The 99485-nt window shown below is 59.6% G+C and carries 86 protein-coding genes and 2 pseudogenes (1 of these 88 cut by a window edge); 53 read left to right on the top strand and 35 right to left on the bottom strand.

The features are described from left to right. Positions 1-537 precede the first annotated feature (537 nt). Both rhtA and EAH78_RS28130 read left to right on the top strand, forming a co-directional pair. Positions 538-1425 carry a threonine/homoserine exporter RhtA gene (gene rhtA, locus EAH78_RS28135; protein WP_140671077.1) on the top strand — a complete coding sequence of 296 codons (888 nt, stop codon included), beginning with the start codon at positions 538-540 and terminating at the stop codon, positions 1423-1425. A 168-nt stretch (positions 1426-1593) separates the two neighbouring features. Continuing rightward, positions 1594-1875: a hypothetical protein gene (locus tag EAH78_RS28130; protein ID WP_027925802.1), complete on the top strand. Its 282-nt coding sequence runs from the start codon at positions 1594-1596 to the stop codon at positions 1873-1875. Here the strand turns inward: EAH78_RS28130 and EAH78_RS28125 are convergent. After that, positions 1862-2434, bottom strand: coding sequence for a TetR/AcrR family transcriptional regulator (locus EAH78_RS28125; protein ID WP_140671061.1), 573 nt, complete (start codon positions 2432-2434; stop codon positions 1862-1864). The two genes, EAH78_RS28130 and EAH78_RS28125, sit on opposite strands and share 14 nt — an antisense overlap. A gap of 92 nt (positions 2435-2526) precedes the next feature. On the opposite strand from EAH78_RS28125, the gene EAH78_RS28120 reads away from it, so the two are divergent. Beyond that, positions 2527-3255 (top strand): SDR family oxidoreductase, encoded by a 729-nt coding sequence (locus tag EAH78_RS28120; RefSeq protein WP_140671058.1) that lies wholly within the window; start codon positions 2527-2529, stop codon positions 3253-3255. A gap of 36 nt (positions 3256-3291) precedes the next feature. Next, a complete protein-coding gene (locus EAH78_RS28115; RefSeq protein ID WP_140671056.1) occupies positions 3292-3882 on the top strand; it encodes a 2-hydroxychromene-2-carboxylate isomerase in 591 nt (196 codons plus the stop codon). Here EAH78_RS28115 and EAH78_RS28110 read toward each other — a convergent pair. Further along, positions 3879-4877: a zinc-dependent alcohol dehydrogenase family protein gene (locus EAH78_RS28110; RefSeq protein WP_140671054.1), complete on the bottom strand. Its 999-nt coding sequence runs from the start codon at positions 4875-4877 to the stop codon at positions 3879-3881. The genes EAH78_RS28115 and EAH78_RS28110 overlap by 4 nt on opposite strands. Positions 4878-4981: 104 nt before the next feature. Between EAH78_RS28110 and EAH78_RS28105 the strand changes: the two genes are divergently transcribed. Next, a complete protein-coding gene (locus EAH78_RS28105; RefSeq protein WP_193560107.1) occupies positions 4982-5902 on the top strand; it encodes a LysR family transcriptional regulator in 921 nt (306 codons plus the stop codon). Here EAH78_RS28105 and EAH78_RS28100 read toward each other — a convergent pair. The 4 genes from EAH78_RS28100 to EAH78_RS28085 all read right to left on the bottom strand — a co-directional run bounded on the left by EAH78_RS28100 (position 5895) and on the right by EAH78_RS28085 (position 10117). Then, positions 5895-7703, bottom strand: coding sequence for an aminopeptidase P family protein (locus EAH78_RS28100; RefSeq protein WP_140671050.1), 1809 nt, complete (start codon positions 7701-7703; stop codon positions 5895-5897). The two genes, EAH78_RS28105 and EAH78_RS28100, sit on opposite strands and share 8 nt — an antisense overlap. Positions 7704-7767: 64 nt before the next feature. Beyond that, positions 7768-8925, bottom strand: a complete 1158-nt coding sequence (locus EAH78_RS28095; RefSeq protein ID WP_140671048.1) for an aminotransferase class V-fold PLP-dependent enzyme — start codon at positions 8923-8925, stop codon at positions 7768-7770. A gap of 204 nt (positions 8926-9129) precedes the next feature. Continuing rightward, positions 9130-9744 carry a LysE family translocator gene (locus EAH78_RS28090; RefSeq protein WP_140671046.1) on the bottom strand — a complete coding sequence of 205 codons (615 nt, stop codon included), beginning with the start codon at positions 9742-9744 and terminating at the stop codon, positions 9130-9132. A 103-nt stretch (positions 9745-9847) separates the two neighbouring features. Continuing rightward, on the bottom strand, positions 9848-10117 hold the full coding sequence (locus tag EAH78_RS28085; protein ID WP_140671044.1) for a hypothetical protein: 270 nt from the start codon (positions 10115-10117) through the stop codon (positions 9848-9850). A 398-nt stretch (positions 10118-10515) separates the two neighbouring features. On the opposite strand from EAH78_RS28085, the gene msuE reads away from it, so the two are divergent. The 4 genes and pseudogenes from msuE (at position 10516) to EAH78_RS28065 (ending at position 13951) form a co-directional block, all read left to right on the top strand. Next, a complete protein-coding gene (gene msuE / locus EAH78_RS28080) occupies positions 10516-11079 on the top strand; it encodes an FMN reductase (protein WP_140671042.1) in 564 nt (187 codons plus the stop codon). Positions 11080-11089: 10 nt separating this feature from the next. Next, entirely contained in the window at positions 11090-12235 is a 1146-nt protein-coding gene (ssuD, locus tag EAH78_RS28075) for an FMNH2-dependent alkanesulfonate monooxygenase (protein ID WP_140671040.1), read from the top strand. A gap of 82 nt (positions 12236-12317) precedes the next feature. Beyond that, positions 12318-12824: pseudogene (locus EAH78_RS28070) on the top strand (acyl-CoA dehydrogenase family protein); the annotation flags it as partial. Positions 12825-12848: 24 nt separating this feature from the next. Continuing rightward, positions 12849-13951 (top strand): annotated as a pseudogene (locus tag EAH78_RS28065) (sigma-54 interaction domain-containing protein). Here the strand turns inward: EAH78_RS28065 and EAH78_RS28060 are convergent. Then, entirely contained in the window at positions 13948-14313 is a 366-nt protein-coding gene (locus tag EAH78_RS28060; RefSeq protein WP_140671038.1) for an antibiotic biosynthesis monooxygenase, read from the bottom strand. The pseudogene EAH78_RS28065 and the gene EAH78_RS28060 overlap by 4 nt on opposite strands. Before the next feature lie 93 nt (positions 14314-14406). On the opposite strand from EAH78_RS28060, the gene soxR reads away from it, so the two are divergent. From soxR to EAH78_RS28010, 10 genes are all read left to right on the top strand, one after another. Then, complete coding sequence (gene soxR / locus EAH78_RS28055; RefSeq protein ID WP_140671036.1) at positions 14407-14874, top strand: redox-sensitive transcriptional activator SoxR; 468 nt, start codon at positions 14407-14409, stop codon at positions 14872-14874. A 281-nt stretch (positions 14875-15155) separates the two neighbouring features. After that, positions 15156-15614: a VOC family protein gene (locus EAH78_RS28050; RefSeq protein WP_140671034.1), complete on the top strand. Its 459-nt coding sequence runs from the start codon at positions 15156-15158 to the stop codon at positions 15612-15614. A gap of 317 nt (positions 15615-15931) precedes the next feature. Next, positions 15932-17110, top strand: coding sequence for a PepSY-associated TM helix domain-containing protein (locus tag EAH78_RS28045; protein WP_140671032.1), 1179 nt, complete (start codon positions 15932-15934; stop codon positions 17108-17110). Continuing rightward, positions 17107-17649, top strand: coding sequence for a thiamine pyrophosphate-binding protein (locus EAH78_RS28040; RefSeq protein WP_140671030.1), 543 nt, complete (start codon positions 17107-17109; stop codon positions 17647-17649). The genes EAH78_RS28045 and EAH78_RS28040 overlap by 4 nt, the downstream gene beginning before the upstream one ends. Next, positions 17646-17975: a hypothetical protein gene (locus EAH78_RS28035; protein ID WP_140671028.1), complete on the top strand. Its 330-nt coding sequence runs from the start codon at positions 17646-17648 to the stop codon at positions 17973-17975. Before EAH78_RS28040 ends, EAH78_RS28035 begins: the two co-directional genes overlap by 4 nt. Beyond that, positions 17972-18544, top strand: coding sequence for a DUF6162 family protein (locus EAH78_RS28030; protein WP_140671026.1), 573 nt, complete (start codon positions 17972-17974; stop codon positions 18542-18544). Before EAH78_RS28035 ends, EAH78_RS28030 begins: the two co-directional genes overlap by 4 nt. A 35-nt stretch (positions 18545-18579) precedes the next feature. Continuing rightward, a complete protein-coding gene (locus EAH78_RS28025; protein WP_140671023.1) occupies positions 18580-19497 on the top strand; it encodes a metal ABC transporter substrate-binding protein in 918 nt (305 codons plus the stop codon). Further along, positions 19494-20237: a metal ABC transporter ATP-binding protein gene (locus EAH78_RS28020; protein ID WP_140671020.1), complete on the top strand. Its 744-nt coding sequence runs from the start codon at positions 19494-19496 to the stop codon at positions 20235-20237. Before EAH78_RS28025 ends, EAH78_RS28020 begins: the two co-directional genes overlap by 4 nt. Further along, complete coding sequence (locus EAH78_RS28015; protein WP_027925783.1) at positions 20237-21136, top strand: metal ABC transporter permease; 900 nt, start codon at positions 20237-20239, stop codon at positions 21134-21136. Before EAH78_RS28020 ends, EAH78_RS28015 begins: the two co-directional genes overlap by 1 nt. After that, positions 21137-22039, top strand: coding sequence for a metal ABC transporter substrate-binding protein (locus EAH78_RS28010; RefSeq protein ID WP_140671018.1), 903 nt, complete (start codon positions 21137-21139; stop codon positions 22037-22039). Between the two features lie 182 nt (positions 22040-22221). Here the strand turns inward: EAH78_RS28010 and EAH78_RS28005 are convergent, their stop codons facing one another. The 5 genes from EAH78_RS28005 to EAH78_RS27985 form a co-directional block, all read right to left on the bottom strand. Then, complete coding sequence (locus EAH78_RS28005; RefSeq protein ID WP_027925781.1) at positions 22222-22449, bottom strand: MbtH family protein; 228 nt, start codon at positions 22447-22449, stop codon at positions 22222-22224. 82 nt (positions 22450-22531) lie between these two features. Beyond that, positions 22532-23944, bottom strand: coding sequence for an aspartate aminotransferase family protein (locus EAH78_RS28000; protein WP_140671015.1), 1413 nt, complete (start codon positions 23942-23944; stop codon positions 22532-22534). A gap of 56 nt (positions 23945-24000) precedes the next feature. Beyond that, entirely contained in the window at positions 24001-24483 is a 483-nt protein-coding gene (locus EAH78_RS27995; RefSeq protein WP_140671013.1) for a GNAT family N-acetyltransferase, read from the bottom strand. Between the two features lie 217 nt (positions 24484-24700). Continuing rightward, positions 24701-26026, bottom strand: a complete 1326-nt coding sequence (locus EAH78_RS27990) for an ATP-binding protein (protein ID WP_140671011.1) — start codon at positions 26024-26026, stop codon at positions 24701-24703. After that, the gene (locus tag EAH78_RS27985; protein ID WP_140671008.1) at positions 26023-26703 is read right to left on the bottom strand and encodes a response regulator; all 681 of its coding nucleotides are present in this window, start codon (positions 26701-26703) and stop codon (positions 26023-26025) included. Before EAH78_RS27985 ends, EAH78_RS27990 begins: the two co-directional genes overlap by 4 nt. Before the next feature lie 292 nt (positions 26704-26995). Here EAH78_RS27985 and EAH78_RS27980 point away from each other — a divergent pair, with 292 nt between their 5' ends. From EAH78_RS27980 to dsbG, 4 genes are all read left to right on the top strand, one after another. After that, entirely contained in the window at positions 26996-27694 is a 699-nt protein-coding gene (locus EAH78_RS27980; RefSeq protein WP_140671005.1) for a hypothetical protein, read from the top strand. 82 nt (positions 27695-27776) lie between these two features. Continuing rightward, on the top strand, positions 27777-29510 hold the full coding sequence (gene dsbD, locus EAH78_RS27975; RefSeq protein WP_140671003.1) for a protein-disulfide reductase DsbD: 1734 nt from the start codon (positions 27777-27779) through the stop codon (positions 29508-29510). Continuing rightward, positions 29510-30376 (top strand): TlpA disulfide reductase family protein, encoded by an 867-nt coding sequence (locus tag EAH78_RS27970; RefSeq protein WP_140671001.1) that lies wholly within the window; start codon positions 29510-29512, stop codon positions 30374-30376. The genes dsbD and EAH78_RS27970 overlap by 1 nt, the downstream gene beginning before the upstream one ends. Beyond that, positions 30352-31122 (top strand): thiol:disulfide interchange protein DsbG, encoded by a 771-nt coding sequence (gene dsbG / locus EAH78_RS27965; protein WP_140670999.1) that lies wholly within the window; start codon positions 30352-30354, stop codon positions 31120-31122. Before EAH78_RS27970 ends, dsbG begins: the two co-directional genes overlap by 25 nt. 115 nt (positions 31123-31237) lie before the next feature. Here dsbG and EAH78_RS27960 read toward each other — a convergent pair whose 3' ends face one another. Together EAH78_RS27960 and EAH78_RS27955 are read right to left on the bottom strand one after the other, a co-directional pair. Further along, positions 31238-32062 (bottom strand): alpha/beta fold hydrolase, encoded by an 825-nt coding sequence (locus tag EAH78_RS27960; RefSeq protein ID WP_140670997.1) that lies wholly within the window; start codon positions 32060-32062, stop codon positions 31238-31240. Positions 32063-32245: 183 nt separating this feature from the next. Then, positions 32246-45229: a non-ribosomal peptide synthetase gene (locus tag EAH78_RS27955; RefSeq protein ID WP_140670995.1), complete on the bottom strand. Its 12984-nt coding sequence runs from the start codon at positions 45227-45229 to the stop codon at positions 32246-32248. 382 nt (positions 45230-45611) lie between these two features. Between EAH78_RS27955 and EAH78_RS27950 the strand changes: the two genes are divergently transcribed. Next, on the top strand, positions 45612-46160 hold the full coding sequence (locus tag EAH78_RS27950) for an RNA polymerase factor sigma-70 (protein WP_140670993.1): 549 nt from the start codon (positions 45612-45614) through the stop codon (positions 46158-46160). 155 nt (positions 46161-46315) lie between these two features. On the opposite strand, the gene EAH78_RS27945 is transcribed toward EAH78_RS27950, so the two are convergent. The 3 genes from EAH78_RS27945 to EAH78_RS27935 all read right to left on the bottom strand — a co-directional run bounded on the left by EAH78_RS27945 (position 46316) and on the right by EAH78_RS27935 (position 48937). Beyond that, positions 46316-47329 carry a GNAT family N-acetyltransferase gene (locus tag EAH78_RS27945; protein WP_140670991.1) on the bottom strand — a complete coding sequence of 338 codons (1014 nt, stop codon included), beginning with the start codon at positions 47327-47329 and terminating at the stop codon, positions 46316-46318. A 94-nt stretch (positions 47330-47423) separates the two neighbouring features. Beyond that, positions 47424-48218, bottom strand: coding sequence for a substrate-binding periplasmic protein (locus EAH78_RS27940; protein WP_193560106.1), 795 nt, complete (start codon positions 48216-48218; stop codon positions 47424-47426). 92 nt (positions 48219-48310) lie between these two features. Next, positions 48311-48937: a TetR/AcrR family transcriptional regulator gene (locus EAH78_RS27935; RefSeq protein WP_140670986.1), complete on the bottom strand. Its 627-nt coding sequence runs from the start codon at positions 48935-48937 to the stop codon at positions 48311-48313. 190 nt (positions 48938-49127) lie between these two features. Between EAH78_RS27935 and EAH78_RS27930 the strand changes: the two genes are divergently transcribed. The 8 genes from EAH78_RS27930 (at position 49128) to EAH78_RS27895 (ending at position 58452) form a co-directional block, all read left to right on the top strand. After that, the gene (locus EAH78_RS27930) at positions 49128-50918 is read left to right on the top strand and encodes an acyclic terpene utilization AtuA family protein (protein ID WP_170219182.1); all 1791 of its coding nucleotides are present in this window, start codon (positions 49128-49130) and stop codon (positions 50916-50918) included. Positions 50919-50930: 12 nt separating this feature from the next. Continuing rightward, on the top strand, positions 50931-51815 hold the full coding sequence (locus EAH78_RS27925) for an SDR family oxidoreductase (protein ID WP_140670982.1): 885 nt from the start codon (positions 50931-50933) through the stop codon (positions 51813-51815). A gap of 3 nt (positions 51816-51818) precedes the next feature. Next, positions 51819-53435 carry a geranyl-CoA carboxylase subunit beta gene (gene atuC, locus EAH78_RS27920; RefSeq protein ID WP_140670980.1) on the top strand — a complete coding sequence of 539 codons (1617 nt, stop codon included), beginning with the start codon at positions 51819-51821 and terminating at the stop codon, positions 53433-53435. 25 nt (positions 53436-53460) lie between these two features. Next, positions 53461-54618, top strand: a complete 1158-nt coding sequence (atuD, locus tag EAH78_RS27915) for a citronellyl-CoA dehydrogenase (RefSeq protein ID WP_140670978.1) — start codon at positions 53461-53463, stop codon at positions 54616-54618. Further along, complete coding sequence (locus EAH78_RS27910) at positions 54615-55412, top strand: enoyl-CoA hydratase/isomerase family protein (RefSeq protein ID WP_140670976.1); 798 nt, start codon at positions 54615-54617, stop codon at positions 55410-55412. The genes atuD and EAH78_RS27910 overlap by 4 nt, the downstream gene beginning before the upstream one ends. A gap of 110 nt (positions 55413-55522) precedes the next feature. After that, positions 55523-57484, top strand: a complete 1962-nt coding sequence (locus EAH78_RS27905; protein ID WP_140670974.1) for an acetyl-CoA carboxylase biotin carboxylase subunit — start codon at positions 55523-55525, stop codon at positions 57482-57484. A 71-nt stretch (positions 57485-57555) separates the two neighbouring features. Continuing rightward, positions 57556-58098, top strand: a complete 543-nt coding sequence (locus EAH78_RS27900) for an exonuclease domain-containing protein (RefSeq protein WP_140670972.1) — start codon at positions 57556-57558, stop codon at positions 58096-58098. Between the two features lie 69 nt (positions 58099-58167). Then, complete coding sequence (locus EAH78_RS27895; RefSeq protein ID WP_011335266.1) at positions 58168-58452, top strand: pyrimidine/purine nucleoside phosphorylase; 285 nt, start codon at positions 58168-58170, stop codon at positions 58450-58452. A gap of 72 nt (positions 58453-58524) precedes the next feature. On the opposite strand, the gene EAH78_RS27890 is transcribed toward EAH78_RS27895, so the two are convergent. Together EAH78_RS27890 and EAH78_RS27885 are read right to left on the bottom strand one after the other, a co-directional pair. After that, a complete protein-coding gene (locus EAH78_RS27890) occupies positions 58525-59331 on the bottom strand; it encodes an MOSC domain-containing protein (protein WP_140670970.1) in 807 nt (268 codons plus the stop codon). Between the two features lie 91 nt (positions 59332-59422). Continuing rightward, entirely contained in the window at positions 59423-60358 is a 936-nt protein-coding gene (locus EAH78_RS27885) for a chemotaxis protein CheV (RefSeq protein ID WP_027925758.1), read from the bottom strand. Positions 60359-60820: 462 nt separating this feature from the next. On the opposite strand from EAH78_RS27885, the gene EAH78_RS27880 reads away from it, so the two are divergent. The 3 genes from EAH78_RS27880 (at position 60821) to EAH78_RS27870 (ending at position 63257) form a co-directional block, all read left to right on the top strand. Next, on the top strand, positions 60821-61291 hold the full coding sequence (locus EAH78_RS27880) for a hypothetical protein (RefSeq protein ID WP_140670968.1): 471 nt from the start codon (positions 60821-60823) through the stop codon (positions 61289-61291). A gap of 416 nt (positions 61292-61707) precedes the next feature. Next, positions 61708-62601: a sensor histidine kinase gene (locus EAH78_RS27875; RefSeq protein ID WP_140671074.1), complete on the top strand. Its 894-nt coding sequence runs from the start codon at positions 61708-61710 to the stop codon at positions 62599-62601. Then, a complete protein-coding gene (locus EAH78_RS27870; RefSeq protein WP_140670967.1) occupies positions 62598-63257 on the top strand; it encodes a response regulator transcription factor in 660 nt (219 codons plus the stop codon). The genes EAH78_RS27875 and EAH78_RS27870 overlap by 4 nt, the downstream gene beginning before the upstream one ends. On the opposite strand, the gene yegS is transcribed toward EAH78_RS27870, so the two are convergent. After that, positions 63254-64159: a lipid kinase YegS gene (yegS, locus tag EAH78_RS27865; RefSeq protein WP_140670965.1), complete on the bottom strand. Its 906-nt coding sequence runs from the start codon at positions 64157-64159 to the stop codon at positions 63254-63256. The two genes, EAH78_RS27870 and yegS, sit on opposite strands and share 4 nt — an antisense overlap. A gap of 322 nt (positions 64160-64481) precedes the next feature. Here yegS and EAH78_RS27860 point away from each other — a divergent pair, with 322 nt between their 5' ends. Beyond that, on the top strand, positions 64482-64790 hold the full coding sequence (locus tag EAH78_RS27860; RefSeq protein WP_140670963.1) for a hypothetical protein: 309 nt from the start codon (positions 64482-64484) through the stop codon (positions 64788-64790). Between the two features lie 63 nt (positions 64791-64853). Here the strand turns inward: EAH78_RS27860 and EAH78_RS27855 are convergent, their stop codons facing one another. Both EAH78_RS27855 and moaB read right to left on the bottom strand, forming a co-directional pair. Next, complete coding sequence (locus tag EAH78_RS27855) at positions 64854-66041, bottom strand: molybdopterin molybdotransferase MoeA (protein WP_170219181.1); 1188 nt, start codon at positions 66039-66041, stop codon at positions 64854-64856. Between the two features lie 22 nt (positions 66042-66063). Continuing rightward, positions 66064-66603, bottom strand: coding sequence for a molybdenum cofactor biosynthesis protein B (moaB, locus tag EAH78_RS27850; protein ID WP_140670959.1), 540 nt, complete (start codon positions 66601-66603; stop codon positions 66064-66066). A gap of 80 nt (positions 66604-66683) precedes the next feature. On the opposite strand from moaB, the gene mobA reads away from it, so the two are divergent. Together mobA and EAH78_RS27840 are read left to right on the top strand one after the other, a co-directional pair. Further along, positions 66684-67283, top strand: a complete 600-nt coding sequence (gene mobA, locus EAH78_RS27845) for a molybdenum cofactor guanylyltransferase MobA (RefSeq protein ID WP_140670957.1) — start codon at positions 66684-66686, stop codon at positions 67281-67283. A gap of 79 nt (positions 67284-67362) precedes the next feature. Continuing rightward, the gene (locus EAH78_RS27840) at positions 67363-67584 is read left to right on the top strand and encodes a YgdI/YgdR family lipoprotein (RefSeq protein WP_140670955.1); all 222 of its coding nucleotides are present in this window, start codon (positions 67363-67365) and stop codon (positions 67582-67584) included. 67 nt (positions 67585-67651) lie between these two features. Here the strand turns inward: EAH78_RS27840 and EAH78_RS27835 are convergent, their stop codons facing one another. The 3 genes from EAH78_RS27835 to EAH78_RS27825 all read right to left on the bottom strand — a co-directional run bounded on the left by EAH78_RS27835 (position 67652) and on the right by EAH78_RS27825 (position 69338). Further along, positions 67652-68542: a pseudouridine synthase gene (locus EAH78_RS27835; protein ID WP_140670953.1), complete on the bottom strand. Its 891-nt coding sequence runs from the start codon at positions 68540-68542 to the stop codon at positions 67652-67654. 71 nt (positions 68543-68613) lie between these two features. Then, positions 68614-68931: a transcriptional regulator gene (locus EAH78_RS27830; RefSeq protein ID WP_140670951.1), complete on the bottom strand. Its 318-nt coding sequence runs from the start codon at positions 68929-68931 to the stop codon at positions 68614-68616. 170 nt (positions 68932-69101) lie between these two features. Then, entirely contained in the window at positions 69102-69338 is a 237-nt protein-coding gene (locus EAH78_RS27825) for a glutaredoxin family protein (RefSeq protein WP_140670949.1), read from the bottom strand. 210 nt (positions 69339-69548) lie between these two features. Here EAH78_RS27825 and EAH78_RS27820 point away from each other — a divergent pair, with 210 nt between their 5' ends. Then, positions 69549-71261, top strand: a complete 1713-nt coding sequence (locus EAH78_RS27820; RefSeq protein ID WP_140670947.1) for a cation:proton antiporter — start codon at positions 69549-69551, stop codon at positions 71259-71261. A 1-nt stretch (position 71262) separates the two neighbouring features. Here EAH78_RS27820 and EAH78_RS27815 read toward each other — a convergent pair whose 3' ends face one another. Continuing rightward, complete coding sequence (locus EAH78_RS27815; RefSeq protein ID WP_140670945.1) at positions 71263-72471, bottom strand: ammonium transporter; 1209 nt, start codon at positions 72469-72471, stop codon at positions 71263-71265. A 305-nt stretch (positions 72472-72776) separates the two neighbouring features. Here EAH78_RS27815 and EAH78_RS27810 point away from each other — a divergent pair, with 305 nt between their 5' ends. The 8 genes from EAH78_RS27810 to EAH78_RS27775 all read left to right on the top strand — a co-directional run bounded on the left by EAH78_RS27810 (position 72777) and on the right by EAH78_RS27775 (position 84148). Further along, the gene (locus tag EAH78_RS27810; RefSeq protein WP_140670943.1) at positions 72777-73091 is read left to right on the top strand and encodes a DUF883 family protein; all 315 of its coding nucleotides are present in this window, start codon (positions 72777-72779) and stop codon (positions 73089-73091) included. A gap of 1 nt (position 73092) precedes the next feature. Next, complete coding sequence (locus EAH78_RS27805; protein ID WP_123432617.1) at positions 73093-73482, top strand: phage holin family protein; 390 nt, start codon at positions 73093-73095, stop codon at positions 73480-73482. Beyond that, positions 73479-73820: a hypothetical protein gene (locus EAH78_RS27800; protein WP_123432618.1), complete on the top strand. Its 342-nt coding sequence runs from the start codon at positions 73479-73481 to the stop codon at positions 73818-73820. The genes EAH78_RS27805 and EAH78_RS27800 overlap by 4 nt, the downstream gene beginning before the upstream one ends. Positions 73821-73945: 125 nt before the next feature. After that, positions 73946-75109 (top strand): EAL domain-containing protein, encoded by a 1164-nt coding sequence (locus EAH78_RS27795; protein ID WP_140670941.1) that lies wholly within the window; start codon positions 73946-73948, stop codon positions 75107-75109. 35 nt (positions 75110-75144) lie between these two features. Continuing rightward, a complete protein-coding gene (locus EAH78_RS27790) occupies positions 75145-76473 on the top strand; it encodes a deoxyguanosinetriphosphate triphosphohydrolase (protein WP_140670939.1) in 1329 nt (442 codons plus the stop codon). Positions 76474-76870: 397 nt separating this feature from the next. Next, positions 76871-77497, top strand: a complete 627-nt coding sequence (locus EAH78_RS27785; RefSeq protein ID WP_027925739.1) for a response regulator transcription factor — start codon at positions 76871-76873, stop codon at positions 77495-77497. A gap of 8 nt (positions 77498-77505) precedes the next feature. Next, positions 77506-81150, top strand: a complete 3645-nt coding sequence (locus EAH78_RS27780; RefSeq protein WP_140670937.1) for a transporter substrate-binding domain-containing protein — start codon at positions 77506-77508, stop codon at positions 81148-81150. Positions 81151-81199: 49 nt separating this feature from the next. Beyond that, complete coding sequence (locus EAH78_RS27775; RefSeq protein ID WP_140670934.1) at positions 81200-84148, top strand: HD domain-containing phosphohydrolase; 2949 nt, start codon at positions 81200-81202, stop codon at positions 84146-84148. On the opposite strand, the gene EAH78_RS27770 is transcribed toward EAH78_RS27775, so the two are convergent. Both EAH78_RS27770 and EAH78_RS27765 read right to left on the bottom strand, forming a co-directional pair. After that, positions 84149-84631 carry a GAF domain-containing protein gene (locus tag EAH78_RS27770; protein WP_027925736.1) on the bottom strand — a complete coding sequence of 161 codons (483 nt, stop codon included), beginning with the start codon at positions 84629-84631 and terminating at the stop codon, positions 84149-84151. After that, positions 84628-85518, bottom strand: coding sequence for an ATP-binding protein (locus tag EAH78_RS27765; protein ID WP_140670932.1), 891 nt, complete (start codon positions 85516-85518; stop codon positions 84628-84630). The genes EAH78_RS27770 and EAH78_RS27765 overlap by 4 nt, the downstream gene beginning before the upstream one ends. Positions 85519-85684: 166 nt before the next feature. On the opposite strand from EAH78_RS27765, the gene EAH78_RS27760 reads away from it, so the two are divergent. Further along, complete coding sequence (locus EAH78_RS27760) at positions 85685-88006, top strand: hybrid sensor histidine kinase/response regulator (RefSeq protein WP_140671072.1); 2322 nt, start codon at positions 85685-85687, stop codon at positions 88004-88006. Here EAH78_RS27760 and EAH78_RS27755 read toward each other — a convergent pair. From EAH78_RS27755 to msrB, 3 genes are all read right to left on the bottom strand, one after another. Then, positions 87990-88451, bottom strand: a complete 462-nt coding sequence (locus tag EAH78_RS27755) for a MarR family winged helix-turn-helix transcriptional regulator (protein WP_140670930.1) — start codon at positions 88449-88451, stop codon at positions 87990-87992. The genes EAH78_RS27760 and EAH78_RS27755 overlap by 17 nt on opposite strands. After that, complete coding sequence (locus tag EAH78_RS27750) at positions 88448-88933, bottom strand: glutathione peroxidase (protein WP_007943706.1); 486 nt, start codon at positions 88931-88933, stop codon at positions 88448-88450. Before EAH78_RS27750 ends, EAH78_RS27755 begins: the two co-directional genes overlap by 4 nt. Positions 88934-89102: 169 nt before the next feature. After that, positions 89103-89498 (bottom strand): peptide-methionine (R)-S-oxide reductase MsrB, encoded by a 396-nt coding sequence (gene msrB, locus EAH78_RS27745; protein ID WP_140670928.1) that lies wholly within the window; start codon positions 89496-89498, stop codon positions 89103-89105. Positions 89499-89724: 226 nt separating this feature from the next. On the opposite strand from msrB, the gene EAH78_RS27740 reads away from it, so the two are divergent. Continuing rightward, entirely contained in the window at positions 89725-90936 is a 1212-nt protein-coding gene (locus EAH78_RS27740; protein WP_140670926.1) for a pyridoxal phosphate-dependent aminotransferase, read from the top strand. Between the two features lie 317 nt (positions 90937-91253). Further along, complete coding sequence (gene htpX, locus EAH78_RS27735; RefSeq protein WP_027925729.1) at positions 91254-92144, top strand: protease HtpX; 891 nt, start codon at positions 91254-91256, stop codon at positions 92142-92144. A 124-nt stretch (positions 92145-92268) separates the two neighbouring features. Here htpX and EAH78_RS27730 read toward each other — a convergent pair whose 3' ends face one another. Continuing rightward, entirely contained in the window at positions 92269-92925 is a 657-nt protein-coding gene (locus EAH78_RS27730; RefSeq protein WP_140671070.1) for a thiopurine S-methyltransferase, read from the bottom strand. Positions 92926-93028: 103 nt separating this feature from the next. Between EAH78_RS27730 and EAH78_RS27725 the strand changes: the two genes are divergently transcribed. Further along, entirely contained in the window at positions 93029-93796 is a 768-nt protein-coding gene (locus tag EAH78_RS27725; RefSeq protein WP_140670924.1) for a DODA-type extradiol aromatic ring-opening family dioxygenase, read from the top strand. Between the two features lie 216 nt (positions 93797-94012). Here the strand turns inward: EAH78_RS27725 and EAH78_RS27720 are convergent, their stop codons facing one another. Beyond that, on the bottom strand, positions 94013-95686 hold the full coding sequence (locus EAH78_RS27720) for a DEAD/DEAH box helicase (RefSeq protein ID WP_054052043.1): 1674 nt from the start codon (positions 95684-95686) through the stop codon (positions 94013-94015). A gap of 421 nt (positions 95687-96107) precedes the next feature. Here EAH78_RS27720 and EAH78_RS27710 point away from each other — a divergent pair, with 421 nt between their 5' ends. Beyond that, the gene (locus EAH78_RS27710) at positions 96108-96899 is read left to right on the top strand and encodes a crotonase/enoyl-CoA hydratase family protein (protein ID WP_140670921.1); all 792 of its coding nucleotides are present in this window, start codon (positions 96108-96110) and stop codon (positions 96897-96899) included. A 110-nt stretch (positions 96900-97009) separates the two neighbouring features. Here the strand turns inward: EAH78_RS27710 and EAH78_RS27705 are convergent, their stop codons facing one another. Next, positions 97010-97765: a spermidine synthase gene (locus EAH78_RS27705; protein WP_140670919.1), complete on the bottom strand. Its 756-nt coding sequence runs from the start codon at positions 97763-97765 to the stop codon at positions 97010-97012. 162 nt (positions 97766-97927) lie between these two features. On the opposite strand from EAH78_RS27705, the gene EAH78_RS27700 reads away from it, so the two are divergent. Further along, on the top strand, positions 97928-99274 hold the full coding sequence (locus tag EAH78_RS27700) for a class II 3-deoxy-7-phosphoheptulonate synthase (RefSeq protein ID WP_140670917.1): 1347 nt from the start codon (positions 97928-97930) through the stop codon (positions 99272-99274). A gap of 102 nt (positions 99275-99376) precedes the next feature. Here the strand turns inward: EAH78_RS27700 and EAH78_RS27695 are convergent, their stop codons facing one another. Next, positions 99377-99485: the 3' portion of a winged helix-turn-helix domain-containing protein gene (locus EAH78_RS27695; RefSeq protein ID WP_140670915.1), read on the bottom strand. It continues 1121 nt past the right edge of the window; 109 of the gene's 1230 nt are visible here — the last part of the coding sequence; its start codon lies off the right edge, out of view; the stop codon is at positions 99377-99379.

Genomic DNA, 99485 nt, shown 5'->3' with positions numbered 1-99485 from the left:
TGATAATCTTGTTGACTATCAGTCTGACTCCACAAGCACCCACACGAATTGCTTGATTCAGTTGTTAAAGAGCGGTTGGTTAAGATCTTTCGTCTCAACCGAGGCGCGCATTCTACAGCAGCCTCTGTTGCTGTCAAGCGGTTATTTTCAGAAGTTTTCAAAGTTTCGCTTGGAAATCTTTAACAACTTCAACCACTTGCGCTTCCGATCACTCGGTAGCGGGAGGCGAATTCTACAGCGTTACACGCTGCTGTCAACACCTCTTTTTCAACTCCTTTCGCGCTTCGATGACCTGAAGCCGCTTGCTGCCGAAAACTGCGTAACTCTTTGTTTACCAAGGAGTTTTCCGTTTCGACTGCGCCGGAAGTGGGGCGAATTATAGACATCCAGAATCTGTCGTCAAGCACTGATTTGGTTTTTCTATCGATCAATCCAAAATCACTGCTATATATAGACGCGCCCGCCATGAATGCGCACTATATTGCCCAACCGCACGACATCAATACTCTCGTTTCCAATTTCGGACGATGCCACGCAATGAATGATCAGCCCCGTAGCCTTGCCTCGACCTTGTTCTCGGTAGGCCTGCTAATAATAGCCATGGCCTCGATCCAGTCCGGAGCGTCTCTGGCCAAAAGCATGTTCCCGGTTATTGGTGCTCAAGGAACCACCACCCTGCGTCTGATGTTCGCCAGCGTGATCATGCTACTCATGCTTCGGCCATGGCGGGCGAAGCTCACTGCCAAATCCCTGCGCACCGTCATCATCTATGGTATGGCGCTGGGTGGCATGAACTTCCTCTTCTATATGTCGTTACGCACCGTCCCCTTGGGCATTGCCGTAGCCCTGGAGTTTACCGGGCCTCTAGCGGTGGCGATCTATGCATCGCGACGCGCGATCGACTTTTTGTGGATAGCACTCGCGGCTATCGGCTTGCTGCTCTTGATCCCTACAGGAGCGACAACTACCGGGATTGACCTTGAAGGTGCCGGCTATGCGTTAGGCGCAGGAGTCTGCTGGGCGCTATACATTCTTTTCGGGCAAAAGGCCGGCGCCGACAACGGTGTGCAGACCGCGGCATTGGGCGTGATGATTGCTGCATTGTTCGTAGCCCCTATTGGCATCGTCCATGCCGGTGCCGCGCTGCTGACTCCATCGCTGATCCCCGTGGCTATCGGCGTAGCCATTCTGTCCACCGCCCTGCCCTACACACTGGAGATGATCGCTCTCACCCGAATGCCAGCCCGCACGTTTGGCACATTAATGAGCATCGAACCTGCGATTGGCGCGCTGTCAGGCCTGTTGTTCCTCCACGAATACCTTTCACTGTCACAGTGGCTGGCTATCTTGTGCATCATTCTGGCTTCTGTGGGTGCGACCATGACCATGGGCAGCAGTGCCAAGCCAGCGGTTGCGGCAGATTGATACAGGATTTGACGCAGGTCTGGTAATTGCCGCTCAATTAGGCCATGTTTAGGCCCGCAACCCAGTGCCAGACATGGATTTTTTCAGGATAGGGACATCAGAACGCTTCAGCGAAAGCGAATGCAGCCAGACCCGGGCGCAAGACCCGGGAACGCTATAAGGACAGCAATGAAACGAATTTTGATATTGATCGCCGTACTTGCAGTTGCGGGCTGCGCAGCGACCTCGAAAACATCAGTCAAACATGGCAAGAAAGGGCTGCATATCAACTGTTCAGGGCTCTCATCCTCGTGGGACAAGTGCTACACCAGCGCCGCCAACTCGTGCGCACCCAAGGGGTACAAGGTCATCGCCAAGTCGGGGGACGCGGTGGAAGAACCAGGTGATTATCCGTTCGGCCTCAATCCCGCCGGCTACACCAGCCGCAGCATGATCGTCATTTGCAAGTAGGTTGCTGCCGCCCGGCAATCTGGCGGCCAATCTCATCGTAACTGGACTTCAATACATTACGCTGGATGTCTGGTGTCGCCAGCATCCGCGCGACCACCAAAGCTCCGATACATTGCGACAAAATGGCCCAAGCCAGGCTGTCGCTCTCCAGGATGCGCGCCCAACTCTCCTGTAGCTGACAAATCCAGCGCTCCGCCTTCTGACGAACCAGCACATCCGAACGAGCGATCTCTGCACCCAACGCGGGTAACGCGCAGCCGGATTCTGGATGCTCGACATGCGCCATGCTCAGGTAATGCTTGAGGCACCGCTCGAGCTTTTCGCGCCCCTGATCGGCGCTTAATCGCTCTAGGCTTTGGCACAGCTCACGCTCGACGATTGAGGCGAACAGTTCATCTTTCGACGAAAAATGACTGTAGAAAGCCCCGCCACTCAAGCCGATCGCCTTCATCAAACCGTCGACACCGACCGTGGAAAAACCTGACTTCTTGGCTGATAGCGCGCTGCTTTCCAGCAGTTTCTCTTTGGTTTCCAACTTGTGACTGGCCGAGTAGCGCATTGCCCTTTCCTCAGGATTGATCGTCTTGACGTGTGCCAAATCGTAGCATAACGTTCGTTCAGTTAACGATCGTTTAGCAAAGGGATCAACCCATGAATAACAAGAAGGTCGTACTGGTTGTCGGGGCGGGCGATGCCACCGGCGGCGCCATTGCCAAGCGTTTTGCCCAGGAAGGCTACGTCGCCTGTGTTACCCGTCGCAGCGCAGATAAACTTCAGCCGCTGGTCGACGCCATCAATGCCAATGGCGGCGACGCCCACGGTTTTGCCTGCGATGCGCGCAAGGAAGAGGAGGTGATTGCGTTAGTCGAACAGATCGAAAGTGAGATCGGGCCCATCGAAGCGTTTGTGTTCAATATCGGCGCGAATGTGCCCTGCAGCATTCTTGAAGAAACGGCCCGCAAGTATTTCAAGATTTGGGAAATGGCCTGTTTTTCAGGTTTTCTCAATGCTCGTGAAGTCGCCAAGCGCATGGCCAAGCGCCAACGGGGCACTATCCTGTTCACCGGAGCCACCGCGGGTATGCGCGGTGCCGCGGGATTTGCAGCATTCGCCGGCGCCAAGCACGGCATTCGAGCCCTGGCTCAAAGCATGGCGCGTGAACTCGGCCCCATGAACATTCATGTTGCTCACGTCGTCGTCGACGGCGCTATCGATACCGATTTCATCCGAGAGAGCTTTCCGGAAAAATACGCAACCAAGGATGAAGATGGCATTCTCAACCCCGAGCACATCGCCGAGAACTATTGGTACCTGCACAGCCAGCCACGGGACGCCTGGACGTTCGAGCTGGATTTACGGCCCTGGAGCGAACGCTGGTAAGCCCTCCCCTACAACAATAAACAGAGCGCACCGACCATGAGCAAAAACGTGGAGTTCTTTTTCGACCTCGGCAGCCCGGCCACCTACCTGGCGTATACCCAGCTCCCCAAAATCTGTGAGCAAACCGGCAGCCAACTGATTTACACGCCCATGCTGCTGGGTGGCGTCTTCAAAGCCACCGGCAATGCTTCGCCAGCGGTCATCCCGGCGAAGGGCCGCTATATGTTTCAAGACCTTGACCGCTATGCAAAACGCTATGGGGTGCCGCTGAAATTCAATCCGCATTTCCCCATCAACACCTTGATGCTCATGCGCGCAGTGACCGGGATTCAGTTACGTCAACCCGAGCGCTTCCTGGCGTTTATCGACTGTCTGTTTACGGCCCTCTGGGTCGAAGGCCGCAGCCTCGATGACCCGGCCACCGTCGCCGCCGTGTTGACACAAAACGGGTTTGACCCCGATGAAGTTCTCACCCTGACCGCCGACGAAGAGGTCAAAGCCGCCCTCAAGGACAATACCGAGAAAGCGGTACAGCGCGGAGTCTTCGGTGCGCCGAGCATGTTCGTCGGCAATCAGTTGTTCTTCGGCCAGGATCGGCTGGACTTCGTGGTTGAAGCCCTGAGTTAAATCTCGACCACCAACCGACCCTGCGCACCGCCCTCAACGAGCAACACATGAGCGGCCTCGGCAGTTTCCAGCGTGAACTGCCGAGGATCGAGCAGCGGTTTCAACTGACCCGCCTCAATCAATCGCATCGCGTCCTGAAGAATCTGGCCATGATGCTCATACCCTTTGCCGGTCAACAGCGGCAACAGCGTAAACACCCCGGAATAACTCGCCCCACGAAACGACAACGGCGCAAGGCTGTGTTGCCCCCATCCCAGACAACTCACCACATGCCCTTCATAAACCCGAACTGCCTTGAAGGAATCATCCAATACGCCACCGCCCACCGTGTCATAGACGACATCAAAGACCTCCCCCGAAGTGAACTCAGCCACATAGTCCTCCACCGAAGACGCACGATAATCGATGAACGTTGCACCGAAGCTTTCAATGATCCCCTTATGACCCGCTGAACCCGTCGCGAACACTTCTGCGCCGAAAGCGCGGGCAATTTGCACAGCCACGTGCCCGACGCCACCCGCGCCACCGTGAATAAGCACTTTTTGACCGGCCCGAACCCGAGCCCGATCAACCAGCCCTTCCCACGCCGTGATCAATACCAACGGCAACCCTGCGGCCTCGCGCATGCTCAGATTTTTCGGTTTGTACGCCAGAAGCCGCGAATCGACGACCGCGAACTCCGCGAGTGAGCCCTGCGCACCACCGATTCCGGTCGCCATCGCATAGACCTCATCCCCCGGCTGCCACTCGCTGACGCCCTCTCCTGTCGTCTCAACGATCCCCGCGAGGTCCATGCCCAACACAGTCGGCAAAGGCTGCCGTGCATGAGCCGCCTGTCCCGAACGAATCTTTGCATCCAGCGGATTCAGCCCGCTGGCCTTGATCCTCACCAGCACTTGGCCCGCCCCCGGCACCGGCCGCGACAGGGAAACCAAGCGTAAAGGGCCGTTGGCCGAGTCAACCATCAGAGCGCGCATTTCAAGTGAGTCAGTCATTTCGGCAAATTCCGTGAGAAGTGGATGTGGGATTTATCTTCTTCCTGTTCACTCATGCCGATAAGACGCTATATCGCTATAGTGATCATGCCCATACGGCATCAATGAGAACTCCCGTGGACACACTCAACGCAATGGCCACTTTCGTCCGGGTCGTCGAACGAGGCAGCTTCTCGGCCGTAGCCCGGGAAATGCAGACCAGCCAGCCGACCATCAGCAAACTGCTAAGGGCGCTGGAAACCAGACTGGGCGCCAAGCTGATTAGCCGCAGCACCCGCCAACTGTCTCTGACTGATGAAGGTCAGCGCTACTACAACGAATGTCGGCAGATCCTCGCCGCAGTGGACGCGGCGGAACAGCGATTTCGATCGGATCGCGAATCCGTCGCCGGCAACCTGAAAATCGGTTCTTCCGTGAGTTTTGGGCGCTTGCACATTGCACCGCGACTCCCTGAGTTTCTCAAAACGCACCCTCAGGTTCAGATTGACCTGCAACTCAGCGATCAAAATCAGGATTTGGTCAGTGAAGGGCTGGACGTGACGTTCAGAATCGGCGAGTTGATCGACAGTGGCCTGCTCGCGCGTCACATTGGCACCACCCACCGGATCACCGTTGCGGCACCGGACTACCTCAAACAACACGGCCAGCCGCACACCCCGGAAGAACTCGGCGCGCACAATTGCCTGCAATTCAATTTGCTGAACAGTCAGAACCTATGGCATTACGAAAGAGGCAACCAGCGCCACGAAGTGCGCATCAGGGGTAATGCGCAAAGCAACAACTCCGAGGCCATTCGCGAGATGGTGCTGGGGGGATTGGGAATTGCGCTGTCGCCGGTGTGGCTATTCAGCGACGATCTGAAGGCCGGTCGAGTGAAGGCGATTTTGCAAGACTACACCGCACAGTCGCTGCCGATTCATGCAGTGTCCCCGGCGAACCGTCGCCAATCCGCCAGGGTCAGAGCTTTTGTCGATTACATGAGTCAGGCGCTCGAACAAGCGCCTGAACTCCAACCCGTCAAATAGCCGCGGTGCGGGTATTCAACCACTCAAGGGCAGCGCCCTCGAGCAACGGGCTCAAGCGCTCGCGCACTTCGGCGTGGTAGGCGTTGAACCACTGCTTCTCTTCCAGGGTCAGCAGCGACGGCTCGAGGCATCGGGTGTCGATCGGGCACAGTGTCAGGGTTTCGAACTTCAGGAACTCACCAAATTCGCTGGAGCCCGCCTCACGGTTCAGCGCCAGGTTCTCGATCCGCACCCCCCAACGCCCTGGACGATAAGTGCCCGGCTCGATGGAGGTGATCATGCCCGGTTGCATCGCGGTCTGCGGAGTAGCAGCGGCCTGATAGGCGATGACTTGCGGGCCTTCGTGAACGTTGAGGAAGTAGCCAACGCCATGGCCGGTGCCGTGACCGTAGTCGACGCTTTCAGCCCAGATCGGCGCGCGAGCGATGGCGTCGAGCAAGGGCGACAGAATCCCCCGAGGGAATTGCGCGCGAGACAGCGCGATCACGCCTTTGAGCACGCGTGTGCAATCGCGTTTCTGTTCGTCCGTCGGAGTACCGACGGGCACCATTCGCGTGATGTCGGTGGTGCCACCGAGATACTGACCGCCGGAGTCGATCAACAACAGACCGTCACCCTCGATCACTGCGTGCTCTTCTTCGGTGGCGTGGTAGTGCGGCATCGCGCCATTGGCGTTGAACGCGGCAATGGTGTTGAAGCTCAGCGACACGTAGCCCGGACGTCGGGTGCGTGCGGCCGTGAGGTGTTCGTCGATGGTCAGTTCGGTGATGCGCTCACGACCCAGGGCCGAGTCCAGCCAGGTGAAGAATTCGCACAGGGCGGCGCCGTCCTGCTCCATGGCCTGACGAATATGCTCGGCATCGGCCAGGCTTTTTTGCGACTTGGCGAGCGTGGTCGGGTTCAGGCCTTCGACCAGTTTTACGCCGTTGTCGAGGTTGTCCAGCAAACCGGCGGTGACGCGCGCCGGATCGACTTGCAGGCTCGCGCCGCTTGGCACGGCGCGCAAGGCTGTGGCCACTTCACTGTAATCGCGCAGGGTCACGCCGTCCTGTTCAAGCACCGCACGCAGTTCGGCATCGACTTTGCTCAGGGCCACGAACAGGGTGGCCTGCTCCTGGCTGATCAAGGCGAAGGACACGAACACCGGGTTGAACGACACGTCGCCGCCGCGCAGATTGAACAACCAGGCGATGTCATCGAGGGTGGCGACAAAATGCCAGTCAGCGCCACGATCCTTCATCACCTTGCGCAGGTTCGCCAGTTTCTCGCCACGGCTGACCGTCGCCTGTGGTGGCAAATGCTGATAGATAGGCTCATTTGGCAGCGTCGGGCGATCGCTCCAGACTTCGCTCAACAGATCGATGTCGGTACGCAGGCGGGCGCCGCGATCTTCGAGTTTGCCACCCAGCGTACGCGCCGACGCCACGGCCATCACCGCACCGTCCACCGCGACGACGCCGCCTTCAGGGGTTTGCTCGGCCAGCCAATCCAATGGACCAGGTTGACCTGGTTGCAGCTTGACCAGTTCGATGCCGCTGCCCTTGAGTTCCTTGGTCGCTTGCTCCCAATAACGACTGTCTGCCCAGACGCCGGCAAAATCCGGGGTCACGATCAGTGTGCCGACCGAACCATGGAAACCCGACAACCACTGCCGTCCCTGCCAGTAGCCCGGCAAGTATTCCGACAGGTGCGGATCGGCCGACGGCACCAGCAAGGCATGAATGCCTTCACGGCTCATCAGTTCGCGGGTTTGCGCCAGGCGCTGTGGCACCGATCCATTGATCGAAGGCTGCGTACTCATCGTGTCTCCTGCTAATCACTTCAGCTTATTGTTGAGTGCCGATCTGAGTCGGCGCTTTAAGGCGCTACTGCCAGAATGCCGGGGCACTGGCGCAGGCCGCTTTGATCAGTTGTACCGCTTGGTCGATATCTTGTTCGGTGGTGAACCGGCCGAGACTCAAACGAATCGTACGGCTCGCCGAGCGGGCGTCATGCCCCAGGGCCAGCAGCACATGGGAAGGAACGTTGCTGGCGGAGTTGCAGGCCGACGTCGCAGAAAAGGCAATCGAATGGCTCAACGCCGCAGAATTGAACTCACCTTCACTGAAGGTCAGGCTCAGGGTATGGGGAATGCGCTGGGTCGGGCTGCCATTGAGGCGAACGCCAGGAAGGCTCAGCAGTTGCTCGAGCAAACGTTCGCGCAAGCACACGATCGTGGCCTTCTCTTCATCGAACACGTCGGCAGCCAATGCGAAGGCCGCGCCCATTGCTACGATCTGATGAGTCGCAAGGGTGCCGGAGCGCAACCCGCCTTCGTGACCACCGCCGTGAATCTGAGCCTGCAAGCGTTGCTGCGCGCGCGGGCCGACGTACAACGCACCGATGCCTTTGGGGCCGTAGATCTTGTGCGCGGAAAACGACATCAGGTCCACCGGCAGGCGTGCCAGATCAATGGCCACTTTGCCCGCGCCTTGAGCAGCGTCGACATGAAACAGCGCATCGCGTGCACGCACGACTTCACCGATAGCAGCGATATCGTTGACCGTGCCCAGTTCGTTGTTGACCAGCATCAGCGACACCAGAAAGGTGTCTTCGCGCATCGCTTCGCTGACCGCTTGCGCCGTGATCAGACCCTCGGCGTCGGGCACCAGATACGTCACTGCAACACCGGCGTCCTGCAATTGCTTCGCCGTGTCGAGAATCGCCTTGTGTTCGATCTGGCTGGTAATGATGTGCCCGCCGCTGATACCGCGGGCCTGGGCCACGCCCTTGAGCGCGAGGTTGTTGGATTCGGTGGCGCCGGAGGTCCAGACGATCTGCTGCGTCGTGGCGCCGACCAGTTCGGCGACTTGCTGCCGGGCGTGCTCGACCGACTGTCGGGCTTGCTGACCATAGGCATGGGAGCTGGACGCGGGGTTGCCGAAATTGCCGGTATAACCCAGACACTCGACCATGACCTTGATGACTCGCTCATCCACCGGCGTGGTGGCGGCGTAATCGAAATACAACGGACGCTTATTCATAAAAGACTCGCAGAGCGTGTTCCGGGATCAGGAAGCTCAAGACGGAAACGTCAAGGCGCAGCCTTGTGAGCTGCGCCGATATTTCAGCACGTTAGAAATACCTGATCGGAAGCCGTTAAAGAAGAACAACTTCATTTAAAAGTGCGTAGGAACGCTCCTGAAGTCGAGCTTAACAGGCATCGGGCAACCGGTTGAAGCAATGCGTCAGCTAAAGCTTTCAAGAAGTAACGGATACAGCGAAGCCACCAGCAGCGCCGCCATGCCCCAATTGAACAGGCGCAACCAGCGGCGATCTTTCAGCACATTGCGTAACAGTGTGCCGCAACCGGCCCAGACACTGACGCTCGGCAGGTTGATCACGGCAAACACCGCAGCAATGACAATCACATTGGTGAAATAGCCCTGCATCGGCGTGTAAGTGCTAATGGCACCGATGGCCATGATCCACGCCTTGGGATTGACCCATTGGAACGCCGCTGCGCCGAGGTAAGTGATGGGTTTGCTTTCGCCCTTCTCGCTCTCGGAGACCGGACCTGAACGGGCGATTTTCCATGCCAGATACAGCAAATACGCCGCGCCGACGTAGCGCAACACGGTGTAGAGCAAAGGATAGGTTTGAAACACGGCGCCGAGGCCGAATCCGACGGCGACCACCAGGACAAAGAAGCCGCAGGTGATGCCCAGCATGTGCGGGATGGTGCGGTTAAACCCGAAGTTCACGCCCGATGCCAGCAACATGGTGTTGTTGGGGCCGGGAGTGATCGAGGTGACGAGCGCAAACAGGGCGAAGCCCATCAGCAGATCGAGTGAGAGCGTCATGAGCGGCAGTCCATCAGGGTCGGTCGGGTGTTAAGACCCTATCGCACACCTTGCCGGAAACCCATGGACAGTTACGTGAAACTTCGAGCGGTACAGTTTTCGATCAGCTTGGTCGACCGTGTAGCTGTACAGCACGTTCGGCGTTCATCTCGCCCTGTTTGTCGAAGCTGAACGACTTTTGCGGTTGACCGAGCAATGCGGCTTTCTTCGCGTGGTACTCCTCGAAGGACAGACCACGACGGTTCAGATCCTCTAGCGCCAATTCCTTGGATTCTTCGGCGGTGTAGGGCCGTAATTCCGGCGAAACATGACTGGCACATCCGGCAAGAACAGCGATTGCCAGCAGCAAGGAAGTGGCGATTAGAGGTTTCATGGTTGGCGTCCTGCATCTGGGTTCGGGGGAATGAACACAGGCTACTCGCGCGGCTTCGCGGGCAGAAATCAACGCTTTCAATAGTGGCTATCGACTCAGGCAAACCCTCTCCTGCTACGCCCAGATATATTCATTTATGATCTATAAATATTTATTTAATGTCTTTTACGGAATATTGAACAGCCTTTATAACAACACCATCACTTCACGAACTGTTGCCGGAACAACTGTTTGCCAGGCAACAGTCATCCGGCAAACAGCCCCGAAAACAGTACTGCGCCAGCCAACAAACATGCTCAAGGCCCCGTAAACAGGGGCCCGAAGGATTTGGTACAGCTCTTGCTCAACCCAAGAACTACTCACTGCTCCCCGAGCAACTGTTGAAAAAGGAACTGATCATGTCCCGCGCGCTGAAAGTCGTCGCCCTGTCGGGCGGAACCTGGAGCCCGTCTCGCACCCTGGTGCTGACTCAGGCGCTTTTGAGCGAACTGTCGGAGCAATTGCCGATCGAGAGCAGGCTGATCGAACTCGGCGACATCGCTCGCGCCCTGGGTGCGGCACTCTCGCGACAAGAGTTGAGCGCCGAGATTGAAGCCCAGTTGCAAGCGATCGAGAACGCCGACCTGCTGATTGTTGCCGCGCCGGTGTATCGCGGCTCCTATCCGGGATTGCTCAAGCACTTGTTCGACCTGATCGACCTCAATGCCCTGATCGACACGCCGGTGTTGCTGGCGGCCACGGGTGGCAGCGAACGCCATGCGCTGGTCCTCGATCATCAATTGCGCCCACTGTTCAGTTTCTTCCAGGCCCTGACCCTGCCGATTGGCGTCTACGCCACCGAAGCCGATTTCTTCAACTACCAAATCACCAGTGAGCCCTTGAAGGCCCGCATTCGTCTTGCTGCAGAACGCGCCGCGCCGTTGTTCGGCGTGCACCGCAAAAATCTGCTGAAAATAGCTTAAGGATTTCTTCATGGATGTTTTCTGGTTCCTGCCCACTCACGGCGACGGCCATTACCTGGGCACCACCCAGGGCGCACGCCCGGTCACGCTCAACTACCTGAAGCAAGTGGCCCAGGCCGCCGACAGCCTTGGCTATCACGGTGTGCTGATTCCCACTGGGCGTTCCTGCGAGGACTCGTGGATGATTGCTTCGGCATTGGTGCCGCTGACCGAACGCCTGCGTTATCTGGTGGCCATCCGCCCGGGGATCATCTCGCCGACCGTCTCGGCGCGCATGGCGGCCACGCTGGATCGTCTGTCCAATGGCCGATTGCTGATCAATGTGGTGACCGGCGGCGACCCGGATGAAAACCGTGGTGACGGTATTTTTCTCGACCACAGCGAGCGCTACGAAGTCACCGATGAATTCCTGCAGATCTGGCGCCGGGTGCTGCAAGGCGAGTCGGTGGATTTCGAAGGCAAACACCTTCAGGTGCAAAACGCCAAGGCCCTGTATCCGCCGGTGCAAAAGCCCTACCCGCCGCTGTACTTCGGCGGATCTTCCGAAGCCGCCCATGAGTTGGCCGCCGAGCAGGTGGACGTCTACCTGACCTGGGGCGAACCTCCGGACGCCGTGGCGCAAAAACTGGCGAATGTGCGTGAACGTGCGGCGAGGAAGGGTCGCACCGTGAAGTTCGGGATTCGCTTGCATGTGATCGTGCGCGAGACCGCCGACGAGGCCTGGAAAGCGGCGGACAAACTCATCGAGCACATCAGCGATGAAACCATCGCGGCGGCGCAGAAGTCGTTCTCGAGGTTCGACTCCGAAGGTCAGCGACGCATGGCGGCGTTGCATGACGGACGTCGCGACAATCTGGAAATTGCCCCCAATCTCTGGGCCGGTGTCGGTCTGGTGCGGGGCGGTGCCGGGACGGCGTTGGTTGGTGATCCGCAGCAAGTGGCGGCGCGGATCAAGGAGTACGCGGACCTGGGAATCGAAAGTTTCATCTTCTCCGGGTATCCGCATCTTGAAGAGGCTTATCGGTTTGCCGAGTGGGTGTTCCCGTTATTGCCGGAGCCGTACGCCAGCCTGGCGGGACGCGGCACCACCAACCTGACCGGGCCCTTTGGCGAAATGATTGCCAATGATGTGCTGCCCACCAAAGCCACGGCGTGACCAACACACCCCTCTTTGAGACTGGGAACTTTGTGGCGAGGGGGCTTACTCCCGCTGGACTGCGCAGCAGTCCCAAAACCAGCGGCCCTTGATTGCCCAACTCACGTTCACCCACATGTTCCTCGGCATCGCCGAAGGCGCCTTCGAAGAAGCGCGGAAATACACGCTCACCGAAACCCGGCCGTGGCACAAATCCACGGCTCACGAAGTGCGTCAGGATCCTTATGTCCTCGGCCATTACGGCGAATTCTGGGTCGCCCTCGAAGGCGTTCGATTGCTGGTGGAACGCGCCGCCGAACTGCTCGACAGAGCCTGGGCCAAAGGCCCGACTCTCAGCGCCGAAGAACGCGGACATCTGGCCACCGCCATCGCCACGGCGAAGGTCGCTGCCACGCGTAATGGTCTGGGGCTGTGCAGCCGACTGTTCGAAGTGACCGGTGCGCGCTCGACTCACGCGTCCCTGCGACTCGACCGTCGCTGGCGCAACCTGCGCACGCAAACCCTGCACGACCCGGTGGATTACAAACTCCATGAGCTGGGTGACTGGGCGCCGAACCAGGCCCTGCCCGTTCCGACTTTCTATTCATAGCCTTCTCTTCATGGAGCGAACCCCATGCAACTGCTGACCTTACCGCCTTCGCCCGCGCTGGCGACCTCGATCCGCGCCACCGCGCAGGTGTTCGAAGACCCGAAATCCCAAGCCTTGCTCGCCCATCTGCAGCAAGTCGCGCCCAGTGAAGCCAGCGTGCTGATCATCGGCGAAACCGGCACCGGCAAAGAGCTGGTCGCGCGGCACATTCACAACCTCAGCGCCCGGCGCAACCGGCCGTTCGTGGCGGTGAACTGCGGCGCCTTCTCCGAATCGCTGGTCGAGGCCGAACTGTTCGGCCACGAAAAAGGTGCCTTCACCGGCGCGTTGAGCGCCAAGGCCGGCTGGTTTGAGAGGCCGATGGCGGCACCTTGTTCCTCGATGAAATCGGCGATTTGCCGATGGCGATTCAGGTCAAGCTGCTGCGCGTGTTGCAGGAGCGCGAAGTGGTGCGGCTCGGTTCGCGCAAAAGCATTCCGATCGACGTGCGCGTACTGGCCGCGACCAACGTGCAACTGGAAAAAGCCATCAACGCCGGGCATTTTCGCGAAGACCTTTATTACCGCCTCGACGTCGTCAGCCTGGAGCTGAGCCCCTTGCGCGAGCGTCCCGGCGACATCCTGCCGCTGACCCGACATTTCGTCGACGCCTACAGCCGGCGCCTGGGCTACGGCAGCATCACCATCAGCAAAGAAGCCGAATTGAAACTGCGCAGCTACAGTTGGCCGGGCAACATCCGCGAGCTGGAAAACGTCATTCACCACACGCTGCTGATCTGCCGCAACGGCGTGATCGAACGCGATGATTTGCGCCTGTCCAACATGCGCATCGAGCGCCAGGACGACTGCCACACCAGCGTCGACGATTCACCGGAAACCCTGCTGGATCGAGCCTTTCAAAAACTCTTCGCAGAACAGGCCGGCGCGCTGCACGAAAAAGTCGAAGACGCCTTGTTGCGCGCGGCCTATCGCTTCTGCCATTACAACCAGGTGCACACCGCTGCCCTGCTGGGCCTGAGCCGAAACGTCACGCGCACGCGGCTGATCAAGATCGGCGAACTGGCCGTGAACAAGCGCCGGGTGATGGAGAATGTCCAGGGCGAGCGGGTGATGCAGCTGTCGATTTAGCCCACCAGGCGGCAGTGCAGCGCGTTGTCTCGGCTGAGCGCCAGGCTGTGCAGCACATGGAACGAGCCGAACGTCACGGTCTTCGCCTGATGGGCGCGGATCAGTTGCCAGAAATCCTGTTCGCCGCTTTCGAAACTGCGAAAGGCCGCCTCTCCCGCCGCGCGGGTTTGCCATTGCAGGTAGTTGAGCACGCGCCGGCCATCGTCGCTGGCCTGGATGCTGGCACTCAAAAAACCACTGAAATCCCGGGCCAGGCGCTCGGTCTGGTCAGACAAGGCCGACACCAGCGCAGGTTGCTGATGCGGTTCGATCTCGAACTCGATCAGTTGGGTGAAACTGCGATTGTTCTCTGACGGTTGCATGAATAGTCCCCCTCACATGTCAGGCGGATCTTGCGATCCGAAGGCCTGCAGGGTAAAACCTCTAGTTAACTAGAGGTCAAGCAGGATTTTTAAATGATCGCCCCGGAAAATCTGCACAAGGAACTCACCGTCGGCCAATTGGCCGCCCGCAGCGGTGTGGCGGTCACGGCGCTGCACTTTTATGAATCGAAGGGGTTGATCAAAAGCACGCGCAATCAGGGCAACCAGCGGCGCTATCCACGGGAAGTGTTGCGGCGGGTCGCGCTGATCAAAGTGGCCCAGCGCCTGGGGATTCCGTTGGCCGAGATTGGTGACGCGCTGAAGTCGCTACCAGATAATCGCGCGCCGACGGCGGCGGACTGGAAGGTGTTGTCGGCGCAGTGGAGCCGGGATCTGGACGAGCGGATCAATCAGCTGAGGTTGCTGCGGGACAAGCTGAATGGCTGCATCGGGTGTGGGTGTTTGTCGATGGAGGCGTGTCCGTTGCGCAATTTTGGCGATGTGCTGGGGGAACAGGGGCCGGGGGCGCAGCTGCTGGAGTCAGGGTCAAGTCCGAAATAGCGTCCTGTCAATCAACAAAGATTCTGAACCCCGGCGCAATCTGCCCTTTTTAGCGGGTCAGGATGAACTGCCGAACCTCATCCGAATTCAACGCCTTGGCCAGTTTCTGCAAACGTTTTTGATGAAGTAGCCGAGCAATCTGCTGCTGCACTGTTGATGGCTGAACGGCGAGGCTGCTCGTCGGCTACTCGGCTGCCTGCACGACACTGACCTATATTTATCCGGCCGGGAATCGGCGCAGGACACCTTTCCACCCACAACAACAAACAGGGAGATTCATCATGAGCGTCAAACCCATTCCAGAGGGTTATCACAGCATCACCCCGTATCTGGGCATTCAAAAAGCAGCAGAAGCGATCGAGTTCTACAAGAAGGCCTTTGGCGCCATCGAAGTCATGCGCCTGGCCATGCCCGATGGCGGTATCGGTCACGCCGAACTGCGGATCGGCGACTGCCCGATCATGCTTGGCACGCCGTGCGACCAGGGGCCGTTGAGCAATCCTGACAACTCGCCGTCAGTGGGCCTGCATCTGTATGTGACGGATGTGGACAAGTCCTATAAACAGGCTATTGATGCGGGCGGCACGGTGGTGTCCGAGGTCAAGGATCAGTTTTACGGCGACCGCTCCGGGACGCTGAAGGATCCGTATGGGCATTTGTGGTTCCTGGCCACGCGCAAGGAAGACCTGACTCAAGCGCAGATTGAGCAGCGGGCGAAGGAGATGTTTCAGCAGGGTTGAGCGCTTTGTCGCCGCTTCTGGCCCCTTCGCGAGCAAGCCCGCTCCCACATTTGATCTTCGCCGTGACATAGATCAAATGTGGGAGCGGGCTTGCTCGCGAAAGGGCCACCCCCAACACCGCAAATCTCCTTCTGTAACAACTACCCGCCAATAAGAAACATTTACTTTCATCTCCCCCTTCGGGATTTTCGATCCTCATCCGTCTTATAGAGATGCAGTCGGCGTGCGCACGCAGCAGCCACCGCCGGCCTTTTCATGGACCTCAACGCTGGGAAGCCCGCAGCAGAGGTTCTCTCATCGATACAAGACCTTTAATCATGTCGAAGAAATCCCGTTCCAAACTCTGGTTTCTGGTCCACAGCTGGCTGGCATTGCCGATCTGGTTTTTCGTGCTGATTGTCTGTGTCACCGGCACATTGGCGGTGATCAGTCAGGAAATCGTCTGGCTGGCCAACCCGCAAATGCGCGCCAGCCAACCTAGCGACGATGCGCCGTTGCTCAGCTATGACCAGATCATCGCGGCCATCAAAAGGGCCGAGCCGGACACGCTGGTCGAATCCATCAGCCGCCCCGATGAATCCCACTTCGCTCTCGACGTCAGCGTCAGCTATCCCGACGGTCGGTCGGTGACGGTGTACGTCGACCCGTACAGCGGCGTCATTCAGGGCACCGCCCCGGCCTTCGATTTCAAGGCGTTTACCCGAGCGCTGCACGGCTGGTGGCTGGTGCCGTTCACCAACGGTTACAGCTGGGGCTGGTACCTGGTGTCTTTCTTGAGCCTGCCGTTGCTCGCGTCGCTGGTCACCGGGCTGGTGGTCTACAAAAAATTCTGGAAAGGCTTTTTCCGACCAACCCTGCGCATTCGTCATGGCGCACGAATTTTTTGGGGCGACTTTCATCGCCTCAGCGGTATCTGGTCGATCTGGTTCATCGCGGTGATTTCCATCACCAGCACCTGGTTCCTGATTCAGGCATTCATGTTCGATAACCAGGTCTCGATTTCCACCGCGCCGGTGGCCCTGGTGGTGCCGCGTGAGAGCGTACCGGTGACCAGCGACGGCTCGCCCGCACCGACGATCAGCCTCGAAACCGCGATTGCCCAGGCCAAGGAACGCATTCCTGGCCTGGAAGACAGCTTCGTCAGCCTGCCCGCCAACGCCTACAGCTACCTCTCGGTGGGCGGGCGCAGCTGGTATCCGCTGATGTACCAGACGGCCGACATCAATCCGTACACCGGCGACGTCGCCGCCACGCGCCTGCTGTCGGACCGCACCGGCCTGGAGCTGGTGACCGAGTCCATGCGCCCCTTGCACACCGGTGATTTCGGCGGGATCTGGATCAAGCTGATCTGGTTCTTCTTCGGTTTGATCCTGAGCATGATGGTCCTCAGCGGCCTGCTGATCTGGACCAAACGCACCGCCCTCGCCACGGCCAACGCCCTCAAGCGCAGCAACAAACACGCACGGCTGCAAACCACCACGGAGGTCAGCCAATGAACACGCACGCCAAGCCAACACCGGACTCCACGCTGCGCCGCTTCTGGCTCAAATGGCGCTTCCACATCAACGTCCTGCTGTTGTTGGTGCCGCTGGGGTTCATGCCCAAATACTTCGCTGACGCGGCGCTGTTTCGCGGCGATACCGGGCTGGGAGAGCGAGAGATCGGAGACGTCCAGGTCGGTCCGTGGAGCCTGCGTCTGGCCGAGCTGCGCAATGAGGCCCCCACACTCGACGGACCGGCCGGCCATATGAAGAACTTCACCGCCGCGCTGTGCGACCGCTGCCGCGATCAGGTCAAGGCGACTTACCTGCGCATCGGCAAACCGCGCAGCCTGCGGGCCGCCGGGGTGATTTTCTTCGGCACGCCACATCGCATGGGCGCCATGCTGCCGATCCCTGAAAAGACCAAGGCTGACGCCGAGCTGTGGATCACCATGGAAGGCTGGGACGGTGCGATGCACCAGGCCGCCCTGCCCCTGAACCAGGCATCGCCGGCCACCGTCGCGTGGCTGAACCAACAAGGAGGCAAACCATGATTCGCGTTTTTCGCCCACTCCAAACCGTGTTGCTGGTGCTCTGCACCGGTTTCAGTGCCAGCGCGCTGGCGCACAACCCGATGTGCGAATGCAAAGCCGTCGATGCCGAACAGATCAAATGCACCGGCGGTTTCTCCGACGGCAGTGGCGCGCCGGGCGTGACCCTGGACGTGATCGGCTACGACGAAACCATTCTGGTGCCGGGCAAACTCGGCGCCGATTCCACGTTGACCTTCAAGAAACCCGGCGCGGAATTTTATGTGCTGTTCGACGCCGGTCCCGGCCACGTCGTCGAGATCGACCAAGCGGACATCGAAACCCCATGAGTACGCCCACCACACAGATCGTCCGCCCGGCCGGTGCCGGCCATGAAACCCTTTATGTGCTGCTGTTGTGCCTGATGATTCTGGCGGTGGCCGGTTCGGTGGTCGCCTGGCGCCACGAATCCCAGGCCGTGAGCAGCGTCGGCAGCCATCAACTGGATGCCCGCCGTGACTTGAGCGCGTCCGAGCAAGGGATCTACGCCGACCTGCGGGTGACGCTGGACGAGATTCACCTGCTGCAACAGGAACAGCAAACCCTGCCGACACCTGAAGCCCTCGCCGAAGAAGGCTTTGCACCGTTCGCCCAGGACGCCAGCTCCGTCAGCCGTGGCGCCCATGCCTGGCAATTGCTCGACGCCAAGGCGTACTTCGGCCAGAGCCAGACACCTGCCGTGGCCGGTTCGTTTTTGATGCGCCTGACCGCTGGCGACGACGCACCGGACATCTGGCTCAACCGCGCCGCCGACCTCAAAGCCCCGACTGACTTGACGGACGCCTCCCTCGAAAGCGCCGGCTGGCAACTGATCGTCGCGCAATTCGATGCCGGTGTGACCCGCCAGCACCGGCACTGAACCCTCGCCTTCACCCGAGAGAAGACCGCTTTCCCATGCCTATTTCATCTTTCCTGCGCCTGCTATCGGCCGGCTTGCTGGCCTGCCTGCTGACCCCACTGGCCCATGCCGACGACGGCAAACGCCTGCGCATCGGCATCACCTTGCATCCTTATTACAGCTACGTCGCCAACATCGTCGGCGACAAGGCCGATGTGGTACCGCTGATTCCGGCCGGGTTCAATCCGCACGCCTACGAGCCCCGCGCCGAAGACATCAAACGCATCAGCGGACTGGACGTGATCGTGCTCAATGGCGTCGGTCATGACGACTTCGCCGACCGCATGATTGCCGCCAGCGAAACCCCGAACATCCCGGTGATCGAAGCCAACGAAAACGTGCCGCTGCTGGCCGCCACCGGTGTCGCCGCACGTGGTGCCGGCAAGGTGGTCAACCCGCACACGTTCCTGTCGATCAGCGCCTCGATTGCCCAGGTCAACAACATTGCCCGGGAGCTGGGCAAGCTTGATCCGGCCAACGCCAAGACCTATACGCAAAACGCCCGCGCTTACGGCAAACGCCTGCGGCAGATGCGCGCCGACGCCCTGGCGAAACTGACTCAGGCGCCAAACGCCGAACTGCGCGTGGCCACTGTTCACGCGGCTTACGATTACCTGCTGCGTGAATTCGGCCTCGAAGTCACTGCGGTAGTTGAACCGGCCCACGGCATCGAACCGAGCCCGAGCCAGTTGAAAAAAACCATCGACCAACTGCGCGAACTGGACGTGAAAGTGATCTTCTCGGAGATGGATTTCCCCTCCACCTACGTCGACACCATTCAGCGTGAGTCCGGGGTGAAGCTGTACCCGCTGTCGCACATTTCCTATGGCGAATACACCGCTGACAAGTACGAAAAGGAAATGACCGGCAACCTCAACACCGTGGTCCGGGCGATACAGGAGTCGGGCCAATGACCGCTCAAGAAAACCTCTCGGTCCAAAGCACCGGCCCGACGCTGGATTTCGCGGAGGTCTGCCTGACCCTCGGACGCACAACGATCCTCGACAACGTGAGCTTTCAGGTCTCGCCCGGCAGCGTGCACGCGCTGGTCGGCCCCAACGGGGGTGGCAAGAGTTCGCTGATCAAGACCCTGCTCGGGCAGATGCCGCATCAGGGGCGCCTAAGCCTGCAATGGCCGGGCGCAGCTGGGACCATCGGCTATGTGCCGCAAGCGCTGGAGTTTGATCGCGGCCTGCCAATGACCGTCGACGATTTCATGGCGGCCATGTGCCAACGCCGCCCGGCGTTCCTCGGTTTGAGCAAACACTACGCCGCCGCGATTGGGGAAGCGCTGGAACGGGTCGGCATGCAGGACAAACGCAAACGGCGCATGGGTGCGTTGTCCGGCGGTGAGCGTCAACGGGTGTTGCTGGCTCAAGGGCTGATCCCGGCGCCGCAACTGCTGGTGCTCGACGAACCGATGTCGGCACTGGATGAAGCCGGTATTCAGGTGTTCGAACGGCTGCTCGGCGACTGGCGCCAAAGCGGCATCACCGTGTTGTGGATCGAGCACGATCTGGAGGCCGTCGGGCGTCTGGCGGATCACGTCACCGGGCTCAATCGCCGGGTGTTGTTCGATACCACGCCGAAACAGGCACTGACCCCGGAACGCTTGCTGACCCTGTTCTCCACCCAGCCACGGAGCGCTGCCTGATGAGTTATGAAGCCTTCCGTTTGATGGTTCAGGGCTGGGCGTCGTCGGGTTACCTGCCCGAGGCGCTGGCCTATGGTTTTGTGGTCAACGCGCTGCTCGCAGGCCTGTTGATCGGCCCGGTGCTGGGCGGTTTGGGCACATTGGTGGTGGTCAAGCGCTTCGCGTTTTTCTCCGAAGCAGTGGGCCACGCGGCGCTGACCGGCGTGGCCATCGGCATCCTGCTCGGCGAACCCTATACCGGGCCTTACGGCAGCCTGTTTGGTTACTGCCTGCTGTTCGGCATTTTGCTCAATTACCTGCGCAACCGCACCGGCCTGGCGCCGGACACCTTGATCGGCGTGTTCCTGTCGGTGTCGTTGGCATTGGGCGCGAGCCTGCTGCTGATTCTGGCGGGCAAGATCAACGTGCACATTCTGGAAAACGTGTTGTTCGGTTCGGTGTTGACCGTCAACGGCAATGACCTGGCGGTGTTGGCCATTGTCGGTTCGCTGGTCATGGCGTTGGCCTTGCCGTTGTACAACCGCATCATGCTGGCCAGTTTCAACCCGCAATTGGCGGCAGTGCGCGGGGTGGCGGTGAAGACTCTGGATTATCTGTTTGTGATTCTGGTAACGCTGATCACCGTGGCCGCGGTGAAGGTCATCGGCGCGATTCTGGTCGGCGCGCTGTTGGTGATTCCGGCAGCCGCCGCGCGCTTGCTCAGCCAATCACTGAAGGGCTTCTTCTGGTGCTCGGTGCTGATCGCCACGGTCAGCACGCTGTGCGGAATTCTCGCGCCGATTGTGTTCGACCTGCCGATCCCGTCCGGTGCCGCGATCATTCTGGTGGCCGGAATCGCTTTCGCCTTGTCCGCCATTGCGCGCGGTGTCGTCCCCAGCCTCAAAGGGAATCTCGGATAAATGTCTTTTTCTCTGCGTCAACTGACCCTGGCCGTAGCCCTCTGCGGGCTGGTCAACACTTCGTTTGCGGAGGACACCGCCAAACCGCTGCACGTGCTGGCGTCCTTGCCGATCACTTACGGCTTGGGTGAAGTCTTGCTCAAAGGCACTGACGTCAACCTTGAACGTGCCGCACCGGCGAACCTGCCCGGCAGCCGTCAGACCGCGTATTTCACCGGCCGTGGCGCCCCGGCGCTGGCCAAACTGGCGACCGACGCCGATGCAGTGATCGGCCTGCGCTCGCTGTGGCCGGATGATCCGCTGTACCCGATCTCCCGTCGCAGCAACATACGCATCGTTGAAGTCGACGCGGCGCGCCCGGTGGACGGCGCCCTGCCCGGCATCGCCGTGCAGCCAGACAACAAGGTCGAGGGTCTGAACAGCCAGCCGTGGTTGTCCAGCAACAACATGGGGCGGATGGCCGACGTGATGGCCGCCGACCTGGTTCGCCTGGCGCCGGATGCCAAACCTGCGATCGAGGCTAACCTGGCGGCGCTGAAACAGCGTTTGCTCAAGTTCAGTGCCGACAGCGAAGCGCGTCTGGCCAGTGCTGACACGCTCAGTGTGATGAGCCTCAGCGATCACTTCGGCTATTTGATTGGCGGGCTCAATCTGGAACTGATCGGGACCGATGCGCGCCCGGACGCCGAGTGGACGCCCGAAGCGCTCAAGCAATTGGGCGCGATGTTGAAGGACAATGAGGTGGCGGTGGTGTTGCATCATCGGCAGCCTTCGGACGTGGTGAAAGCGGTGATTGCCGAGGCCGGTAGCCGGTTGGTGGTGTTGAGTGTGGATGCGGTGGATCCGGTGGCCGAATTGGAAGGGAATGTGGATTTAGTGATCAAGGGGTTGAACGGAGCGTAACCCAGTTGGACCGCGTCATCGTTCTTCGCGAGCAAGCCTGCTCCCACATTCGATTTGTGTAACGCCTATCAAATGTGGGAGCGGGCTTGCTCGCGAAGGCGTCCTTAGAAACGCCACAACCTCCGGACATTAAAAAGCCCGCGGACCTTCTCGGTTCAGCGGGCTTTTCTTTGCTCGGTCAATCAGTGAGCTACTGCCGCCTGCTCTTCCATCTTGCGACGCAAACTCAGCGGACGCATGTCCGTCCAGGTTTCTTCAATGTAAGCCAGGCATTCCTTCTTCAAACCGCTCTTGCCCACGGTGCGCCAGCCCTCTGGCACGGCTTTGTAGTCAGGCCAGATCGAGTATTGCTCTTCGTGGTTGACCACGACCTGAAAGAGGATGTCCTCGCGGTCGAATACTGAAGTCATGGGCGTTTCTCCATCTCTGTAGGGTGGGGTGCGCGGCGTGCGCAGCCGTTATTTAGAAAGAACGTTCAGGGCGCCAAAAAATTTAGAGACTGGCGGTGGCCACGGCCATGGCCCGGCCGAAAATCCCGGCCACCTGATCGATCTCAGCGGCCGTGATCACCAGTGGCGGCAGGAAGCGCACCACACCGCCATGCCGGCCGCCCAACTCCAGAATCAACCCGCGCTTGAGGCATTCACGCTGTACCCGCGGCGCCAGTGCAGCAAATATCGGCGGATGGCCTTGAGCGTCCGGCGCACCGGTCGGGTCGACCAGTTCGACGCCGAGCATCAAGCCACGACCACGAATGTCGCCCATGTGCGGGAAGTCCCGCTGCAGGATGCGCAGGTGTTCGCTCAAGCGTTCACCCATGGCGGCCGCGTGCTCGCACACCTTGTGTTCGACCAGGTAACGCATCACCGCCGAACCGGCGGCCATAGCCATCTGATTGCCGCGGAAGGTCCCGGCATGCGCGCCCGGCAGCCAGGTGTCGAGCCAGTCGCGGTAAACCACCACCGCCAGCGGCAAGCTGCCGCCGATGGCTTTGGACATCACCACCACGTCCGGAATGATCCCGGCGTGTTCAAAGGCAAACATCTTGCCGGTGCGGGCAAATCCGCTCTGGATTTCATCGACGATCAGCGCCACTCCAGCCTTTTCGGTGATGCGACGCACACCACGCAGCCAGTCGAGATCCGCCGGAATCACCCCGCCTTCGCCCTGTACCACTTCCACAATCACGGCGGCCGGCAACTGCACGCCGGCTTCGGGATCGTTCAGCAGGTTTTCCAGGTAGCTCAGATTGACCTGCACGCCCTGCGCCCCACCGAGGCCAAACGGGCAACGGTAATCGTAGGGATACGGCATGAATTGCACACCGCTGCTGAGCAAGGCACCCAGAGGCTGTTTCGGCCCCAGGCTGCCCATCAGGCTCAATGCGCCCTGGCTCATGCCGTGATAACCGCCCTGGAACGACAACACGGTGCTGCGTCCGGTGGCGGTGCGCACCAGTTTCAACGCGGCTTCCACCGCGTCGGTGCCGGTCGGGCCACAGAACTGGATCTTCGCCTCGGCGGCCAATGCCGGCGGCAGCAGGCCGAACAGGTCCTGCACAAACTGGTCCTTGACTGGCGTGGTCAGGTCGAGGGTGTGCAGCGGCAGGCCATCGCTCAGTACTTGCTGGATCGCTTCGATCACCACCGGATGATTGTGCCCCAGCGCCAGCGTCCCGGCACCGGCCAGACAGTCGATGAAATGGCGACCTTCGACGTCCTCGACATAAATGCCCTTGGCGCGTTTCAGCGCCAGGGGAATGCGTCGCGGGTAGCTACGGGCATTGGATTCCTGCTGGTTTTGACGGGCCAGCAGCGGCGATTCATTGAACTGGTACAGCGTTTCAGCCGGCGTCGGGACAATCCGGGCCGGCTGATCTTCGATAAGGCTGGTAGCGACTGACATTTCTCGACCCCTCAATAAGGTTTCCTGTTCTGGAAACGCATCAGGGGCTCAAGGATTTAGACCGTCGACAACGCTTTGTGCATGGGAACCGCCTGAAGCCCCGCTACCGCGAAGGTGTCAGCACACGCCTGGTAACCCAGATGCCGGTAAAAGGCCTCGCCGGTTCGGGTGCTGTTGAGTCGTGCCAGGTGCACACCGTGATCGATCAACCAGCCTTCAAGGTCGCGCACCAGCGCCTGCCCGACACCGCGGCGGAACCATTCCGGCTGCACGTAACAGAACGCGACCTTGCCGCTGATGGCGGCCATCGCGACGCCGACCGGTTTGTCGTGCAACAGGGCGATGTTGAGGTACAACCGCTGGTCAGTCAGCCAGGGCTGGACGTGTGCGATGGTTTTGTTCTGGACCCAGGTGGCGACGGTACGTGGGTCATTGCGGTGATCCAGCGCACAGCCCACCCGAATGGAGCGCTCGACGATACGGCTGATGATGCCCGCGTCGGCGGAGGTTGCCTTGCAGATGTGAACCGATGCTTCCATGGCGCTGTTACCTCAATCCATTGAGAAAAAGCTGCCGGGGACGATAGCGCTGGCGGACGTCAGAAGGCCAATGAAGAGAAGTTACATTTGATGTGCAACACATATCTAATGTGGGAGCGGGCTTGCTCGCGAAAGCGCCGGTACAGTCAATATAGATGTTGAATGTTATGGCCCCTTCGCGAGCAAGCCCGCTCCCACACTTGCTCTGTGGTGTGGGTTAGAGGGTTTGCAGGGGCATGGTCAGCTCAACCCGCAACCCATCCGGTCGGCTGTCGAACCGCAACGTGCATCCGCAGCGCTGGACTATCGCTTGAACAATCGCCAGTCCCAAGCCGCAACCGGTGCTCTGGCCATTGCGCCAGAAGCGTTGGGTCAGGTGTTGCAAATCGTCTTCGGCAATCCCCGGTCCATGATCGCGAACCAGAAAACGCGCACGATTGCCGGTGGTTTCCAGGCTCAATTCCACGGCACCATCGCCAGGGGTATGGCGCAAAGCGTTGTCCAGCAGGTTGCGCAACGCGGCAATCGACAACACGGCAGGCATTTGCACCGGTGCACTGGAAAATTGACTCGGCATCTGCAATTTGATTCGTTGCCGATCCCCGCTGGCGGCGTCTTGAATAGCCAATTTCGCCACTTGCTCAGCGCTGCACTGCACGCCGTCATCAAACGACAAACTGCCCTCGACCCGCGCCAGCAACAGCAATTGCTCAAGAGTCCGGTGCATGCGGTCGGCGCCCTCCTCGGCACGGGCCAGGGATTGATCCCGTGCCGCGCCGTCGGTCATGCGCGCCACTTGCAGGTGGGTCTTGATCGCGGTCAACGGACTGCGCAGTTCGTGCGCCGCATCACCGGTCAGACGTCGCTCGCGTTCGATGGTCTTGCCGATGCGCTGGAACAGTTGGTTCTGGGTGTCCAGCAGCGGTTGCAGTTCGCTGGGCAGTGGCTGGATCTGCAACGGTTCGAGGGAATCGGCGCTGCGCCGCATCAGCGCATCACGCATCCGGTTGAGCGGCGCCAGCCCTTGGCCGATGCCCAGCCACAGCAGGCACAGACAGCCGAGCAGCGCCACACCCACCGGCACCGACGCGGCCAGCAGGATCGACATGTTCAGCGCCTCGCGCTCGATTTGCCGGTCGGCGGTGGTGATGCGCAGATCGCCGCGTGCCAGGGTGAAACTGCGCCACGGTGCGCCGTCGATCATTTGGTCGTGAAAGCCCATTTTCTCGGCTTCCAGGGTTTGCTGCGGATCGGTGTGACTGCGAGCGAGGATTTCGCCGCGCAATGAACTGACCTGACAGGCCATGCCGCCGGGAACGTTCAGTTGTTCCGCGCTGAAATGAGTGCCCTCGCCCTTGGTCGGCAACGCGGGCAATTGCTCCATCAGGCCGGCGACCATGCGCGCAGAAGCCACCAGTCGCTGGTCGAGGGAAAACATCATTTGGTTACGCAGGTCGCTGAGCATCCAGGCTGCGGCCAGGGCCCAGATCAAGGCAAAAGCGGCGCCGAGGGTCAAGCTCAGGCGCAAACGCAGGCTCATCACTTCGAAGATTCTCCGCCATCAGCCGGCCCCAGGCGATAGCCCAGGCCGCGCACGGTTTCGACGATGCCGTTACCGAGTTTACGCCGCAGGTGATGGATGTGAACGTTGAGGGCGTTGCTTTCCAGTTCGTCATTGAAACCGTAGACGCTGTCTTTGAGTTGCTCGGTGGAGAGCACGCGCCCGCGGTTATGCAGCAAGGCCTGCAACAACGCCTGCTCGCGACGCGACAGGTCCACCGGTTGACCGCCGAGCAGGGTTTCGCGGCTGCTAGGGTCGTAGGTCAGCGCACCATGTTCGATCAAGTTCACACTGCGCCCCGCCACCCGGCGCAGCAATGTGTGCAGACGCGCAGCCAGTTCGCGCAGATCGAACGGTTTGAGCAGGTAATCATCGGCGCCGGCTTGCAAGCCATCGACCCGATCCGTCACGGAATCGCGCGCGGTGAGAATCAGCACCGGAATCTCCAGGCCGTTGTGACGCAGTTGCTGCAACAGCTTCAGGCCATCTTCGTCGGGAAGGCCGAGGTCGAGCACCATGACGTCGAATTCAGCGACCTTGAGCATCGCGCGCGCAGACGACGCCGTGGCGACGTGTTCGACCGTCAGGCCCTGTGCGGTGAGGCCGGCAACAATGCCGCTGGCGATCAGCTCATCGTCTTCACAAACCAGTACGTGCATGGGCGCTCCCAGGAGTAAAAACGCGAGTCAAACAGGTGAGGATTAAGGCGCAATTATGGCAAGTGCGGCGGCTGACGAACAGTATCGATTTCTCTCACCGACTTCCTTCACCGACTCTTAACACTGCTTAGTTGCAAAGCGAAACAAACAACCCGAAAAAAAACATACTAATAAATACCCGCAAAACGATAAGCTTCATCTCGCAGCACAACTTAAACATTCAAAACCCAGCACAACTAAAACTCCCATCTAGAAAACAAAAAGTCTTCTACCTATTGAAAGGAATCAGCACATGCCCCAACTAAAAAACTTTGTCACTGTCGACTGGCGCTCCGGAAAAGACGGCATTCATTTCTTCTTTAAAGACATCAACAAATACTCTCGATACAGCAACAATGATGAAAATATTCCAGAGGGATACCCCAGCGCTATCTCTCAAGGCAACTGGGGTGACTTCCATTCTCATGCCAAAAATTTGCGCTTCGGCTTCACCACTACCGACCTGCCTGGTGAAACTGAAGGTTCTGACACCGATATTTCATGGCTGTTTTTTTATAAGGACAACACGCCGACCGTCTGTAAGTACAATCAAGACAGTGACAGCGCGAGTTACATCAAGCCAGTAAAAAACACAGTCTGGGCTGCTCTACTTCCCTATTTTGACCGCATTGTCGCTGGAACGTGGTGGGATGTAATCGGCAAATCGTTTGTGTTCAAATTTATACTGAGTGATGGCAATCACATAACTTTTGATTATAAGAAAAAACATTTGCACGAGGCAGCAATATCCAGCACTGCATGGAACGGTCTCACCCCCTATCTAAAACGTATTATTACCGGAGTACAAGAAGATCGAACATTCGCAGACAACTACTTCTACATCTTCCTGACCAACAACCAATACCTTGTCTATAACTTGCAGCTCAATACCGTGCAATCCGGCCCTCACGCGGTCAACGACACGTCGTGGCGAGGCTTGCAGCGCGGCTGAAGATTCACCGGCGTGCGGTTAATCATCGGTTAATCGCCGCCTCCCATTGTGCCTCTCACTTGCACAGGGATAAGGCTTACCCATGAGTCGTCTGTTTGTATTTTTTGTCCTCTTGATCTCGGGTCTGGCCCAGGCAGGGACTAATCCGTTCGATACCAAACCTGAATTCCTACCGGTGGAAAAAGCGTTCGCTTTCACGTCTGAACGCCTTGAGTCGGGTGAAACCCAGCTTTACTGGCAGATCACCGACGGTTATTACCTTTATCAAAAACGCCTGAAATTCGACGGCTTGCCTGCTGATCAGCATCCTGTCTTGCCGGAAGGCGAAGCGCACAGTGACGAGTTCTTTGGCGAACAACAGGTTTACCGCCAGGGTCTGGAACTGAAGATCCCGGCCGGTGCTACCGGTCAACTCAAGGTGGGCTTCCAGGGTTGCGCCGATGCCGGATTGTGCTATCCGCCGCAGACCCAGATCGTGGATTTGGGCGGTATCGCGTCGATTGTCGCAAACGAAGCACCGGATCAAGCCTTGGCCAGCGACCTGCAACAGAGGGCGCTGGGCTGGAGTTTGCTGGTGTTTTTCGGCTTGGGCCTGCTGCTGGCGTTCACGCCTTGCTCATTGCCGATGCTGCCGATTCTGGCCGGTTTGATTGTGGGTAGCGGCGCCACCTCCAAGCGCGGGTTTGCTTTGGCAGGCAGCTACGTGGTGAGCATGGCGCTGGTGTACGCAGCGATGGGTGTCTTGGCCGCATTGCTTGGCGCGAACCTGCAAGCGTTGCTGCAAAACCCTTGGCTGTTGGGCAGTTTTGCGGCCGTGTTTGTTCTGCTGGCGTTGCCGATGTTCGGTTTCTTCGAGCTGCAACTGCCGGTGGCGGTTCGCGACCGCCTGGAAAACGTATCGCGCAATCAGCGTGGCGGCAGCCTGGTCGGTGCCGGTGCGCTGGGCGCCTTGTCTGGCTTGCTGGTCGGTCCGTGCATGACCGCACCGTTGGCCGGCGCCCTGCTCTACATTGCGCAAAGCGGTAACGCGCTGCATGGCGGGCTGATTCTGTTTGCCATGGGCATCGGCATCGGTGTACCGCTGCTGTTGCTGGTGACCATCGGTAATCGCTTCCTGCCCAAACCCGGCGCCTGGATGAACCTGCTCAAAGGCATCTTCGGCTTCCTGTTCCTCGCCACCGCGCTGCTGATGTTGCGCCCGGTGCTGGATGAGTCGCTATGGATCGGTCTGTGTGGCGCGCTGCTGTTGCTAGCGGCTTATAGCGCCTGGAGCCAGTCCAGCGGTTTCGGTCGAACAGCGCACGTTTTCGGCGCCAGCTCAATGCTGCTGGGTTTATGGGGCAGCCTGTTGGTGATCGGCGCCGCAGGTGGCAGTGACGATTTGTTTCAGCCACTGCAGGTGTATCGCGGTTCAACCACGGCCAGTGCCGCCGCACCGGTTGGCCACGAGGCCTTCACCACGATCAAAGACCCGCAAGCGCTGCAACGGGAACTGGATGCGGCGCAAGCGCAGGGCCAATGGGTGCTGCTGGACTACTACGCAGACTGGTGCACCTCGTGCAAAGTCATGGAAAAACGGGTCTTCGGCAAACCCAAAGTGATGCAAGCGTTGAGCGATGTGCGCTTGCTCCGGCTCGACGTGACCGCCGACAATGCCGCCAGCCGCGAACTGCTCGGCCGTTATAAAGTGCCGGGGCCACCGAGTTTCCTGTGGATCGGCGCCGACGGCGAAGAGCGTCGCAGCCAGCGCATCACCGGCGAGGTCGATGCCGACACCTTCCTGCAACGCTGGACCACAACCCGAGACGCCCGTTAATGCTGACTTTTACCCTCGGCACCTTTGCCATCGCGCTTAACCATTTGCTGCTGATCAGTGCCCTGGCGCTGGCGACGTTTGTCGGCTGGCGGGTGGCCAAACGGGGCGGCGAGAACCCCGAGTCGGTGCTGTTCAGCTTGTTCCTGATAGGCATGCTGGCGGCCCGGGTCAGTTTCGTCGCCGTTTACTGGGCGCACTATCGCAACGATCCGTGGCAAATCATCGACCTGCGCGACGGTGGTTTTCTGGCTTGGCCGGGGGTGATTGTGCTGCTGCTGGCCACGCTGTATCGCGGCTGGCGTCGGCCGGGGTTGCGCCGCCCTCTGGGATTCGGCGTGGGTAGCGGCCTGGCGTTCTGGCTGCTGGCAACCTTCTCCCTGAGCATTTACGAGCAAGGCACACGCCTGCCGGAAATCAGCTTGCGCAATGCTGCCGGTGAAACCGTGCAACTGGCCGATTACCGGGGCGGACCGTTGGTAATTAACCTCTGGGCCACTTGGTGCCCGCCGTGCCGTCGGGAGATGCCGGTACTGGAAAACGCCCAGCAACACCGCCCGGACCTGACGTTCCTGTTCGTCAATCAGGCCGAAAGCATGCAAAGCGTCGCCACGTTCCTCGAAACCCAGGGCCTGAGCCTGACCAACGTGCTGTTCGATGGCGGTGGGCGTCTGGGTCAAGCCGTGGGTTCCATGGCTTTGCCGACTACGCTGTTCTATAGCAATGACGGTCGCCTGTTGGCCAGCCATTTGGGTGAACTCTCGGAAGCCAGTCTGGCCCGCGCCCTGGAAAACTTCGACAGCCCTTCTTCTGCCGCACCGTCCACCTCTTCAAGGAAACTGCCATGCCCCGCCTCCGCCACCTGCTGACGCTGACCCTCGGCGCCGCCCTGCTGCACCTGCCGTCGGTGCAGGCCGCCGAAGAACTGCCTGACGCGATCAAGAAGATCGAAGCCAAGGGCGCAAAAATCGTCGGCCAGTTCGATGCCCCCGATGGCTTGCGCGGTTACGCAGCGCAATACCAGAACCGTGGCATGGCGCTGTACCTGACTCCGGATGGCAAGCACGTGTTGCTCGGCAATCTCTACGATGCCGAAGGCAATGACCTGACCACCGCGCCGTTGCAGAAACTGGTCTACGCGCCGATGTCCAAGGAAGTCTGGGGCAAGATGGAAGCCAGCAACTGGATCGGTGACGGCAAGAAAGACGCCCCGCGTGTCGTCTATCTGTTCAGCGATCCGAACTGCCCTTACTGCAACGTGTTCTGGGAACAGGCGCGGCCGTGGGTGAAGGCCGGCAAGGTGCAATTGCGGCACATCATGGTCGGGATCATTCGCGAAGACAGCCCGGGCAAATCAGCGGCATTGCTGGCGGCCAAGGATCCGAGCAAAGCGCTGGAAGAACACGAGAAGGCTGGCAAGGAGAGTTCGCTCAAGGCCCTCAAGGACGTGCCGCCGGCGATTCAGCTGAAACTGGCGGCGAACATGCAATTGATGGAAGACCTGGAGTTGCAGGCGACTCCAGCGATTTTCTATATGGATGACAAGGGTGAGCTGCAACAGCAGCAAGGTGCGCCTTCGCCGGACAAGTTGGCTAAAATTTTGGGACCTAAGTAGTCATTCCCGAAGGAGCTCCGGTGAATTCACCGACGCCTTCGCGAGCAAGCCCGCTCCCACATTTGTCCTGCGTACACAGGTTAAATGTGGGAGCGGGCTTGCTCGCGAAGAACGATTACACGGTCTTGCAGGTTCTCTCAGCCAAAAACTTCAGCAGCGCCTCAGTGACAAACCCTGGATTCTCCAGACTGGAAATATGCCCCGCCTCCGGCACCAGCACTGACGGACACCCAATCAGCTCAGCCATTTCCTTCGCTTCCGACGGCGGCCGCGGCTTGTCCTGATCGCCACACATCACCAGCGTGGTGTCAGGATTCAACGCCCCCAGACGCGGCAACAGATCATCCCGCGCAAACGTAATCCGCCCCATCGGCACCACGCTTTCACGCAGACGCTGCGGCGGCAGCGCAGCCAGCTTCGCGCGGAAATCCTGATACAGCGCCGACTGCGGATCGATGCCCGGACGGAAGAAGATCGGCACCACGATGTCGAGCAACGGCGTCGAGATCACGCCGGTGTCTTCGATCTGTTTGAACAACGAGAAATAGTACTGGCGAGTCGGTTCCGGCTCCACCCCGAGGTAGGTGTCCATCAGCACCAGACCGTTGATTCGCTGCGGTGCCGACAGTGCCAGCCGCGCGCCCCACATGCCACCGACAGACAGCCCGACCAGCGTGACGCGATCGATGTCCAGATGATCGAGCAACGCCAAGGCCTGACGCGCAATGTCGTCCAGCGATTGCGTGCCTGCGGGCAGCGGCCCGGATTCGCCGTGGCCCCACAGGTCCAAGGCGATGACCCGGTAGTGCGGTGACAGGGCAGCAATTTGTGGGGCCCACATGGCTTGATCCCACAGGTAGCTGCCGGCCAGCAGGACCGCCGGGCCGGTGCCTTGATCCAGGTAATAGAGGGGTTGACCATCAATCGTTGCGAAGGGCATTGACTGTTTCCTTGGTGAAAACTGGAACGGGGGAGACTGTGCCGCAGTGGACCCATAGTCAACACTTGGAGTGTCTGTACCGGCCCCTTCGCGAGCAAGCCCGCTCCCACATTTGTCCTGCGAACACAGGTCAAATGTGGGAGCGGGCTTGCTCGCGAAGAGGCCCTGACAGGCGCTAAAAAACTAGAACCCTTCCAACGCCGCCATCAGGTCATTCAGCCGATCAGCCTTCTCCTCGGTGATCTCATTCGCCGCCAATCCATCAATGTATGCAGCCAACTCCGCCACCGTGCTGCACTCGAACATTGCCCGCAGCGGCACATCCCGTTGCAGCACTTTCTGCACCCGCGACGCAATCTGCGTCGCCAGCAACGAATGCCCACCCAGTTCAAAGAAGTTGTCACGCACACCGACCTTCTCGACTTTCAACACTTCAGTCCAAATGTCCGCCAGCGCCTGCTCCAGCTCGTTACGCGGCGCCAGATAATCCTGACTCTGCGACTGGCCGATCTCCAGCGCCGGCAGCGCCTTGCGATCAAGTTTGCCGTTCGCGTTGAGCGGCATCCGATCCAGCCACAACCAGTGCAGCGGCACCATGTATTCCGGCAATTCGACACGCAGGCGTTGCTTGATCCGCTCCAGGCGTTCGGTCGGATTGAGCGCAGAATCAGCCGCGACCAAATAGCCGACCAGATGTTTGCCATTCACCCCTTCCTGCACCCCCACCGCGGCTTCGCGGATCTCCGGCTGTTCGTGCAGGCGCGCTTCGATTTCCCCCAGTTCAATGCGGTACCCGCGAATCTTCACTTGATGGTCGATACGACCGACGTACTCCAGCACTCCGTCACTGCGTCGACGGGCCAGGTCGCCAGTGCGATACAACCGCTCCCCCGGCGCCCCAAATGGGTTCGGCACAAACACCTGCGCAGTGCGTAACGGATCACTCACATAGCCGCGACCGACACCGGTGCCGGCCACGCACAACTCACCCACCGCGCCCAGTGGCACCAGTTCCAGCGCGCCATCGAGCAGGTACAAACGGTTGTTGTCGGTCGGCGTACCAATCGGCAAATAGCTGCCGCGCGTCGAGGCCAGGTCGACGCGGAAGAACGCCACGTCGTCCGAGCATTCCGCCGGGCCATAAGCGTTCACCAAACCGATCTGCGGGTAGCGCAACAGCCATTGGTGCGCCAGTTCCGGCGGCATCGCTTCACCGGTTGGCAGCATCCAGCGCAGACCATCGAGGCTCATGCGTTCGTGGGCGAGCATGCCCTGGATCAGCGAAGGCACGCTTTCCAGCACGGTAATGCCTTGCGCCGAAACATGCGCCAACAGCCCTTGCGGATCATGGGCGATGGTGTTCGGCACGATGTCCACCCGCGCACCGAACAAGGGCGCTGCAAGGAACTGCCAGACTGAAATGTCGAAGCTTTGCGAAGCGGTCTGGGCGATCACATCCGCATCGCTCAAGTTCAGGTACGGCACCTTGCTCAACTGGTTATTGAGCATGCCGCGCTGCTCGACCATCACGCCTTTGGGCAGACCAGTGGAACCCGAGGTGTAGATCACGTAGGCGAGGTTATCCGGCCCGCTGTAGCGGCCCGGATTGGCCACCGAAACAGCGCTCGCCTGCACCTCCTCCCAGACCAACAACTTGGACCGCCGGGCGCAACCGGACTCGTCCAGCAACGCCAGTGCCTGTTCGCGGCAGGCCTGAGTGCACACCAGCAACGGCGTACGGCTCAGATCGATGATCCGGCTCAAACGTTGACTCGGCAAACCCGGATCCAGCGGCAGGTAACCGGCACCGGCCTTGAAGCTGCCGATGATCATGCCGAGCAAATCGAGGTCACGTTCGGCCAGCAACGCCACCGGTTGATCCAGCCCGACACCGGCCGCGATCAGGGCGTGGCCGAGGCGGTTGCTGCGCTGGTTCAGCTCGACGTAGCTGTGTTGCTGATCGAGGCAGCTCGCGGCGATCCGTTGCGGATGCCGAGCGACTTGCGTTTCGAACAACGCGACATAGCTCTGTTCCAGCGGGTAGTCATGTTCGCTCTGGTTGCAGCCGTGGACCAGGAGGTCCTGCTCCTCGGTCCCCAGCAACGGCAAGTCGGCCATGTCGCCATGGAACCCTTCGACCAGCGCCAGCAGCAAACGCTTGAACTCACCAAGCATGCGCTCGATGGTCGACTCGTCGAAATAACGCTGGTCGTAAGACAGGTGCAAGCCCAGGTCATCGCCCGGATAACACACCGCCGTCAGCGGGAAGTTGGTGTGGGTGCGGCCCGAATCCGAGGTCGCGTTGAGGCTTTGCGCACGGTCCAGTACCGACATTTCCACCGGGGCGTTCTCGAACACGAACAGGCTGTCGAACAGCGGCTGACCTTTGGGCAGTTCACTATTTTCCTGAATGCTCACCAATGGCAGGTATTCGTACTCACGCAGCTGCATGTTGCTGTCAAGCAAACCGCTGAGCCATTGGCGCACGCTGCAACGCTGATCGTCTTCGGGCATTTTCACCCGCAACGCAATGCTGTTGATGAACAGCCCCACGGTGCGTTGCATCTGCGGCATGTCCACCGGGCGCCCGGCCACGGTGACGCCGAACAGCACGTCACGATCACCGCTCAAGCGCCGCAGCACCAGCGCCCACGCCGCTTGGGCGAAGGTGTTGATGGTCAACTGATGCGCCTGCGCCAATTCACGCAATTGCGCACCGTCATGGGCATCGAGCCGGGTGTAGCGGTCGCCGACGATCATGCCGCCGCTGTCGCCGGCGTGCTCACGCAGGAACGGTCGATCGCTCGGAATCGGCGTGGTCCGTTCGAAGCCTTGCAGGTTGGTTTTCCACCACTGCCGCGCTTCGGCCAGGCTCTGGCGTTGCAGCCAGCCGATGTAGTCGCGGTAACGCGGTGCGACGGCCAATTGCGCTTCGCGTCCTTCGCCGAGGGCGGTGTAGATGTCGAAGAAATCGTTCATCAATAGCGAACGGCACCAGGCATCGATCAGGATGTGGTGGTTGCTCATCATGAACCAGTAACGCGCCGCGCCGACCTTGATCAAACGCAGGTGAAACGGGGCCTGATTGAGCAGATCGAAGCCGGCCTCACGCTCGCTTTTCAGCAAGGCCTGCAACGTCGGTTCTTGCTCGGTTTCAGCCATCGCGCTCCAGTCGAGGTACTCGATCGGCGTGCTGCCCGGTTTGTGGATAACCTGCAGCATGTCTTCGCCGACGTTCCAGCAGAATGACGCACGCAAGGCTTCGTGACGGGCAATCACCGCTTGCCAGGCCTGGGCGAAACGCTGCGGATCGAGCTCGCTGTTGATGCGGTAGCGGTCCTGCATGTAATAGAGCCCGGTGCCCGGCTCCAGCAAGGTGTGCAACAGCATGCCTTCCTGCATCGGGGTCAGCGGGTAAACGTCTTCGATCACGGCGGCCGGAACCGGCAGCGCATCGAGTTGCGTCTGGGTCAGTTTCGCCAGCGGGAAGTCCGACGGGGTCAGGCCACCCGCGTCGTCTTGCAGGCAATGTTCGATCAGGCTGTGCAGTTCACGTACGTAAGCGTCAGCCAGGTCGGAGATCGTTTGCGGATCATGGCGTTCTGCACTGAAGGTCCAGCGCAGCACCAGTTCACCACCGTAGACCTGACTGTCGACGCTCAGCTCATTGGGCAGCGGCGCGTGCGGATCGTGGGCCGCGCCGACCGCTTCATCCAGCGGACGGAACAGGGCATCGGCGCCAAAGCTCTGGTCGAACTGACCGAGGTAGTTGAAGGTGATCGGCGCGACCGGCAGTGCGGCCATGGATTGGCGACAAAAGTCATCGGCCAGATAACGCAACACGCCATGCCCCAAACCTTTGTGCGGCACGGCACGCAGTTGCTCCTTGATCGCCTTGATCGAGTCGCCCTGCGCGCTCATCGGCGTCAGGCGCAGCGGATAGGCGCTGGTGAACCAGCCGACGGTGCGGGTCAGGTCGATTTCGTCGAACAGGGTTTCGCGGCCGTGGCCTTCCAGTTGAATCAGTGTCGATTGGTGGCCGCTCCAGCGGCACAGCACGCGGGCCAGTGCCGTCAAAAGCAAATCGTTAACCTGCGTGCGGTAAGCGCTCGGGGCCTGTTGCAGCAATTGCCGAGTGCGTTCGGCATCGAGGCGTACGCTGACGGTGTCGGCATGACGATTCTGCCGTTCGCCCTGCGGACGCTCGCAGGGCAACTCAACGCTTGGGCCGGCCAGTTGCGCCTGCCACCAGCTCAGTTCTTCGCGCAGGGATTCGCTGCCGGCATAGGCCTGCAAACGGGCCGCCCATTCTTTGAATGCACTGGTTTTCGCTGGCAGATTGACCGATTGCTGCGCGTCCAGTTGACGGTAAACCGTTTGCAGATCATCCAGCAGCACGCGCCACGAAACGCCGTCGACCACCAGGTGGTGAATGGCGATGAACAGCCGTTGTTGCTCCTCAGGTCCATCGACCAGCAGCGCACGCAGCAGCGGCCCTGCTTCGAGATCAAGGCTGCGCTGGGCATCGACGAACAGCGCCGTGCATTGGTCCATCGACGAAACATGGACTTGCGACACCACGGGGACATCAGACACCGGTTGGTGCTCGGCGCGCCATTGCGCATCGGTTTGGGTGAAGCGCAGGCGCAAGGCGTCGTGCTGTTCGATCACCGCCAGCAGCGCTTGCTCAAGACGATGAGGCTCCAACGCCACGGTCGGTTCCAGCAGCAAGGCCTGGTTCCAGTGTTGGCGCTCGGGGATGTCGGTATCGAAGAACCAGTGCTGAATCGGCGTCAGACGCGATTCACCGGTGAGCAGGCCCTGCTCGGCGATGACCTGTTCGGTAAGGGTCGCCACTGCGGCCAGCGTCTGCACAGTCTGGTGCTGGAACAGGTCACGCGGGCTGAAATGGATGCCCTGCTGCCGCGCCCGGCTGACCACCTGAATCGACAGAATCGAATCGCCGCCGAGTTCGAAGAAATTGTCATTGAGGCCGACCTGCGCGACGTTCAGCACTTCGCACCAGATCGCCGCCAGGGTCAGTTCAAGTGCACTGCTTGGCGCAACGTACTGCTGACGATTCAGCTCCGGGTCCGGTGCCGGCAATGCACGGCGGTCGAGTTTGCCGTTGGCGGTCAGCGGCATGCTGGCCAGCAGGATCAGGTGCGTGGGCACCATGTAATCCGGCAACTGGGATTTGAGGTGCGACTTGAGGGATTCGCGCAGTGCGGCGTGTAGCGCTTCGTCCTGCTCGGCGACCTCGGTGACCAGATAACCCACCAGTTGCTTGCCGCTCGGTGCGTCGAGGGCCAGCACCACGGCTTCACGGATCGACGCGTGTTCCAGCAGACGCGTTTCGATCTCGCCCAACTCGATGCGGAAACCGCGAATCTTCACTTGATGGTCGATGCGTCCGAGGTACTCCACCAACCCGTCGGCACGCTGACGAACCAGGTCGCCGGTGCGGTACAGGCGTCCGCCATTGTTGGCGAACGGATCGGCGACAAAGCGTTCGGCGGTCATGCCCGGACGCTGATGATAACCCTGCGCCAGACCCGCGCCGCCGACGTACAACTCGCCGGTCGCACCTTGTGGCACGAGCGCCAGATCGGCGTCGAGAATGTAAGCCACCCGCGCGCCGATCACGCTGCCAATCGGCACACTGCCAAGACCCTCTTCCAACTGTTCAGGTGCGAGACTGGCCAGCGGCATGACCACGGTTTCGGTCGGGCCGTAAGCATTGAAAAACAGGTTTGGCTTGAAGGCCGCGCGAATCCGCGCCAGGTGTTCGCCGGTCAGGGCCTCGCCACCGGTGATGCACATGCGCACCGGCAGGGTTTCATCCTGGGTCGCCAGCCATTGCGCCAACTGGCTGCCGTAGCTCGGGGTGAAGCCGAGGATGTTGATGTGATGTTGACGAATCAGCTCGCAGATTTCTTGCGCATTCCACTGCCCTTGCGCACGCAACACCACCTGCGCACCGCTCAGCAACGGCACCAGCAAACGCTCGGTCGCGGCGTCGAAGTTGATCGAATAGAAGTGCAGTTCGCAATCGTCCGGGCGCATGCCGAAGCGTTCGATCACCGCTTGGCAATGCATGGCGATTTCACCGTGAGACACCACCACCCCTTTCGGTTTGCCGGTGGAGCCGGAGGTGTAAATCAGGTAGGCCTGATGTTGCGGCAGGCTGGTGAACGGCAGCTCGGTGGTCGGGTAATTGACCAATCCGGCCGTGTCCTCTTCCAGGCACCAGCGCGCGACCGTTGCCGGCAACTCACCGAGGGCTTCGAGCATTGCCGCATCACTGAGCAATACACCGATGCCGCTGTCTTCGATCATGTAATGCAAACGGTCCAGCGGGTATTCCGGGTCCAGCGGCACATAGGCACCGCCGGCCTTGAGGATCGCCAGCAGGCCGATGACCATCTCCAGCGATCGCTCAAGCGCCAGGCCAACGCGCACCTGCGGGCCAACGCCACGCTCGCGAAGCATCCAGGCCAGTTGATTGGCGCGGCTGTCGAGTTCGGCGTAACTCAGGGTCTGCCCGGCAAAGGTCAGGGCCGGCGCATCCTTGCGCGCCAGCGCCTGCTCGCTGAACAGGTGATGAATGCACTGGTCGAGGCGATGCTCGCCCGGTTCGACGCCAAGGCTATCGAGCAATGCTTGCTGTTCGCGGGTGTCGAGCAACGGCAATTCACTGAGGCGCTGTCGCGGGTCGGCCAGCAACGCTTCCAGCAGATTGCGCCAGTGCCCGGCCATGCGCGCAATGCGCGGTTCATCGAACAGATCAGTGCTGTAGGTCAGGCAGCAACCGAGACGATGATCGAGGTCGGTGACTTCCAGGTTGAGGTCGAACTTGGTCGCCCGCGCATCGTTGGCCAGGTACTCGACGGTCATGCCGGCCAGGGTGCGGCTCTGCTGGAATTCCCAGCGTTGCACGTTGCACATCACTTGGAACAACGGGTTGTACGCGGCACTGCGCGGTGGCTGCAACGCTTCGACCAAGTGGTCGAACGGCAGGTCCTGATGGGACTGGCCTTCGATCACGGTGTGGCGCACCTGCTCGAACAACTCACCGACGGACATCTGCCCGTCGAGTTGGCAACGCAGCACTTGGGTGTTGAGGAACGCACCGATCAGCCCTTCGCTTTCCGGGCGGATCCGGTTGGCCACCGGCGCACCGATGCGCAGATCAGTCTGGCCGCTGTAGCGGTAAAGCAGCACGGCCAGCGCGGCGGTCATGGTCATGAACAGGGTCAAACCGTTTTGCGCATTGAAGGCGCGCACGCGTGCCGCCAGGTCATCGCTCAGGTCGAAACGGAACAGTTCGCCTTGGTGACTTTGCACCGGTGGACGCGGTCGGTCCGCCGGTAATTCCAGCAGCGGATGCTCACGACCCAGTTGGGCCGTCCAGTAATCGAGTTGGCGCTGACGCTCGCCGGACTCCAGCCACTGACGTTGCCACACACTGTAATCGAGGTATTGCACCGGCAACGGCGCCAGCGGTGATTCGCGGTCATCGACGAAGGCTTCGTAGAGCGCGCTCAGTTCCCGGGCAAAGATGTCCATCGCCCAGCCTTCGGTGACGATGTGGTGCAGGGTCAGCACCAGGTAATGTTCGTGTTCGGCGGTCTTGACCAGGCAGGCGCGCAGCAGCGGACCGGTTTCCAGATCGAACGGCATATGCGCCTCATCGTCAGCCAGTTGCTGGACACGTTGCTCGCGCTGGTCGACAGCCAGTGCGGAAAAATCCTTCCAGTCCATGCGCATTCCGGTTTGCCCATGCACCTGTTGCCGGGCCACGCCGCCGACGCTCGGGAACGTGGTGCGCAGGGTTTCGTGGCGCAGGATCAACGCTTGCAGCGCCGCTTCGAAACGCCCGGCATCGAGTACACCACGCAACCGCGCCATGCCACCGACGTTGTACGCCGGGCTGTCCGGTTCCATCTGCCAGAGGAACCACATGCGTTGCTGGGAGTAGGACAGCGGCACCGGTTGGCTGCGGTCGACTTTCTCTATGGGTGGCTGTTGGTTGGTTTTGCCGCTGACCTGAATCAACTGGACCTGATCGGCAAACGCGCCCAGTTCACTGTGCTCGAACAACGCACGCAACGGCAGTTCGACGTCGCAGGCCTGGCGGGTGCGGGAAATGATTTGTGTGGCCAGCAACGAGTGACCGCCGAGGGCGAAGAAGTCGTCACGCAGACCGATCTGCGTCTGGCCCAGCACTTCGCGCCAGATGCCGGCGATCTGTTGCTCAAGTGCGGTGGCCGGTTCGACGTGTTCGCGCTTTTGCCATTGCGGTTCGGGCAGCGCGCGACGATCAAGCTTGCCGCTTGGGCTCAGGGGCATTTGCTCCAGTCGCATCAGTTGCGCCGGGACCATGTATTCCGGCAGCTCGGACGCCAGCGCGGTGTTCAGGCGTGCACCTTGAGCGTCTTCGGTTTCGCTGGTTTCTGTGGCGGTGTAATAACCGATCAACTGCCCGCCGACCGCCGTCTCGCGCACCAGCACCACGGCTTGCGCGACGCCCTCCTGCGCCAGCAACCGCGCTTCAATCTCTTGCGGTTCGACGCGGAAGCCGCGCAGTTTGACCTGCTGATCGAGACGGCCGAGGTATTCGATCACGCCATCAGCAGACCAGCGCGCGCGGTCGCCGGTGCGGTACAGGCGTGCGCCCTGCTCGCCCAGCGGATCGACGACAAAGCGTTCAGCCGTCAGCCCCGGACGCCCCAGATAACCGCGCGCCAGCCCGATGCCGCTGATGCACAACTCACCGGGTACGCCGGCCGGTACAGGATTGAGGTCGCTGTCGAACACGCGGCAGATGACGTTGCCCAACGGACGGCCAATCGGCGAACGCTCGCCATCGGCCGTGGTGCACTGCCAGTGGGTGACGTTGATCGCGGTCTCGGTCGGGCCATAACGGTTGTGCAGTTGCACGGCGGGCAATTGTTCCAGCACAAGGTTGCGCAGTTCCGCCGGCAAGGCTTCGCCGCCGGAGAATACGCGGCGCAGGCTGGTGCATTGCGCGGCGAGCGGTTCGTCGATGAACAACGAAAGCAAGGGCGGTACGAAGTGCAGCGTGGTCACGCCGTACTGCTGTACCAACTGAGCAATGCGATGCGGATCGCGGTGTTCACCGGGACCGGCCATCAACAAACGGGCGCCGGTGATCAGCGGCCAGAAGCACTCCCACACCGACACGTCGAAGCTGATCGGCGCCTTTTGCATCAGCACGTCAGTGTCGTTCAGGCGATAGATGTCTTGCATCCATTGCAGTCGCTCGGCCAGCGCCGCGTGCGTATTGCCGACGCCCTTCGGCTGGCCGGTGGAGCCCGAGGTGTAGATCACGTAGGCAAGGTTGGCTCCGTGCAAATGCAGCCCCGGCGCATGGCTTGGCCAACAGTCGAGGTTGAGCGCGTCCATGGCAATCACGCTGACGCCCTCGGTGGCCGGCAGACGTTCAAGCAATCCGGTTTGGGTCAGCAGCAATTCGACGCCGCTGTCGTCGAGCATGTAGGCCAGGCGTTCGGCCGGGTAGTCCGGGTCCAGCGGCACATACGCGCCACCGGCCTTGATGATCGCCAACAGACCGATCAGCAATTGCGGCGAGCGATCCACGGCGATGGCCACGCACACGTCCGGGCCGACACCTTTGTCGCGCAGGTAATGCGCGAGGCGGTTGGCGAGGCTGTGCAGGTCGGCGAAGTCCATGGCGCCGCCGTCCCACATCAGGGCGGTGCGTTGCGGTGTCAGTTTCGCCTGTTCGTTGAGGCGTTGCGGCAGCCATTGGCTGGCCGGCGTGCAAGGTGCCGCGCTCCAGGCTGTTTGCTGAGCGTGCTCGCTCGACGTCAGCAGCGGCAGGTCGCCGATGGCGGTGTCGGGTTGTTCGCAAATGCCGCGCAGCAGGTTGCTGAAGTGTTCGGCCAGAAGCACGATGGTCGATGCGTCAAACAATTCGCTGGCGTAGTCGAAGGACAGGCTCAGGCGGCCCTTTTGGTCTTCCTCGCTGTGCAGTTGCAGGTCAAACTTGGCTTCGCGGCTGTGCCACGGCAACTCTTCGGCGAGCAATCCCGGCAGCCGGCGCAGAGCGCTCAAGTCCCGTTGCTGGTGGTTGAACATGACCTGGAACAGGCCTTGTTCGCGAGCTTGCGGGAAGGCTTCGAGCAGTTGCTCAAACGGCAGGTCCTGATGCGCCTGGGCGCCTAATGCGTGCTGACGGGTTTGCGCCAACAGCTCGACAAAAGGCTGTCGGGAGTCCACTTCGGCACGCAGCACCTGGGTGTTGATGAAGAAGCCGATCAACCCTTGGGTTTCCAGGCGTGGACGGTTGGCATTTGGCACGCCGATGCGAATGTCGCGCTGGCCGCTGTAGCGGTGCAACAGGCTCTGGAACGCGGCGAGCAGCAGCATGAACGGGGTTGATTCATGCGCCTGTGCGGTCCGGTGAATGGCATCGCTCAAGGTCGCGTCCAGCTTGACGCAATGACGGGCCGCGTTGTGAGTGTGCTGTGCCGAACGCGGGTGGTCGGTGGCCAGATTGAGCGTCGGATGCTCATCGCCCAACCGCGTTTTCCAGTAAGCCAGTTGGCGCTCACCCTCCCCTTGCGCCAGCCATTGGCGCTGCCAGCTGCCGTAGTCGGCGTATTGGGTCGGCAACGCGGGAAGCTTGGCTTTTTGTCCCTGAGAGGCGGCGGCGTACAGGCGCGAGAACTCGTCGATCAACACGTTCAGCGACCAACCGTCAGCGATGATGTGATGCATCGTCACCAGCAATTGGTGATCCTCATCATCGAGGCGCACCAGCGTCACCCACAGCAGCGGGCCTTTCTCCAGATCAAATTGGGTGCGCGCCTCGTCCTCACGGATGTGCTCGGCGCGGGCTTCACGCTCGGCGGCCGGCAAGTCGCTGATGTCGATCAATTGCAGGTTGAACCCGGCGGCGGCATCCACCTGTTGCAACGCCACGCCGTCACGTTCGAAAAACCGCGTGCGCAGAGACTCGTGGCGCTCGATCAGTTGCTGGAAACTGGCGCGCACTGCGTCTTCATCCAGCTCGCCATGCAAGCGTAACGCACCGGGAATGGTGTAGGCGCTGCTGTGCGGGTCGAGTTGCCAGGTGATCCACAGGCGGTTTTGCGCCAGGGATTGCGGCATGGCTTCGGTGCGCGATAACGGGGTGATCGCGCCTTGGGCGAGGCCGCCATCCTGTTGTTGCTGAGCCACAGCATTTGCGAATGCGCCAAGAGTCGGCGCTTCGAACAGCAGGCGCAGGTTCAGCTCCAGGCCGAGGGCTTCCCGCAGACGCGCAACCACTTGGGTGGCGACGATGGAGTTGCCGCCGAGCAGGAAGAAGTGGTCGTCGGCATGGATCTGTTTGACCTGTAATTGTTCGCACCAGATCTGGCCGATCAGGGTTTGCAACTCAGAACCGGACTCGGCGTTTGCTTCACGCTCGGCGAGCGCTGACGGAAACAGCGCATAGCGGTCGAGACTGCCATCCGCCAGACGATTGCGGCACGCCGAGCGTTGCAACTTGCCGCTCGACGTCTTGGGCAGCGCGCCCGGATTCAGCAGCAGCACCACGCCCGGCGCTTCTTGATACGCCTCGGCCACGGCTTGACGGATGGCTTTGATCAGCGCTTCGGGCGGCAGGATTTTCTGCACGCTGCGGCTGATTTCGGCGGCGATGCCAATACCTTCCTGCCCGTCGATGTTGACCGCGAATGCCGCGACGCGACCTTTGCGCACCACCTCCACTTCGCGCTCGATGGTCTGCTCGATGTCCTGCGGATAGAGGTTGTGCCCGCGAACAATCAGCAGGTCTTTCAGGCGCCCGGTGATGAACAGTTCGCCGTCGCGCATGAACCCCAGGTCGCCGGTGCGCAACCAGGTTTGGCCGTTGTGCTGGACGAACGTCTTGGCACTGGCCTCGGGGTTGCGCCAATAGCCGAGGGCGATACTCGGCCCGGTGGCCCAGACTTCACCGACAGCATTCTCAGCCTGCTCAGTGAGCGCAACCGGATCGACAATCAACACCGCGTGATCCGGTTGGCTGATACCACAACTCATGATCGCGCTGCCCTCGCCCGACTCCGCGCGGTTTTGCGCCAAGGCTTGATCGTCCACGCGCAGGTTGCCAATGCCTTGCCCACGAGGGCTGCCGGCCACGAACAGCGTCGCTTCAGCCAAGCCGTAGGACGCCATGAAACTGTCCGGGGTAAATCCGCACGGGGAGAATTTCTCGGCGAAGCGCTCCAGGGTGTCGAGACGAATCGGCTCGGAACCGGAGTACGCCACGCGCCAGCCGCTCAGGTCGAGCCGCTCCAACGCTGATTCACTGACTCGCTCGCTGCACAGCCGATAGGCAAAATCCGGCCCGCCGCTGATGGTGCCGCCGTACTCGCTGATCGCTTCCAGCCAGCGCAGCGGCCGGCCGAGGAAGTACGCCGGCGACATCAACACGCACGGCACGCCGCTGAAAATCGGTTGCAACAAACCGCCGATCAAACCCATGTCGTGGTACAGCGGCAGCCAACTGACGATCACGTCGTCCGGGTTCAGATCAATGCCAAAGCCGTGGCGAATCAGTAATTCGTTGGCCACCAGATTGCCGTGGCTGACTTGCACGCCCTTGGGCAACGCGGTGGAACCGGAGGTGTATTGCAGGAAGGCGATGTGGCTGTCTTCGAGGTTCGGTTCGGCCCAGCGATCCGCCAATGCAGCCTCGAGGGTGTCGACGCAGAGCAGCGGCGGCGCGCCTTCGATCTGCTGCAACGCGTCGCGCAGATCCGCGCTGGTCAGCAGCAAGCGCGGTTCGGCATCGCTGATGATCGACAGCAGACGTTCCTGGTGGTGACGCTTGGCCGACTCCGGCGGATAGGCCGGCACCGCAATCACCCCCGCATACAGGCAGCCGAAAAACGCGGCGACGTAATCCGGGCCACTGGGAAACAGCAACACCGCGCGATCGCCAAAATCCGCCTCGGCTTGCAATGCGCCAGCAATGGTTCGTGCACGCTGATCCAGTTCGCGATAGCTGAGGACTACCGCCTGATCCGGGGTGTCGGCAAGAAAACGCAAAGCCACCCGATCCGGCGTCAGGGCCGCGCGGCGCTGTAGGGCTTGGACCAGTGAGCTTGGGAGTTCGAACGCGTCGGTCATGAGGTTTCCTGCCTGATTTCGGCTTGCAAGTGGAATCGGTTTTCTGACGTCACGCCCCATGGGAAGGCGTGCAGGACGCGGTCTTCACCGACCGCGCAAGGCATTGGGAATGCGGCTGTGGCCGGGATTTGTCCAGCGCCTTTCACCAATGAGAACGGATGGCGTCTGCCAATAATTAGTCGACGGGCCGGATAGCCAACGTGGATGGAGGGGGCAAGCGAGAGTGTCGGCGTGCGGCAGTTCGCACTTTGCACCACTGAGGCGCATTACTTCTCTTTCTCAATTGACAATCATTATCATTAAGCCTAATTTGTCGCTCGACGTGTCGGGCGGCACCGGTTTCGTGCCGCCCCACCAACCTATTGGCAGCAGGGTGATTTCCATGACGGAACCAGTATCCACAAGCAGGTGCGATTCACCGCTACTTCAGGCCTTCGTCGACAATCGACTGATTCTGGTCAAGATTGCAGCCCGCATTACCGGTTGCAGGTCACGCGCTGAAGACGTGGTGCAGGATGCATTTTTCCGGCTGCAATCAGCACCGGCGATCACCTCCTCGTTCAAGGCTCAGCTCAGCTACCTGTTCCAGATCGTGCGCAACCTGGCGATCGACCACTACCGCAAGCAGGCGCTGGAGCAGAAGTATTCCGGCCCTGAAGAGGAAGGTCTGAACGTGGTGATCCAAGGCGCTTCACCTGAAACCTCGCACATCAACTTCTCGACCCTTGAGCACATTGCCGATGCGCTGACGGAGTTGCCGAGCCGCACCCGTTACGCCTTCGAGATGTACCGTCTGCACGGGGTGCCGCAGAAGGACATCGCCAAGGAACTCGGCGTATCGCCAACCCTGGTGAATTTCATGATTCGCGATGCGCTGGTGCATTGCCGCAAGGTGTCGGGGAGTCGGGCGGATACTTTTGCTCGTCGCTAGGACCTGATATCGGCGTCGCCCCATTCGCGAGCAAGCCCGCTCCCACATTTGATCTCTGGTACTCACAAATTATGTGGTCACAGGAGATCAAATGTGGGAGCGGGCTTGCTCGCGAAGGCGGACTCAAAACCGCTGCAGATCTTGAACCTTAAGCATCAAGCCAACGCACACCGATCAAAAAACCGCTCCCGCCCCACCACCATCAACGCCGCGCGCTTATGCGGGAAATCAAACTCCTTCTCGCAGTAAAAACCCCGCCCCTGCATATACCCGATCATCTTCGCGTTATCAGCGCGAGGCTCGGCCACCACCCGTTGCGTGCGCGGGTCGTCAAGAAACAGGTAATGCACCAGCGCCGATAACCAACTCGCCACTTTGTACGGCCCCCGGTGGTTTTCCTCACCCACCAGCATGTGGATGCCACGGTCGTAATCATCGACGTCATAGAACGGCGCGATGCGATCTTCCCTGGCCCAATACGCTTCGAAATAGGCAAACGGCTGATCATCGAAACAGCCGATCAGGGTCAGCGTGTGCGGGTCCACCGCCAGTTTGTCCAGGTAGTCTCGATGCTGGTCGAGACTGCCCTCCTCCTGCCAGAAACTCGCCACACGCGGGCTGTTCTGCCAGCGATTGAAACGCTCCAGGTCCAATTCAATGTTCACTGTGCGCAGGGAAACCCAGGCACCGAGGCGCACATCAAAGCGCCGATACACTTCGCCCTGCGGCTTCGGTGGTCGCAGCGGATGACGCTTGCCGTTGCTGATGACCCGATGCTGCGGATAACTGACGGTCTGCGATTCGCCCAGCCATGGCTGAGGTATTTGCCAGAACAGAGTACGCAAACAGTGATACTGGCCGACGATTTCGCTGGGAATCAGCAAGCCGCTGAGCAGTGCATCGGTGGGAATTTCGTCGAATTGCCAAGTCAGGCGCTGGCAAGCAGGATCACGGGCAAACAGCCAATAACAGGCGGTCCGGATGCCCTGTCCGAGAGGTTGGCCAAAGTGCTCTTCCACTTGCACCTGTAACTCGGGCTCACGGGTCAGGCGCAGCTGAATCAACGGCTGGCCTTGCAGGCTGAGGTGCAGGCGGTTTTCGGTTTCATCGGCTACAAGCGGCCCTTCGGTTGGCAGGGCCAGCACAGTCAGGTCATTCAAATCGGGCATGGGTCGGGCTCACGTTAATCGTCGACAGTTCAACGATGTGACGTGAGTCGGGGCCGGAAATTTAAGACAACTGTGTAAATACTGCTGTGTGATATCAGGTTCGCGGCACCGGCACCACGGCGATTTTGTACGGATCGAAAATCTTCAGCATCTGGCCGTTGTCGCGCAGTCCTTCCAGCAATTTGCTGAACGCTTCGCCCGTGATAGGCGCGGAGGGACGCAGGATGGCGTAGTGGTGATAGACCTGATCGATGCGCTGGGACACCAGCAGTTGATCGGCGACTTTCTCGTTACGCAGCAGGTAATCGCTCAGATAAGAGCGCGTCACCAGAGCAATGTCGGCCCGCCCGCGCAGCACCATCAGCAAGTTGCTGTCGTGGGAATAGGTCAGCGTCGCGTTGTAGTTTTGCGCGAGGAATTTCGGGTCGGCATTGAAGTTGGCGAATTCGTAGTGATAGCCGCTGAACAGGGCCAGGCGCTTGCCGGTGAGGTCGACAAAATAGTTCTGCTGTCGATCCGGCAGGCGTTGCGCGACGAAAATCTCGGCGTCTTCAAGCCCCATATCGACGCTGGTGTGAGGAATGTCCTTCCACCCCCAATCCGGGTTTTCGAAAATCGCCATGTCGACCCGGCCCTGCTTGAAATCACCAAAGCGCCGGGGAATGGAAGTGGGCACCAGGACAAACTGATAATCGCTTTGCTCGCGATTCAAAGCCTCGACCAACTGTGGCAGCAGGCCGGTGTCGACACCGGTTTCCGGGCGAATGGTGTAGGGCGGAAAATGCGCCGCACCCACTCGCACCAGTTGTGCAGCGTGGGACGGCAATACCCAGAGCGCCGCAAGCGACGTCAGCAAAAGCCGCGAAGCCGTCCTGATTGGCGAAGACATCAAAACAACCCACTCCCCAAAAAAATACGCATCAATGCAATCAAGCTAGGCGGTTTCGGCCACTTAGCCAGTTTCCTTAGATTGGCACAACCTTATTGTTTTTCTTCCAGTACGAGAATCAAGGCTTCCTCGGCCAATTGATCAAGGCTCATGCTGCCGCCAGCGCGAAACCAGGTGGTGGTCCAGGACAACGCGCCCGTGAGGAAACGCCGCGTGATGAACACATCGCCGCGAATGAAACCCGCATCCTTGGCTTCGCCCAACACCTGCAGCCAGAGCTCTTCATAAATATCCCGCAGTGCCAATACCTGCGCCTGCCCTTCTTCGGACAACGAGCGCCATTCATACACCAGCACCGCCATGGCCTCGCCGCTGCCGCCCATGATCGACTGCAACTCGCAACGAATCAGCGCCAGCACCCGTTCGCGGACGTTGCCGGACTCGGCCAGGGCCGCACGCATCAACGCGGTGTTGTAGCGGATGGTCTCTTCCATCACGGCGCGAAGGATTTCGTCCTTGCTTTTGAAGTGATGAAAAATGCTGCCTGACTGGATGCCCACGGCACCCGCCAGATCGCGCACGGTGGTGCGTTCATAACCTTTGTTGCGGAACAGGTGAGCCGCCACTTGCAGCAGTTTGCCGCGGGCGCTGTCCGGGTCGGTCAATTGGCCGATGTCGACCAATTCGCGCATGACCCTCAGGGCTTTTTGCTCGTCCACCCGTTCTCTCCTACAGTCGATCAATCAAATACGCCGCTCGCCGCCAAAACACGGGGGTTGCGCGGGCAATTTAAGCTGGCGAGGGCAACCAAGCAAGCGCTCGGGCAGAAGATATTTCAGGAGTTTACAAACCAAGCGCTTGCTTGGTAGTCTCGATTCACTTCAGTGGGAGGTGGCTATGCAGTTGACTGTGCCCAAAACGATTCGCATCGGCTGCGCCAGCGCCTTCTGGGGCGACACCTCGACCGCCGCCGCGCAACTGGTGGAAGGTGGACGCCTGGACTACCTGGTCTTCGACTATCTGGCTGAAATCACCCTGTCGATCATGGCCGGCGCACGGATGAAAGACCCACAGGCCGGCTATGCGGGGGACTTCATCGAAGTCCTCAGCCCATTGCTGGGGCAACTTGCCGAACAGAAGATTCGTGTCATCAGTAACGCCGGAGGGGTCAACCCGCTCGCCTGCGCCGCCGCCCTGCAAGCCGCCTGCAACAAGGCCGGCGTGGCGCTGAAAATCGCCGTGCTGCTGGGCGATGACCTGCAACCGCAATTCAAACAGCTGAGCAGCCTTGGCCTTCATGAAATGTTCAGCGGCGCGCCGTTACCGCCCCTGTGCGTATCGACCAACGCCTACCTCGGCGCACCGGGCATCGTCGAAGCCTTGCGCCTGGGCGCAGACATCGTCATCACCGGTCGCGTGGTCGACAGCGCCGTGGTCAGCGCGGCACTGGTGCATGAATTCGGCTGGTCCTGGCACGACTACGACAAACTGGCCCAAGCCGCGCTGGCCGGCCACATCATCGAATGCGGCGCCCAATGCACCGGCGGTAATTTCACCGACTGGCGCGAAGTGCCCGATTACGAACACATCGGCTTCCCCATCGTCGAAGTCAGCGCCGACAGCCAGTTCATCGTCAGCAAACCGGAAGGCTCCGGCGGCCTGGTCACGCCACTGACCGTCGGCGAGCAGATGCTCTATGAAATCGGCGATCCACGGGCTTACCTGCTGCCCGATGTGGTCTGCGATTTCACTCAAGTCAAACTTCAGCAACAGGGCAAAAATGCGGTCCAGGTACACGGCGCCAAAGGCTTGCCGCCGACCGGTCAGTACAAGGTCAGCGCGACGTACCCGGACGGTTTCCGTTGCACTGCCAGTTGCCTGATCGCGGGCATCGATGCGGTGGACAAGGCACGTCGGGTCAGCGAAGCGATCATCAACAAGACCTCGGACATTTTCCGCCAGCGCGGCTGGGCGCCCTACAGCGAAGTGAACATCGAACTGCTCGGCAGCGAGGCCACCTACGGCCCCCACGGCCAGCGCACGGACAGCCGCGAAGTGGTGATCAAACTCGCGGTGCGCCACCCGAGCAAACAGGCGTTGATCGTGTTCTCCCGGGAAATCGCCCAGGCCGCAACGGGCATGGCACCGGGGCTGACCGGCATCGTCGGCGGGCGGCCGACGGTGTATCCGCTGATCCGGCTGTTCTCCTTCCTTATCGACAAAACCGCCTGCACGCTGGACATTGATTTCAATGGCCAGCGCCACCCCTGCACCCCGCCCGCCGTCGATGTGCTCGACCCGGATGACTTGCCTGTCCCGTTCGACCCACCGCAGCCCACCGACCGCGCCGACGCCAGCGTGGCCCTGATCCAACTCGCGGTCGCCCGCTCCGGCGACAAGGGCAATCACAGCAACATCGGCGTCATGGCCCGCGAGCCCGAGTACCTGCCGTGGATCGCCGAAGCGCTGACACCGGAGGTCATGGTCGACTGGATGAGCCACGTCCTCGACCCCGTTCACGGGCGCGTGGAGCGCTGGTATTTGCCCGGAACCCACAGCCTGAATTTTCTCCTGGAGAACGCCCTCGGCGGCGGTGGCGTGGCCAGCCTGCGGATCGACCCGCAAGGCAAGGCCTTCGCCCAGCAGCTGTTGGAGATCCAGATTCCGGTGCCGCAACGCATCGCCGACCAGGTCAACTAGAGGACTGCCGCCATGGCTTACGATTCTATTTTCAAAGCCGACTTGTTTGCGGGACAAACCATCCTTGTCACCGGTGGCGGCAGCGGCATCGGCCGTTGCACCGCCCATGAATTGGCAGCACTGGGCGCGCATGTGCTGCTGGTCGGGCGCAAGGCCGACAAGTTGAAAAGCGTCGCCGCCGAGATTGCCGAAGACGGCGGCAAGGCGGATTGGGCCGCCTGCGATATTCGCGAGGAAGAAGCGGTCAAGCATCTGGTCAGCGAGTTGATTCGCAAATACGGGCCGATCCACGGGCTGGTCAACAATGCAGGCGGGCAGTTTCCTTCGCCACTGGCCTCGATCAATCAGAAAGGTTTCGAAACCGTGGTCCGCACCAATCTGGTGGGCGGTTTCCTGATGGCCAGGGAAGTGTTCAATCAATCCATGAGCAAGCATGGCGGCGCCATCGTCAACATGCTCGCCGACATGTGGGGCGGCATGCCCGGCATGGGGCACTCAGGCGCAGCGCGCGCGGGCATGGATAACCTGACCAAGACTGCTGCCTTCGAATGGGGTTACGCCGGGGTGCGGGTCAACGCGGTAGCGCCGGGGTGGGTGGCGTCCAGTGGCATGGACACTTACGAAGGCGCGTTCAAAGCAGTGATTCCGACCTTGCGCGAACACGTGCCGCTGAAGCGCATCGGGACCGAATCGGAAGTCAGCGCGGCGATTGTGTTCCTGCTCAGCCCGGCAGCGGCGTTTGTCAGTGGCAGCACCTTGCGCATCGACGGCGCTGCCAGCCTGGGCGGGCGGGCGTGGCCGATTCACAAGGCGACGAACAGTGAGTCGTATAACGGTTTTCACCGCGCCTACTTACCAGAAGTGCTCAGACCAGACGTACTCAAGGACAAGGAATAAGCCATGCCGGTGATTCAGTCGCAAGTGGACCCGTTCAGCGCGCAGTTCGCCCAGAACCGCGCCGCGATGCAGGCCGTGATCGAGCACGTGCGCCAGCTCGAACAGAACCTGTTGAACAAGGCGGCCGAAGCCAAGCCGAAATTCGACAAGCGTGGTCAACTGCTGCCGCGCGAACGCCTTAACCTGCTGCTCGACCCCGGCGCGCCGTTCCTCGAACTGGCGAGCCTGGCTGGCTACAAGCTGCACGATGACAAGGACGGCAGCGCGGCCGGTGGTGGTTTGATCGCCGGGATCGGTTACGTGTCCGGCGTGCGGGTGCTGGTGGTGGCGAACAACAGCGCGATCAAGGGCGGGACCATTTCCCCCAGCGGATTGAAAAAATCCCTGCGCCTGCAACAGATCGCCATGGAGAACAAACTGCCGGTGATCACCCTCGCCGAAAGCGGTGGCGCCAACCTGAATTACGCCGCGGACATTTTCGTCGAAGGCGCGCGCAGCTTTGCCAATCAGGCACGGATGTCAGCCATGGGATTGCCGCAGATTACCGTGGTGCATGGCTCGGCCACTGCGGGCGGCGCTTATCAGCCGGGATTGTCGGATTACGTGGTGGTCGTGCGCGGCAAGGCCAAGCTGTTTCTCGCCGGCCCGCCCCTGCTGAAAGCGGCAACCGGAGAAGTCGCCACGGACGAAGAACTCGGCGGCGCCGAGATGCACGCGCAAACCGCTGGCACCGCCGAGTACCTGGCCGAGAACGATGCCGACGGCGTGCGCCAGGTGCGCGAGATCGTCAGCCTGTTGCCTTGGAACGATCAGTTGCCCCGGCGCCCGGAACATCGCTGGGAGGAGCCGCTCTACCCCATCGACGAGCTGCTGGGCCTGATCCCGGACGACCCGAAAAAACCCTATGACGTGCGCGAGATCATCGCGCGTATTGCCGACGGTTCGAACTTCCTCGAACTCAAGGCGGAGTTCGATCAGCAGACCGTCTGCGGCCACCTGAAAATCCAGGGGCGTGCCTGCGGTTTCATCGGCAACAACGGCCCGATTACGCCCAAGGGGGCGAGCAAGGCCGCGCAGTTCATCCAGCTGTGCGACCAGGGCCAGACGCCCCTGCTGTTTTTCCACAACACCACCGGGTTTATGGTCGGCACAGAATCGGAACAGCAAGGCGTGATCAAGCACGGCGCGAAGATGATTCAAGCGGTGGCGAATGCGCGGGTGCCGAAACTGACGATTGTCGTCGGCGGCTCCTATGGCGCCGGCAACTACGCGATGTGCGGCCGTGGCCTTGATCCGCGGTTCATCTTCGCCTGGCCCAACAGTCGCACCGCTGTGATGGGTGGCGCTCAGGCCGGCAAAGTGCTGCGGATCGTCACCGAGGCCAAGCAGCTCAAGGAAGGTTTGGTGCCGGACCCGAAAATGCTCGACATGCTGGAGCAGGTCACCGCGCAGAAACTCGACAGCCAGTCCACCGCGCTCTACGGCAGTGCCAACCTGTGGGACGACGGGCTGCTCGATCCGCGGGACACGCGGACGTTGCTCGGTTACTTGCTGGATATCTGTCACGAGGCCGAGGTGCGGCCGCTGCAAGCCAACAGTTTTGGCGTCGCCAGGTTCTAGACCGGCCTTTAGGAGAACAATAAAAATGATCTTCACCCAGGAACACGAAGCACTGCGTCGCACCGTTCGCCAGTTCGTCGATCACGAGATCAACCCTCACGTCGAGGAATGGGAAAAGGCCGGTCGTTTTCCGATCCACGAGATCTTTCGCAAGGCCGGCGACCTTGGCCTGCTGGGGATTTCCAAACCGGAAAAATTCGGTGGCATGGGTCTGGACTACAGCTATTCGATCGTCGCTGCCGAAGAGTTCGGCACCATCCACTGCGGCGGCATTCCGATGTCCATCGGTGTGCAGACCGACATGTGCACGCCCGCCCTCGCCCGCTTCGGCTCCGATGAACTGCGTGAGCAATTCCTGCGCCCGGCGATTACCGGCGAACAGGTCGGCTGCATCGGCGTTTCCGAAGTCGGTGCCGGCTCCGACGTCGCCGGGCTAAAAACCACCGCCCGCAAGGACGGCGACGATTACGTGATCAATGGCAGCAAGATGTGGATCACCAACTCGCCCTGCGCTGATTTCATCTGCCTGCTGGCCAACACCTCGGACGACAAACCGCACATCAACAAGTCGCTGATCATGGTGCCGATGAACACACCCGGCATCAGCCTCAGTTCGCACTTGGACAAGCTCGGCATGCGCAGCTCGGAAACCGCCCAGGTGTTTTTCGACAATGTGCGTGTGCCGCAACGCAACCGCATCGGCCACGAAGGCGCCGGGTTCATGATGCAAATGCTGCAATTCCAGGAGGAACGCCTGTTCGGTGCGGCGAACATGATCAAGGGCCTGGAATACTGCGTCGACAGCACCATCGAGTACTGCAAGGAACGCAAAACCTTCGGCAATGCTCTGATTGACAACCAGGTGATCCACTTCCGTCTGGCGGAGCTGCAAACCGAAATCGAATGCCTGCGGGCGCTGGTCTATCAGGCCAGCGAGCAATACCTCAAAGGCCAGGACGTCACCCGCCTGGCCTCCATGGCCAAGCTCAAGGCCGGGCGTTTGGGCCGTGAAGTCAGCGACAGTTGCCTGCAATATTGGGGCGGCATGGGTTTCATGTGGGACAACCCGGTGGCCCGCGCTTACCGCGACGTGCGGCTGGTGTCGATTGGCGGTGGCGCCGATGAAATCATGCTGGGGATCATCTGCAAACTCATGGGTATTCTGCCGGGGAAAAAGAAATGAGCACCCTGCCCGATTGCCAGACGTTACTGCTGGAGCCGCATAACGGCGTACTGCACATCACCCTCAATCGCCCGGAAAGTCGCAACGCCATGAGTCTGCACATGGTCGCCGAACTGCGCGCGGTCCTTGCGGCGGTGCGTGATGATCGAGCGGTTCGGGCCTTGGTGATCGGCGGTGCCGGCGGGCATTTCTGTGCCGGTGGCGACATCAAGGACATGGCCAACGCACGTGCCCAAGGCCCGGACGCGTATCGCGAGTTGAACCGGGCGTTCGGCGCACTGCTGCAAGAGGTGCAACACGCGCCGCAAGTGGTGATTACGGTGCTGCAAGGCGCGGTATTGGGCGGTGGCCTGGGTCTGGCGTGCGTCAGTGACGTCGCCCTGGCCGATCACCTGGCTCAGTTCGGATTGCCGGAAACCAGCCTCGGCTTGTTGCCCGCGCAAATCGCCCCGTTTGTGGTCCAGCGCATCGGCCTGACCCAGGCCCGACGCCTGGCGCTGACCGCCGCACGTTTCGACGGCACACAGGCGCGGCGCATGGGCCTGGTGCATTTTGTCGAGCACGACGCGCAAGCGCTGGCCGAACGCCTCGATGAAATCCTAGCCCATGTGCTGTGCTGCGCGCCGGGGGCAAATGCGACGACTAAAAAACTGCTGCTGGCGAGTGCCGGGCAACCGTCGGATGCGTTGCTCGATGACGCTGCGCAGTGGTTTAGCGAAGCGGTGACGGGGGCGGAAGGCGTCGAAGGGACGATGGCTTTTGTGCAAAAAAGAAAACCGGGGTGGGCCAGTTAAAAGCTTCGCGAGCAAGCCCGCTCCCACATTCGAACGCATTTCAAATGTGGGAGCGGGCTTGCTCGCGAAGAGGCCATCACATCCACCGCAAACTCTAAGGGAAGCCTCGCATGCCCGGACTCAGAAAAATCCTGATCGCCAACCGCGCTGAAATCGCCTGCCGTATCCAGCGCACCGCCCAGGCCCTGGGCTATCGCACCGTCGCCATCTTCAGCGACGCCGACGCCGATGCCCTGCACGTACAAATGGCCGACGAAGCCGTCAACATCGGCCCGGCCCCGGTGCAGCAGTCTTATCTGAACATCCCGGCCATCATCGACGCCGCCCGGCGCACCGGTGCCGACGCGATCCACCCCGGCTACGGCTTCCTCTCGGAAAACGCTGGCTTCGCCCTCGCCTGCCGTGACGCTGGCATTACCTTCATCGGCCCCAGCCCCGAAGCCATTGAGCTGATGGGCAGCAAACGCCTGTCGAAAATCGCCATGATCGATGCGGGCGTACCCTGCGTTAAAGGTTATCAAGGCGCCGAACAGGACGACGCTACCCTGACCCGCGAAGCCGACCGCATCGGTTACCCACTGATGATCAAGGCCAGTGCGGGCGGGGGCGGACGTGGCATGCGCCTGGTACAGGATGCCAGCGAATTGCTGGAACAACTGCGCACCGCACGCTCCGAAGCGCAACATGGTTTCGGCAGCGACGAACTGATCCTCGAACAAGCCTTGATCGACCCGCGTCACGTCGAGATTCAGCTATTTGGCGATCAGCACGGCAACCTGATCTACCTCGGCGAACGCGACTGTTCGATCCAGCGCCGCCATCAAAAAGTCATCGAAGAAGCGCCGTGCCCGGTGATGACCAGCGTGTTGCGTCAGGCCATGGGCGAGGCCGCGCTCAAGGCCGGCCGGGCGGTGAATTACGTCGGCGCCGGCACGGTGGAATTTCTGCTGGATGCACGTGGGCAGTTCTACTTTCTGGAGATGAACACCCGGCTGCAAGTGGAACACCCGGTGACCGAACTGATCACCGGGTTGGACCTGGTGGCCTGGCAACTGCTCGTCGCCGAAGGACAACCGCTGCCATTGCGACAGGAGCAGGTTCAGCTCAACGGGCATGCCATGGAAGTGCGTTTGTACGCCGAAGATCCCGCTCACGACTTTCTACCGCAAACCGGTCAAGTCACGGCGTGGGAGCCTGCGTTGCAGAACGGTGTTCGGATTGATCATGGCCTGATTGAAGGCCAGGACATCAGTCCGTTCTACGACCCGATGCTGGGCAAAATCATCGCCCACGGCGCAACCCGCGAAGAGGCCCGGCGCAAGTTGCTGCGGGCGGTGCAGGACAGCGTGTTGCTGGGTGTACAGAGTAATCAGCGCCTGCTTGCCGGTCTGCTGCAACACCCGCAATTCATCAGCGGCGAGTTCAGCACCGGGTTCATCCCGACCTGCTTTGCTGACGATCCGTGCTTGCAGGCCCACGTCCCGAGCGCCTGTGAACTGGCCATCGCTGCTGCGCTGTTCTATCAAGCGTCGGCACAGGCTCACGCGGCACCACTGGCGGGCTGGCGCAATAATGCCAGCGTGCCGTTGCACTACCGCATCGGCCTGAATGACCAGGATTGGCCGGTGGAATTGAACGCCTTGCCTGACGAGGCGTTTCAGATCCACGTCGCCGGGCAACGGCTCAACTTGAAGATCATCCGTAGCGATGGGCGCTGGGCAATGCTGGAGATCGACGGCATCCACCAGCGTCATGCCTATCGTCTCGAGGCCGGGTACCTGTGGTTGTTCGCGCGCCCCGGCAGTTTGAAACTGCTGGATCGGACCCAGGCGTTGGTCAGCAGTCAGGCCAGCGTCAGTTCCGGCACGCTCAAGGCACCGATGGACGGCGCCATCGTCGACGTACTGGTCAGTGAGGGCAGCACCGTCAGCAAAGGCCAGCTATTGGTGGTGCTCGAAGCCATGAAAATGGAGCATCCGCTCAAGTCGGGCATCGACGGCGTGCTCAAACGCTTGCAGGTTCAGGTCGGCGATCAGGTCAAAAATCGTCAGATTTTGTTGGAGGTCGAATAAGCCGCTAGGCGGATCCGCCGGGTTTGGCTACGCTCAAGCCCTATCAGGACGCGGATACCAGGAAACCTGCGATGCCTCACTGGCTGGTGATAGATCTGGAAGCCACCACCGATGAAGGTGGCTGGCCAGTAACGGAAATGGAAATCATCGAAATCGGTGCCACCCTGGTGGACCGCAAAGGTCGCGAACTGGATCACTTCCAGCGTTTCGTGCGGCCGTTGCGTCGGCCTCTGCTGACACCGTTTTGCCGGGAGCTGACTCATATCACCCAAGGCAATATCGATTCCGCGCAACTGCTGACCGAGGTCTGGCCGGCCTTCGAGCGTTGGCTGGGCCAGCATCATTCACGCCTGGAAGGCTGGGCGAGCTGGGGCGACTACGATCGCAAACAGTTGGTTCAGGAATGGGAGCGCCTGCAACTCGACAGCGCCTTGAGCCGCGTGCCGCACATGAACCTCAAGCAGCGCTTTGCCAAGGCTAGACGCCTGGAGCGCCCGCTGGGGCTCAATGGCGCGCTGCAACTGGCAGGCATGCAGTTCACCGGGCAGCAACACCGGGCACTGGAAGATGCGCGCAATACAGCTCGCTTATTACCGCTGACTCTCCCCACCTAGAGAGGTGACGGCGTTCGAGGCCTTGTGCATACTGGCCGGCCCTTTTTAGCCCTTTTCGAGGAATCGCCCATGTTTAAAGTCAACGAGTACTTCGACGGCACCGTCAAGTCGATCGCCTTTGGCACCGCTGAAGGTCCTGCGACCATCGGCGTCATGGCTGCGGGCGAATACGAATTCGGTACCAGCCAGCGTGAAATCATGCACGTGGTCAGCGGCGCCCTGACGGTCAAACTGCCTGACAGCAGCGACTGGGAAACCTTCGCCGCCGGTAGCCAGTTCAACGTGCCTGCCAACAGCAAATTCCAGCTGAAAGTGGCCGTCGACACCGCTTACCTGTGTGAATACCGCGGCTAAACCCCCGGGGTTTCATCGCGATAAAAAAATGCCCGTGTCTTTGGACACGGGCATTTTTCATTCAAAGGGGTTTTATTCGAGAATCGTCACCGGCATTCCGACTTCGAGTCGACCGTTGCTGTCGTTGACCAGATTCTGTCCAAACATCGCACCGTCGGCCTCGGCACGGTACTTCTGCAACGTGGCCAGCGGTTCCCGATCACCGCTGCGCTCACCGGTTTGCGGATCGATGGTAGTCAGAATGCAGCGTGAGCAGGATTTGACCACCCGGAACTCGACATCACCGATGCGAATACGCTTCCAGCTGTCTTCGGCATAGGCTTCGCTGCCCTCGATCACCAGGTTCGGTCGAAAACGCATCATCTCCAAGGAACGTCCGACCTTTTGCGACAAATCTTCCAGGGACGCCTGCCCGATCAGTAACAGTGGATAACCATCGGCGAACGCCACCTGATCATCGTCCTTGCCGTAACCGGCCTCGGTCATGCGCGCTCGATCAAGGGGAACTTGCACCAGACGCGTCGGCTTGCCAATGAACTCACTGACCCAGGCACCCGCCTCGTCCCCCGCATCCGGCACGCGCAAGGTGTCGCGCCAAATAGTGACGCCACGCAGTTCAGCGTGGCTGGAGGGCAAGGCGATGTCGATCGGCGAGCGGCCCGGGGCGCTGAGGGTCAAGCCACCTTCGGCATTCCACAATGCCGACAACTGGCTCATGGACGCTACTGCGCGCTGGGTCAGGAAGCGTCCGCTGGCCTCATCTACCAGCATCCAGCGTCGATCACCGTCCAGCCCCAGTTTGTCGAGGCCGACTTGTTGCAAGGTTTCGCCCTTGCCGGATTTCAACGGATAACGGTAAAGCGCACTCAGACGCAACATGGCCAGCTCCCTGATGATCAAAAAAGGCCACCCTATACGAGCTTGGTCACCGAATCAAAGGCAGAAAACAGGACACTCCCACAGGTCCTGATCAGGCCGGGACTTCGTCGAGCATCAGGCGCTGGCGCACCACGTCGACGAGTTTGTCCGGCTGGAATTTGGAGAGGAAGTTGTCGCAGCCGACTTTCTTCACCATCGAGTCGTTGAAGCTGCCCGACAGGGAGGTGTGCAGGACCACATAAAGGCCACGCAGGCGTGGGTCATTACGGATTTCGGTGGTCAGGCGGTAGCCGTCCATTTCCGGCATTTCGGCGTCGGTGAACACCATCAACAGTTTATCGGTCATGGACACGCCCGTATCCGCCCAGGCCTTGAGCATGTTCAGCGCCTTGAGACCATCGCTGGCAATGTGCATTTTCACACCCAATTGACCCAGGGTGTCGCGCAATTGCGACAGCGCGACATTGGAGTCATCCACCAACAGCACTTCACGGCCACGGGCGCGTTCCAGTACTGGATCGTCGAGTTTTTCGCGCGAGACCTTGGCGTTGTACGGCACGATTTCGGCCAGCACTTTCTCGACGTCGATGATTTCCACCAACTGGTCATCGACTTTGCTGATCGCCGTGAGGTAATGCTGGCGACCGGCGCTGGTCGGCGGCGGCAGAATGGCTTCCCAGTTCATATTGACGATGCGGTCCACGCCGCCGACCAGGAACGCCTGCACCGAACGGTTGTACTCAGTAACGATGATCGTGCTGGTCGGGCTCGGGATCAGCGGACGCATGCCGATGGCCTGGGAGAGGTCAATCACGGGCAGCGTCTGGCCGCGCAGATTGACCACGCCGCAGACGAATGGATGCCGCTGGGGCATCAGGGTCAGCTTGGGCAGTTGCAGCACTTCCTGCACTTTAAAGACGTTGATTGCGAACAATTGCCGGCCGGCCAGGCGAAACATGAGAATTTCCAGGCGATTCTCACCCACCAGTTGCGTGCGTTGGTCTACCGTGTCGAGAATGCCGGCCATCAATGACTCCTGGGCTTGTTCTGATTAATTCACTTAAAGAGGGTTATCGGCCTTTATCGCCAGATCTTGACCCTGAGACAAAATGCCACGATCGAGCATTGATGTCACATTAACATCATGGTTTACTGCATCTGCGATTCATCTGCTTCACTCCCTGCCGCGCGACCACGGTTTGCACGATAGGTTCCCCCGCGTAAGGGATTCCCTTAGTAACAATCAGGCCCAACCTGATATTCGCAATATCCAATAGCCATTAATGTGACGCCATTCTCATTGCATGAACGGAGTCAGGCTTTTGTGTGCGATCGCAGGTAAGTGGCTTTCCACCCTCTCGAGTTCCCAAGCCTTCCATCAGGCCTGCAGGGGCGCGATCTCATGCCGGCATGGCAGCGTCGGGACGTTGGACGTCCTGATCGACATACGCGACATCCCCTCATTTGACATGACGTTGTGGAGATAAGCATGCCGAACAAACCCAAGCAGTGGGCTCAGCGTTTACCAGAGTTTCTTGTCGAGGCGGAAACCCTCCTGGCCAAATCGGAGGAGTGCCTGAGCCACCTGCAATTGATCAGCAATGACAAGGACGCAATCGATTGCATGCTCAGCAGCCTGCTCAAACTGGCGAGCCGGGCCGATGCCCTGGCGCTGGAAGCCGTGTCGGAATTTTCCCTGCATATTCACGGTTTGCTGAACCACGCCCACACCCACATTGACCTGCACCAGCAAGCCTTGGGCGCGCTGAAGGATTGCTTTACGTTAATGGCCTGGCAACTCGAACTCATCGATCAGACCACCGGTCAGCTCAGCCTGGATGACAGCGAACAGACTTCCCTGCTTGAAGCCTTTGCGGTCCAGGTCGGTCAGAGTCATTTTCAATTACCGGCCAACTCCAAACCGTTTACGCTCGTTTCCTATTCGGAACGGCAGGCTTGAATTAGTCAGACAACTACGCAGTGCGTATTCTTATTGCCATGGAGCCGCTCTAAAAATGAGTGGGATCATGTCGCGATTGAATATTTCATACCTGTCCGCGACAACTCGATATTAATCGTTACTCCCCCTTCATAAAACTTTTCCATAGTGGAACTATCGTCCACTGCGTTATTTCCTGACGCTATGGACATATATACCAAACGCGACCAACGGTATCTTAAGTGGTATTATGCCGACCATTAGTTGACGCCAATTAATGGCAAAGTGACTTCAGCTGTGAACAGGCCGATAAGGGCTGTAGTTCCAACACTGGAGCGCACTCTGTTCAAGACGAGTCACTACAGATTTTCAAACAGAGACCCGTCAGCCACTATGGCCGGTCTACCCGCAGCGAACATTCATTGGCTCCATCCGCTATGTACGCCAGCCTCAAGTCAGTCACCTCATGGCCACCTTCCCAGAAAAACGCTCGACGGCTCACGCTATTGCTGTGCACCTGCTCGGCACTTGGCAGCTTGTTGGTCTTCGGCCTCTCCACGCCTCTTGGGCTGGGCTTGCTGGTGCTTGATATCGCGGTATGGGCCTGCGTCTGGATGCAACCTCCCGTCTCGGGCACGTCGATAAAATTTGAACCGCAAGAGCTGGCGGACCGCCTGTTGGAAGTACAGGAAAATGAACGCCATCGCCTGAGTAGAGAATTGCACGACGATATTGGCCAGTTGCTGACCGCTGCAAAACTGCAAAGTGAATGGCTCAAGCGCCGGATGCCTGATGAAATGCAGGGCCAGTGCTCGGTGCTCTGCGACACTCTGGAAGAAACCCTCACCAAGGTTCGTGACGTCTCAGCCATCCTCAACCCCAGGCAATTGGCGAGCCTCGGGCTGGAAGCCAGCCTGCGTGCGCATCTGCTCAAGACCCTGGCCAACACCGCGGTGCACTGGAGCCTGGAATGCCATCAACGGTTGACCGGCATACCGGAAGAAATGGCGGTGGCAGCCTTTCGAATCACCCAGGAAGCAGTGACCAATATTTTGCGTCACGCTGAAGCGAAAAATCTTCTGGTGCGACTGCAACGCATGCCCCAAGGCCTGACACTATTGATCAGCGACGACGGCCAGGGTTTCGCACCCGCGGTTGATCCCGGTCGAGAGGGGCAGCGTGGGATGGCCGGGATGCGAGAACGGATCGATCAGTTGGGCGGGACCCTGGCCGTGACCAGCGAGCCCGGCAAAGGCACTCAAATCGAAGCACTCTTCCCCTGGGCGCCCCGTGCGCTCGAACGGGCCAGTACGAATAAGGTTTTGCATTGACTTGTAATTTACTTCTGGTGGACGACCACTCGCTGATCAGGGCAGGCGTACGCGCCCTGGTGCTGGATATCCCCGGCTATGCGGTAGTTGGCGAGGCCAATGACGGCTCGCAGCTGCTCGAAATGGTCGAGAAACTGTCCCCTGACATTGTTCTGCTGGACATCTCCATGAAGGAGACCAGCGGTCTTGAAGCCTTGCAGCGTCTCAAGCGGGTACGCCCGCAAAGCAAGGTGCTGATCCTGTCGATGCACACCGACCCCGCGCTCATCATGCAAGCACTAGAGTCCGGCGCTCATGGCTATTTACTAAAGGACACCACGGCCACCGAGCTGGAACATGCGCTGGATGCCCTGCGCAACAACGAACGCTACCTCAGCCCCGCCATCGCCCACACGGTCATCAATCAGGCGCTGATCCGGAACCAGAAACAGCAGTCGGAAACGCACGAATCACATAACCTGACGGCCCGGCAGCTGGAAATTCTGCGACTGATTGTTCGCGGAAAATCCACCCGGGAAATCGCCAATGGCCTGGGCCTCAGTATCAAGACCGTTGAAACCCACCGCTCGCAGATCATGAAGCGCCTGCAGATCTACGATGTCGCCGGCCTTGTCCTGTTTGCCGTACGCGAGCAAATCATCAGCCTGGACGATTAGCTGACTGCCGATGTACTCAAAAGCGGTGAGTTTTCCGGCAAATGCACGCGCAATGCCGCGGCACGCGCCGTAAAACGCAAGTTGTCGCCCTCCAGAGGTTCGCCATCAAGGTTGATGTGCAGACCTTCCGAGACCTTGATCTCGACCCAGGGCAAACGAGCGCGCACAAACATGTTGTCGATGCCAAAGCCATCGGCCAGCAGGTTTTTCAAGGTACCGACCACTTCCTGCGGCGCCGGTAAAATACTGATATCCAGCAGACCATCGTCAGCCAGCGCCTGCGGACATAGCACATGCCCACCTCCCGCCTGCCGACCATTGCCGATACCGAGCGCCAATAGCTCGCCGCGCCAATGAAAGTCCGGCCCCTGCAATTCGCCATAAGCCGCATGCAACTCGCTGAAGCGTGATAAGCCGGTAAACAGATACGCCGCGCCACCGAGGACTTTTTTGAGGTCTTCCGACGTATTGGCCGTGACCTGACTGCCGAAACCGCCCGTGGCCATGTTCAGAAAGACCTGCCCCCCGACTTCGCCCAGATCGATAGCGTGTGGCGCGGTCTCCAGTAGATCCAGTGCCAGCGCTGGCGCTAGCGGTATGCCAGCAGCGCGAGCAAAATCATTGGCGGTACCTAATGGCATCAAGACCAGGCTGGCCTGATTCGGGTGTGCCGCCAGGGCCTCGGCAATATCGCGCAACGTGCCATCGCCGCCACCGGCAATCAGTTGCGTGTAGCCGGCGCCCAACGCCTCTTCCACCCACCGCTGCGCGTCCCCCGCCTCCCAAGTCAGTCGGACCGCCAGCTCCCACCCCTGCTTGCGCTTGCCTTCGACGGCCGCGCGGACCTCCTCGTTGAGTGCCTGCTTGCCATGCAGAATCAACAGCGCCTTGCGTTCACTCATTGTTGTAGCTCCTGATTCGAATTCATTCAGGAAATGTTGACCTCACCGCCCCCTATAAAGGTCGCATGGCGTTGAGATTTTTCGAGGCGCGCAGGTTTGCGGTCCTACAGGTCGGGATATTTTCTTACGATATATGAGGAATCGGCTCAATTGACCCATCAGGGCGATTGGTACACCTTGATGTCGGCAGTTATCAGTCATCAAAAACAACTACACAGGGATGTGCAAGCAATGAGTAGACACTCATCAAGGGCCACAAAAGGCGCAAGCAATACGAGCTTCGGCAATTCACAGAGCTTTGATGCAAGGAGCGTCTTTCTCCATGCAAACTCATGACATCAAGTTGCCGATCAACCCGGTGAAGCCGTTCTCGGAAAATCGCGCCAATCCTCAGGCTGAATTCAATAACAACGCAAAACCTGCTGCAGGAGTTGACATGGAACCTCGCGTCATTGAACTGGAAACTCATCTGAAATACATCCGAAGAGACATGGATGAAGTGCGCAATGACGTCAAATCCATCAAGCACAGGCTTGCCTATTCGGCAGGCGGGGCAGCGGTCGTCCTCGGCCTGTTGGGTTGGGTTGCCAACAGCCGCTTCGATCAGGTCGTGACACTTCTGGTTCGTTAAGCGTTGGTCATGCACGCAAGTCCCGACAACTTTATCGGGCTTGCGGCAATGGGCACTACGGGATCAGTTCAGGACTTCGCTCAGAGGAATGAACATTACATATTCGCCCTCGATCAACGTGCGATCTTCCAACACCTCAACCAGGCCATCAGCCCAGGCGGCACTGCGAAGTACGCCGGAGCTCTGATTCTTGTAAATGATCGCCCGACCATTCTCCAGGCGTCCACGCAAGTATTCCCGTCGATTGCCCGCCTTTGGCCAGACAAACCCGGCCGGCACCTGGAACTTCAGCGGCTCAACCTCTTTTACACCCTGACGGCGCAAAAGATAGGGCTTTGCCAACAACGCAAAAGTGACCAGTGTCGACGCCGGGTTGCCGGGCAAACCAATTACGGGCACCCCGCGAAAATGCCCGAAGGTCAGCGGCTTGCCAGGTTTGATGGCGAGTTTCCACAGCGTCAACTCGCCCGCCTCACGCAAGGCCATGCCCAGGAAATCGGCTTCGCCTACCGACACCCCGCCCGTAGAGAGGATCAGATCAACATCCTTCAACTCGCCCAGACGGGCACGAGTGGTCAGCAAATCATCAGGAAGAATACCGGCATCAATGACTTCACAACCCAGGCGTTGCAACCAACTGCACAGCAACACGCGATTGCTGTTGTAGATTTGTCCCGGGCCCAAGGCCTGGCCCGGCTCAACCAATTCATCTCCGGTCGAGAGAACCGCAACACGGACCTTGCGAACAACATCGAGCTCAGCGCATCCCAGTGATGCCGCCAAGCCCTGTTCGATTGATCCAAGGCGCGTACCGGCCGGCAAAACAAGCTCGCCAACCGTTGTTTCCTGACCTTGAGGCCGGATGTTTTGACCTGGGGTCATGGGCTCGATGAAACGTACCCGATCATCCGCCTGAACCTCGGCATTTTCCTGCATTTCGACACAGTCAGCGCCTGCTGGCACCGGTGCACCGGTAAAGATTCGGGCGCAGGTACCGGGTTGCAGCGGTTCGGGCGCCTGACCTGCAAATATCTTCTGACTGACCACTAACGGTTCACCCGTCCAGTCAGCGACCCGCAGGGCGTAGCCGTCCATGGCACTGTTTGGCCAAGGTGGCAGATCAAGGGATGAAACCAGGTCATCGGCGAGCACGCGCCCCTGAACGTGTGCCACTGGCAAACGCTCACGCTCGCGGATGGGCGAAGCCTCTGCCATTTCCAGCAAGCGCGCCAGCGCCACCTCGACCGGCATCAGACTGCCGGTTTTACCTGGCTTACCCACGGGATTCACAGGGTGCCGCCTGCTTCAAATGAGCCACGAAATTGCAGGGACGATGCCGCGAATCCAGCTGTTCGGCGAGAATGCCATCCCAGCCAGTGCGCACGGCATTGGTTGAACCGGGCAAGCAGCAGACCAGCGTACCGTTGGCCAAACCGGCCAGCGCCCGGGACTGGACGGTCGAGGTACCAATGTCGGCAACGGAAATCTGCCGGAACAGCTCACCAAAACCATCGACCTGTTTGTCCAACAGGCAACTTACCGCCTCTGGTGTGCTGTCGCGCCCGGTGAACCCGGTACCACCAGTGATCAGAACCACCTGCACTACCTCATCGGCAATCCAGTTGGCGACTTGCGCGCGGATTTTGTAGAGATCATCTTTAAGCAACACCCGAACGGCCAGGTTGTGGCCGGCGGCACTCAAGCGATCGACGAACATCTGGCCTGACGTATCGGTTTCCAGGGTTCGGGTATCACTGACTGTCAGCACCGCGATGTTCAGCGGCGCGAAAGGTACATCAGCCTTGGCTTTCATAGGCTCGTCCAGTTGTAGGAAAAACAGCTCGGTGTTATATCACAGCGCTTCACTTTTTCAGCGCCCCATGGAGACCTGCCATGACCCCGAAACCAACATTGCCACCCTGCTCCATTCTGCTCCTGGCAGGTGGCCGCGGCCAACGCATGGGCGGTCAGGACAAAGGTTTGCTGGAATGGCACGGCAAGCCGTTGATCGCGCACCTGCATCACAAGACCCGCGACCTGAGCGATGACTTGATCATCTCGTGCAACAGGAACCTGGACACCTACGCGCCTTACGCTGATCAGTTGGTTCATGACGACGAAGGCGATTTCCCCGGTCCCCTCGCAGGGATTCGCGCCGGCCTCAAGGCTGCCCGTCATCCTTATTTGCTGGTGTTGCCGTGCGATGTGCCCCGCATCAACGCCGAGCTGCTGCACCGCATGCGCGAAACCGCCAGCCAGCATCCGGACAAACCGCTGATGCTGCGCCAGGGCGCACATTGGGAACCGTTGCTGTGCGTCATCCCTGTCGCACTCTGCGCCGCGTTCGACACGGCATGGAGTGAAGGTGAACGCAGCCCTGGACGCATCATGCGCAAACTGGAGGCAACCGCCCTGCAATGCGCAGACAACGACCCTCGACTGGCCAACCTCAACACCCCGCAATTGTTAAGCGCTCACACCGTGTCAGAATGACACTAGCCAAGGAACTTGCGTGCGTTGTATACGTCTACAAGCTCAGTAACCAAAAGAATTTTTATTCGGAGATACACTCATGACCCATCGGACCCTCGCCACTCTCATGCTCGCAGCAGGCATCGCGACCTTGGCGGGCTGCGCATCGCCGACAGTGATTACCTTGAATGACGGCCGCGAAATCCAGGCAGTCGACGCGCCAAAGTACGATGAAAAATCGGGCTTCTACGAATTCGAACAGCTGGATGGCAAGGAAACCCGCATCAACAAGGATCAGGTTCGTACCGTTAAAGAGTTGTAATCTTTACTGCACCTGACAGATAAGACGAAGCCCGCTTGATGCGGGCTTTTTCGTGGCCGGGATTTTTTCACCACTGCAAGGTGATAGTGCTTTCAAACGCTCTTTCCTGGCCTGTAACCGGATCCACAAACCGCAATCCCTGCGCGAGCAGTTTCAGCGGATTGGCGTAGTCATCTTCAACGTCCTTGAGCACCTGCGGGTAAAACGGATCGTTACAGATACTGGCGCCCAGCGCAGTCATGTGCACCCGCAATTGATGTTTCTTGCCCGTCACCGGGTAAAGCGCATACCGCCAGAGATCCCCGTTCTTTTCCCGAACCTCGACTGCGGTCTCGGTATTGCTGATACCCGGACCTTCCTGCATGCGGAAAAACGGCTCGCCATCAACGAGCCGGCTTTTATGCACCAAGGGAAAGGTCAGATCAGGCAATGCAGGGGCGATTGCCTCGTAGTACTTTTCAATCTGCCGTGTCGGAAACAACGACTGATAGGCTGAACGGCTCTGCGGGTTGGCGGAAAACAGCACAAGCCCCGCGGTATGCCGGTCAATGCGATGCAACGGCACCAGGTGTGGGTTATCCAGTCGACGGATCAATCTTCTCAGCAACGTTTGTTCAACGTACTCGCCTGCGGGAGTCACCGGCAGAAAATGCGGTTTGTCAGCGACCACCAGATGCTCGTCGGCATAGAGGATCGACTCGACCGCCGGGATCGGTTTTTCGTCCGCAACCTCACGAAAATAATGAATCCGCAGCCCTTCCTTGTACGGCAAATCCAGCGCGATCGGCATACCATGCCCGTCGAGCACTCGTCCGCGAGCCACCCTGTCCAGCCATTGTTCACGACCGATAGCACTGAAATGTTCGCACAGGCAATCGATAACGGTCAGCCACGAACCCGGCGGCAAGTAGAGTGTGCTGGCCTGGTTGTGTGCGGCGGAAAAAGATGAAGTGGACATACGAAAGCTCTGACCCTCAATACAGGGCAGCATTATCCAACAGTGGCCGGGGTGAACCTAGCAGAGAATCCTCACGCCGGGATCTGCGTGCGCGCTGCTGCATCGGTGAACTCCTTGAGCCAGCGCAACACATCGACGGCTGCCCAGCGAGCCGGGTCGTAAAGTGCATACAACAACCCCTGATAGCCCACGACATCCAGCTGCCGGTGGTAACCCGCACGCTGGAACAGCGCTTCGATCTCGGCAAAGCAGGTGTTGAAGTGCAGTTTGTTAAAGGGTGTTTTTCCTTCCGTTACCAGACCGTCCAGACGCAATTCTATGACAGCCTCGCGCACAACATCGACCGACATCCGGTTCACGCTGTTTTTCAATTGTTCGACATTGACCACGGTTAATCCCTCTCACGCCTGGAACTGCCTGCCCAACCCCGGAAACCCGGGACGGCAAGGCAGCACTACGAATAACTGTATACGCATACAGTATCCGAAGAACATCGGTGAAGCCAAGGGAATCAATCGCAAAGATCGACAGACGGGTCCATCTACAGCACAAAAACCGCTTAACTCAAGAACGCCACCACCTCGTCGGCACTGAATGGCCAACTTAGTTCAGCGCCGGTATCAACTCGTCGCAAGACCGGAATGCGCAGACTGTAGGCTGCGAACCAGGTTTCATTGTCAGCAATATCGACCAGTTCGACCATCAGACCGTGTTCAACCAAAGGCATCAGCTCTAATTCGGCCACTTCACAGAGATGGCACCCAAGGGTGCCGAACAGCTGACATTCAGGAGGCATGAGCGCTCAACCAAAAAAAAAACCAGATGACTATTCTAGGCCTGCCCCGAAAAACCGTCGAGCCGTCGAATTTTCTGCCCTGCGGCATGAATCGCAATGGTGGCGGAATAACCCTGACGCAAATCAGGCGTCGTTTGTGCCATTTAAGCAATGCTCACGTTTTTTTTGCTTCTACGCTTGAGTAGCCAGCGTCTGTCAGCGGAGCTTTACGTGTTTGCCAATCTCTTGATTATTCTCGTCTCCTCTCTAGTGGTCATAGCGTTGTTCCAGCGCCTGCGATTGCCCCCGGTCCTGGGCTACCTGTGCGTGGGGCTGATGATTGGCCCGACCGCCTTCAACTGGGTGAATGAGAGCGAAGGGTTGCCACACCTTGCCGAGTTGGGCGTGGTGTTCCTGCTGTTCTCTCTCGGCCTTGAGTTTTCCCTGACGAAAATGATCGCACTGCGTCATGTGGTGTTCGGTCTGGGCAGTTTGCAAGTGCTGGCTTGCGGACTGTTACTGGGTGTTCTGTTGATGTTGTTCGGGATGCCGGTCACCTCTGCGCTGTTGCTGGGCGCGGGGCTGGCGCTGTCGTCTACCGCCATTGTCAGCAAGGAGTTGACCAGCCTTGGCGAGATTTTCAGCAGTCATGGCCAAAACGCCATCGCCGTCTTGCTGTTCCAGGACGTGGTGGCCGTCTTGCTGCTGACCCTGGTGCCGGTGTTCGCCGGCAACGGTGATCAGGCCTGGTATTGGGCGCTGCCTCTGACACTGATCAAAACCGTGGTGTTGTTCGGCGGCTTGCTATTGGCCAGCCGCTGGTTGTTGCCAAGACTGTTCCATGAAATCGCCTCCGCCCGTTCCCCTGAACTGTTCGTCCTGCTGGCGCTGGTGATTGTCCTGCTGACGGCCTGGCTGACTCACTTGCTGGGTCTTTCCCCGGCCCTGGGCGCGTTTCTCGCCGGCATGCTGCTGGGCGAAAGTCATTACCGGCATCAGGTCGAGGCCGATATCCGCCCGTTTCGAGACATTCTGCTCGGGTTGTTTTTCGTCACCATCGGCATGCTGATCGACTTGAATCTGTTCGCCAGCCACACGCTGCTGATCCTTGGCCTGACCCTGGGATTGCTACTGATCAAGGGCACCGTGGTGGCGTTGCTGGTCAAATGGCGAGGCAGCGATGGCGAAACCGCCTGGCGCAGTGGCCTGGCACTGGCCCAGGGAGGTGAGTTCTGCTTTGCGCTGATGGCGCAGATGCAGCAAAGCGACCTGATGCCCGCGCAACTCGGCGGCCTTTTGCTGGCCGCGACGTTCTGTTCGATGCTGGTCACGCCACTGATGCTGCGCGCGGCCCCGTCTATCGCAAAGCGCCTGCATCGTAAATCCAACAAGGAGGCACAACTTGAAGAGATCAGCGCGCTGAACGCGGATCTGGACAAGCATGTAGTCATTTGTGGTTACGGGCGCGTCGGCCAGTCCATCGGGCGCTGCCTGAGTCATCAGCAACAACCTTACATTGCGCTGGACCACGATCCGGTCCGGGTCGAGGAGGCGGCCGTCAGCGAAAGCTGCGTGCACTATGGAGACTCGCGTCGAGGTGAATTACTGCTTGCCGTCGGACTGGCGCGCGCCAAGTTGCTGGTGATCGCCGTGGACCAGCCTGACGTCGCGCTGGAGATCCTCAAGGAGGCTCGCCGGATCAGTGCCAAAGTTCCGATTCTGGTTCGTACCCGCGACGATAGCCAAATGGCCGAACTGAAAGAAGCCGGCGCCAACGAAGTCGTACCCGAGTTGCTGGAGTCCAGCCTGATGCTCGCCTCCCATGCACTGATCATGCTGGGACTGCCCGCCCATCAGGTACAGGAGCGGGCCGATCAGATCCGGCATGATCGCTACCGGATGCTCCATGACTTTTATCCCGGAGCCGAAGATGCAGAAAAGTGATTCAGTCCTGACTGACGGCGCCGATCTTGTGCACCGACAAGTCCGCGCCGTAATACTCCTCTTCCTGGCTCAAGCGCAGCCCATGAAACGCCTTGATCGTTCCATAGACTGCAAAGCCACCGGCCAGCGCCACGACCACACCCAGCGAGGTGCCGATCAACTGGCTGATCAGACTTACACCGCCCAAACCGCCCAACGCAGTCTGGCCAAAAATGCCGCACGCAATTCCGCCCCACACTCCGCACAGACCGTGCAGAGGCCACACTCCCAGCACATCGTCGATATGCCATTTGCCCTGCGCAGCGGTAAAGCACCAGACAAACAGTGCCCCGGCGATGGCGCCGGTCACCAACGCGCCCACCGGGTGCATCAAGTCAGAGCCGGCGCAAATGGCCACAAGCCCAGCCAAGGGGCCGTTGTGCAGAAAGCCTGGGTCGTTGCGCCCGACGATCAGCGCCGCCACGGTGCCGCCGACCATGGCCATCAGCGAGTTCACCGCCACCAGCCCGCTCACGCCTTGCAGGGTCTGCGCGCTCATGACGTTGAAGCCAAACCAGCCGACGATCAGAATCCACGAGCCCAAGGCAAGGAAGGGAATGCTCGAGGGAGCAAACGCCACCAGGCGGCCGTCGCGATAACGGCCTTGTCGTGGCCCGAGCAACAACACCGCCGCGAGTGCCAGCCAGCCCCCCATGGCATGCACCACCACGGAACCGGCAAAGTCATGGAAGCTGGCACCGAATCGCGCAAGCAACCAGGCCTGCAAACCATAATTGCCGTTCCAGATCATCCCTTCGAAAAAGGGATAGATGAACGCCACAATCAGCGCAGTCGCGCACAGCTGGGGGACGAATCGGGCGCGCTCGGCAATACCGCCGGAAATGATTGCCGGGATAGCCGCTGCGAAAGTCAGCAGGAAAAAGAATTTCACCAGTCCATAACCATGGTCGGCGTTGATCACCGCCGCCGGTTGCAGGAACGTCACCCCGTAGGAAATCCAATAGCCTATAAAGAAGTAGGCCAGGGTCGAAATGGCGAAGTCGCTGAGAATCTTCGACAAGGCGTTGACCTGGTTCTTTTGCCGAACCGTGCCAACCTCAAGAAAGGCGAAACCGGCGTGCATGGCCAACACCATGACCGCGCCAATAAGGATGAACAATGTATTGGAGCTGTGGACCAGACTGTCCACAGCGCTTTGCAGATTTTCCATGGGTTGGCAGACCTTAAGACTAAAAAAGCACCAAAGCAGTTCACGCAGACCATCGACGCACCAAGTTGCAGCTTATGCGGATCGAATCACCGATCCCCATGAACCGCTTTGGCGCATCAGAGCGAAATCGTCGCGCGAGTTTTTATTGTTTGAGTCGAGGTTTTCCTGAAATCATGCCCGGCAACAGCGCATCGGCGCCGGCAAACGCACCACGACACAGCAAAAGTTGTACCAGTCATTTGTACTGAACCTTCGCGCAAGGCTCATACTCGAACCCATCAGAAGCCACTTACGGAGATCCACCCATGGCCAGCATCAAGGCAAAGACTGCTCAAGAAATCCTGATGAACGATTTTCAGACGCTTGTGAGCGACACCGAACGGTTGCTGGAGCACACCGCGACGCTGGCCGGAGATCAGGCGGACGAACTGCGCAACCAGATCCACGACAGTCTGTTGCGTGCCCGGGAAACCCTGAAGCTGACCGAAGACTCGTTGCGCGAACGCGGTCAGGCCGCCGTCACCGCGACCGAAGATTACGTGCAGGCCAACCCATGGCAATCGGTCGGGATCGCCGCCGGGGTAGGCTTCCTCATTGGCCTGCTGGCTTCTCGGCGCTGATATGTCTATCGGCGAATCCAGCTCGTCCGCGACGGGCACAAGCGCTTCATCGCGGCGCCTGGGTGCCGCTTTTCTTGGACTGCTGCACAGCCATGTCGAACTGTTCGGCATCGAGTTGCAGGAACAAAAAGCACGCACCGTAAGCTTGCTGCTGTTTGCAGGCCTGGCGCTGGTCTTTGCATTGCTGCTGCTGGTGGGGTTGTCGACCCTGGTGTTGATTGTGTTTTGGGACACCTATCGCTTGGCCGCCATCATCGGGCTCTGCGTGTTCTATACCCTTGCCGCGATCTTCTGTGGATTGCGTTTGAAAGCAGCGGTTTTTGATGAGTCCTCGCCCTTCCATGGCACCTTGGAAGAATTGGCCAACGACCGGGAGCGCCTGCTGCCATGAGCCTTCCTCAACTGCCCAACAACAGCTCGCGCGCGGAAATGCGCAAGGCGCTGATTCGCCTGCGCATGGAAATGCATCGCCAGGAAATCCGCCTCGAGTCCCGGGAACTGCTGCAGCCCTTGCAGCGGATTCGCGGAATGAAGCAAGACCTGCAGGACGGTTTTGGCATCAAGCACGCCCCGCTCTGGGGCGTGGCGGCCGTCACCTTGCTCGGCTTTCTGACCGGCAAGAGTACGCGCAACGGCGGCGCCAGCAGCCTGACTCGCCTGGTTCGTCTGGGCACCAGCCTGGGGCCCTTGATCAAGCTGGTCCTGCAAAGCAACTCACGCAAAGACTAAATAGCCATCATCTGGCTGCATTCTTGCAATACCACCGGGATGAACCTCTCTATCGAGGGGTTCAATCCTGTGTGCCTATCCGGTGACCAGGCATCCAAAAACAAGACCTTAACCAAGGAGGCTTCGTGATCGACGGGCAACCGCTCGCCTGCTTTCAACCCTTCATCGATACCGCCACCGGCCGTATCGCGGGTGTCGAGGCATTGGGTCGACTGCAACAGGCCGCCGGTCAACTGGCCTCTGTGGGGCCGTTGTTCGCCGACCCAAGGACACCGGCCATCGCGTTGCGGCGTCTTGATCGCCAGATCCGCGACAACGCCCTGAGTCGTTTGCATGAAGCACCCTCGGACTGGTTTCTCAGCCTGAACATTTCCCCACGCTGGATCAATCGCCTGCGACCCGATCAAGAGTTGCCAAGCCTCAAACAGCTGCGCAAGCACAATGTTGACCCGCAACGCATCGTGTTCGAAATCACCGAACTGGGCGGCGACATTCAGCGCCTGGCTGACGTCGTGGCTCGCTACCGAGAAGCAGGCGCGCGAATTGCCATTGATGATTTCGGCGCCGGTTATTCTCAACTCGATCGTGTACTGGCCCTGCAACCGGACATCCTCAAGCTCGACATGCGCTTGTTCCAGGCAGCTGCGTTGGGTGGTCCGAGCAGCGATGTGGTGAAGGCGCTGGCCCAGATGGCCGAGAAAACCGGTTGCTGGATCATTGCCGAAGGCGTGGAAACTGAAGCTCAACTGAGTTTTGCCCTGGAGTGCGGCTCGCGGTACGTGCAGGGTTTTCTGTTTGCCAGGGCACAAGCCGACTTCTTCGCCGCTGACGCTTTTGTCGAGCGCTTCGCGCAACTGCGCCATCGCTATGTTCAACAAAAACTGGCTGAGCGTGGGCGGCTGATGATCATGCGCCAGCAACTCAGCGAGCTAATGACCCTGTTGCAGACATGGGCCCAAGCCCACGCACCGCTCAGCGCCCTGCCCCAACTGGACGCATTCCCCTGGCTGTTGCGTTTCTATCAATGCGACCGCCACGGCACGCAACTGACGCCCAACCTTGAATGGCGAAACAACGCCTGGGAGTCGGACGACCGCTACCTGGGTCACAACTGGTCGTGGCGCCCGTACTTCTATCACTTGCTGGCAGAGGGTTGGGACGAGCGTCGGCTCACGCTGTCCAGCACTTATCGCGATGCCACCAGCAATCAATACTGCCTCACCGCCGGGCAATTTTTCGACAATGGTGAGCGACTGCTGCTCATCGACATCGACGCCGCCGGGCTCTAGGCTAAGGCATCAGTCACCTGACGGAGAGACCAGCCTTGGATTGGCAAACCCTGCTTACCCGCGAACGCCTCGGAAAACCTCTGCACAGCCCGGAAGAACTCGGCCGCAGTCCTTTCCATAAAGACCATGACCGCATTATTTTCTCAGGTGCCTTTCGCCGACTGGGACGCAAGACCCAAGTCCATCCGGTCACCAGCAACGATCACATTCACACGCGCCTGACCCACTCGCTGGAAGTCAGTTGCGTCGGGCGCTCGTTGGGCATGCGCGTGGGTGAAACCATCCGCAGCGCGTTGCCGGAATGGTGCGAACCGAGTGACCTGGGGATGGTGGTGCAGTCGGCTTGCCTGGCCCACGACATCGGTAATCCTCCCTTCGGTCACTCCGGCGAAGACGCTATCCGTCACTGGTTCCAGCAGGCCGCAGGCCGTGGCTGGCTGGATGACATGAGCGAAGTCGAACGTAATGACTTCCTGAATTTCGAAGGCAATGCCCAAGGCTTTCGGGTGCTCACTCAATTGGAGTACCACCAGTTCGATGGTGGCACGCGGTTGACGTACGCCACGCTGGGTACGTACCTGAAGTATCCCTGGACGGCGAAGCACGCTGACTCGCTGGGCTACAAGAAGCACAAGTTCGGCTGTTATCAGAGCGAGCTGCCGTTGCTGGAACAGATCGCTCATAAACTCGGCCTGCCACAACTGGAGGAGCAGCGCTGGGCACGTCATCCATTGGTGTACCTGATGGAAGCCGCCGATGACATCTGCTACGCGCTGATCGACCTGGAAGACGGTCTGGAAATGGAGTTGCTGGAGTACACCGAAGTCGAGTCGTTACTGCTCAATCTGGTGGGCGACGATCTTCCGGAAACCTTTCGCCAACTGGGCCCACTGGATTCGCGCCGACGCAAATTGGCCATCCTGCGCGGCAAAGCCATCGAACACCTGACCAATGCCGCGGCTCGGGCCTTCGTCGAACAGCAGGATGCCCTGCTGGCCGGTACACTGCCCGGCGATTTGGTGGAGCACATGCATGGCCCTGCCAAGCGCTGTGTCTTGAACGCCAAAGACATGGCCAGAAAAAAAATCTTCCAGGACAAGCGCAAGACACTGCATGAAATCGGCGCCTACACCACGCTGGAGATTCTACTGAACGCTTTCTGCGGCGCGGCACTGGAACAACACAATGGTCGGACGCCGTCGTTCAAAAGTCGCCGCATCCTGGACTTGTTGGGCAACAATGCACCCGATCCTCACGGGCCTTTGCACACTTCATTCCTGCGCATGATCGACTTTATCGCCGGCATGACTGACAGCTACGCCAGTGAAATGGCCGTGGAAATGACCGGTGGCTCTAGTCGCTGATACCCCTCGCCTCGACCCGCTGCTCTGAGAGCGGGTCTGGAGCTGAAATGACCAGGCAATACTTCCAAGTAGTTTGACACCCGGCGAACCGGACGAACTTAAAAAAACCACCGACCAACAAGATCTACCGTTACCGCGCCACTTGATAAAACCATTAAAACAAACTTTGTAAATTTATTGACCCTGACTTACCCCTAAAAAACATCACACAACCATCAACTTAATACCTACAACACTTCCTTCGATCCTGACTCAAAATCGAACTGGAACGTAGTCCTATTCCTCTTCAATTGTAGGAATTGTCCTATATCACTGCTATCGACCCGTCAGTTCATGCGCCCCCTCAACTATCTGAGCTAAGGTGCGCGCTTTATTTGAGCTCGAATGGGATCTGATTATGAACTCCGTTTTTATTGTCGACGATCACCCCGTTATCCGTCTTGCCGTCCGAATGTTGCTCGAACATGAGGGTTATAAAGTCGTCGGCGAAACTGATAACGGGGTCGACGCCATGCAGATGGTCCGCGAATGCATGCCAGACCTGGTTATTCTCGACATCAGCATTCCCAAGCTGGATGGACTGGAAGTTCTATCCCGTTTTAATGCCATGTGTACTCCGTTAAAAACCCTGGTTTTAACGGCCCAGTGCCCTACCTTGTTCGGTATTCGCTGCATGCAGTCCGGCGCGTCGGGATATGTATGCAAACAGGAAGACCTCAGTGAACTGGTTAGTGCAATCAAAGCGGTGCTTTCAGGCTACAACTATTTTCCCAGCCAAGCGCTGAACCCCGTCCGTAGCGATGACACGCGATACGCCGACCTGGAACTCTTCAAGTCAGTCAACGACCGGGAATTGATGGTATTGCAACTGTTTGCACAAGGCCGCACCAACAAGGAAATTGCCAAGGGCATGTTCCTGAGCAACAAGACCGTCAGCACTTATAAAAAACGCTTGATGCAAAAACTCAAAGCCAAATCACTGGTTGAACTTATCGATATGGCAAAACGCAACGCCTTAGTGTGAGAGACCGGATGCCCAGTCGTTTAAAGGATTATCTGATACTGATCACCGCAGGCTTAAGCCTGAGCACCTCAGTGTCTGCGACACACTCCGCCAGCGAGCATTACTCCCTGCTCAGTCGCTCAATGGTCGGGCACATGGAAGTACAACTAGATACATCACAGCGACAATGGATCACAGACAAACGCGAATTGATTCTTGGCAGCTCAGCCCCCGATTACCCACCGTTCGACCTGACCAGCAGAGGCAGCGACTATGAAGGGTTCACCGCCGATTACGCGGGCATCCTTGGTAAGGCGACCGGCCTGCCAGTCAAGGTTCAGCGCTACGCTTCCCGAGAAGAGGCCATCGATGCGCTGGAAAACGGCGAGGTCGACATGCTGGGCAGCGCCAACGGCTTTGAGGCACGTAACGCCGACATTGTGCTGTCGACACCTTACGCCGCGGATCAACCGGTCCTGGTGACACGGGAAGGAGAAACTCGATCCCTGTCCGATGGACTGGCCGGATTGCGGTTGAGCATGGTGTACCACTATCTACCGATGGAAGAAGTCAAATCCCTGTATCCAAAGGCGATCATCACGGTCTACCCGTCTTACCAGAATGCAATAAACGCGGTCGCGTTCGACCAGGCTGATGTCTTTCTCGGTGACACCATTTCAACCCACTACTTGATCAACAAGGGTTATCTGAACAACGTCCGGATGGCCAACTTCGGTAAACACGAAGTCCACGGCTTCAGTTTTGCCGTGCACCGCAACAACCCGGAACTGCTTGGGATCATCAACGCGATACTGAAAGCCACGCCCACCCATGAGCGGGAAGATATCGCCAAACGCTGGAGTGCAGGCAGTGACATTCTTCTCACCGATCACAAACTGCAACTTACCACTCTCGAAGAACGCTGGTTGGCGCAACATCCGGTGGTTCGCGTGGTGGTCAATGAGGCGTTTGCGCCGCTGACATTTTTCGATAACGACGGCAACTTTCGGGGTGTTGCTGCCGATCTGCTCGAGCTGATCAGATTGCGCACCGGCTTGCGCTTCGAGATCCATCGCAGCCGAAGCGATGACGAGATGATCGAGCGCCTCAGTCAGCATCAGGCCGATCTGATTGCCGCCCTGCTGCCCAGCGCGCACCGTGAAATGCTGCTGAATTTCAGCCGTCCTTATCTGGAAAACTCTTTTGTCCTGCTGACGCGCAAAGTGACCGGCAGTCCGAACGACCTCACACAGTTTTCGGGTAAACGCCTGACGATTGCTCAGGGTAATCCGATGGTGGATTACCTGCGTCGCGAGTTCCCGAACCTCACTCTGATCGAAACCCCCGACACCTTCAGTGCCGTGCAACTGGTGGCAGAGGGCAAAGCTGAAGGCTCCGTAACCTCGCTGGTGATCGCCAACTACTTCATCTCATCCAGAGTCTTCGAGCAAACACTTCAGATCAGTTCCACCGTTGGCACGCAACAGGCTGCGTTCTCCCTGGCGACAGGGCGTGATGCCAAGGAACTGAGCGCCATCCTCGACAAGGCATTGCTGAGCATTACCCCGCAAGAGCTGGGCATTATCAATAGTCGCTGGCGGGGTTACTCCTCGACGTCACAAAACACCTGGCGCAACTATCACCGGCTGTTCTATCAGGTGGTCATCGGTGTTGGCGTGTTACTGCTGATCTCTGTGGCCTGGAATGCTTACATGCGTCGACAGATCAAACAGCGTCAGGCGGCCGAACTTGCATTGAATGACCAACTTGAGTTCATGCGATCACTGGTCAATGGCACACCACATCCGATCTACGTGCGTGACCGCCAGGGGTTGCTGCAAAGCTGCAACGACAGTTACCTGGAAGCCTTCAGCGCAAAGTACGAAGACGTGATTGGCAAAAGCGTCATTCAAGGCAAGCTGAGCAATGCGTTCGAGGCTCGGGAGTTTGAGGCCGACTATCAGCGAGTCGTAAATGAAGGTACCCCGTTGATTCTCGACCGCACGTTGCAAATCGGCAGTCGCCAGTTGACGATTTATCACTGGGTGTTGCCCTACCGGGACTCGAGCGGTGAAGTGCAGGGCATCATTGGCGGCTGGATCGACATCAGCGAGCGGCGACAACTGTTCGATGATCTTCGGGCGGCCAAGGAACGCGCCGACGAAGCGAACAGAGCCAAAAGCACTTTTCTGGCGACCATGAGCCATGAGATTCGCACCCCGATGAATGCAATCATCGGCATGCTGGAGCTGACCCTCAAACGTATCGAGCCGGCTCATCCGGACCGCCCCGCCATCGACGTCGCGTACAACTCGGCGAAAGACCTGCTGGAACTGATCGGGGACATTCTCGATATCGCGCGCATCGAATCCGGGCATTTGAGCCTGAACCCGGAGCGCGTCCATCTGGGTGAAACGGTCGCGTCGGTCGTCAGGATCTTCGACGGCCTCGCCCGACAGAAACACCTGCAACTGTTACTGGACTTGAGCCCCGCCCAATCGCCACCCGATGTGCTACTGGACCCGATGCGCTTCAAGCAGGTGCTTTCCAATCTGGTCAGCAACGCCATCAAGTTTACCGAACAGGGTCAGGTGCGGATTGTGGTTGATTGGCAGGCCACAGACGAGCCCGAGCGGGGGGTGCTGCGCGTGCAGGTTCGAGACAGCGGAATCGGCATCAGCGAGCAGGATCAACAGCGTTTGTTCGAGCCATTCGCTCAGGCAACACACAGCGCGCAGTCGACCCGAGGAGGCGCCGGGCTGGGCTTGGTGATCAGCCGTACTCTGTGCGAGATGATGGGAGGCAGTTTGCTATTGCGCAGCCAGGTCGGTGCCGGTACGCAGGTCGAGATAGCGCTGCACCTGACGACATTGCCGCCAGACCTGCGGCCGAAAACCGTCGAAGCGACGGTTCACCCTACCTCAACTCCGTTGAACGTCCTCGTGATCGACGATCACCCGGCCAATCGCTTGCTCATGTGCCAGCAACTGGTTTTTCTGGGGCACCACTACCGCGCTGAAACGGATGGTGAAACCGGGTTCCAGGCATGGAAGCATGGACGGTTCGACCTGGTGATTGTCGATTGCAACATGCCAGTCATGAATGGCTACGAACTGGCCCGCCTGATCCGCCAACACGAACAGCAACAGTTGTACCCGGCCTGTGTCCTGCTGGGCTTCACCGCCAACGCACAGCCGGAAGAAATACAACGCTGCAAACACGCTGGAATGGACGACTGTCTGTTCAAACCCCTCAGTCTGGCGGCGTTGAGACTATGGATCGAATGCGTCAAACCGATTGCCCGCGACCCGGCGTTCAGCCTCGAGGGGCTGCAGCTGCTTACCGGCGGCAATCCCAAGATGGATCAACGTCTGTTGCTCGAAGTGCTGAACAGCAATCGTCTGGACCGCCAGGAATTACTGGATTTGTCACAGAGCAAAGACCGCCAGTCATTCCTCGACATCGCTCACAAAATCAAGGGTGCAGCACGAATCGTCCAGGCGGGTCGATTGATCGACAGCTGCGAAGCACTCGAAAACGCCTGCCACGAAGTGTTCCACCCCGAAACCGTAACCGACTGCACCCAAGCCATCGAGCACGCCATGCTCGAACTGGAGCACGCTTTGCAACAACAAATAGGTCACAACGACAGAAGCAGAATGATGGAGCCTTAACTATGCTTGGGCGCTAAGCAGTGTGTTAACCATCACGGAGAGATCAGTAATGTCCAACCCACTGCGCCCCGATCAACGCAGGTTTCCGCTGCACGTCCATATCAGCGTGATGTTTACCTTCCTGCTGCTGCTCACGGGCGTGGTGCTGGGCATTTTCAATTATCGGCAAACCACGCAGATCATCCTGTCCAGCAGCGAAAAACTCTTCGACCGCGTCGAGCAGGATGTCCGGCTGGATCTGCAAGGCACCTATGCACCGATTCGCCACCTGCTGAGCCTGCTGGCGGACAACCCCGCGACCGAGGCGCACGCGCTGGAGCAACGACTCGCTCTACTGAAACCCTTTAGCCAGTCGCTCAAAGACAATCCCAACCTGGCCTCGCTCTACCTGGGATACGGCAATGGCGATTTTTTCATGGTGCGCCCCTTGCGCATCCCGGCCCTGAGAACGCTCACCAATGCCCCGGATACAGCGGCCTATCAGGTCTGGAGTATCGAACATCCGGCGGACGGTGAGAAGACTCGGTCCCAGTCGTTGTTTTTCGATCAAAACCTGGCGCTCGTCAGCCGCCAGGATAACCCTGAAGAAACCTACGATCCGCGCACTCGCGCCTGGTTTACCAGCGCTCGCAGCGATGAAGGCCAGATCACCACCGAACCCTACGTCTTTTTCTCCACTCACCATGTCGGGACGACGCTAGCCCGACGCAGCGGAGAAAACGCGGTGATGGGCGCCGACCTGACCCTCGCCGAACTGTCGGCGACGCTGGCCAAACATGTGGTGACGCCCCATACCGAAATCGTGCTGTTCGATGCCCAGGGCAATGCCGTTGCCTATCCCGACAGCAGCCGTCTGATCGTCGACGACCAGACCGCACGCCTGATCAAGGCGGCCGATCTGAATCCGGCACTGGGTGCCCTGCTCACCCATCCGCCTGAGGGAAATCGCCTGGACGCCGCCGGTCGTGAATGGATTGTGGCCCGCAGCAGCATGCAGGAAGGCGGGCCGCAAGGATTGCAGCTGGCGCTATTGGTCCCCGAAGATGAATTACTGGTCGATGCCTACCGCATGCGCTGGCAAGGGGCACTGATCACGCTGGCAACGTTGTTGTTGTGCCTGCCGCTGGGGTGGCTCACCTCCAGAATTCTGGTCAAACCCTTGCGCGCACTGGTGCAGGAAGCCGATGCGATCCGCAGTTTCAACTTCAATTTTCCCGTCAGCCGACGCTCGCCCGTGCTGGAAGTCGACCAACTGAGCATGTCGATGACGCGCATGAAGGACACCCTGGCGAGCTTTTTCCAGATATCCGACAGCCTGAGCGCCGAGACTCGTTTCGCACCGTTGCTGCAACGGGTGCTGTTCGAAACGGTGAAGATCGGGCAGGCCCAGGCGGGCCTGATTTACCTGCGCGAGCAGGACGGCGACCGCATGGAGCCCCATGGCCTGGTGATCAACGAGACCTCCCAGGCGTTGCCGACGTTTGGTATTCAAGGCTACGAACTCCAGGATTCACAGAGCCCTCAGTGGATGCAGCAGTTGTCCAACGCCGACAATGTGGTCACTAGCCTGGGCTTCGAAAACGCAGCCGATCTGCAAAAGGTGCTGCTGGCGCTGGAATGCCCACGGGTCCACCTGATTGGTATCCGGCTGCACAATCGGCATAACGAAACCGTCGGCCTGCTGGTCCTCTTGCTGGCCGACAGCGGCGCACAAAGCGATCTGGAAAAGCTGCGTCCGGACCGCATCGCGTTTCTCCAGGCGGTGTCTGGCGCGGCGGCGGTGAGTATTGAAAGCCAGCGATTGCAAGCCCGGCAGAAACAACTGCTGGACTCTTTCATTCAATTGCTGGCTGGCGCCATCGATGCCAAAAGCCCTTACACCGGCGGGCATTGTCAGAGAGTGCCGGAATTGACGCTGATGCTCGCCGAGGCTGCCGCGGCCAGTCAGGAGCCGGCCTTCAGCGGTTTTCACCCCACGGAAGATGAATGGGAAGCCCTGCACATAGCGGCGTGGCTGCACGACTGCGGCAAAGTCACCACCCCGGAGTATGTGGTCGACAAAGCCACCAAACTTGAAACCCTGAACGACCGCATCCACGAAATCCGCACGCGTTTCGAAGTGCTCAAACGCGATGCCTGGATCAATTACTGGCAGGCCATCGCCCACGGCGGTGACGAACATCATCTGGCCGAATTGCGTAACGCCAACCTGGCGGGGCTGGACGATGATTTCGCGTTCATTGCCCTCTGCAATCTGGGCGGCGAGGCCATGGCCGAAGCCGACCTGCAACGCTTGCGCGGCATTGCTCAACGCACCTGGACCCGCACCCTGGATGACCGACTTGGAGTTTCATGGGAAGAGCATCGCCGCCAGGCACGCACACCGGCCCCGGCGCTGCCGGTCAGCGAGCCGTTGCTGGCGGACAAACCCGAGCACCTGTTCGAACGCGCCGAAAGCGAGCTGATTCCGGCTGACAATCCATGGGGTTTCAAGCTCGATGTACCGCAGTACAAATACAATCGGGGCGAACTCTACAACCTGAGCATTACCCGAGGCACGCTGACTCGCGAAGAGCGCTACATCATCAATCACCACATGGTGCAGACGATCCTGATGCTCAGCCGCCTGCCCTTCCCCAGCCACCTCAACAACGTCGCCGAGATCGCGGGCGGCCATCACGAAAAAATGGACGGCACCGGTTATCCCAAACAGTTGAAGCGCGAAGAAATGAGCCTGCCGGCACGCATGATGGCGATTGCCGATATTTTCGAAGCGCTGACCGCCGCCGATCGCCCGTACAAGAAGGCCAAAACCTTGAGTGAGGCCTTGGGCATCATGGCCAACATGTGCCGTGACGCCCACATCGACCCGCAGCTGTTCGGGCTGTTCGTCCAGGCACGCATTTATCTGCAGTACGCAGAACGATTCCTCGATCCACAGCAGATTGACGCCGTCGACCCGAACAGCCTGCTGGCCAAGGCAGGCTTGAGTGCCTGATCAGCAATCGGTCAGGCGCAGGAAAATCGCCGCCAGGCGCTCGATGCCGGCTTGATCCTCTGCGGTAAATCGCGCCAGTTTCGGGCTGTCGAGGTCCAGCACACCGATCAGTCGACCGTCCTTGACCAGCGGCACAACCAGTTCGCTGTTCGATGCGCTGTCGCAGGCAATATGACCGGGAAATGCATGCACATCTTCAACCAATTGGGTCTGCAAGGTCGACGCCGCCGTCCCGCACACGCCGCGACCGAACGGAATCCGCACGCAGGCAATCTGCCCCTGGAACGGACCGAGCACCAGTTCTTCGTTGCGATTGAGGTAGAAACCGGCCCAGTTCAAATCATCGAGCTGATTGAACAGGAAGGCCGAGAACTGCGCAGCGTTGGCTATGAAATCACGCTCGTCCGCCAGCAACGATTCCAGCTGCGCCCACAACATGCCGTAACCATCCAGCCCTTGGCCGCTCTTCTGTAAATCAATCATGCTTTGTGCTCCAACAGCTTGAGCCCGACCCAATAGCGGGCAAATTGATAAGCGCAACGTCCATTGCGATTGCCACGGCCACCAGCCCAACGCACCGCGAGGATGTCCAGCTCTTCGTCACGCTGCCACTCAAGGCCGGCCTTGTCGGCCAGTTGACCGATCCAGTGTTCGACGACGTTAAGGAAATGCTCCTGAGTAAACGGATAAAACGACAGCCACAGGCCGAAGCGGTCCGACAGCGCAATCTTGTCTTCCACCGCCTCGCTTGGGTGCAGTTCACCATCGACGCGTTTCCAGTTTTCGTTATCGCTTTCCTTTTCCGGCACCAGGTGACGGCGGTTGGACGTGGCGTACAGCAGAACGTTGTCCGGCGCTTGCTCGAGGGAGCCGTCGAGCACGCTCTTGAGTACGCGATAATCGCCCTCGCCCGCCTCGAACGACAGGTCGTCGCAGAACAGCACAAAGCGCTGCGGCAACTTGGCGATTTGTTCGACCACGCGCGGCAGGTCCGCCAGGTGATCGCGCTCGATCTCGATCAGGCGCAAACCGGCCTGGGCGTGTTCGGCGAGCAAGGCACGCACCAGCGACGATTTACCGGTGCCGCGCGAGCCCCAGAGCAAGGCGTGGTTGGCCGGCATGCCGTCGAGGAACTGTTGAGTATTTCGCCCCAGTTGCTCCAGTTGCCGGTCGACGCCGATCAGGTCGGACAGGCGCATGTCGAGGCTGACGTGCAGCGGCAAGAGAAAACCGCTGCGACCCTCGCGCTGCCAGCGAGCGGCCAGGCATTGATTCCAGTCGATGGTCTGCCGAGGTGCGGGCAGCAGCGGCTCGATACGGGCCAAAACAGCATCGGCGCGTTCAAGAAAAGCATTCAATCGGGCGTCCACGTCTTCTCCTCGAGCAGGTTCACAGTGATGATGGCGATACAGCGACGAATACACAGCGTTCAGTGCCCGGTTCATCCCCTGCTCAGGGGTTCGCGAGAACATCGGAATCCATGCATGATCGACTATGCTTGAGCAGCGAAAGGAAACGGAAGTGGTTCAACACCCCATGGACATCAAATTCACCCACCGGCTCTCATACAAGCAAGCCAGGCTTACTGTGCTGGTGGGTTTCATTCTGGGCACGCTGCTCAGTCTGCTGCAAATAGGCATCGATTATGCCAGCGAAGACGCCTCCATCAACCGCGAAATACAGTCTTTGCTGGAAATCAGCCACAACCCCGCCTCACGCATCGCCTACAACATCGACGCCGAACTCGCTCAGGAACTGACCATGGGCCTGGTGCGCTCACCGGCGATCCTCAGCGCGAAACTCACCGACAACAACAATACAGTGCTGGCCAGCGTCAAACGCCCAAGCGCGCAAAGTGGCTATCGCGTGATCAGCGACTTCCTGTTCGGCGCCCATCGGCAGTTCGAAGACCGTCTCTTTCTCGATCACCTGCCCAACGAATCGCTCGGGACCTTGCAACTGGAAGTCGACACCTACGCCTTCGGCAGTCGCTTCCTGCGTCGAGCCGAGGTGACGCTGCTCAACGGCTTCGCCCGAAGCCTGATCCTGACAGGCATTCTGTTGGCGCTGTTCTACGTGATGCTGACCAAACCCTTGGTGCGGGTCATCCGCGAACTCAGTGGCCGCGATCCGCGCAGTGCAGAGCCGACCTGGCTGGAATACCCGGCGGGGCATGAAAACGATGAAATCGGTGTGCTGGTCAAAGTCGCCAATCAACAATTCGAAAACATCGCCACCGAAATCCAACAACGACGCAACGCCGAAAACCGCCTGACCGACTACCTCAGTCAACTGGAAAACATCGTTTCGGCACGCACAGCCGAACTCAAGGCGATCAATGCCAGGCTCAGCCAATCCAATCAGGAACTGGAAGTCGCGCGCACCACCGCCATCGAGATGGCCGAAGCACGCTCGGTGTTTCTGGCCAACATGAGCCACGAAATTCGCACGCCGCTCAACGGCCTGCTGGGGATGATCGCGCTGTCACTGGACGGCCCGCTCTCGGCCGAACAGCAGCAACAACTGTCGATCGCCCATGACTCGGGCAAAGTGCTGGTGGAACTGCTCAACGATATTCTCGACCTGTCGAAATTCGATGCGGGTCAACTGGAGCTCGAACACATTCCGTTCGACCTTGGCGCGCTGGTGGAAGACACCGCCAACCTGCTGTCACAGAATGCAGCGCCGAGCGTGGAGCTGACGTGCCTGATCGATCCGCAATTTCCGGCGCTGGTGCTGGGTGACCCGACCCGAGTGCGGCAAATCGTCAGTAACCTGTTGTCCAATGCGCTCAAATTCACCCGATTCGGTCGGGTCGACTTACGCCTGTCTGCGTTCGAAGAGGGCGTCAGAATCGAGGTCTGCGACACCGGTATCGGGATCGCCCACGATGCCCAAGTCAAAATTTTCCAGCCGTTTACCCAGGCCGGCGCAGGTATTACCCGGCAGTTTGGCGGTACCGGGCTGGGCCTGGCCCTGACCTATAACCTCTGCGAAGCCATGCAGGGAAGCCTGACGATCAGCTCGGAAGCCGGTTTTGGCAGTCAGTTTTGCGCCGACCTGCCGCTGCCTGCCCACACTCGCGCCATGTCCCCGGCACCGCTGCCCGGCAAGGTGCTTGCGATCACCGCTGCCAGCAGCGGTCTGGCCGAACTGCTGAAAACCCTGCTGCCGGCGTGGGGACTCGATTATCAACAGCGCTCCATCGATGACTCGCTGCTCGGGCTTGAGCCTGATGTCCTGATCACCGACTGCCCCGAATGCCTGTTTGGCCTGCGCCCCACGCTTGATGCGCCGATTCTGCTGGTGACCGCTTATGGCAACTTCATGCCCAGCGAACAGGTGAGCGCCCTCGCCCCCTTGCAGCAACAGGCACGACCGCTGGCACGCAACGCGCTGTACCAGACGTTGCGGCGGGTCTTGCAGCCAGAAATCACGACGATCAATGGCGCACGGATCGAAGCCCTTCCCCACCAGCGGCGCGGGCGGGTATTGCTGGTCGAGGACAACCCGGTCAATCAGTTGGTCGCCAAGGGCATGCTTGGCAAACTCGGCTGCGAGGTCATCGTCGCCGCTCACGGGGCCGAAGCGCTGGATCAACTGGAGCAAAGCGACTTCGACCTGGTGCTGATGGACTGCAACATGCCGGTGATGGACGGCTATGAAGCCAGTCGGCAAATTCGGCGCAGCGGACGCTGGCCGCAACTGCCCATCGTCGCGCTGACCGCCAACGCCATGTCCGAGGAGCGCGAACGCTGCCGCGCGGCGGGCATGAGCGACTACCTGGCCAAGCCTTTCCGCCGTGAAGAACTGGCCGCGCTGCTTGATCTATGGGTTCCGACTACGACAGTGCCTTGATCTGCCCCAGCAAATGATCGAGACCATTACGCAGATCACTCAGGCGATCCAGATCCACCCCACTGTCGCACAACAGGCGCGCCTTGAGCGGGCCGACCTGATCGCGCAATGCCTTGCCGGCAGCTGACAGACTCAGGTGCACCTCACGCTCATCGCGAGCCGAACGCTGACGCTGCACCAGCTGCAATTGCTCAAGTCGCTTGAGCAACGGCGTCAGGGTGCCGGAATCCAGCGCCAGGCGTTCGCCCAGCGCCTTTACAGTCGGCTGCTCGGGGGCGACCTCCTGCCATTCCCACAGCACCAGCATGGCCAGGTATTGCGGGTACGTCAGGCCGAGCTGGTCGAGCATTGGCTTGTACGCCCGGATCACCGCCCGGGAAGCCGCATAGAGCTTGAAGCAGAGCTGGCTGTCGAGCTTGAGCGAATCGACTGACAGGCTGTTCATTTGAGCAGAGCTTCGATCTCGCGGCTCAGGTCCTGCGGTTTGGTCGCCGGGGCGAAGCGCTTGACCAACTGACCGTCCTTGCCGATCAGGAACTTGGTGAAGTTCCACTTGATGCCCTGCGAACCCAGAACACCCGGTGCGCGTTTTTTCAACTGAACGAATAGCGGATGCGCGCCGGCACCGTTGACTTCGATTTTCTTGAACAGCGGGAAGCTGACACCGAAATTCAATTCGCAGAACTCGGAAATGGCGCCTTCATTGCCGGGCTCCTGCTTGCCGAACTGGTTGCACGGAAAGCCCAGCACCACCAGCCCCTGGTCCTTGTAGGTCTGCCACAACTCTTCCAGACCTTTGTATTGCGGAGTGAAGCCGCACTTGCTGGCGGTATTGACCACCAGTACGGCTTTGCCGGCGTAATCGGCCAGGGTCTTTTGCTCACCCTTGATGGTGGTACACGGGATGCTCAGCAGGTTGTCGGTCATGATTTGGACTCTTGATGAAAGAACATGGGCCAAACATAGCGAGCAATTGAATTGTGTGCAATTTAATAAATCAATAGGAGTACGACAAACCCTGTAGGAGCACGGCTTGCCGGCAATGACAGACTCAAGGACGCCATCGCCGGCAAGCCGTGCTCCTACAGGGCTCACATTATTCGCGCGGTACCAAATCCAGGCACACCGAGTTGATGCAATAACGCAGGCCGGTCGGCGGCGGACCGTCCGGGAACACGTGCCCCAGGTGTGCATCGCATTTGGCGCAGACCACTTCGGTGCGGATCATGCCGTGGCTGACGTCACGGATCTCGACCATGGCGCTGTCGCCGATCGGCGCGTAGAAGCTCGGCCAGCCGCAACCGGAGTCAAATTTCGTCTTGGAGTCGAACAGCGGCTCGTTGCAGCAGATGCAGTAGTAAACGCCGTCAGTCTTGGTGCCGTTGTATTTGCCGGAAAACGGCCGCTCGGTGCCCTTGAGGCGGCACACGTTGTACTGCTCCGGGTCGAGCATGGCCTTCCATTCTTCCAGGGTTTTTTCCAACTTTTCCATCATCACACCTCAGCAACTGAAAAAGCCCGATCTGTACCTTTTCCACGGATCGGGCGGCACGTATGATTGCGCCTCGTCAAACGCCAGTCTGGCAGCCAGACCACGCGCATTCAAACGGATTTATGGGTGCTGCATCTCAAGGCGTCAGGCCTGTGTGAATACGCAGGATTCCCAGTACGGTAGTTCATACACCGCCTGGATCGTTCATTTTCGGGAACACATCGCCATGCAGGTCAGCAAATCGAACAAGCTCGCCAACGTCTGCTACGACATTCGCGGCCCAGTGCTCAAGCACGCCAAACGCCTGGAAGAGGAAGGTCATCGCATCCTCAAGCTGAACATCGGCAACCCGGCGCCTTTTGGTTTCGAAGCGCCGGACGAAATCCTCCAGGACGTGATCCGCAACCTGCCGACCGCCCAGGGCTATAGCGATTCCAAAGGCCTGTTCAGCGCGCGCAAGGCCGTGATGCAGTACTACCAACAGAAGCAGGTTGAAGGTGTCGGCATCGAAGACATCTACCTGGGTAACGGCGTTTCCGAGCTGATCGTGATGTCGATGCAGGCCTTGCTCAACAATGGCGACGAAGTGCTGGTGCCGGCCCCGGACTATCCGCTGTGGACGGCCGCGGTCAGCCTGTCCGGCGGTAACCCGGTGCATTACCTGTGCGACGAGCAAGCCAACTGGTGGCCGGACCTGGCCGACATCAAGGCCAAGATCACGCCGAACACCAAGGCGCTGGTGATCATCAACCCGAACAACCCGACCGGTGCGGTGTATTCCAGGGAAGTGCTGCTGGGCATGCTCGAACTGGCGCGCCAGCACAATCTGGTGGTGTTCTCCGACGAAATCTACGACAAGATTCTGTACGACGACGCCGTGCACATTTGCACCGCGTCCCTGGCCCCGGACCTGCTGTGCCTGACCTTCAACGGTCTGTCCAAGTCCTATCGCGTGGCCGGCTTCCGTTCCGGCTGGATTGCCATCTCCGGCCCGAAACATCACGCGCAGAGCTACATCGAAGGCATCGACATGCTGGCCAACATGCGCCTGTGTGCCAACGTGCCGAGCCAGCACGCGATCCAGACCGCACTGGGCGGCTATCAGAGCATCAATGACCTGGTGCTGCCGCAGGGCCGCTTGCTGGAACAGCGCAATCGCACCTGGGAACTGCTCAACGACATTCCGGGCGTCACCTGCGTCAAGCCGATGGGCGCGCTGTATGCATTCCCGCGGATCGACCCGAAAGTCTGCCCGATCCACAACGACGAGAAGTTCGTGCTCGACCTGCTGCTCTCCGAGAAGCTGCTGGTGGTTCAGGGCACTGCCTTCAACTGGCCTTGGCCGGATCACTTCCGCGTGGTGACCCTGCCGCGCGTGGATGACCTGGAGATGGCCATCGGGCGGATCGGTAGCTTCCTCAAGTCCTATCGCCAGTAAAGGGTCGGTCACCGTGCGACTTTTTACGAAAGTCGCGCGGTGATTAATTCAGCAACACATCTCTGCGTCCTGCCGCACATCCTGGCTTCAAGTCATACCTGGTCACTGGTTGGGGGCTCGCGTCTAACAACTACGGGGCCCGCGCCGCGCTTCGCCTGTCAAACATTTACCATGCCCGCGTCGGAAAAGGGCTGCAAGCGGCTAGACTGTTGCCGTAGGACACAGTTTGAAATAGTCACTCGGTTGAATAGCCCGGTGCAGCACCTTATATACCCCGCAGTACGCTACATCTTTAGCACGAGGAGATTTCTACAACCATGATGCGCATCCTGCTGTTTTTGGCCACTAACCTGGCGGTCGTGCTGATTGCCAGCATCACCCTGAGCCTTTTCGGCTTCAACGGGTTCATGGCGGCCAACGGGGTTGATCTGAACCTCAATCAGCTGCTGATTTTCTGTGCGGTCTTTGGTTTTGCCGGTTCGCTGTTCTCGCTGTTCATCTCCAAGTGGATGGCGAAGATGAGCACCAGCACCCAGATCATCACCCAGCCACGCACCCGTCACGAGCAATGGCTGCTGCAAACCGTCGAGCAATTGTCCCGGGAAGCCGGGATCAAGATGCCTGAAGTCGGGATTTTCCCAGCCTACGAGGCGAACGCGTTCGCCACGGGCTGGAACAAGAACGACGCACTGGTCGCGGTCAGTCAGGGTCTGCTTGAGCGTTTCTCGCCTGATGAAGTAAAAGCTGTGCTGGCCCACGAAATTGGCCACGTGGCCAATGGCGACATGGTCACCCTGGCGCTGATTCAGGGCGTGGTGAACACCTTCGTGATGTTCTTCGCACGGATCATCGGCAACTTTGTCGACAAGGTGATCTTCAAGAATGAAGAAGGCCAGGGGATTGCCTACTACGTGGCAACCATCTTCGCCGAACTGGTGCTGGGCATTCTGGCCAGCTCCATCGTCATGTGGTTCTCGCGCAAGCGTGAATTCCGTGCCGACGAAGCCGGTGCACGCCTGGCCGGTACTGCCGCGATGATCGGCGCCCTGCAGCGCCTGCGCGCCGAACAAGGCCTGCCGGTGCACATGCCGGACACCCTGAACGCCTTTGGCATCAACGGTGGCATCAAGCAAGGGTTCGCCCGGATGTTCATGAGCCACCCGCCGCTGGAAGAACGTATCAACGCGCTGCATCGACTTCAGCGCTGATTGTTCAGCACCCAAAAAAGAAGGCCCGCAGTGATGCGGGCCTTTTTTTATTTGCTTGGTTGATGCAGTGCGCTTTAGTGCCCCTTCGCGAGCAAGTCGAAGGGGCCGGCAAACTCAACACACCTTACCGGCTGGAAACCCGATACACCCGCTCTTCAAGCCGGGTAACGCCCGCCTCCAGGAATTTACCGCTCGAACTCAGAACATCCTGATCCTCCAGAATCTTCAGCGCCCACGATCCACCAAACAACCGCTGCACCTCATCATCCAGCACAGCAAACGGCGGGCCGTCCATTTGCGCTTGGTCGTAATCCAGGGTGATCAGCAGCCCCAGCGAATCCTTCGGCAGAATCCGCTTCAGGTGCTCGGCGTATTGCTCACGCATCTTCGGTGGCAAGGCGATCAGCGCGGCGCGATCGTACAGCGCGCTGCAATCAGCCACATCGCCGGCGGTCAACGCGAAGAAATCGCCGCACCAGATCTCGATCGAACCCGCGCGATAAACCGTGAAAGGCCCCTGGTCGCTGACGTCCGGGTCGAATTGATGTTCATGGAAAAAGTCTTCCACCGCTTTCTCCGACAATTCGACGCCCAACACCTCGTGACCGCATTTGCCAAGCCACAGCAGATCCAGGCTTTTCCCACAGAGCGGCACCAGTACGCGCGAGCCCTCTTCCAGGCCCAGCTGCGGCCAGTACCGTTGCAGATAAGGATTCACTTCCGGCAGGTGAAAGCCGATCTGATTCGTCGTCCACCGCTTGTGCCAAAACTCCGGCTGCATAATTAATCCCGAAAATTCGATCAAAAGACGCTAAAACTTATATTAGATTTAGATCAATGATCTGACTGAAGATGACGCCATCTTACCCCTCAGGAGCTCTTTCATGTTCCCCAGCCTGTACATATCCCATGGTTCGCCCATGTTGGCACTGGAACCGGGGGCCAGTGGGCCGGCTCTCGCTCGATTGGCCGCCGAACTACCGAAACCCAAAGCCATCGTGATTGTATCGGCGCATTGGGAAAGCAATGAACTACTGGTCAGCGGCAATCCCCAGCCGGAAACCTGGCACGACTTCGGCGGCTTTCCGCAGGCGTTGTTCGACGTTCAGTACCCGGCGCCCGGCAATCCCCAATTGGCGGCGGAGGTGGTCGAGTTATTGAAAGCCGCCGATCTGCCTGCACGCATCGATGCCAAGCGGCCGTTCGACCACGGTGTCTGGGTGCCTTTGACGTTGATGTATCCGCAAGCCGATATTCCCATTGTGCAAGTCTCGCTGCCCACGCATGGCGGCCCTGCGCTGCAAACCCGCGTCGGACATGCCTTGGCCAGCCTGCGTGCGCACGGCGTGCTATTGATTGGCTCTGGCAGCATCACGCACAACCTGCGTGAACTGGATTGGCATGCGGGCCCGGAAAGCGTGGAGCCGTGGGCCAAATCCTTCCGCGACTGGATGATCGAGAAACTCGCGGCCGACGATGAAGCGACGCTGCACGATTATCGTCAGCAGGCGCCCAATGCCGTGCGCAATCACCCTAGTGATGAGCATCTGTTGCCTTTGTACTTTGCTCGCGGGGCTGGGGGTGAATTCAGCATTGCGCATCAGGGGTTCACAATGGGCGCGCTGGGGATGGATATCTACCGCTTCGGCTGACAGGTAGACCGAGTTAACCCCTTCGCGAGCAAGCCCGCTCCCACACTTGATCTTCGGCGAATTCAAATCTCATGCACGACGCAGATTAAGTGTGGGAGCGGGCTTGCTCGCGAATGAGGTCGTCCCGATCTCCAAGCCAAGCACAAACAGCAGGCAAAAAAAATCCCCGAACCAGTCGGGGATTTTTTATGTGCGATCAATCAGCTCAAGAGCGGATCAATCTTCGCGATAGCGACGCAGCTTCAACTGCTTACCGGCAACGCGAGTGTCCTTCAGTTTGGTCAGCAACTTCTCCAGACCATCTTCCGGCAGCTCGACGAGGCTGAAGCTGTCACGTACCTGGATGCGGCCGATGGCTTCACGAGCCAAACCGCCTTCATTCAGGATAGCGCCCAGCAGGTTCTTGGCAGCGATACCGTCACGCGCACCCAGCGCGGTACGGCAACGAGCACGACCTTCAGCCAACGGAACCGGAGCACGACGCTCACGATCACCACGGTCCGGACGATCACCGGTACGCTCTGGACGATCGCCACGCGGTGCGTTGTTCGGCACCAGTGGACGCTCTTTCTCAATCGCAGCCAGGGTCAACGCCTGAGCGTTGGTTGCCTTGCGCAGCAGTGCAGCGGCGAGTGCACGCGGAGTGCAACCGATGTCGGCAGTCAGACGATCCAGCAGATCACCGTGGGTCGACTCGGCATCAGCCACCAGCGGCGACAGGCTGTTGGTCAGTTTCTTGATGCGGGCATCGAGAACGGCCTGAGCGTCCGGCAGGCGAACTTCGGCAACCTTTTGACCGGTTACACGCTCGATCACTTGCAGCATGCGGCGCTCACGCGGAGTGACCAGCAGCAGTGCACGACCTTCGCGACCGGCACGGCCGGTACGGCCGATACGGTGAACGTAGGATTCCGGATCGTACGGCATGTCAACGTTGAACACGTGAGTGATGCGCGGAACGTCCAGGCCACGAGCAGCAACGTCGGTCGCCACAACGATGTCCAGACGGCCATCCTTGAGGGATTCGATCACGCGCTCACGCTGGTTCTGGGCAATGTCACCGTTCAGCGCAGCGGCTTTGTAGCCTTTGGCTTCCAGTGCACTGGCCAGGTCCAGGGTCGCTTGCTTGGTGCGCACGAACATGATCAGGGCGTCGAAATCTTCCACTTCCAGCAGGCTCAATACAGCCGAGGTCTTCTGGTCAGCGTGAACCAACAGGTGAGCCTGTTCGATCGCGGTAACGGTCTGAGTCTTGGTCTGTATCTTCACGTGTTGCGGATCGCGCAGATGGCGCTCGGCAATGGCACGGATCGACTGCGGCAGGGTGGCCGAGAACAATACGGTCTGACGGGTTGGAGGCAAGGCCTTGAAGATAACTTCGAGGTCGTCCATGAAACCCAGTTTGAGCATTTCGTCCGCTTCATCGAGAACCAGGTGGTTCACGGTCGACAGAACTTTTTCGTCGCGACGCAGGTGGTCGCACAGACGGCCCGGAGTGGCGACAACGATCTGTGCGCCATTACGGATTGCTTTCAGTTGTGGACCCATAGGGGCGCCGCCGTAAACGGCCACAACGGTAACGCCCGGCATTTGCTTGGCGTAGGTTTCGAAAGCGGTTGCTACTTGCAGCGCCAACTCACGGGTTGGCGCCAGGATCAGGGCTTGCGGCTCGCGCTTGGCAGGATCGATGCGATGCAGGATTGGCAGGGCGAACGCGGCGGTTTTACCGGTACCGGTTTGCGCTTGGCCAATCATGTCGTGGCCGGCCATGATGATCGGGATCGATTGCTGCTGAATAGCCGAAGGCTCTTCGTAGCCGGTCGCAATGACGGCTGCAAGGATATTCGGATTAAGATTAAAAGCGGCGAAGCCGCCGGTTTCCTGGGTCATGGGTCTGCCTCTAAGTGCATCCGCAAAGACCCATGCTCCAAAGCTGCGCATGCCGTGTAAGACTCAAGAGTCGCCCTGGCTGCTTTGTCGGCGGGGATTTGCGAAAACGAATGAATGAAAAAGATTCGTCAAGGGAGAGTCCGCTGTGCGGACGTGCAGCCGAAGCTGACTTCGGGGAATTGCGCTACCTAAACGCGGCCCGGTTAAAGGCCGGCGCGCACTATACCGGAATTCGCCCAAAAAGGGAGCATTATTTGTCGGAAAACTGACGGATACACCGTTGTGTCACAGGCTTTGCGGATAATCGTGCAACGGTCTATTTTTCAAAGGCCCGGCCCTGCTGGTGATGGCGCTAAAACGGTTCATCGTTGACAGGCAGACCTGCGGTCTGCCACACCCTTCCCGCCCGAGGAATTGCTCCATGAATCCGCCCGCTTGCAGTCGTGTCACCCGCGAACGACACGGTCATGTCCTGATGATCGGCCTGGATCGGGTGGCCAAGCGCAACGCCTTCGACCTTGAACTGCTCAACGAACTGAGCCTGGCCTACGGCGAATTCGAGACCGACAGCGAGGCGCGGGTCGCGGTGGTGTTCGGTCATGGCGAGCATTTCACCGCCGGGCTCGATCTGGTCAGTGCCAGCGCGGCGTTGGCCGAAGGCTGGCAGGCCCCGCCGGGTGGCTGCGATCCGTGGGGTGTTTTTGCCGGCCCCCGCGTCAGCAAACCGGTGATTGTTGCCGCGCAGGGCTACTGCCTGACCATCGGCATCGAATTGATGCTGGCCGCTGACATCAACCTGTGCGCCAGCAACACTCGATTCGCCCAGAAAGAAGTGCAGCGCGGGATTTTCCCGTTTGGTGGCGCGACATTGCGTCTGCATCAGGTCGCCGGATGGGGCAATGCCATGCGCTGGCTGCTGACCGGCGACGAGTTCGATGCGCATGATGCATTGCATCTGGGATTGGTGCAGGAAGTCATGGCCAGCGAGGATCTGCTGCCACGGGCGATTGAGTTGGCGGAACGGATTGCCCGGCAGGCGCCGCTGGGAGTTCAGGCGACGCTGATGTCGGCGCGGCAGGCGCGTTATGAAGGGGAAACCGCCGCGGCGCGGGGCTTGCCGCCACTGGTGAAGAAGTTGTTGGCGAGTGAGGATGCCAAAGAGGGGGTGCGGTCGATGGTCGAGAAGCGGCCCGGTATCTTTAAAGGGCTTTAATGATGTGTTGATTGTGCCGGCCCCTTCGCGAGCAAGCCCGCTCCCACATTAGACTGCGATCAAATGTGGGAGCGGGCTTGCTCGCGAAGGGGCCCGAACAGTCACCCCAACTAAGTCGCTGGGCGAATCGCCTTGATCAGCGACTGCAACGAATACCCCAATCGCGGCGCCAGCCCTTCAGCCCGGGCAATCAAACCGTCCATGTCGAGTTCCTGATCCAGCTCCGAAGGCACGATCAAAATCACATTGCCCTCCTTTACCGGCAGCTCCCAGTAATGCCGGTGATAGAGCCCACGCAGCAACGCCGCGCCCAACGGTTTGCCATCATCGGTGGCCCATTGGTTGATCACCAGCCAGCCACCCGGATTCAAGCGTTTTTGACAGTTTTCCAGAAAGCTCCACGCCAGATGCCCGACACCCGGCCCGACATCGGTATAAAGGTCGACGAAAATCAGGTCCGCCGGCTCAGCGGTATCGAGCAATTCCAGCGCATCACCGACACGGATATATAACCGAGGATCGTCATCCAGCCCCAGGTACTCAATGGCGAGACGCGGTACGTCCGGGCGTAATTCAATCGCTTCGACATCTTCAAGCGGCAGGAACTTCAGGCATGCCTGGGTCAGCGTGCCCGCGCCAAGCCCCAGAAACAGCGCGCTTTCCGGCTGCTCGTGGCACAGCGCGCCGATCAGCATCGCCCGGGTGTAGTCGTACTCAAGCCAGCTCGGATCAGCGGTGAAGACGCAGCTCTGCTCGATGGCATCGCCGAATTCCAGGAAACGGTAATCAGCCACTTCCAGCACGCGTATCACGCCGAACTCATCCTGTACCTCGGCGAGCAGATGCTCGACGCGCTCCTCAGTCATTTCGTCTCCTGATTGTTGCCGCGCCTGCCTGTCATAAACGGCGGCGCAATAAAACCGCGAGGGGGCGCGGCAAAGGCGCGATTGTCCGCGAAGCGACGGGAACAGGTCACGCACTAATTGCTGATAACATAACCGTCCGAGCGTAAAACACTAGAGAACGTGATGAGCCAACCCTGGAGCCCTGACAGCTGGCGCGCCCTGCCGATCCAGCAACAACCTCAATACCCCGACGCCGCGCATTTACAGCAGGTCGAGCAAACCCTGGCCAGTTATCCGCCGCTGGTGTTTGCCGGTGAGGCCCGGGAGTTGCGTCGTCAGTTTGCCGAAGTGACCCAGGGGCGCGCGTTCCTGTTGCAGGGTGGCGATTGCGCCGAGAGCTTTGCCGAGTTCTCCGCCGCGAAGATCCGCGACACGTTCAAAGTTTTGCTGCAAATGGCCATCGTCATGACCTTCGCTGCCGGCTGCCCGGTGGTCAAAGTCGGGCGCATGGCAGGTCAGTTTGCCAAGCCGCGCTCGGCCAACGACGAAACCATCGATGGCGTGACCCTGCCCGCCTACCGTGGCGACATCGTCAACGGCATCGGTTTCGACGAAAAAAGCCGCGTGCCGGACCCGGAGCGCCTGCTTCAGTCTTACCATCAGTCCACCGCCACCCTGAACTTGCTGCGCGCGTTCGCCCAGGGCGGGTTTGCCGATCTACATCAGGTGCACAAGTGGAACCTGGACTTCATCGCCAACTCGGCACTGGCGGAAAAATACAGCCACCTGGCCGACCGTATCGATGAAACCCTGGCGTTCATGCGCGCCTGCGGCATGGACACCTCGCCGCAGTTGCGCGAAACCAGTTTCTTCACCGCCCACGAAGCGCTGCTGCTGAACTACGAAGAAGCCTTTGTGCGGCGCGACAGCCTGACCAACGATTACTACGATTGCTCGGCGCACATGCTCTGGATCGGCGACCGCACCCGACAACTTGATGGTGCACACGTCGAGTTCCTGCGTGGCGTGAACAACCCGATCGGGGTCAAGGTCGGCCCGAGCATGAACCCTGAAGACCTGATTCGCCTGATCGACGTGCTGAACCCCGACAACGATCCGGGCCGTCTGAACCTGATTGCGCGGATGGGCGCAAATAAGGTCGGCGATCACCTGCCGCAACTGATTCGCGCCGTGCAGCGCGAAGGCAAGCAGGTGCTGTGGAGTTCCGATCCGATGCACGGCAACACTATCAAGGCGAGCAGCGGCTACAAAACCCGCGACTTCGCGCAGATCCTTGGCGAGGTGAAGCAGTTCTTCCAGGTTCACCAGGCGGAAGGCAGTTATGCCGGCGGTATCCATATCGAGATGACCGGGCAGAACGTGACCGAATGCATTGGTGGGGCGCGGCCGATTACTGAAGACGGGTTGTCGGATCGATATCACACCCATTGCGATCCGCGGATGAATGCTGATCAGTCGCTGGAATTGGCGTTTTTGATTGCTGAAACTTTGAAGCAAGTTCGGCGCTAGACCGCGTCACCCCCTTCGCGAGCAAACCCGCTCTCACATTTGATCTCGGTCTAATGTGGGAGCGGCGGTGCGACGATTCGACTTGCTCGCGAAGGCGTCGGTTCAATCACCTCCAATCTGTGCCAATGCCACTCTTAACCTGCCGGCACTCACCCGCTGACAATTCAACTGCACCCGCTCAAGCCCCAACCAGTCCGCCATCCGCCGCAAA

The organism is Pseudomonas arsenicoxydans (assembly GCF_006438915.1).
Classification (GTDB): Bacteria; Pseudomonadota; Gammaproteobacteria; order Pseudomonadales; family Pseudomonadaceae; genus Aquipseudomonas; species Aquipseudomonas arsenicoxydans_A.
This window is presented reverse-complemented; position numbering and strand designations above follow the sequence as displayed.

Excerpts from the sequence above, each read along its gene's own strand:
- rhtA (WP_140671077.1), top strand. The coding sequence starts at position 538 with ATGAATGATCAGCCCCGTAGCCTTGCCTCGACCTTGTTCTCGGTAGGC.
- EAH78_RS28130 (WP_027925802.1), top strand. The coding sequence starts at position 1,594 with ATGAAACGAATTTTGATATTGATCGCCGTACTTGCAGTTGCGGGCTGC.
- EAH78_RS28125 (WP_140671061.1), bottom strand. The coding sequence starts at position 2,434 with ATGCGCTACTCGGCCAGTCACAAGTTGGAAACCAAAGAGAAACTGCTG.
- EAH78_RS28120 (WP_140671058.1), top strand. The coding sequence starts at position 2,527 with ATGAATAACAAGAAGGTCGTACTGGTTGTCGGGGCGGGCGATGCCACC.
- EAH78_RS28115 (WP_140671056.1), top strand. The coding sequence starts at position 3,292 with ATGAGCAAAAACGTGGAGTTCTTTTTCGACCTCGGCAGCCCGGCCACC.
- EAH78_RS28110 (WP_140671054.1), bottom strand. The coding sequence starts at position 4,877 with ATGACTGACTCACTTGAAATGCGCGCTCTGATGGTTGACTCGGCCAAC.
- EAH78_RS28105 (WP_193560107.1), top strand. The coding sequence starts at position 4,982 with ATGAGAACTCCCGTGGACACACTCAACGCAATGGCCACTTTCGTCCGG.
- EAH78_RS28100 (WP_140671050.1), bottom strand. The coding sequence starts at position 7,703 with ATGAGTACGCAGCCTTCGATCAATGGATCGGTGCCACAGCGCCTGGCG.
- EAH78_RS28095 (WP_140671048.1), bottom strand. The coding sequence starts at position 8,925 with ATGAATAAGCGTCCGTTGTATTTCGATTACGCCGCCACCACGCCGGTG.
- EAH78_RS28090 (WP_140671046.1), bottom strand. The coding sequence starts at position 9,744 with ATGACGCTCTCACTCGATCTGCTGATGGGCTTCGCCCTGTTTGCGCTC.
- EAH78_RS28085 (WP_140671044.1), bottom strand. The coding sequence starts at position 10,117 with ATGAAACCTCTAATCGCCACTTCCTTGCTGCTGGCAATCGCTGTTCTT.
- msuE (WP_140671042.1), top strand. The coding sequence starts at position 10,516 with ATGTCCCGCGCGCTGAAAGTCGTCGCCCTGTCGGGCGGAACCTGGAGC.
- ssuD (WP_140671040.1), top strand. The coding sequence starts at position 11,090 with ATGGATGTTTTCTGGTTCCTGCCCACTCACGGCGACGGCCATTACCTG.
- EAH78_RS28060 (WP_140671038.1), bottom strand. The coding sequence starts at position 14,313 with ATGCAACCGTCAGAGAACAATCGCAGTTTCACCCAACTGATCGAGTTC.
- soxR (WP_140671036.1), top strand. The coding sequence starts at position 14,407 with ATGATCGCCCCGGAAAATCTGCACAAGGAACTCACCGTCGGCCAATTG.
- EAH78_RS28050 (WP_140671034.1), top strand. The coding sequence starts at position 15,156 with ATGAGCGTCAAACCCATTCCAGAGGGTTATCACAGCATCACCCCGTAT.
- EAH78_RS28045 (WP_140671032.1), top strand. The coding sequence starts at position 15,932 with ATGTCGAAGAAATCCCGTTCCAAACTCTGGTTTCTGGTCCACAGCTGG.
- EAH78_RS28040 (WP_140671030.1), top strand. The coding sequence starts at position 17,107 with ATGAACACGCACGCCAAGCCAACACCGGACTCCACGCTGCGCCGCTTC.
- EAH78_RS28035 (WP_140671028.1), top strand. The coding sequence starts at position 17,646 with ATGATTCGCGTTTTTCGCCCACTCCAAACCGTGTTGCTGGTGCTCTGC.
- EAH78_RS28030 (WP_140671026.1), top strand. The coding sequence starts at position 17,972 with ATGAGTACGCCCACCACACAGATCGTCCGCCCGGCCGGTGCCGGCCAT.
- EAH78_RS28025 (WP_140671023.1), top strand. The coding sequence starts at position 18,580 with ATGCCTATTTCATCTTTCCTGCGCCTGCTATCGGCCGGCTTGCTGGCC.
- EAH78_RS28020 (WP_140671020.1), top strand. The coding sequence starts at position 19,494 with ATGACCGCTCAAGAAAACCTCTCGGTCCAAAGCACCGGCCCGACGCTG.
- EAH78_RS28015 (WP_027925783.1), top strand. The coding sequence starts at position 20,237 with ATGAGTTATGAAGCCTTCCGTTTGATGGTTCAGGGCTGGGCGTCGTCG.
- EAH78_RS28010 (WP_140671018.1), top strand. The coding sequence starts at position 21,137 with ATGTCTTTTTCTCTGCGTCAACTGACCCTGGCCGTAGCCCTCTGCGGG.
- EAH78_RS28005 (WP_027925781.1), bottom strand. The coding sequence starts at position 22,449 with ATGACTTCAGTATTCGACCGCGAGGACATCCTCTTTCAGGTCGTGGTC.
- EAH78_RS28000 (WP_140671015.1), bottom strand. The coding sequence starts at position 23,944 with ATGTCAGTCGCTACCAGCCTTATCGAAGATCAGCCGGCCCGGATTGTC.
- EAH78_RS27995 (WP_140671013.1), bottom strand. The coding sequence starts at position 24,483 with ATGGAAGCATCGGTTCACATCTGCAAGGCAACCTCCGCCGACGCGGGC.
- EAH78_RS27985 (WP_140671008.1), bottom strand. The coding sequence starts at position 26,703 with ATGCACGTACTGGTTTGTGAAGACGATGAGCTGATCGCCAGCGGCATT.
- EAH78_RS27980 (WP_140671005.1), top strand. The coding sequence starts at position 26,996 with ATGCCCCAACTAAAAAACTTTGTCACTGTCGACTGGCGCTCCGGAAAA.
- dsbD (WP_140671003.1), top strand. The coding sequence starts at position 27,777 with ATGAGTCGTCTGTTTGTATTTTTTGTCCTCTTGATCTCGGGTCTGGCC.
- EAH78_RS27970 (WP_140671001.1), top strand. The coding sequence starts at position 29,510 with ATGCTGACTTTTACCCTCGGCACCTTTGCCATCGCGCTTAACCATTTG.
- dsbG (WP_140670999.1), top strand. The coding sequence starts at position 30,352 with ATGCCCCGCCTCCGCCACCTGCTGACGCTGACCCTCGGCGCCGCCCTG.
- EAH78_RS27960 (WP_140670997.1), bottom strand. The coding sequence starts at position 32,062 with ATGCCCTTCGCAACGATTGATGGTCAACCCCTCTATTACCTGGATCAA.
- EAH78_RS27955 (WP_140670995.1), bottom strand. The coding sequence starts at position 45,229 with ATGACCGACGCGTTCGAACTCCCAAGCTCACTGGTCCAAGCCCTACAG.
- EAH78_RS27950 (WP_140670993.1), top strand. The coding sequence starts at position 45,612 with ATGACGGAACCAGTATCCACAAGCAGGTGCGATTCACCGCTACTTCAG.
- EAH78_RS27945 (WP_140670991.1), bottom strand. The coding sequence starts at position 47,329 with ATGCCCGATTTGAATGACCTGACTGTGCTGGCCCTGCCAACCGAAGGG.
- EAH78_RS27940 (WP_193560106.1), bottom strand. The coding sequence starts at position 48,218 with ATGTCTTCGCCAATCAGGACGGCTTCGCGGCTTTTGCTGACGTCGCTT.
- EAH78_RS27925 (WP_140670982.1), top strand. The coding sequence starts at position 50,931 with ATGGCTTACGATTCTATTTTCAAAGCCGACTTGTTTGCGGGACAAACC.
- atuC (WP_140670980.1), top strand. The coding sequence starts at position 51,819 with ATGCCGGTGATTCAGTCGCAAGTGGACCCGTTCAGCGCGCAGTTCGCC.
- atuD (WP_140670978.1), top strand. The coding sequence starts at position 53,461 with ATGATCTTCACCCAGGAACACGAAGCACTGCGTCGCACCGTTCGCCAG.
- EAH78_RS27910 (WP_140670976.1), top strand. The coding sequence starts at position 54,615 with ATGAGCACCCTGCCCGATTGCCAGACGTTACTGCTGGAGCCGCATAAC.
- EAH78_RS27905 (WP_140670974.1), top strand. The coding sequence starts at position 55,523 with ATGCCCGGACTCAGAAAAATCCTGATCGCCAACCGCGCTGAAATCGCC.
- EAH78_RS27900 (WP_140670972.1), top strand. The coding sequence starts at position 57,556 with ATGCCTCACTGGCTGGTGATAGATCTGGAAGCCACCACCGATGAAGGT.
- EAH78_RS27895 (WP_011335266.1), top strand. The coding sequence starts at position 58,168 with ATGTTTAAAGTCAACGAGTACTTCGACGGCACCGTCAAGTCGATCGCC.
- EAH78_RS27890 (WP_140670970.1), bottom strand. The coding sequence starts at position 59,331 with ATGTTGCGTCTGAGTGCGCTTTACCGTTATCCGTTGAAATCCGGCAAG.
- EAH78_RS27885 (WP_027925758.1), bottom strand. The coding sequence starts at position 60,358 with ATGGCCGGCATTCTCGACACGGTAGACCAACGCACGCAACTGGTGGGT.
- EAH78_RS27880 (WP_140670968.1), top strand. The coding sequence starts at position 60,821 with ATGCCGAACAAACCCAAGCAGTGGGCTCAGCGTTTACCAGAGTTTCTT.
- EAH78_RS27875 (WP_140671074.1), top strand. The coding sequence starts at position 61,708 with ATGTACGCCAGCCTCAAGTCAGTCACCTCATGGCCACCTTCCCAGAAA.
- yegS (WP_140670965.1), bottom strand. The coding sequence starts at position 64,159 with ATGAGTGAACGCAAGGCGCTGTTGATTCTGCATGGCAAGCAGGCACTC.
- EAH78_RS27860 (WP_140670963.1), top strand. The coding sequence starts at position 64,482 with ATGCAAACTCATGACATCAAGTTGCCGATCAACCCGGTGAAGCCGTTC.
- EAH78_RS27855 (WP_170219181.1), bottom strand. The coding sequence starts at position 66,041 with ATGCCGGTCGAGGTGGCGCTGGCGCGCTTGCTGGAAATGGCAGAGGCT.
- moaB (WP_140670959.1), bottom strand. The coding sequence starts at position 66,603 with ATGAAAGCCAAGGCTGATGTACCTTTCGCGCCGCTGAACATCGCGGTG.
- mobA (WP_140670957.1), top strand. The coding sequence starts at position 66,684 with ATGACCCCGAAACCAACATTGCCACCCTGCTCCATTCTGCTCCTGGCA.
- EAH78_RS27840 (WP_140670955.1), top strand. The coding sequence starts at position 67,363 with ATGACCCATCGGACCCTCGCCACTCTCATGCTCGCAGCAGGCATCGCG.
- EAH78_RS27835 (WP_140670953.1), bottom strand. The coding sequence starts at position 68,542 with ATGTCCACTTCATCTTTTTCCGCCGCACACAACCAGGCCAGCACACTC.
- EAH78_RS27825 (WP_140670949.1), bottom strand. The coding sequence starts at position 69,338 with ATGCCTCCTGAATGTCAGCTGTTCGGCACCCTTGGGTGCCATCTCTGT.
- EAH78_RS27815 (WP_140670945.1), bottom strand. The coding sequence starts at position 72,471 with ATGGAAAATCTGCAAAGCGCTGTGGACAGTCTGGTCCACAGCTCCAAT.
- EAH78_RS27810 (WP_140670943.1), top strand. The coding sequence starts at position 72,777 with ATGGCCAGCATCAAGGCAAAGACTGCTCAAGAAATCCTGATGAACGAT.
- EAH78_RS27805 (WP_123432617.1), top strand. The coding sequence starts at position 73,093 with ATGTCTATCGGCGAATCCAGCTCGTCCGCGACGGGCACAAGCGCTTCA.
- EAH78_RS27800 (WP_123432618.1), top strand. The coding sequence starts at position 73,479 with ATGAGCCTTCCTCAACTGCCCAACAACAGCTCGCGCGCGGAAATGCGC.
- EAH78_RS27785 (WP_027925739.1), top strand. The coding sequence starts at position 76,871 with ATGAACTCCGTTTTTATTGTCGACGATCACCCCGTTATCCGTCTTGCC.
- EAH78_RS27780 (WP_140670937.1), top strand. The coding sequence starts at position 77,506 with ATGCCCAGTCGTTTAAAGGATTATCTGATACTGATCACCGCAGGCTTA.
- EAH78_RS27775 (WP_140670934.1), top strand. The coding sequence starts at position 81,200 with ATGTCCAACCCACTGCGCCCCGATCAACGCAGGTTTCCGCTGCACGTC.
- EAH78_RS27770 (WP_027925736.1), bottom strand. The coding sequence starts at position 84,631 with ATGATTGATTTACAGAAGAGCGGCCAAGGGCTGGATGGTTACGGCATG.
- EAH78_RS27760 (WP_140671072.1), top strand. The coding sequence starts at position 85,685 with ATGGACATCAAATTCACCCACCGGCTCTCATACAAGCAAGCCAGGCTT.
- EAH78_RS27755 (WP_140670930.1), bottom strand. The coding sequence starts at position 88,451 with ATGAACAGCCTGTCAGTCGATTCGCTCAAGCTCGACAGCCAGCTCTGC.
- EAH78_RS27750 (WP_007943706.1), bottom strand. The coding sequence starts at position 88,933 with ATGACCGACAACCTGCTGAGCATCCCGTGTACCACCATCAAGGGTGAG.
- msrB (WP_140670928.1), bottom strand. The coding sequence starts at position 89,498 with ATGGAAAAGTTGGAAAAAACCCTGGAAGAATGGAAGGCCATGCTCGAC.
- EAH78_RS27740 (WP_140670926.1), top strand. The coding sequence starts at position 89,725 with ATGCAGGTCAGCAAATCGAACAAGCTCGCCAACGTCTGCTACGACATT.
- htpX (WP_027925729.1), top strand. The coding sequence starts at position 91,254 with ATGATGCGCATCCTGCTGTTTTTGGCCACTAACCTGGCGGTCGTGCTG.
- EAH78_RS27730 (WP_140671070.1), bottom strand. The coding sequence starts at position 92,925 with ATGCAGCCGGAGTTTTGGCACAAGCGGTGGACGACGAATCAGATCGGC.
- EAH78_RS27725 (WP_140670924.1), top strand. The coding sequence starts at position 93,029 with ATGTTCCCCAGCCTGTACATATCCCATGGTTCGCCCATGTTGGCACTG.
- EAH78_RS27720 (WP_054052043.1), bottom strand. The coding sequence starts at position 95,686 with ATGACCCAGGAAACCGGCGGCTTCGCCGCTTTTAATCTTAATCCGAAT.
- EAH78_RS27710 (WP_140670921.1), top strand. The coding sequence starts at position 96,108 with ATGAATCCGCCCGCTTGCAGTCGTGTCACCCGCGAACGACACGGTCAT.
- EAH78_RS27705 (WP_140670919.1), bottom strand. The coding sequence starts at position 97,765 with ATGACTGAGGAGCGCGTCGAGCATCTGCTCGCCGAGGTACAGGATGAG.
- EAH78_RS27700 (WP_140670917.1), top strand. The coding sequence starts at position 97,928 with ATGAGCCAACCCTGGAGCCCTGACAGCTGGCGCGCCCTGCCGATCCAG.